94 protein-coding genes, 9 tRNA genes and 12 pseudogenes (1 of these 115 running past the window's edge) are annotated in these 115,343 nt (G+C 46.0%); 59 read left to right on the plus strand and 56 right to left on the minus strand.

Annotation, left to right across the window (positions count from 1 at the left end):
* Positions 1-640: 640 nt before the first annotated feature.
* The 10 genes and pseudogenes from fis to SU60_RS07335 all read right to left on the minus strand — a co-directional run bounded on the left by fis (position 641) and on the right by SU60_RS07335 (position 10,408).
* Entirely contained in the window at positions 641-937 is a 297-nt protein-coding gene (fis, locus tag SU60_RS07295; protein ID WP_000462885.1) for a DNA-binding transcriptional regulator Fis, read from the minus strand.
* A 23-nt stretch (positions 938-960) separates the two neighbouring features.
* Entirely contained in the window at positions 961-1,929 is a 969-nt protein-coding gene (gene dusB / locus SU60_RS07300; protein ID WP_041155025.1) for a tRNA dihydrouridine synthase DusB, read from the minus strand.
* A 138-nt stretch (positions 1,930-2,067) separates the two neighbouring features.
* Positions 2,068-2,955, minus strand: coding sequence for a 50S ribosomal protein L11 methyltransferase (gene prmA / locus SU60_RS07305; RefSeq protein ID WP_041154944.1), 888 nt, complete (start codon positions 2,953-2,955; stop codon positions 2,068-2,070).
* A gap of 128 nt (positions 2,956-3,083) precedes the next feature.
* Positions 3,084-3,524: an acetyl-CoA carboxylase biotin carboxylase subunit family protein gene (locus tag SU60_RS22890; RefSeq protein ID WP_425337374.1), complete on the minus strand. Its 441-nt coding sequence runs from the start codon at positions 3,522-3,524 to the stop codon at positions 3,084-3,086.
* Positions 3,522-4,426, minus strand: a pseudogene (locus tag SU60_RS07310) (ATP-binding protein); the annotation flags it as partial. The pseudogene SU60_RS07310 and the gene SU60_RS22890, both read right to left, overlap by 3 nt.
* Before the next feature lie 14 nt (positions 4,427-4,440).
* Complete coding sequence (gene accB / locus SU60_RS07315; protein WP_041154945.1) at positions 4,441-4,899, minus strand: acetyl-CoA carboxylase biotin carboxyl carrier protein; 459 nt, start codon at positions 4,897-4,899, stop codon at positions 4,441-4,443.
* Between the two features lie 60 nt (positions 4,900-4,959).
* Complete coding sequence (aroQ, locus tag SU60_RS07320; protein WP_041154946.1) at positions 4,960-5,409, minus strand: type II 3-dehydroquinate dehydratase; 450 nt, start codon at positions 5,407-5,409, stop codon at positions 4,960-4,962.
* A 304-nt stretch (positions 5,410-5,713) separates the two neighbouring features.
* Positions 5,714-7,662 (minus strand): annotated as a pseudogene (gene acs / locus SU60_RS07325) (acetate--CoA ligase).
* A 256-nt stretch (positions 7,663-7,918) separates the two neighbouring features.
* A complete protein-coding gene (locus tag SU60_RS07330; protein WP_041154947.1) occupies positions 7,919-8,548 on the minus strand; it encodes a 3'-5' exonuclease in 630 nt (209 codons plus the stop codon).
* A 33-nt stretch (positions 8,549-8,581) separates the two neighbouring features.
* The gene (locus tag SU60_RS07335; protein WP_041154948.1) at positions 8,582-10,408 is read right to left on the minus strand and encodes a DUF294 nucleotidyltransferase-like domain-containing protein; all 1,827 of its coding nucleotides are present in this window, start codon (positions 10,406-10,408) and stop codon (positions 8,582-8,584) included.
* 258 nt (positions 10,409-10,666) lie between these two features.
* On the opposite strand from SU60_RS07335, the gene SU60_RS07340 reads away from it, so the two are divergent.
* Positions 10,667-11,857 carry a 3-phenylpropionate MFS transporter gene (locus SU60_RS07340; RefSeq protein ID WP_041154949.1) on the plus strand — a complete coding sequence of 397 codons (1,191 nt, stop codon included), beginning with the start codon at positions 10,667-10,669 and terminating at the stop codon, positions 11,855-11,857.
* Positions 11,858-11,968: 111 nt separating this feature from the next.
* Positions 11,969-15,400 (plus strand): hybrid sensor histidine kinase/response regulator, encoded by a 3,432-nt coding sequence (locus tag SU60_RS07345; protein ID WP_041154950.1) that lies wholly within the window; start codon positions 11,969-11,971, stop codon positions 15,398-15,400.
* A 62-nt stretch (positions 15,401-15,462) separates the two neighbouring features.
* Here SU60_RS07345 and SU60_RS07350 read toward each other — a convergent pair whose 3' ends face one another.
* From SU60_RS07350 to SU60_RS07365, 4 genes are all read right to left on the minus strand, one after another.
* Positions 15,463-16,848, minus strand: coding sequence for a class II fumarate hydratase (locus tag SU60_RS07350; RefSeq protein ID WP_041155026.1), 1,386 nt, complete (start codon positions 16,846-16,848; stop codon positions 15,463-15,465).
* Between the two features lie 131 nt (positions 16,849-16,979).
* Positions 16,980-17,468, minus strand: a complete 489-nt coding sequence (locus tag SU60_RS07355; RefSeq protein WP_041154951.1) for a hypothetical protein — start codon at positions 17,466-17,468, stop codon at positions 16,980-16,982.
* 94 nt (positions 17,469-17,562) lie between these two features.
* Positions 17,563-19,290, minus strand: coding sequence for a sodium:solute symporter family protein (locus SU60_RS07360; RefSeq protein WP_041154952.1), 1,728 nt, complete (start codon positions 19,288-19,290; stop codon positions 17,563-17,565).
* A 12-nt stretch (positions 19,291-19,302) separates the two neighbouring features.
* On the minus strand, positions 19,303-19,569 hold the full coding sequence (locus SU60_RS07365) for a DUF4212 domain-containing protein (protein WP_041154953.1): 267 nt from the start codon (positions 19,567-19,569) through the stop codon (positions 19,303-19,305).
* 360 nt (positions 19,570-19,929) lie between these two features.
* Here SU60_RS07365 and SU60_RS07370 point away from each other — a divergent pair.
* Positions 19,930-21,674, plus strand: a pseudogene (locus SU60_RS07370) (potassium/proton antiporter).
* A 3-nt stretch (positions 21,675-21,677) separates the two neighbouring features.
* Here the strand turns inward: SU60_RS07370 and SU60_RS07375 are convergent.
* The 11 genes and pseudogenes from SU60_RS07375 to aspA form a co-directional block, all read right to left on the minus strand.
* Positions 21,678-22,306: pseudogene (locus SU60_RS07375) on the minus strand (response regulator transcription factor).
* A gap of 195 nt (positions 22,307-22,501) precedes the next feature.
* Complete coding sequence (locus tag SU60_RS07380) at positions 22,502-24,355, minus strand: protein-disulfide reductase DsbD (RefSeq protein WP_041155027.1); 1,854 nt, start codon at positions 24,353-24,355, stop codon at positions 22,502-22,504.
* 194 nt (positions 24,356-24,549) lie between these two features.
* Positions 24,550-25,038 carry an arginine repressor gene (locus tag SU60_RS07385; RefSeq protein ID WP_041154954.1) on the minus strand — a complete coding sequence of 163 codons (489 nt, stop codon included), beginning with the start codon at positions 25,036-25,038 and terminating at the stop codon, positions 24,550-24,552.
* A gap of 374 nt (positions 25,039-25,412) precedes the next feature.
* On the minus strand, positions 25,413-25,877 hold the full coding sequence (gene pyrI / locus SU60_RS07395) for an aspartate carbamoyltransferase regulatory subunit (RefSeq protein ID WP_041154956.1): 465 nt from the start codon (positions 25,875-25,877) through the stop codon (positions 25,413-25,415).
* Positions 25,878-25,894: 17 nt separating this feature from the next.
* Complete coding sequence (gene pyrB / locus SU60_RS07400; RefSeq protein ID WP_041154957.1) at positions 25,895-26,824, minus strand: aspartate carbamoyltransferase; 930 nt, start codon at positions 26,822-26,824, stop codon at positions 25,895-25,897.
* Between the two features lie 453 nt (positions 26,825-27,277).
* The gene (locus SU60_RS07410; RefSeq protein ID WP_041154959.1) at positions 27,278-28,288 is read right to left on the minus strand and encodes an ornithine carbamoyltransferase; all 1,011 of its coding nucleotides are present in this window, start codon (positions 28,286-28,288) and stop codon (positions 27,278-27,280) included.
* Positions 28,289-28,467: 179 nt separating this feature from the next.
* The gene (gene arcC / locus SU60_RS07415; RefSeq protein ID WP_041154960.1) at positions 28,468-29,379 is read right to left on the minus strand and encodes a carbamate kinase; all 912 of its coding nucleotides are present in this window, start codon (positions 29,377-29,379) and stop codon (positions 28,468-28,470) included.
* A gap of 62 nt (positions 29,380-29,441) precedes the next feature.
* Complete coding sequence (gene arcA, locus SU60_RS07420; RefSeq protein ID WP_041155028.1) at positions 29,442-30,665, minus strand: arginine deiminase; 1,224 nt, start codon at positions 30,663-30,665, stop codon at positions 29,442-29,444.
* A 948-nt stretch (positions 30,666-31,613) separates the two neighbouring features.
* Positions 31,614-33,062 carry a YfcC family protein gene (locus SU60_RS07425; protein WP_041154961.1) on the minus strand — a complete coding sequence of 483 codons (1,449 nt, stop codon included), beginning with the start codon at positions 33,060-33,062 and terminating at the stop codon, positions 31,614-31,616.
* Between the two features lie 454 nt (positions 33,063-33,516).
* Complete coding sequence (locus SU60_RS07430) at positions 33,517-34,827, minus strand: anaerobic C4-dicarboxylate transporter (RefSeq protein WP_041154962.1); 1,311 nt, start codon at positions 34,825-34,827, stop codon at positions 33,517-33,519.
* Positions 34,828-34,967: 140 nt separating this feature from the next.
* Complete coding sequence (gene aspA, locus SU60_RS07435; protein ID WP_041154963.1) at positions 34,968-36,419, minus strand: aspartate ammonia-lyase; 1,452 nt, start codon at positions 36,417-36,419, stop codon at positions 34,968-34,970.
* Positions 36,420-36,826: 407 nt separating this feature from the next.
* Here aspA and SU60_RS07440 point away from each other — a divergent pair, with 407 nt between their 5' ends.
* Entirely contained in the window at positions 36,827-37,363 is a 537-nt protein-coding gene (locus SU60_RS07440) for an FxsA family protein (protein ID WP_041154964.1), read from the plus strand.
* 100 nt (positions 37,364-37,463) lie between these two features.
* Here SU60_RS07440 and trmL read toward each other — a convergent pair whose 3' ends face one another.
* From trmL to SU60_RS07455, 4 genes and pseudogenes are all read right to left on the minus strand, one after another.
* The gene (gene trmL, locus SU60_RS07445) at positions 37,464-37,943 is read right to left on the minus strand and encodes a tRNA (uridine(34)/cytosine(34)/5-carboxymethylaminomethyluridine(34)-2'-O)-methyltransferase TrmL (protein WP_041155029.1); all 480 of its coding nucleotides are present in this window, start codon (positions 37,941-37,943) and stop codon (positions 37,464-37,466) included.
* A gap of 83 nt (positions 37,944-38,026) precedes the next feature.
* Positions 38,027-38,169: pseudogene (locus SU60_RS21295) on the minus strand (Fe-Mn family superoxide dismutase); the annotation flags it as partial.
* A 65-nt stretch (positions 38,170-38,234) separates the two neighbouring features.
* Positions 38,235-39,638, minus strand: coding sequence for an envelope stress sensor histidine kinase CpxA (gene cpxA / locus SU60_RS07450; protein ID WP_041154965.1), 1,404 nt, complete (start codon positions 39,636-39,638; stop codon positions 38,235-38,237).
* Positions 39,638-40,327 (minus strand): response regulator, encoded by a 690-nt coding sequence (locus SU60_RS07455; protein WP_041154966.1) that lies wholly within the window; start codon positions 40,325-40,327, stop codon positions 39,638-39,640. Before SU60_RS07455 ends, cpxA begins: the two co-directional genes overlap by 1 nt.
* A gap of 191 nt (positions 40,328-40,518) precedes the next feature.
* On the opposite strand from SU60_RS07455, the gene SU60_RS07460 reads away from it, so the two are divergent.
* The 3 genes from SU60_RS07460 (at position 40,519) to pfkA (ending at position 43,390) form a co-directional block, all read left to right on the plus strand.
* Positions 40,519-41,031, plus strand: coding sequence for a CpxP family protein (locus tag SU60_RS07460; RefSeq protein WP_041154967.1), 513 nt, complete (start codon positions 40,519-40,521; stop codon positions 41,029-41,031).
* A 136-nt stretch (positions 41,032-41,167) separates the two neighbouring features.
* Positions 41,168-42,076 (plus strand): CDF family cation-efflux transporter FieF, encoded by a 909-nt coding sequence (fieF, locus tag SU60_RS07465; protein WP_041154968.1) that lies wholly within the window; start codon positions 41,168-41,170, stop codon positions 42,074-42,076.
* 351 nt (positions 42,077-42,427) lie between these two features.
* Positions 42,428-43,390, plus strand: a complete 963-nt coding sequence (gene pfkA / locus SU60_RS07470; protein WP_041154969.1) for a 6-phosphofructokinase — start codon at positions 42,428-42,430, stop codon at positions 43,388-43,390.
* 101 nt (positions 43,391-43,491) lie between these two features.
* On the opposite strand, the pseudogene SU60_RS07475 reads toward pfkA, so the two are convergent.
* A pseudogene (locus SU60_RS07475) lies at positions 43,492-44,862 on the minus strand (MATE family efflux transporter).
* 221 nt (positions 44,863-45,083) lie between these two features.
* On the opposite strand from SU60_RS07475, the gene SU60_RS07480 reads away from it, so the two are divergent.
* The 3 genes from SU60_RS07480 (at position 45,084) to SU60_RS07490 (ending at position 48,089) form a co-directional block, all read left to right on the plus strand.
* Positions 45,084-45,374, plus strand: coding sequence for a co-chaperone GroES (locus SU60_RS07480; RefSeq protein ID WP_005381516.1), 291 nt, complete (start codon positions 45,084-45,086; stop codon positions 45,372-45,374).
* Between the two features lie 74 nt (positions 45,375-45,448).
* Positions 45,449-47,095, plus strand: coding sequence for a chaperonin GroEL (gene groL / locus SU60_RS07485; RefSeq protein ID WP_041154970.1), 1,647 nt, complete (start codon positions 45,449-45,451; stop codon positions 47,093-47,095).
* Positions 47,096-47,525: 430 nt separating this feature from the next.
* Positions 47,526-48,089, plus strand: a complete 564-nt coding sequence (locus SU60_RS07490; protein WP_041154971.1) for a VC2662 family protein — start codon at positions 47,526-47,528, stop codon at positions 48,087-48,089.
* A gap of 82 nt (positions 48,090-48,171) precedes the next feature.
* Here the strand turns inward: SU60_RS07490 and SU60_RS07495 are convergent, their stop codons facing one another.
* Both SU60_RS07495 and epmB read right to left on the minus strand, forming a co-directional pair.
* Positions 48,172-48,666 (minus strand): MgtC/SapB family protein, encoded by a 495-nt coding sequence (locus SU60_RS07495; protein ID WP_041154972.1) that lies wholly within the window; start codon positions 48,664-48,666, stop codon positions 48,172-48,174.
* 96 nt (positions 48,667-48,762) lie between these two features.
* Complete coding sequence (gene epmB, locus SU60_RS07500) at positions 48,763-49,785, minus strand: EF-P beta-lysylation protein EpmB (RefSeq protein ID WP_041154973.1); 1,023 nt, start codon at positions 49,783-49,785, stop codon at positions 48,763-48,765.
* Between the two features lie 32 nt (positions 49,786-49,817).
* On the opposite strand from epmB, the gene efp reads away from it, so the two are divergent.
* Positions 49,818-50,384, plus strand: coding sequence for an elongation factor P (gene efp / locus SU60_RS07505; RefSeq protein ID WP_041154974.1), 567 nt, complete (start codon positions 49,818-49,820; stop codon positions 50,382-50,384).
* Between the two features lie 269 nt (positions 50,385-50,653).
* On the opposite strand, the gene frdD is transcribed toward efp, so the two are convergent.
* Genes frdD through frdA form a run of 4 tightly spaced genes read right to left on the minus strand, consistent with a single transcriptional unit; the run spans position 50,654 to position 53,996 of the window.
* The gene (gene frdD / locus SU60_RS07510; protein WP_041154975.1) at positions 50,654-51,031 is read right to left on the minus strand and encodes a fumarate reductase subunit FrdD; all 378 of its coding nucleotides are present in this window, start codon (positions 51,029-51,031) and stop codon (positions 50,654-50,656) included.
* 12 nt (positions 51,032-51,043) lie between these two features.
* The gene (frdC, locus tag SU60_RS07515) at positions 51,044-51,427 is read right to left on the minus strand and encodes a fumarate reductase subunit FrdC (RefSeq protein WP_041154976.1); all 384 of its coding nucleotides are present in this window, start codon (positions 51,425-51,427) and stop codon (positions 51,044-51,046) included.
* Between the two features lie 2 nt (positions 51,428-51,429).
* A complete protein-coding gene (locus tag SU60_RS07520; RefSeq protein ID WP_041154977.1) occupies positions 51,430-52,188 on the minus strand; it encodes a succinate dehydrogenase/fumarate reductase iron-sulfur subunit in 759 nt (252 codons plus the stop codon).
* Positions 52,188-53,996, minus strand: a complete 1,809-nt coding sequence (frdA, locus tag SU60_RS07525) for a fumarate reductase (quinol) flavoprotein subunit (protein ID WP_041154978.1) — start codon at positions 53,994-53,996, stop codon at positions 52,188-52,190. The genes SU60_RS07520 and frdA overlap by 1 nt, the downstream gene beginning before the upstream one ends.
* Positions 53,997-54,436: 440 nt before the next feature.
* Between frdA and epmA the strand changes: the two genes are divergently transcribed.
* From epmA to SU60_RS07545, 4 genes are all read left to right on the plus strand, one after another.
* Positions 54,437-55,408 carry an elongation factor P--(R)-beta-lysine ligase gene (gene epmA, locus SU60_RS07530; protein WP_041154979.1) on the plus strand — a complete coding sequence of 324 codons (972 nt, stop codon included), beginning with the start codon at positions 54,437-54,439 and terminating at the stop codon, positions 55,406-55,408.
* 9 nt (positions 55,409-55,417) lie between these two features.
* Positions 55,418-55,792 (plus strand): VanZ family protein, encoded by a 375-nt coding sequence (locus tag SU60_RS07535; RefSeq protein ID WP_041154980.1) that lies wholly within the window; start codon positions 55,418-55,420, stop codon positions 55,790-55,792.
* Between the two features lie 21 nt (positions 55,793-55,813).
* Entirely contained in the window at positions 55,814-56,449 is a 636-nt protein-coding gene (locus tag SU60_RS07540; RefSeq protein ID WP_041154981.1) for a TetR/AcrR family transcriptional regulator, read from the plus strand.
* A 152-nt stretch (positions 56,450-56,601) separates the two neighbouring features.
* Positions 56,602-57,558, plus strand: coding sequence for an acetyltransferase (locus tag SU60_RS07545; protein ID WP_041154982.1), 957 nt, complete (start codon positions 56,602-56,604; stop codon positions 57,556-57,558).
* An 83-nt stretch (positions 57,559-57,641) separates the two neighbouring features.
* Here SU60_RS07545 and SU60_RS07550 read toward each other — a convergent pair whose 3' ends face one another.
* From SU60_RS07550 to SU60_RS07570, 5 genes are all read right to left on the minus strand, one after another.
* The gene (locus tag SU60_RS07550) at positions 57,642-58,790 is read right to left on the minus strand and encodes a murein hydrolase activator EnvC family protein (protein WP_041154983.1); all 1,149 of its coding nucleotides are present in this window, start codon (positions 58,788-58,790) and stop codon (positions 57,642-57,644) included.
* Between the two features lie 11 nt (positions 58,791-58,801).
* Positions 58,802-59,623 carry a serine O-acetyltransferase gene (gene cysE / locus SU60_RS07555; RefSeq protein WP_041154984.1) on the minus strand — a complete coding sequence of 274 codons (822 nt, stop codon included), beginning with the start codon at positions 59,621-59,623 and terminating at the stop codon, positions 58,802-58,804.
* 76 nt (positions 59,624-59,699) lie between these two features.
* Positions 59,700-60,737, minus strand: coding sequence for an NAD(P)H-dependent glycerol-3-phosphate dehydrogenase (gpsA, locus tag SU60_RS07560; RefSeq protein ID WP_041154985.1), 1,038 nt, complete (start codon positions 60,735-60,737; stop codon positions 59,700-59,702).
* A gap of 182 nt (positions 60,738-60,919) precedes the next feature.
* Positions 60,920-61,381 carry a protein-export chaperone SecB gene (gene secB / locus SU60_RS07565; protein WP_041154986.1) on the minus strand — a complete coding sequence of 154 codons (462 nt, stop codon included), beginning with the start codon at positions 61,379-61,381 and terminating at the stop codon, positions 60,920-60,922.
* 348 nt (positions 61,382-61,729) lie between these two features.
* Complete coding sequence (locus SU60_RS07570; RefSeq protein WP_041154987.1) at positions 61,730-62,164, minus strand: rhodanese-like domain-containing protein; 435 nt, start codon at positions 62,162-62,164, stop codon at positions 61,730-61,732.
* Between the two features lie 542 nt (positions 62,165-62,706).
* On the opposite strand from SU60_RS07570, the gene gpmM reads away from it, so the two are divergent.
* The gene (gene gpmM / locus SU60_RS07575) at positions 62,707-64,239 is read left to right on the plus strand and encodes a 2,3-bisphosphoglycerate-independent phosphoglycerate mutase (protein ID WP_041154988.1); all 1,533 of its coding nucleotides are present in this window, start codon (positions 62,707-62,709) and stop codon (positions 64,237-64,239) included.
* Positions 64,240-64,373: 134 nt separating this feature from the next.
* Here gpmM and SU60_RS07580 read toward each other — a convergent pair.
* The 4 genes and pseudogenes from SU60_RS07580 to rsgA form a co-directional block, all read right to left on the minus strand.
* Positions 64,374-65,260 (minus strand): annotated as a pseudogene (locus SU60_RS07580) (DMT family transporter).
* 137 nt (positions 65,261-65,397) lie between these two features.
* Positions 65,398-66,813: an SLC13 family permease gene (locus SU60_RS07585; RefSeq protein WP_041154989.1), complete on the minus strand. Its 1,416-nt coding sequence runs from the start codon at positions 66,811-66,813 to the stop codon at positions 65,398-65,400.
* A 183-nt stretch (positions 66,814-66,996) separates the two neighbouring features.
* Entirely contained in the window at positions 66,997-67,854 is an 858-nt protein-coding gene (gene asd, locus SU60_RS07590) for an archaetidylserine decarboxylase (protein ID WP_041154990.1), read from the minus strand.
* A gap of 116 nt (positions 67,855-67,970) precedes the next feature.
* Positions 67,971-69,034 (minus strand): annotated as a pseudogene (gene rsgA, locus SU60_RS07595) (small ribosomal subunit biogenesis GTPase RsgA).
* 129 nt (positions 69,035-69,163) lie between these two features.
* Between rsgA and orn the strand changes: the two are divergent.
* The 10 genes from orn (at position 69,164) to SU60_RS07645 (ending at position 71,142) form a co-directional block, all read left to right on the plus strand.
* Positions 69,164-69,709 carry an oligoribonuclease gene (orn, locus tag SU60_RS07600; protein ID WP_041154991.1) on the plus strand — a complete coding sequence of 182 codons (546 nt, stop codon included), beginning with the start codon at positions 69,164-69,166 and terminating at the stop codon, positions 69,707-69,709.
* A gap of 155 nt (positions 69,710-69,864) precedes the next feature.
* Positions 69,865-69,940 (plus strand) — tRNA-Gly (locus SU60_RS07605).
* Between the two features lie 56 nt (positions 69,941-69,996).
* Positions 69,997-70,073: transfer RNA gene (locus SU60_RS07610), tRNA-Met, on the plus strand.
* A gap of 30 nt (positions 70,074-70,103) precedes the next feature.
* Positions 70,104-70,179: transfer RNA gene (locus SU60_RS07615), tRNA-Gly, on the plus strand.
* Between the two features lie 191 nt (positions 70,180-70,370).
* Positions 70,371-70,447: transfer RNA gene (locus tag SU60_RS07620), tRNA-Met, on the plus strand.
* Between the two features lie 30 nt (positions 70,448-70,477).
* Positions 70,478-70,553: transfer RNA gene (locus tag SU60_RS07625), tRNA-Gly, on the plus strand.
* A 43-nt stretch (positions 70,554-70,596) separates the two neighbouring features.
* Positions 70,597-70,673 (plus strand) — tRNA-Met (locus SU60_RS07630).
* A 30-nt stretch (positions 70,674-70,703) separates the two neighbouring features.
* Positions 70,704-70,779, plus strand: a tRNA-Gly gene (locus SU60_RS07635).
* 180 nt (positions 70,780-70,959) lie between these two features.
* Positions 70,960-71,036, plus strand: a tRNA-Met gene (locus tag SU60_RS07640).
* A gap of 30 nt (positions 71,037-71,066) precedes the next feature.
* Positions 71,067-71,142: transfer RNA gene (locus SU60_RS07645), tRNA-Gly, on the plus strand.
* Between the two features lie 822 nt (positions 71,143-71,964).
* Here SU60_RS07645 and queG read toward each other — a convergent pair.
* Entirely contained in the window at positions 71,965-73,092 is a 1,128-nt protein-coding gene (gene queG / locus SU60_RS07650) for a tRNA epoxyqueuosine(34) reductase QueG (RefSeq protein WP_041154992.1), read from the minus strand.
* A 244-nt stretch (positions 73,093-73,336) separates the two neighbouring features.
* On the opposite strand from queG, the gene tsaE reads away from it, so the two are divergent.
* The 8 genes from tsaE to hflC all read left to right on the plus strand — a co-directional run bounded on the left by tsaE (position 73,337) and on the right by hflC (position 82,521).
* A complete protein-coding gene (gene tsaE / locus SU60_RS07655; protein WP_041154993.1) occupies positions 73,337-73,801 on the plus strand; it encodes a tRNA (adenosine(37)-N6)-threonylcarbamoyltransferase complex ATPase subunit type 1 TsaE in 465 nt (154 codons plus the stop codon).
* On the plus strand, positions 73,795-75,516 hold the full coding sequence (locus tag SU60_RS07660) for an N-acetylmuramoyl-L-alanine amidase (protein WP_041154994.1): 1,722 nt from the start codon (positions 73,795-73,797) through the stop codon (positions 75,514-75,516). The genes tsaE and SU60_RS07660 overlap by 7 nt, the downstream gene beginning before the upstream one ends.
* 18 nt (positions 75,517-75,534) lie before the next feature.
* The gene (gene mutL, locus SU60_RS07665) at positions 75,535-77,577 is read left to right on the plus strand and encodes a DNA mismatch repair endonuclease MutL (RefSeq protein WP_041154995.1); all 2,043 of its coding nucleotides are present in this window, start codon (positions 75,535-75,537) and stop codon (positions 77,575-77,577) included.
* On the plus strand, positions 77,574-78,506 hold the full coding sequence (miaA, locus tag SU60_RS07670) for a tRNA (adenosine(37)-N6)-dimethylallyltransferase MiaA (protein WP_041154996.1): 933 nt from the start codon (positions 77,574-77,576) through the stop codon (positions 78,504-78,506). Before mutL ends, miaA begins: the two co-directional genes overlap by 4 nt.
* A gap of 195 nt (positions 78,507-78,701) precedes the next feature.
* Entirely contained in the window at positions 78,702-78,965 is a 264-nt protein-coding gene (gene hfq / locus SU60_RS07675; RefSeq protein ID WP_014233206.1) for an RNA chaperone Hfq, read from the plus strand.
* Positions 78,966-79,003: 38 nt separating this feature from the next.
* Complete coding sequence (gene hflX, locus SU60_RS07680) at positions 79,004-80,293, plus strand: ribosome rescue GTPase HflX (RefSeq protein ID WP_041154997.1); 1,290 nt, start codon at positions 79,004-79,006, stop codon at positions 80,291-80,293.
* Positions 80,294-80,338: 45 nt separating this feature from the next.
* Positions 80,339-81,538, plus strand: coding sequence for an FtsH protease activity modulator HflK (hflK, locus tag SU60_RS07685; RefSeq protein ID WP_041154998.1), 1,200 nt, complete (start codon positions 80,339-80,341; stop codon positions 81,536-81,538).
* A 2-nt stretch (positions 81,539-81,540) separates the two neighbouring features.
* Positions 81,541-82,521, plus strand: coding sequence for a protease modulator HflC (gene hflC, locus SU60_RS07690; protein ID WP_041154999.1), 981 nt, complete (start codon positions 81,541-81,543; stop codon positions 82,519-82,521).
* A 65-nt stretch (positions 82,522-82,586) separates the two neighbouring features.
* Here hflC and SU60_RS07695 read toward each other — a convergent pair whose 3' ends face one another.
* Entirely contained in the window at positions 82,587-82,772 is a 186-nt protein-coding gene (locus tag SU60_RS07695) for a DUF2065 domain-containing protein (protein ID WP_041155000.1), read from the minus strand.
* A 162-nt stretch (positions 82,773-82,934) separates the two neighbouring features.
* Between SU60_RS07695 and SU60_RS07700 the strand changes: the two genes are divergently transcribed.
* Together SU60_RS07700 and motX are read left to right on the plus strand one after the other, a co-directional pair.
* Positions 82,935-84,251: an adenylosuccinate synthase gene (locus SU60_RS07700; protein WP_041155001.1), complete on the plus strand. Its 1,317-nt coding sequence runs from the start codon at positions 82,935-82,937 to the stop codon at positions 84,249-84,251.
* Positions 84,252-84,513: 262 nt separating this feature from the next.
* Positions 84,514-85,149: a flagellar protein MotX gene (gene motX, locus SU60_RS07705; protein WP_041155030.1), complete on the plus strand. Its 636-nt coding sequence runs from the start codon at positions 84,514-84,516 to the stop codon at positions 85,147-85,149.
* Between the two features lie 106 nt (positions 85,150-85,255).
* Here the strand turns inward: motX and hmpA are convergent, their stop codons facing one another.
* Positions 85,256-86,440, minus strand: coding sequence for an NO-inducible flavohemoprotein (hmpA, locus tag SU60_RS07710; RefSeq protein WP_041155002.1), 1,185 nt, complete (start codon positions 86,438-86,440; stop codon positions 85,256-85,258).
* A 128-nt stretch (positions 86,441-86,568) separates the two neighbouring features.
* Between hmpA and nsrR the strand changes: the two genes are divergently transcribed.
* From nsrR to SU60_RS07760, 10 genes and pseudogenes are all read left to right on the plus strand, one after another.
* Positions 86,569-86,994, plus strand: coding sequence for a nitric oxide-sensing transcriptional repressor NsrR (gene nsrR, locus SU60_RS07715; RefSeq protein ID WP_041155003.1), 426 nt, complete (start codon positions 86,569-86,571; stop codon positions 86,992-86,994).
* A gap of 104 nt (positions 86,995-87,098) precedes the next feature.
* A pseudogene (gene rnr, locus SU60_RS07720) lies at positions 87,099-89,617 on the plus strand (ribonuclease R).
* A gap of 58 nt (positions 89,618-89,675) precedes the next feature.
* Positions 89,676-90,418 (plus strand): annotated as a pseudogene (rlmB, locus tag SU60_RS07725) (23S rRNA (guanosine(2251)-2'-O)-methyltransferase RlmB).
* Between the two features lie 111 nt (positions 90,419-90,529).
* Positions 90,530-91,216: a phosphoglycolate phosphatase gene (locus tag SU60_RS07730; RefSeq protein WP_041155004.1), complete on the plus strand. Its 687-nt coding sequence runs from the start codon at positions 90,530-90,532 to the stop codon at positions 91,214-91,216.
* 113 nt (positions 91,217-91,329) lie between these two features.
* Complete coding sequence (gene trpS / locus SU60_RS07735; protein WP_041155005.1) at positions 91,330-92,346, plus strand: tryptophan--tRNA ligase; 1,017 nt, start codon at positions 91,330-91,332, stop codon at positions 92,344-92,346.
* A 160-nt stretch (positions 92,347-92,506) separates the two neighbouring features.
* Positions 92,507-93,087, plus strand: a pseudogene (locus SU60_RS07740) (aminodeoxychorismate/anthranilate synthase component II).
* A gap of 363 nt (positions 93,088-93,450) precedes the next feature.
* Entirely contained in the window at positions 93,451-94,662 is a 1,212-nt protein-coding gene (locus tag SU60_RS07745) for an aspartate aminotransferase family protein (protein WP_041155006.1), read from the plus strand.
* Between the two features lie 93 nt (positions 94,663-94,755).
* Positions 94,756-95,775: an arginine N-succinyltransferase gene (gene astA, locus SU60_RS07750; RefSeq protein WP_041155007.1), complete on the plus strand. Its 1,020-nt coding sequence runs from the start codon at positions 94,756-94,758 to the stop codon at positions 95,773-95,775.
* A gap of 27 nt (positions 95,776-95,802) precedes the next feature.
* Entirely contained in the window at positions 95,803-97,263 is a 1,461-nt protein-coding gene (gene astD, locus SU60_RS07755; protein WP_041155008.1) for a succinylglutamate-semialdehyde dehydrogenase, read from the plus strand.
* Positions 97,264-97,363: 100 nt separating this feature from the next.
* Entirely contained in the window at positions 97,364-98,155 is a 792-nt protein-coding gene (locus SU60_RS07760) for a DUF1338 domain-containing protein (protein ID WP_041155009.1), read from the plus strand.
* A gap of 128 nt (positions 98,156-98,283) precedes the next feature.
* Here the strand turns inward: SU60_RS07760 and crp are convergent, their stop codons facing one another.
* The 6 genes and pseudogenes from crp to SU60_RS07790 form a co-directional block, all read right to left on the minus strand.
* The gene (gene crp / locus SU60_RS07765) at positions 98,284-98,916 is read right to left on the minus strand and encodes a cAMP-activated global transcriptional regulator CRP (RefSeq protein WP_005381432.1); all 633 of its coding nucleotides are present in this window, start codon (positions 98,914-98,916) and stop codon (positions 98,284-98,286) included.
* Between the two features lie 235 nt (positions 98,917-99,151).
* Positions 99,152-100,021, minus strand: coding sequence for a phosphoribulokinase (locus SU60_RS07770; RefSeq protein ID WP_041155010.1), 870 nt, complete (start codon positions 100,019-100,021; stop codon positions 99,152-99,154).
* A 104-nt stretch (positions 100,022-100,125) separates the two neighbouring features.
* The gene (locus SU60_RS07775; RefSeq protein WP_041155011.1) at positions 100,126-100,338 is read right to left on the minus strand and encodes a YheU family protein; all 213 of its coding nucleotides are present in this window, start codon (positions 100,336-100,338) and stop codon (positions 100,126-100,128) included.
* A gap of 97 nt (positions 100,339-100,435) precedes the next feature.
* Positions 100,436-101,442: pseudogene (locus SU60_RS07780) on the minus strand (hydrolase).
* Positions 101,443-101,520: 78 nt separating this feature from the next.
* The gene (locus tag SU60_RS07785; protein WP_041155012.1) at positions 101,521-102,009 is read right to left on the minus strand and encodes a TIGR02444 family protein; all 489 of its coding nucleotides are present in this window, start codon (positions 102,007-102,009) and stop codon (positions 101,521-101,523) included.
* Positions 102,006-103,925 (minus strand): ABC transporter ATP-binding protein, encoded by a 1,920-nt coding sequence (locus SU60_RS07790; protein ID WP_041155013.1) that lies wholly within the window; start codon positions 103,923-103,925, stop codon positions 102,006-102,008. The genes SU60_RS07785 and SU60_RS07790 overlap by 4 nt, the downstream gene beginning before the upstream one ends.
* 207 nt (positions 103,926-104,132) lie before the next feature.
* On the opposite strand from SU60_RS07790, the gene kefG reads away from it, so the two are divergent.
* The 5 genes from kefG (at position 104,133) to SU60_RS07815 (ending at position 108,657) form a co-directional block, all read left to right on the plus strand.
* The gene (kefG, locus tag SU60_RS07795) at positions 104,133-104,726 is read left to right on the plus strand and encodes a glutathione-regulated potassium-efflux system ancillary protein KefG (RefSeq protein WP_041155031.1); all 594 of its coding nucleotides are present in this window, start codon (positions 104,133-104,135) and stop codon (positions 104,724-104,726) included.
* The gene (gene kefB / locus SU60_RS07800; RefSeq protein ID WP_041155014.1) at positions 104,710-106,506 is read left to right on the plus strand and encodes a glutathione-regulated potassium-efflux system protein KefB; all 1,797 of its coding nucleotides are present in this window, start codon (positions 104,710-104,712) and stop codon (positions 106,504-106,506) included. The genes kefG and kefB overlap by 17 nt, the downstream gene beginning before the upstream one ends.
* 33 nt (positions 106,507-106,539) lie before the next feature.
* Positions 106,540-106,740 (plus strand): YheV family putative zinc ribbon protein, encoded by a 201-nt coding sequence (locus tag SU60_RS07805; protein ID WP_041155015.1) that lies wholly within the window; start codon positions 106,540-106,542, stop codon positions 106,738-106,740.
* A gap of 91 nt (positions 106,741-106,831) precedes the next feature.
* A complete protein-coding gene (gene slyD, locus SU60_RS07810) occupies positions 106,832-107,407 on the plus strand; it encodes a peptidylprolyl isomerase (protein WP_041155016.1) in 576 nt (191 codons plus the stop codon).
* A gap of 308 nt (positions 107,408-107,715) precedes the next feature.
* Positions 107,716-108,657: an isoaspartyl peptidase/L-asparaginase family protein gene (locus SU60_RS07815; RefSeq protein ID WP_041155017.1), complete on the plus strand. Its 942-nt coding sequence runs from the start codon at positions 107,716-107,718 to the stop codon at positions 108,655-108,657.
* 65 nt (positions 108,658-108,722) lie between these two features.
* On the opposite strand, the gene SU60_RS07820 is transcribed toward SU60_RS07815, so the two are convergent.
* Together SU60_RS07820 and SU60_RS07825 are read right to left on the minus strand one after the other, a co-directional pair.
* Positions 108,723-108,950: a SlyX family protein gene (locus SU60_RS07820; RefSeq protein WP_041155018.1), complete on the minus strand. Its 228-nt coding sequence runs from the start codon at positions 108,948-108,950 to the stop codon at positions 108,723-108,725.
* Positions 108,947-109,933: a WD40 repeat domain-containing protein gene (locus tag SU60_RS07825; protein WP_041155032.1), complete on the minus strand. Its 987-nt coding sequence runs from the start codon at positions 109,931-109,933 to the stop codon at positions 108,947-108,949. The genes SU60_RS07820 and SU60_RS07825 overlap by 4 nt, the downstream gene beginning before the upstream one ends.
* A 125-nt stretch (positions 109,934-110,058) precedes the next feature.
* Here SU60_RS07825 and fkpA point away from each other — a divergent pair, with 125 nt between their 5' ends.
* From fkpA to fusA, 8 genes are all read left to right on the plus strand, one after another.
* The gene (gene fkpA / locus SU60_RS07830; protein ID WP_041155019.1) at positions 110,059-110,847 is read left to right on the plus strand and encodes an FKBP-type peptidyl-prolyl cis-trans isomerase; all 789 of its coding nucleotides are present in this window, start codon (positions 110,059-110,061) and stop codon (positions 110,845-110,847) included.
* A 146-nt stretch (positions 110,848-110,993) separates the two neighbouring features.
* Complete coding sequence (locus SU60_RS07835; RefSeq protein ID WP_041155020.1) at positions 110,994-111,710, plus strand: helix-turn-helix transcriptional regulator; 717 nt, start codon at positions 110,994-110,996, stop codon at positions 111,708-111,710.
* 2 nt (positions 111,711-111,712) lie between these two features.
* A complete protein-coding gene (tusD, locus tag SU60_RS07840; RefSeq protein WP_041155021.1) occupies positions 111,713-112,108 on the plus strand; it encodes a sulfurtransferase complex subunit TusD in 396 nt (131 codons plus the stop codon).
* A complete protein-coding gene (gene tusC / locus SU60_RS07845) occupies positions 112,105-112,461 on the plus strand; it encodes a sulfurtransferase complex subunit TusC (RefSeq protein WP_041155022.1) in 357 nt (118 codons plus the stop codon). Before tusD ends, tusC begins: the two co-directional genes overlap by 4 nt.
* 7 nt (positions 112,462-112,468) lie before the next feature.
* The gene (gene tusB, locus SU60_RS07850) at positions 112,469-112,744 is read left to right on the plus strand and encodes a sulfurtransferase complex subunit TusB (RefSeq protein ID WP_041155023.1); all 276 of its coding nucleotides are present in this window, start codon (positions 112,469-112,471) and stop codon (positions 112,742-112,744) included.
* 179 nt (positions 112,745-112,923) lie between these two features.
* Complete coding sequence (gene rpsL, locus SU60_RS07855; RefSeq protein ID WP_004399892.1) at positions 112,924-113,298, plus strand: 30S ribosomal protein S12; 375 nt, start codon at positions 112,924-112,926, stop codon at positions 113,296-113,298.
* A gap of 118 nt (positions 113,299-113,416) precedes the next feature.
* Positions 113,417-113,887, plus strand: coding sequence for a 30S ribosomal protein S7 (gene rpsG / locus SU60_RS07860; RefSeq protein ID WP_005382796.1), 471 nt, complete (start codon positions 113,417-113,419; stop codon positions 113,885-113,887).
* Positions 113,888-113,962: 75 nt separating this feature from the next.
* Positions 113,963-115,343: the 5' portion of an elongation factor G gene (fusA, locus tag SU60_RS07865; protein ID WP_041155024.1), read on the plus strand. It continues 719 nt past the right edge of the window; only the first 1,381 of its 2,100 coding nucleotides appear in the window; the start codon lies at positions 113,963-113,965; its stop codon lies beyond the right edge, outside the window.

A 115,343-nucleotide genomic window follows, 5' to 3' on the forward strand; every position in this document is an offset into this window, starting at 1 on the left:
CGGGCGAATGAGTCCCGGTTGTGTGCAACCCCAGCCACTCCAACACTTATACGAGCGATAGGGCACTTTTACGTGTTGTCCCCTACAGTTTAATGCTTCTTGCTCGTGTGCCACTCCACTTGAACACAAATCGAATCAATGAGTTATTTTTCTATAACTCTTGCGCGAGATCGCTATATGTCCTCCATTGAGATCTATAGCACTCAATACGACATGGTTATTTATTATCTTTCTTTGAAGCCCCCCTCTTTACCATTTATGGAAGATGATACATAAGGATATATGACGCTTTATTTGCACCAAATTTTAATAAACTTTATCCGGCGGCAATTACAGTGACAAAGGGAAATGTCTTGGGATAGTTGAAGGTAGGTAACAGACCTGAATTTATAGAGGATGTAAGGCTCACATGGCTCGATAAACGAATAACTTTAGGGTATGTATCTCTTGTTATACAAAGTCGCTTGATAGTCTTTTTAGGTGGGTTTCATCGTTAATAAGGTGGCTATCACTACTTATAAGTGATTTGTCACTCTCGTCCTCAACATGTGAACACTTTCAATATGAGACAGCCGATAAAGAAAAGCCGCTACTTACATAAATAAGTAACGGCTAATTCTAATACTTTAAAAATCCGGTCTTAGTTCATGCCGTATTTTTTTAGTTTCTTGCGAAGAGTACCGCGGTTGATACCCATCATAGTCGCTGCACGTGTTTGATTGCCGCGAGTGTACTGCATGATTGTATCTAGTAGTGGCTGTTCTACTTCAGCTAGAACTAATTCGTATAGTTCTGTTACTTCCTGGCCATTTAGTTGAGCAAGGTAGTTTTTAAGAGATGCTTTAACAGAGTCACGTAAAGGCTTCTGAGTAATCTGGTCTTGTGACGTTACTGTAGTTACTGTTAATGCTTCTGAAGTCAGATTTTGTTCGAACATATTCGGTCTAGCTCTTCTCTTAATTATGATGCAACGTTATCAAAATAACCTTCTAGCGCTTCGATTTGCAGCGTTGCTACATCGATAGCGTTGAAGGTACGGCGAAACTCACTTGCTTGCTCATGTTCTTTGAGGTACCAACCTACGTGCTTTCGCACGATACGTGGACCTAAGTACTCTCCATAAAATTCATGTAGAGCATTTACATGACCAAGCATAATGGTTTTCACCTCCTCTGGAGGAAGCTCATCCATTGTGGTGCCGTTTTCCAAATAGTGATGGATTTCTTGGAAAATCCAAGGACGGCCTTGGGCAGGACGTCCAATCATTAAAGCGTCCGCACCGGTATACTCCAGTACAAACTTGGCCTTCTCCGGACTATCGATATCACCGTTCGCGATAACCGGAATTGATATGGCCTCTTTTGCCGCTTTAATGCTGTCGTATTCGGCCTCACCTTTGTACATACATGCCTTTGTTCTGCCATGCAGAGCAAGAGCTTGTACGCCGCAGTCTTCGGCTAATTTAGCGATTTGGACACAGTTCTTGTTTGCTGTATCCCAGCCAGTGCGGGTCTTTAACGTTACAGGAACGTTCACTGAGTTCACTACCGCTTTTAATATCTCTTCGATAAGATTTGGGTATTGAAGCAGTGCAGAGCCCGCTAGCTTTTTATTCACTTTCTTTGCCGGGCAACCCATGTTGATATCGATGATTTGCGCACCGTTTTCAACACTGAATTGAGCTGCATCCGCCATAAGCTGTGGATCGGAACCTGCAATTTGTACTGAGCGAACGCCCGATTCGCCTTCATGTACCATACGTTGTTTCGACTTTGACGTTTTCCATAGTTTTGGATTAGCGGACATCATTTCGCTGACAGCCATTCCAGCACCATAACGAAGACACAACTCACGGAACGGTCTATCCGTTACACCAGCCATTGGGGCTACGATTAGATTGTTCTTAAGTTGGTAGTTTCCGATTTTCAAAACGTCACACAGTTCTGTACTAGCAAGGGCGCGCATTTTACGCATTTTTTCACTGCGTGAAAAGACTAATATTTGAGCATTTACAAAATGTTTTTGTAAATTGTATAATTTTCAAACAATTAGTATAAAAAACCTTATTTAGCCTTGCTTGCGGCCAGATATGCGGCACCATTCGTTTTGCTCAACGATAGGATCGATGTGCAACTGATCACGATAGTAATTCGCGACGTCTTCTGCTTGGGTATCTAAAACACCAGACATGGCAAGATGACCGTTGGGTTTGACCAGGCTCTTGATGACAGTGGCCAATTCGCGCAATGGACCTGCAAGGATGTTTGCGACAACGACATCTGCGCTAAGGCCTTGTGGCTGATTTTGAGGGAGATAGACGTGTAATTGATCAGCGACACCATTTCGTTCCGCGTTATCACGAGAGGCTTGTAAAGCTTGCGGATCAATATCGATCCCAATCACCTTTTCAGCACCGAGCTTAATTGCTGCGATGGCTAGAATTCCTGAACCACAACCAAAGTCGATAACGGTTTTACCGGAGAGGTCAAGACCTTCTAACCACTCAAGACAAAGAGCGGTGGTTGGATGGGTGCCTGTACCAAACGCAAGGCCGGGATCTAGCATGACGTTCACCGCTTCTGGTTCTGGAACTTCACGCCAACTTGGGCAAATCCACAAACGCTGGCCAAACTTCATTGGGTGGAAGTTTTCCATCCATTCGCGTTCCCAGTCTTTGTCTTCCAGTTGCTCTACCTTATAAGCAAAATCTTTTGTAAGCATGTTGCTCGCTTGAATGTGGCTGATGATAAAGCTTGTATCCGCTTCTGCATCATAGAGTGCCAGGATGTCAGTATCACCCCATAAGCGGGTCTCGCCAGGTAATGGTTCGAATACAGGTGTATCCTGTGCGTCTAGAAACGTTACTGATAGGGCACCCGTTTCTTCCATTAGCATGTCACCGATTTGCTCAGCGTTTTCATTCGTCGCGTTGAGTTTGATTTGAATCCAAGGCATTGGTTTGGCTCTTACAGTAGATTAAGTGGCGCAGAGTTTACCAGAACTCTGCGATTTGTTTGAGTATAGATACTATACAAAACAAAAATGCCCACATCTGTGGGCATTTGTCAGAAGTTTAACAAGGCTTATTGTAGGCCTAGTTTCTTCTCTAGGTAATGAATGTTGGCACCGCCGTGCTGGAAGTTCTCATCATTCATGATTGCCACTTGTAGTGGCACGTTAGTTTTAATGCCTTCGATGATCATCTCACTAAGTGCGTTTTTCATTCGCGCAATCGCTACATCACGGTTCTCACCGTAAGTGATCAGCTTACCAATCATTGAATCGTAATGAGGAGGTACTGAGTAACCCGTGTAGATGTGCGATTCCCAACGTACGCCCATGCCACCCGGAGAGTGGAAGCGTTCAATCTTACCTGGTGATGGTAGGAAGCGTTCTGGATCTTCTGCGTTGATACGACACTCAATTGCATGGCCGCGGATCTTAATGTCATCCTGAGTGAATGACAGAGGCTGGCCTGCAGCAACACGTAACTGCTCTTTGATTAGGTCGATACCCGTTACCATTTCTGTTACTGGGTGCTCTACCTGAATACGAGTGTTCATTTCGATGAAGTAGAACTCACCGTTTTCGTATAGGAATTCGAACGTACCTGCGCCACGGTAACCGATTTCGATACATGCACGAGTACAACGCTCACCGATGTACTTACGCATTTCTTCGGTAATGCCTGGTGCCGGCGCTTCTTCCACAACTTTCTGATGGCGACGCTGCATCGAACAGTCACGCTCGCAAGGTGGATAGCACCACCTTGGCCGTCAGCAATGACCTGCACTTCAACGTGACGAGGGTTTTCTAGGAATTTTTCCATGTAAACCATATCGTTGTTAAACGCTGCTTTTGCTTCTGCACGTGTCATAGCAATAGCTTGTACTAGCTCTTTTTCAGAACGTACAACACGCATACCACGACCGCCGCCACCGCCTGACGCTTTGATGATGACTGGGTAACCAATGCGTTTAGCAAACGCTTTGTTTTTCTCTTCATCATTGTCTAGTGGGCCGTCAGAACCTGGTACACAAGGAACGCCCGCTTTCTTCATTGCGTTTATCGCTGACACTTTGTCACCCATCAAGCGGATAGTTTCTGCTTTTGGTCCAACAAAAATGAAGCCACTGCGCTCAACTTGTTCTGCAAAATCTGCGTTTTCAGACAAGAAGCCGTAACCTGGGTGGATTGCCACTGCCCCTGTGACTTCTGCCGCAGAGATAATACGTGGAATATTTAGGTAGCTGTCGATACCACGAGCAGGACCGATACATACGGTTTCGTCTGCGAGTAGCACGTGCTTAAGATCACGGTCAGCTGTTGAGTGAACAGCAACGGTCTTAATACCTAACTCTTTACAAGCGCGAAGTATACGAAGTGCAATTTCACCTCGGTTCGCGATGACTACTTTATCTAGCATAAGGCAAGCCCCGCTTATTCGATTACAACAAGAGGTTGGTCGAATTCAACTGGTTGTCCGTCTTCAGCAAGAATTGCTTTTACAACGCCAGATTTGTCCGCTTCAATTTGGTTCATCATTTTCATTGCTTCAACGATACACAGTGTATCGCCTTCGCTAACTTGCTGACCAACTTCTATAAATGCACCGGCGTCAGGACTTGGAGAGCGGTAGAAAGTACCGACCATTGGAGAAAGAACTTGGTGACCAGCTGGAGCTGCTGCTGGTGCCTCCGTTGTAGTTGGTGCTTCTGCTACAGGTGCCGGTGCTGCTGCAGGCGCTGCTACTGGCGCAGCTGCGTAATGCATAGGCGCTGGCGCTGGTGCACCATGACGGCTGATGCGCACAGATTCTTCACCTTCAGAAATCTCTAGCTCAGCGATGCCAGACTCTTCAACTAACTCAATTAGCTTCTTTATTTTACGAATATCCATGTTTACTTTCTCTTTTATCTTGTGATTAAGACAACCTTTTCAGGTTGCAGAGTGTCAGGGTTACTTTGATTGCAGCTTAGCTATCGCTGCAGACAAAGCGAATTCATAACCTTGCGCGCCTAAGCCGCAAATTACGCCTTCTGCTTTATCAGACAGATAAGAATGATGGCGAAACGGCTCACGTGCATGCACGTTTGAAAGGTGTACTTCGATAAATGGTATAGCCACGCCAAGTAATGCATCTCTCAGTGCAACACTCGTATGAGTGAAAGCTGCTGGATTAATGATGATGAAATCAACGTTATCATAGGAGGCATGAATGGCTTCAATCAGTTCGTATTCACGATTTGATTGTAGATGATCGAGCTCTATACCTGCCTGATGAGCTTGTTCAGTTAAGGTATCAACGATTTGTGCTAAAGTACTTGTACCGTAATGTGTTGGTTCTCGGAGACCTAACAGGTTGATATTTGGTCCATTTAGAACAAGAATTCGTGATTTTGCTGACATTGTGTGGCTATCTTCCCTTATCGTGAGTGGAACGCTTATGTTCCTATATATACGATAATTCAGCACGATTTTTTTGTTAAAACCGAGCAAATTTTAAGAAATCGACCAAGATTATAGCTAATTCATAGCAATTAGCAGCAATTTACTGGTCTAATCTCCTAATGTGCTACCTGATTTCTGTAACCGGGTTAACAAAAATAACATAATTGCCATTCACCTTTTGAGGGTATTTTGTCGCAAAAATTAAAAAACCGCCATGTAGATTGGCGGTTTTGAAATGAAGAGCTTGAAACGAAGTTGCAACTTATACGAGTTCAGCCTTCTCCGCGATAAGCTTGTCCACTACGCTTGGATCTGCCAGGGTGGAAGTATCGCCTAGATTACTGGTATCTCCGGTGGCAATCTTGCGCAAGATACGACGCATAATTTTGCCTGAACGTGTCTTCGGTAATGAGTCTGTCCAATGCAGCACATCTGGTGTTGCGATTGGACCGATTTCCTTCCTAACCCAATCTTTTACTTCCTTGTGTAACTCTGCTGATGGAAATTCACCATCATTCAGCGTGATGTAAGCGTAGATCGCCTGACCTTTAATGTCATGTGGAATACCCACGATCGCGGCCTCAGCAATTTTATGGTGTGCAACAAGTGCGGATTCGATCTCCGCTGTACCCATTCGGTGGCCTGAGACGTTCAGTACATCATCCACACGACCTGTAATCCAATAGTAACCATCTTCATCACGTCGAGCACCATCACCTGTAAAGTACATGCCTTTGAATGTGGAGAAGTAGGTTTGTTCAAAGCGTTCATGGTCACCGTAGACCGTACGCATTTGACCAGGCCATGAATCGAGAATCACTAAGTTGCCTTCGCTCGCACCTTCAATCACATTCCCCATGTTATCAACCAGTGCTGGTTGTACACCGAAGAATGGGCGAGTCGCAGAGCCCGGTTTAAGATCAGTGGCTCCTGGCAATGGTGTGATTAGGATGCCACCTGTTTCCGTTTGCCACCAAGTATCAACAATTGGTGATTTTTCATTACCGATAGTTTTGTAGTACCACTCCCATGCTTCAGGTTGATTGGCTCACCGACAGAACCCATGATACGCAGACTGTCACGAGTCGTGCCGTCTACTGCTTCATCCCCTTTCGCCATCAGTGCGCGAATTGCAGTTGGTGCCGTGTAGAGAATATTCACCTGATGCTTGTCAACAACTTCACTCATGCGGCTTGTATTTGGATAGTTTGGCACCCCTTCGAACAAGATGGTTTTCGCACCATTCGCCAGTGGACCATAGACAAGGTATGTGTGACCGGTAATCCAGCCTACATCTGCTGTACACCAGAAGGTTTCACCTGGTTGGTAGTCAAAAACGTATTTGAACGTCATGGCCGCATAAACCAAGTAGCCACCTGTTGTATGTAATACGCCTTTAGGTTTACCGGTTGAGCCTGACGTGTAGAGAATGAAGAGCGGATCTTCTGCGTTCATCGCTTCTGGCGGGCAAACATCAGATACTTTTGATGTTGCTTCATGCCACCAAACATCACGATGATCATGCCATTCTACATCACCACCGGTACGCTTCAGAACGATCACTTTGCTGATGGTTTTTACATCAGGGTTAGTCAGGGCCTCGTCAACGTTCTTTTTCAATGGTACTGCACGCCCACCACGAACCCCTTCATCGGCAGTGATGACCACTTTTGCATCTGAATCGATAATTCGGCCAGATAGCGCCTCAGGTGAGAAGCCACCAAACACGACGGTATGAACCGCACCAATGCGCGTACATGCGAGCATTGCGATAGCCGCTTCCGGGACCATTGGCATGTATAGACATACCACATCACCTTTACGCACCCCTTGTTCTTTAAGCGCGTTGGAGAATTTACACACTTCTTTGTGCAATTCATTGAAGGTTAGTGTTTTATCATCTGTTGGGTCATCGCCTTCCCATATGATGGCGACATCGTCCCCGTGCTCTGCTAGATGGCGGTCAATACAGTTGGCAGAGACATTGAGTGTGCCGTCTTCAAACCAGCGAATGTCGACATGGCCTGTGTCGAAAGACGTGCTCTTAACTTTGGTGAAAGGTTTAATCCAATCAACAATTTTGCCATGTTCGCTCCAAAAGCCTTCTGGATCGTTCACCGACTGCTGATACATGGCTAAGTAGGTATCATTATCCGCGTGTGTATGAGTTTTAATGTTTTCTTTTACCGGATAAACGTGGGCTTCGCTCATGGCTTCTCTCCTTGTGCCTTTCATTCTCGGCCTTACATCAAACTACGTAACATGTTGGGCTACGCAATATGTTGATTCTTTATATTTGTAGGGCTGTTTATTACTTTCAAATTTGGTCATCGTCTTAATAGCGACGCTGTGCGTATAACTGTTAGTCACGGCGCGTATTTCTACAATTAGACTTTAGGATGAGAGTGACGAGTACGCAGGAAAATCTCTCAAACAAGCGATATTATGAGAGCTATATCAATACTTGTTAGCGATAAGGTGCGGTGATATTGGGTAAGTCACCTTTGGTAAGACGGACAAAAACCAATGCCGCAGAAATGGCATCTTGCAACGCGTCGTGCTTATCCTGAATGGGGAGCTCTAGGTGTTTACAAATTGCATCCAAGCTTAAGTCGAAATAGGCATTGGGTAAGTGCCTTTCCAGCTTATCATGATAGATCTGGCTGACTTCAATCAGCGAGTTCGGGAGTGGAAAGCCCAATTGTCGCTGACAGGCCAAATCTAATATTTTTTTATCATAGCGAATGTGATATCCCACTAACGGGCGGTTTCCAATGAAGTCTAATAATTTTAATAGGGCTTCTTTTTCACTGATGCCATCGGCTAAATCTTGGTGGCGAATTCGATGGATTTTCACCGAGCCAGAATCGAGAGACTGAGGCGCACGTAAACGAACTTCGAATGGTTGACTGGTGATAATGCGGTTATCGATAATTTTCGTCGCTGCGATAGTAACCAACTCGGCTCGATTGGGATCTAAGCTGGTGGTTTCACAGTCAAGAGAAACGAACTCCGTTTTGTTAGGCGCACCAAATAGTGACTGATGGGGAGAGCCTTTCAGCCTGTAATGCCAATATCTGCGTTGCAGCCAGTTCATATTCGTATCCCTTATATATGCAGAACAACAGGCCTAATCACGAATTTGATAGTGGAAGCCAAGGAACTGTTTAAACTTCTTCACAACATGCAAACTGTGGCGCAGTAGGTCACGTTCTGTTCTATCCAGCTGTTTGATGTCAATGTTGTTGAGCGCTTCTTGCTTACCGAGTTGTTGACTGAGACGAATTTTAAAAAATTGTTTGAGCGCTTCGCTTAAGTTATCCGCGGTTTCTGGCTCTAAAATGTGTTTGTTTCTCAAGGCCTCGATACGCTCGAAGGTGTTCTTTTCCTCAATGGCATACTCTAATGACAGAGTGCGAATACCATGAACAATCGGGAAAATGCCTCCTCGTTTGATGTCTAACCCATCCTTGGCACTTTTTACGTTACCAAACAGCGTTAAGGGGACAGAGAACTGAAGAGCAGGCCGAGTAAAATCGGACAATACCAGCATGCGGTCCTTCATCGAGTCTCTGAGATGTTCGGTAATGAGGGTCAATAACTCTCGGTTGCCAGCAACAGCGTGAGCATCACTGAATATGGCTAAGTCCATGATCTGTTCAGGCTGAGCTTTCTCAATCCAGCGATCTAAGGTGGTTATCCAATTGTGCTGTGTTTTCACCCATTTCGGGTTGTTGACCATGACTTTACCCGGGCAGAGTGGATAACCCAATTGCTGTAACGTGTGAGTAAAGGCTTGCATGATCTGACTGCATTGGGGCCATTCCAGTCCATTTTCCAAAATCAGCGCATTGTCCTGGTCGGTCTTAAGAATTTGTTCGCCACGTCCTTCGGAACCTAACACAATTAAGCAGCAGTGTTTGTGCAGCGCTGGGGGGACGATTAACTCAAAGGCCTTTTCAATGATTTGTTCGTTGACTGCGGAAATCAGTTCCATAATAAAGCGCGTCCGTATGCCATTTTTTAATAAGCTTTCTACCAATTGGCGTTGTCGATTTGAAGCGAGGACTAACTCTTCTACGCTGCTGGCTCGGGCAATACTCAGTGTGAGAACGTGAGAGTGCGTAGAAAAGGCACTGAGAATCTGCGTCATATCCAACATGCCGACAGCTTGGTTGCCATCGCATACCATGAGACGCTTCATGCGGTTACGTGTCATGGTGATCATGGCATTAAACAGAAAATCACCATCATCGACATGATAAACCGGGAAGGTTGCGATTTCGCCGACAGGTGTGGTGACTGCACAACCGTCTAACATCACCGAGTGGAGCATGTTGGTACGCGTAACAATGGCATACGGGTGTGCTGACGGCCATTGTTCTAGCCTTGGGTCGTTTGGAGGGATTGTCACTAAAGCGGCATCAATACTGTTTTCTTTAAGGGTTTGAGTGACCTGATTAATCGGCGTTTCCGGTGCAAGGATCATCGGAGGGTGATAAATACTGCGATCGACTTTGGTAAGAATAAACTCGGCTAGGTTTTGCTGTTGCTGGGCGGCTTCTATCAGTGCTTGGCGTTTTGATAAGTTGTTATCAAAGTAAGCGGCAAACTGTCCGTTCTCGTTATAAAGCTCTATAAACACGTCTTTGGGCAGCAAGTACGACAGGGTGTCTTCGAGCGCGACATATTGGTGACGAACATTGTCTTCAAATTGAGAGCGGACATCAAACATATCGTCGTTAGCGTAGTGCGCGAAAACCTCGGTTTGGTCTTTGGAACGTTCTTCTACCGCGCCTTTTATCAGGATGTGCAAATGAGGATTGGTTTGCCCGCTAGATAAAATGACATCTCTGGCACGATAATAGGCCACATCGAGAGACGAACGCAGTCGAGTCTGTTGTTGATGGGTTAGACGATCGAATGGGGGAGACTGCATATTAAATTTATCAGGCATGTGTGCACCTAACGTTGGGAAGAATACACTCTAAGTCTGACAAATTTCTTCCCGTAAGCCAGACGACTTTGGTCTAACGCACCTCTTTCTTTTCTCAATATGTTATTTGGTGAGAATTTGCGCTCTATCGAGGAAACGGTAAGTTGCTTATTCTTCCCTTTTTCTCCCACGCTTTGCGATCAATAATCCACGGGTATACTCAAGCACCTGCACGTTACTTGAGTATAGAACGTTGGTGTTTAAACTAGGATAATAATAATGTTGAAACCTTCTCCGTATGGCTGGATTTCCCAGTATTTTCTCGGGTTCTTTTTTGCTTATGGTGTTTATCTGCCATTTTGGTCTTTGTGGTTTAAAGAGCAAGGTGTCTCTCCAACTGACATCGGTTTACTGGTTGGTTTGGGGTTGGCGACGCGTTGTGTCGCGAATTTAGTTATTACGCCCCGAATTCATCGGGTTGAACGTCTCATGCCCACTTTACGTTGGCTAAGCTTTGCTGCCCTTATTTTTGTTGGCTTCCACTTTTTCACGGGCGGCAATTTTTGGTTAATGGCGTTAGCAACAGTACTGTTTAATTTGTGTTGTGGTCCCGTGGTGCCCTTGTCCGACGCAATGGCGAATTACTACGCCCGCCTTAAAATGCTGGACTACGGTCGAACGCGTTTATGGGGGTCGCTGGCGTTCATCGGTGGCTCGACGGTGGTGGGATACTTAGTGGCTGAGTTTGGGTCAGATATGATCTTGTATACCGCCATTGTAGGTATATCGGTCTCGTTATTGTTTGCGATGCGAAATACTAACCCAATGCCTGTCACGCTTGGAAGCCAGCATGCAGAACGACCAAAACTATCAACGTTGTTAACCGATAAGCCAGTTATCAAATTTTTAGTGTTAGCTTCACTGATTCAAGGCAGTCATGCGGCCTACTACGGTTTTAGTGCTATTCACTGGAAGACGGCAGGCCATTCGGAAGACGTGATCGGTTATCTGTGGAGCTTAGGGGTTGCTGCTGAAGTTGCTGTATTCGCGATGAGCAAGCGACTGTTTGCCGGATGGTCTTTACGTACCATGTTTGTTGTTGCGGCTTGTGGTGTGATGATGCGCTGGGGGATAACGGCTGGAACTACCTCGATTGTTGCTTTAGTCATTGTGCAGTTATTGCATGGGGTGACGTTTGCTGCCGCGCACATTGCCGCGATTCAATACATTCAAAACTCCGAAGAGAATAAAATGGTGGCATTGCAAGCGTTGTACAATGCGATCCCTCTAGGCGCATTTATCGCGTTGATGACGGTGCTAAGTGGCTGGGGATATGAACACTGGGGAGCTGCGGTTTTCTGGGCCATGGCGGCAATGGGATTGATCGCCCTATTTATTAAATTGGAACCACAACAGCCAGCTACCCATGCTGTTGACTTGTCTGATAATGCACTTGAAACACAGAATTAAACTTCTGTGACAACGGTTAAGAACTAACCTTTGTCTCCATTGTAAAAGCAGTGTTAAATGAAACCTCTCCCTTATGGAGAGGTTTTTTATTTCTGTAAGAAAGGATATCGGATGCAAGGATGGTTGGTGGTTCCCGTTTCTCTAGCGTACTTGGGGACTTTATTTATTATCGCTTGGTACGGCGACATTCAGAAACGCTGGCTTGCGCGTTGGCGACCGTGGATCTACAGCCTATCCATTGCGGTGTATTGTACTTCGTGGACCTTCTACGGCACGGTTGGTCAGGCGAGTAGTAACCCTTGGTCTTTCTTACCTATCTATATCGCACCGATTCTTGTATTTACGATTGGTTGGCGCTTACTTGCCCGTCTCATCTTAATCGCCAAGCGTGAACATATTACGTCGATTGCCGACTTTATTGGTGCTCGATATGGCAAGTCACAGGGTTTGGCCGTGGTGGTTACGCTGATCGCAGTGGTCGGTATTCTTCCCTATATCGCTTTGCAATTGCGTGGTATCACCATGGGGCTGGAGGTGATATCACCAACGTTAGCGACGGACTTCGGTTATCAGAATCACAGTGTTTCGTGGTTTGTCGTCGGTGCGTTAGCCATTTTTACCATGTTGTTCGGTACACGGCACATTGACAACACGGAGCATCACCGTGGAATGATGATGGCGATTGCGTTTGAATCGATCGTCAAACTGTTCGCGTTTTTAGTCGTAGGGGTGTTTATTGTTTGGCTAGCGCTGAATTCAGAAGGCTTTAGTTTGGTCGACATTGCCGTGGAGACTTATCAAGCGCCGAATATTCCCACCATCCTCATTCACACCGTATTAACCATGTTGGCTATCGTCTGCTTGCCACGTCAATTTCATACCATGGTGGTCGAAAACGAACGCGCGCAAGACTTGCATGTTGCACGCTGGTTGTTCCCACTTTATTTGGTTCTTATGGGCGTTTTTGTTTTGCCGATTGCGTGGGTAGGGCAAGGCTTATTGAGTGGCACTTCACCCGACACTTATGTGATCAGTTTACCCATGTCGGTAGGGGCGAGTGAGGTGGCTTTACTGGCTTTCCTTGGTGGAACCTCTGCTGCGAGCGGTATGGTGATCGTCTCTACGATCGCTTTGGCGATTATGGTGTCGAATGATTTGGTGATGCCGCTGATTTTACGGCGTATGCGTTTAGCGCAGCGTAGTCATCAGCATTTTTCTGAACTGTTGGTGTTGATTCGTCGTGCGCTGATTCTAATTTTATTGATTGGTGCATGGGGCTTTTATCAAGCTTTGGGCTCGATTCACTCACTCTCTGCGATCGGTTTTCTCTCGTTTGCCGCGATCACGCAATTTGCACCAGCTTTGATTGGAGGCATGTATTGGCGTCAAGCGAATAAGAAAGGTGTGTATGTTGGTCTTGCCGTCGGCTTTGCCCTGTGGTTGATCACATTGATGACACAAACGGATTTGCTGGCTGGTAATGCGAGTAATAACTTACTGATTTGGATGATCACCCCCCCTGAAGTGATCGCTAACTTAGATGTTTCTATATCAGACTGGGGCATGATTCTTAGCGTGTTGGTAAATATGCTCTGTTTTGTTGTCGTTTCTTTGGTGACGAGACCAAGTCTAAGTGAGCGCTTACAATCTGCCGCTTTCGTTGGCACGCCGTTACCAGAAAGTGAAAATATCAGCCTATACCAAAGCCGTGTGACTGTTGCTGAGTTGGAAATGCTCGCGTCACGCTTTGTTGGTCGACCTCGAGTCAAAGTGGCCTTTCAAGCATATTGGTCTCAGCAGCGCGAGGAGTTGATGCCCAACCAGCAAGCCCCTTCAACATTGATTCGCCATACCGAACGAGTATTGGCTGGGGTGTTTGGTGCCTCTTCTGCTAAGTTAGTACTTACTTCTGCCTTGCAGGGCAGAAACATGCAGTTAGAAGAGGTGGCGACCATCGTGGATGAGGCCTCTGAGCTGTACGATTTCAGCCGTGGATTATTGCAGGGGGCGATAGAACACATCGGCCAGGGTATTGCTGTAGTGGACAAACAGCTGCGGCTGGTGGCATGGAACCAGCGTTATCTGGAGTTGTTTGAGTTCCCCCCGGGACTGATTCAAGTAGGAAGGCCCATCGCAGAGGTTATCAGGCACAATGCGGAGTGCGGTTTATGCGGTCCAGGCGATCCGGAAGACCATGTTCGCCGCCGTGTGTATCACCTAGAGCAAGGTACCCGACATACCTCCTCCCGCGTACGCCCTGATGGTAGAGTCATAGAAGTCCAAGGTAACCCAATGCCTGGTGGTGGTTTTGTGATGAGTTTTACGGACATCACGGTTTTCCGCGATGCAGAACAAGCACTGAAAGAAGCGAATGAGACGTTGGAAGAGCGTGTACGAGTGCGTACTCGAGAGCTTGAACAACTGAATAAACAACTGGTCGCCGCGACGCAGCGTTCTGACCTAGAGTCGAAATCCAAATCTCGCTTCCTTGCTGCCGTCAGCCATGACTTAATGCAGCCCCTTAATGCGGCAAGACTATTTGCCTCTTCTCTTTCTGAAGTCGCCAAAGATAGTGAAACGAGAAAGCTCTCCTCACACATTGAAAGTGCACTCGGAGCAGCAGAAGATTTGATTGGCGACTTGCTGGATATTTCCCGTTTGGAATCGGGCAAGCTGGAAGTACATGTGCAAAGTTTTGCGGTGAATGACGTGTTGGCGAACCTGAATGCAGAGTTCAGCGCGTTAGCCAAACAGCAGGGGATCGAGTTCACCATGATCCCATCTTCGCTTATGGTGAAATCGGATCCAAAACTGTTGCGTCGTGTGGTGCAAAACTTTCTCACCAATGCGTTTCGTTACAGCCCGAAGGGCAAAGTCGCATTGGGTGTGCGTCGGGTGAAAGGACAGGTGCGCATTGATGTGTGGGATAACGGCATGGGCATTGCTGAAGATAAGCAGCAGGAGATCTTTGAAGAGTTTAACCGTGGCACACAAGTACGCTCGGATCAAGGCTTAGGTCTGGGACTGGCGATTTCCAAAGGGATTGCACAAGTTCTGGAGCATGAGATTTCTATGCGTTCTTGGCTGGGTCGAGGCAGTGTGTTCTCGATCACGCTGGATAAAGCCGAGAATGTCCAGCCGCGGCCAGTTCAGGCTGTGAGCCCAACTCAATCAGAGTTAAGCCATTTGAGAATTTTGTGTGTTGATAATGAGCCTGATATCTTGGTCGGGATGGAGAATTTACTCTCTCGCTGGGGGTGTGACACACGAGTGGCCATCGATTTAATGGAAAGTCTGCATGCCCTAGAAGATGGTTGGGTACCTGATGTTATTTTTTCTGATTATCGGCTCGATAATGGACGCACTGGTTTGGAAGTATTGCAGCAGTGTCGACTGCGCTTAGGGAACACTTTTGAAGGGGTGATCATCAGTGCAGACCGTACCAACGACATGTTGGATGGTATTAAAGCAAACGGCTTTAGCTTTATTGCTAAGCCAGTCAAACCATTGAAGTTACGTTCAGTGTTAAATCGAGTTGCGTAGCGGTCAGTTACTAGTGAGTCAAAAGAGACCTCCGCGACGAGGTCTCTTTACTCGCCGGGCATTTATTCCGCCATCCCTCCTAGAGTTAATTTAGCCGGATCAAGTAACCGCTCTAGCGTCGCGCGGTCTAAATCGGTTTCCTCTTCCGCCACATCGATGATCGCACGCCCTTGTTGGTAAGCTTTCTTGGCTACTTCTGCTGCTTTCAAGTAACCAATAACCGGGTTGAGCGCAGTGACTAAAATAGGATTTTTCGCGAGTGCAACATCAAGATTGTCTTGTCTTACTTCAAACGTTGCTATCGCTTTGTCAGCTAACGCTACGGCACTATTCGACAATAACTCAATACTTTCCAATACGTTGTGCGCAATGACTGGCAGCATTACATTAAGCTGAAAGTTACCTGATTGGCCTGCAATCGTAATCGTTGCATCATTACCTATTACTTGTGCTGAGGCCATGGCCGCAGCCTCTGGAATGACGGGGTTTACCTTGCCAGGCATGATGGAAGAACCAGGTTGTAACCCTTGCAACTCAATTTCTCCTATCCCAGCTAAGGGCCCCGAGTTCATCCAGCGAAGATCATTGGCGATCTTCATGATCGCAACTGCGGCGGTTTTGAGCTGTCCGGACAACGCAATGATCGCATCCTGACTGCTGAGATTAAAAAAGAAATTATCACTGGCAGTGAATTGTATTTTTGTCGCCTGGCTTAAATTCGTTGCAAACAACTGGGCAAAGCGTGGATCCGCATTGATCCCAGTACCAACCGCAGTTCCACCTTGTGCCAAAGCTTTCACTGTTGGCAAAGTGTGTTCAATGGCTTGCATAGCGTGCTCAATTTGATATTGCCAGCCGCTCAGTTCTTGGGCAAAGGTTATCGGCATAGCATCCATCAAATGTGTCCGGCCGGTTTTGACTACGTCTTTGAGCGCTTGCTGTTTAGATTGGAGCGTCTCACTTAAATGATTAAGAGCAGGCAGTAATCTTGTTTCAACCGCCAATGTCGAACTTAACTGAATAGCCGTGGGGACCACATCATTACTGCTTTGCCCCATATTGACGTCATCATTTGGGCTAATTGAGGTGCCAAGAAGTTCAGAGGCCAGCGTCGCAATGACTTCGTTTGCGTTCATATTGGAGCTGGTGCCAGACCCGGTTTGAAACACATCTACCGGAAATTGTGTGAGGTGTTGCCCATCAATAATGGTCTGCGCTGCGTCAGCGATGGCGTTGGCAATATCTTGTTCAAGTAGACCGAGCTGAGCATTGGTGAGTGCTGCGCTTTGCTTTATGCGGGCTAAGGCTTGGATAAACTCGGTTGGCATCGTGTGACGGCTAAAGGCAAAGTTGTTTACAGCACGCTGAGTTTGGGCTTGATACAAAGCGTTTTCGGGGACTTTTACTTCGCCCATACTGTCGGTTTCAATACGGAAGTTGGTTGTCATGGTGGCATCCTGTTTGTTACCAAAAGGTGTTATACCAACCATAGATGATTTATTCGTGGAATGAGGGTAAAAAGCCGACGCTTAGGAATAAACATCGGCTTAAAATGAACGGTGATTTTTATCCAAGGGCGCTATTGGTCTTCCGTAAACAGGGTTTCGTATTTGATGAATGCGGTTTGCGTTTCACCATAATAAAGCGTGCCTTCTGCTTGAATAGCGACTCTTAACCAACTTTCTTCTGATGCAGGTCTTGGCAAGGTAATGTACCAGCTTTGTCCCGTTTGATCGGCAGAGATCATATCAACGGGTTGCCCATCTTTTTCTTGGTCCTTGACGACTGACAGTTTCACGCCTTCAAGAGGGAAAGCAGAATGCAACGACAGGTCGAGTGTGTTGTCAGTCAGACTCTCGGAACGGAACTTCACTTTAAAGTCCCCATTTTCCATATCGCACAAGCCGCTGGTGTAACGACAGTTGGATTTGCTAACTAGCTTATAACTTTCACCTTCTACTGCCGCATGCGGTTTTTCACTTAATGCGATATCAGTGCCGAAATAGGCGATCAAAGAGAGGACAGGGGCAATCAGCAGAGCAATAATTAAATGCTTATTTTTGAACATCTTGGCTTCCTTGCAACAACAGGTTACGAATACGGTAACCGAAAACTTGGAATAAAAAAGCCCCATATGGGGCTTTTGTGGGTTGCGTTATAGTTTAGTGGTCGACTGCTTGGCCTGCACCAACAGGGACACGAACGTGTTCAACCAGATCTTTGACTTCTTGTGGTGTTTCCGCAGTTACTTTCGATACTAAGAATGCCACTATGAAGTTAAATAGAGCACCAATTGCACCGAATGCGTTTGGCTCAATGCCTAGGAACCAGTTACTACCCCAGCTTTCTAAATAGGTCCAGTCAGAGACAAATAGAATGCCTTTATGCTGGAATACGTAGAACAGTGTAATACTGATACCGGCAATCATACCCGCAATTGCCCCTTCTTTATTAATGTTCTTGCTGAAGATACCCATCATCAATGCTGGGAAGATGGATGAGGCTGCCAGACCAAACGCTAGGGCCACGGTACCAGCGGCAAACCCTGGCGGGTTCAAGCCCAGATAACCTGCAGCGGCAATTGCGACTGCCATCGATATCCGACTGGCGAGCAGCTCTTTCTTCTCGGAGATATTTGGATTAATAACCCCTTTTATCAAATCATGTGATATGGCCGAGGAAATCGCCAGTAGCAGACCTGCTGCGGTAGACAATGCTGCCGCCAAACCACCTGCTGCAACAAGTGCAATAACCCAGTTTGGTAATTTAGCTATTTCTGGGTTTGCCAATACCATGATGTCGTTATCAACGCGTAGTTCGTTGGTTGCGGCATCGGAGGTGTATTGGATGTTGCCGTCACCGTTCTTATCGTCAAAGCCGAGTAGTCCGGTTGTTTCCCAGTTTTTGAACCAATCAGGACGTTCGTCATACGCTAAGTGCTGACCTGGTGCTGGGTTTACCGTATCCATTAGGTTCAGACGAGCCATCGCTGATACAGCAGGTGCAGTGGTGTAAAGAATCGCGATGAAAATCAGTGCCCAGCCTGCTGATGTACGAGCATCACGTACCTTAGGTACCGTAAAGAAACGGATGATTACGTGTGGTAGACCCGCAGTACCAATCATCAGTGACATGGTGTAGACAAACATATTAAGCGTGTCGCCACGGACTTGGGTGGTGTATTCACTAAATCCGAGTTCGGTCACCACTTGGTCAAGCCGGTCGAGCAGATAGACATCGGTTCCGGTCATAGTACTCCCTAGGCCAATTTGTGGAATAGGGTTACCAGTGAGTTGCAGAGAGATGAAGATTGCAGGGATAGTGTAAGCAAGAATGAGTACGCAATACTGAGCAATCTGCGTGTATGTAATACCTTTCATGCCGCCTAGTACTGCGTACATAAATACGATACACATACCAATCAATAGACCGGTTGAGTAATCCACTTCTAAGAAGCGACCAAATGCTACGCCCACACCTTTCATCTGACCAATAACGTAAGTCACCGATGCGATAATCAGACAGATAACTGCCACGATACGGGCTGTGTTTGAGTAGAAACGTTCGCCAACAAACTCTGGCACGGTAAATTTACCGAACTTACGTAGGTAAGGTGCAAGTAGCAGAGCAAGAAGTACATAACCACCAGTCCAACCCATCAAGAATACGGAACCACCGTAGCCCATGAAGGCAATCAGACCAGCCATAGAGATAAACGAAGCAGCAGACATCCAGTCAGCGGCGGTTGCCATACCGTTGGCAATTGGGTTCACACCACCGCCTGCGACGTAGAACTCTTTGGTCGATCCAGCACGTGCCCAAATGGCGATCCCGATGTAGAGAATAAACGTTGCACCAACCACCAAGTAGGTAATAGTTTTCAAATCCATCTGAGTGACTCCTTACTCATCGTCCACGCCGAATTCACGGTCGATTTGGCGCATCTTCCATGCGTAATAGAAAATAATACCCAGGAAGGCATAGATGGAGCCTTGTTGAGCAAACCAGAAGCCGAGTTTGTACCCGCCTAATTGAAATTGATTGAGTACATCGACAAATAGAATGCCACAGCCGAAGGACACCACGAACCAGATGACCATTAGGCCAATCATGAGCTTCACGTTTTTGTCCCAATAGGCTTTGGCTTTTTCTTCGTTTTCAAATGCCATTGCCGTCTCCTTACGATAGGTATTGTTGATAACGGTATTGTTGTTAAAAAAATGTTTCAACATGTACATTAGCAAGGTGTTGGCAAGAACTCTTTTCAACTTTAGTCGGGGCTTTAAAGTGACAAAATGCTCGTATATTGGTTGGTTAGGTGATAATTGAGGTTATTTGTTGATGTTAAAAAGGTGTTAAATTAGCCAAAAGTCTAAGATGAAATGATATTTCGTGTGATTTATTGTGGTTGGCGTCCCCTTTTTTTCAGCTGAGAACCACGTTGATAGCGATAAACTTTTCGGATCATTGCGTGTTTTGATGCACAATAGCCCTGAAACTAACGAGTTTTCAATTGAATGAGGGTAGGGATGGACGCAAACACTATTAACAGTTTTTTTCTTATCGGTGCACTGTTGATTGCACTGAGCGTGCTTTTAAGTCCTGTGTCTTCTAAGCTCGGAATCCCGATTTTGCTCGTCTTTCTAGTAGTAGGAATGCTCGCTGGAGAGGATGGATTGGGCGGCATTCTGTTTGATAACTATTCCGTTGCTTATCTGGTCAGTAACCTTGCTTTAGCGATCATTCTTCTTGATGGGGGGATGCGTACCCGAGCAGCCAGTTTCCGGGTTGCGCTCTGGCCTTCCGTTTTATTGGCGACCTTAGGCGTAGCCATAACCACTATTTTAACCGGTTTGATGGCGAGCTGGTTATTTGACCTCGATCTGCTGCAAGGCATTCTTGTCGGAGCCATCGTCGGATCGACCGATGCTGCGGCGGTATTCTCCTTACTAAAGGGGCGCAGTTTGAATGAGCGTGTTGGGTCGACACTGGAGATAGAATCAGGCACTAATGATCCCATGGCTGTTTTTCTAACCGTGACTTTGATTGCGATTTTATCGAGTCAGGGAACAACGCTGAGCGCAGGCTTTTTGGCATTGAGCTTTGCGAAACAATTTGGCATTGGTGCATTGTTGGGGTTTGCTGGTGGCTGGGTATTATGGAAAATCATCAACCGTAATCAACTGCCGGATGGCCTGTACTCGATTTTGACCGTCAGTGGGGGATTACTGATTTTTGCTCTCTCCAACAAATTAGGGGGAAGCGGGATCCTGTCCATTTATTTAGTGGGCCTGCTGTTAGGCAACCGTCCAACACGCAGTCGCCACTCTATCCTCCACGTCCTCGATGGCATGACGTGGTTAGCACAAATTGGTATGTTCCTCGTTTTGGGGCTGCTTGTGACTCCGTCCAATTTACTGTCTATTGCGCTGCCTGCCTTGGCGCTTGCTTTCGGGATGATTCTGTTTGCGCGTCCTCTCTCCGTTTGGATAGGTCTATTGCCGTTTAGAAGTTTTACTGCGCGTGAAAAGTGGTTTGTTTCGTGGGTGGGGTTACGCGGTGCGGTGCCAATTATTTTAGCCGTATTTCCGATGATGGCGGGTCTGCCAGATGCGCAACTGTACTTCAACTTAGCCTTCTTCGTGGTCATGGTGTCATTGATTGTCCAAGGTGGCACACTGACCAAAGCAATGTCTCTCGCGAAAGTGGAACTACCTTCTAAACCTGAGCCCATTTCTCGTATTGGGGTGGAGGTGTATCCAACCAGTGAGTGGGAACTGTTTATCTATAAGTTGAAAGCCGATAAGTGGTGTATTGGCGAACCGATCCGCAGTTTATCTATGCCTGAAGGAACCCGTATTGCCGCGGTATTCCGTCATCAGGAGCTCTTGCATCCTTCTGGTAGTACCAAGCTTAAAGAGGACGATACCCTTTGTGTGTTTGCGCAAGAGAAAGATTTGAATGCGTTGAGCCTACTGTTTAGTGAAGCGCCAGAAAAAGCGTCACTGAGCCGATTCTTTGGTGATTTCTTTTTGGATATCGAAGCCAAGTTGTCCGATGTTGCGATGATGTATGGTCTTGATTTGGGAGATAATGGACTCGATAAAACACTCAAAAGCTTGGTGGAAGAGCAGTTGGGCTCGACGCCAGTCTTAGGGGACCAATTCGAATGGCAAGGTCTGCACTGGATCATTGCAGACGTAGTCGATCAACAAGTCACCAAGTAGGGTTACGCCTACCGAGTGAGAAAGAAACCGCGGATGAAGAAAACTAAGCTTTAGCTGTTCATTTCAGTCAACATAATGACCGCTTGGGTGCGGTTTTTGACGCCTAACTTGCGGAAAATTGCGGTCATATGGGCTTTGATGGTGGCTTCTGAAACATTGAGTTCATAAGCGATCTGTTTGTTCAGCAAGCCATCGGACAACATGCCTAATACTTTATATTGCTGTGGGGTGAGTGTTGCAATCTTCTCGGCGAGATCATGACAAGCCGCGTTATTAGTTATTAGCCCTTCGGGGAAGTAGGGATCACCGCTAAGCACCTGATTGATCGCATTAACGAGCTCACGCATGTCACTGGACTTCGGAATAAAGCCAAACGCACCATGGCTTTTTACTTGGGTCACGATGGCGGGCTCTTCGCTAGCTGACACCACCACGACGGGTAAATCAGGATACTCAGCACGTAAGTGAATTAAACCTGACATGCCGTTCGCCCCTGGCATCTTGAGATCCAACAACACCAAATCTGGCTCTTCTTCTCTTTCTAGTAAGGCAAGTAGGGCATCAAGTGAATCGCTTCAAGAAGGTTAGCACCACTGACCGCCATATGAACGGATTGGAATAGCGCATTGCGAAAAAGGGGATGATCATCTGCGATGATGATGGTGTAGGTCGAATCCATGACGTTAAACACTTTTGACTATTTCGTTAAATTTATTATTGTCCAGCTTTGCGGTAACGAACAATATTTATTCGCTAAAAGTCTGAACCAAATCGACTTTTATTAGTGATATTGCATATAGTTGATAGGTTCTAGATCAGAAGTGTGCAGTCGATAACGCCAGTGATACGTGATCTCGTCACTGGCGTTTGAATATTAGAACTGGTTAATGTGCTCTAAAAAAGGTTCCGCCTGCATAAAGCCTGTGATGCGTGCGTTTGAAATATGCTCACCGTTACTATTCCAAAATTCGATGGTCGGCAAGCCAAGCACACTCATGCGTTTCAGTAGTTCGATGTCTTGTGGTTCACTTTTTGTCACGTCCGCTTGCAGTAACACAAAGTTTTGCAGTTTCGCCTCTACATCTGGCTGGTGGAAGGTATACTTTTCGAACTCTTTACATGCCACACACCAGTCGGCATAAAAGTCGAGCATGACTGGTTTGCCCGCTTGTTTTGCGAGGGCTAATTGCTGTTCTAGCTCAGAGACGTTTGCAATACGCGTAAAGCTGATTGTCACCGATTGCGATTGGGTTTCGCCGTGACCAAACCAGTCGTTCAGCATGGGCTGAGCGGAAGTCAACAAACCAAGTACCGCAATGATTCCCACCGCACTTTGTTTCCAGCCGCCAAACTCCAGAGTGTTTTTGACATGATATAGCCAACCAAAGGCAGCGATACCCAGAACAGACCAAAGTGTCGTTGACCATATTTCTGGTAAAAGTCGCTCAAGCAAGAAGATTGGCGCCGCGAGTAAAATGAAACCAAACAAGGTCTTAACGCGGTCCATCCATCCACCTGCTTTTGGCAGTAGCTTATTACCAAACACGGCGACTAAAATGAGTGGAATTCCCATCCCCATCGCCAGCGCATACAAAGCAATACCACCAGTAAGCAGATCGCCACTCTGCGCGACATATAACAGGGCACCAGAAAGCGGTGCAGTGGTACATGGAGAACAGACCAGTCCCGAAATTGCACCCATCGCGAAAACACCAGCGCTACTACCGCCTTGCTGTTTATTACTGAGATTGTTCAGCCAAGTTTGTAAGTTTGCGGGCAGTTGCAATGAGTATAAACCAAACATCGACATCGCCAACGCAACGAACATGACACTCAAACCAATCAGAACATAAGGGTGCTGCATGGCCGCTTGAAACTGCATTCCTGCAGACGCAACAACGAGCCCTAATAAGGTGTATGTCAGAGCCATACCTTGTACGTAGACAAGAGACAAGCCGAGCGCACGGCGTTGACTTAATTTTCCGCTGCCCAGCACGATGCTGGTGAGAATAGGATACATTGGTAGAACGCAGGGGGTGAATGCCAGACCAATCCCCAAAGCGAGGAACAGCAATGGTGTCCACCAGTTATCGGCTAAGTTGGCAGCCAGACTGTCTTGTTCTGTGACTGGAACCGAGGTGCGTTTTGAGGATAGTGCACTTTGATTTGATTGTTCGGGACTGCGAGGTTCTGCGTTTGGTTGTGCCGCGCTTGTTGTCGTAGAAGCCGCCTTGACTGCGTTACTATCATTGACTGCGTTACTATCATTTTGAGAGGCGGAAAACGCACTGATTGAGATCTCGCGGGTTTCCGGCGGATAACAGAACCCTGCTTTTGCACACCCTTGGTATTGGACCAATAGACGTGCTCCTTGTTGATAGTTTGACAGCGATACTTCGACAAAAAGGGGGTCTGTATAGATGTTTACCTCACCAAAAAACTCATCGGTATAGGGTTCCCCATCGCGCATCGTGATGTCATCAACTGTAACATGCTCCCCAGTGATAGAAATACGTTCTTGATAGAGGTAGTAGTCAGGTTTCACTTGCCAGTCGATCAGTACACGATTGCCCTGTTGGAAGGAGTTCAACGGGAATGCTTCATCAACCGGAACAAATCGGTCTTTGCTGTCAAAGTTCAACGCGGAATTCGTATTGCCAAAAAGGGCGAACGCCGGCATAGAGATAATGGAAAAACAGAGGATTATGAAGGTAAAGACAAAGCGCATAAAAGACATCACTTGAGTTAATTTTTTTCATCTTAACTCATAAAGACAGAAGAAAGGGGCAAGAAGTTTCGGTGACGTTAAAAAATAATCGATGTTATGAATGATGTGAACCACCGATAAGCGGAGAAACAGAAAAACGTCTCCGCTTATGTTGGAGCTAAGAGTGACCGCTGCATCTAGATGGGCTGTGAGTATCAGGCGAAGCCCAGGCGTGCTTTTACTACTCGTTCACAAGCGTCAATATGGTTGATATCTTTTGGGATCACCAGCACGGTATCATTGCCGCCAACGGTGCCTAAGATTTCTTGGTGTGGGTCAATATCCACCAGACGAGCGACCAACTGCGCGCTGCCCGGATGAGTTTTTACCACTACCATTGCTTGGTTATGGGTTATAAACTCAATTTGTGATGAAATCGATGACTCGACTCGCACTGGCGCTGTCTCTACGGTAATGCAATACACTTTTTTACCACAGGCATTTTGTACCTTTACGACGCCCAACTGGGACAGCAAACGAGAAACCGTGGATTGACTAATGCCTTTAAAGCCTATATCGACCAGCGCTTCGCGCAGCGAGTTTTGGGTAGAAAAGCTTTGCTGTTGCAGCAACTGCTTACAAGCATCAGTTAGCTTTTTGTCTTCTGCGTAATCTACTGTAGTTGGGGCTAGAGTTTCACTCATTGGAACTCCTTAACTTGACGTAACAACAAATCGTCCATGCAACTAAGGCATACAATCTTCCATTATCTGCCTGTTCTACCTCTACAACGTTTTCCCTATTCACCATGGTGCATTAACGAGGGGCATCGCTTGTTTGGCTTTTATTATGAAAAATGAGTCTATCACCAAAAATATCGTCATTTTGTGGTCAAGGTAAAATTGCTGAATAAATCTCTTGTCCGATATCTTATTTTGGTTATGTACTGTTTTTTTGAAGTTAAATTGAAGTTTTGTCCGTAAAGTGTGGTTTATTATTCTTATTGTTGAGATGGGCATTATCTCGCAAATGAGAAGAAATGCCCATTTGATACGCGCTTTATAGTGTTGAGAAAATCTTAGCGAACTTCTGCCATGATCTCGCGTGAGAATACCTTTTCACAGTAATGGCATTTAAGGTGCACATTGTCCTGTTTTTGCTGCACTTTAAACTTACTTTCAACTGGCTCGCCGTGCGAAATACAGTTACTGTTCGGGCACACAAACACACTTTCAATGAACTCAGGCAAAGTGAGATTGAGTTTACTAACGACTTTATACTCTTCGATTTGGTTCACGGTTGCTTTCGGAGCATAAAGTGCCAGTTGGTTTGCTTGCTCTTTCGTCAGATAAATGTTCTCTATCTTTATCAGATCTTTTGCGTCCAGTGCAGATGACGGCAAGTTCAGCCCAATTGTGATGCGTTGGTTGGATTTATGCATTTTAAACAGTTTTAAGATCTTAATCCCGATGTTGGCAGGGATATGGTCAATCACAGAACCGTTGCGAATCGCTTCTACTTGTAGTTGAGTTTCTTTTACCATGATATCTCTCCTGCGAATTAAATGGTTTGGTTAAGAACAAGTGCGAGTAAGGCTTCGCGAGCGTATACGCCGTTTTCGGCTTGCTCGAAGTAGTAAGCGTGTTTGGTCTTATCAACATCGGTGGTGATCTCATCAACACGAGGAAGAGGGTGCAATACTTTCATATTGTCACGAGCGCCTTTCAGTGTGTCGGCAGTTAGGATGAACGCGGATTTAATGTGGGCGTACTCCGATTCGTCAAAACGTTCTTTTTGAACACGCGTCATATAGAGAATGTCGAGTTCTGGAGCGACTTCTTCAATGTTGCTGTGCATACTGAACGTGATTCCCGCGTCTTCCAGTTCTTCACAAATGTAATCAGGCATCGCCAGAGCATCAGGTGCGATAAAGAAGAAACGTACATTGTCGAATTTTGCTAACGCTTGTGTCAGGGAGTGCACGGTTCGGCCGTATTTTAAATCGCCGACAAATGCTACGTTGAGGTTGTCCAACGTGCCTTGCGTTTCGTAAATAGAAAACAGGTCAAGCAACGTTTGTGTTGGGTGTTGGTTCGCGCCGTCGCCGCCGTTGACTATAGGGACGCCGTTGGAAAACTCAGACGCCAATCGAGCCGCCCCTTCTTGAGGATGACGCATCACAAACGCATCCACGTATGATGAAATCACTTGTACTGAGTCAGCCAGTGTTTCCCCTTTTTTCGCCAGTGATGTATTACCACCATTATCAAAACCGATCACCGTGCCGCCTAAACGCTGAACCGCCGTTTCGAAGGAAAGGCGTGTACGTGTCGATGGTTCAAAAAAGCAGCTTGCGACGACTTTGTTTTTTAGCAGTTCAGGGTTTGGTTCGGCTTTTAATCGTGCTGCTGTATCAACGATAAGCTCAAGTTCTTCACGGCTGAGCTCTGGGATGGAAATTATGTGCTTGTTAAATAACGAATGCGCCATGATGGTGTTTCCTCGTCGTAAATGACAGACAAAAAAAAGCCCCCTAAAAATAGGAGGCTTCCAAAAAGATGGTTGGAGAAAATGAAACAGCGAACGTCCCTGAGCCAGGGTGCGAAAAATATTCGCGATGCATAGTCAATGACAATTTCATTTTGCTCTCCAAAGATAAATTGCGAAGGATTATACGGACAAAATAACGCCTTGCAAGGGTTTGTTCAAAGTATCCAAAAAATGGATTTTTATGCGAAGATGGCGTTTTTTGTCTTCTTTTTTGCGGACGTTGTAAACACTTGGCTGGTGGCGATACCGCGGCCGTTTGGGATGCTTTTGGATGAAAAAAATGCGGGTTTTATTCAGAGAGTTTCGAGGATCTCTCTTCCTGCAACCCGCATTCCCTGCAGAACCTATCGCGAGGTTTTCATTGCTCACTCAGAGTTCGAATGTCAGATTCGATTAGTCTCCTAGTGTCGCTACCATGATTGCTTTGATGGTGTGCATGCGGTTTTCTGCTTCATCGAAGACGATAGAGTGTTTAGACTCGACCACTTCATCCGTCACTTCGACACCATCTTTTAGTTGTGGGTATTCTTGTGCAAGTTGCTTACCAACCGTAGTGTCTTCACCATGGAAAGCAGGTAGACAATGCATGAATTTTACATGCGGGTTACCGGTTGCTTTTAGCATGTCCATGTTGACTTGGTAAGGCATCATCAGGTTGATACGCTCTGCCCATGCTTCTTTTGCTTCGCCCATGGATACCCAAACATCGGTGTAAAGGTAGTCACAACCTTGAATGCCTTCTTGCACGTCTTCGGTCAGGGTGATTTTTGCACCGGTTTCTTCGGCAATATCCAGACATTGTGCGACAAGAGACTCTTCTGGCCAGAAGGATTTTGGCGCAACAAGGCGAATGTCCATGCCCATTTTCGCAGCTCCCACCATGAGTGAGTTACCCATATTGTTGCGTGCATCACCTAGGTAAGCGAACTTCATTTCATGCAGTTGTTTACCACGGCCGTGCTCCATCATAGTAAGGAAATCCGCCAAGATTTGCGTTGGGTGGAATTCATCAGTTAGACCGTTCCAAACAGGCACGCCAGCGTATGCGCCAAGCTCTTCAACGATCTCTTGACCAAAACCTCGATACTCAATGCCATCGTACATGCGACCTAGAACGCGAGCGGTGTCTTTCATTGACTCTTTGTGACCAATTTGAGAGCCTGATGGGCCTAAGTAAGAAACTTGAGCACCTTGGTCAAACGCGGCAACTTCAAATGCGCAGCGAGTACGAGTTGAGGTTTTCTCGAAAATCAGAGCAATGTTTTTGCCTTTTAGGCGAGGTTGCTCATAACCATTGTATTTCGCTTTTTTCAGTTCCACTGAAAGATCAAGCAAGTGTTGAATTTCACGTGGAGTAAAGTCTAATAGTTTTAGGAAGTTGCGGTTACGTAGATTGAAAGCCATGATGTTTTCCTTCTTATCGTTTAGCGCTTTCCTGAGTGCAGGGTAAACTGATTTCAAAGTAAATCAGCAAGAAAGCGCATGAAATTAGTCAGTGATTTGGTTTGGTTATGTCCGTTATCAGGCATAACCTGAATATTGATGTTCGTCTTTAAGCTTGCTGTTCGCTTCTAAGCTTGTTGTTAGTCTTTAAGGATGTTGGTGCCTGCTGTGCCGCGTAGGATCTGCAAGCCGTCTTCTAGAGAGCCAATGCCAACCACTTTTCCACCTTGTTTGATGAACTCGCATGACGCTTCGATTTTTGGTCCCATCGAACCTTCGTCAAATTGGTATTGTGCGAGCTCCGACGGCGTTGTACTGCGCAGTGCATGTTGAGTCGGTTGACCCCAGTCTAAGTAAACCGCATCCGCGTCTGTCAGGATAAGCAGTGCTTCGGCATCGATTTGTTTGGCTAGGAACGCCGCTGACATGTCTTTGTCGATCACGGCTTCTACACCCACTAGCTTGCCATTTTCACGCTTGACGGGAATGCCGCCACCGCCCGTACAAATCACCAAGTGACCTTCGTCGATGAGCTTAGTGATGGCTTCATGCTCGATGATGCCTGTTGGTTGTGGACTAGGCACAACGCGACGGAAGTGCTTGCCATCTGGTTTAATGACCCAATGGTATTTTTCAGCCATTTCACGTGCTTCTGCTTCTTCGTACACCGGACCAATGGGTTTGGTTGGGTCGATAAATGCAGGGTCTTTTGGATCGACCGTCATTTGTGTCAGCATGCAAGTCACGTTGACATTCGGTAACTGGTTTTTGAACTCTTGCATTAGCATGTAACCGATCATGCCTTGCGTTTCGCTACCTAGAACGTCCAATGGGTATGGTGCGACTTTTTTGTACTCTAAACCTTGCAAGGCAAGAAGGCCGACTTGTGGACCGTTACCGTGAACCAAAACCACGTTGTACTCTTGTGCGATCTCGGAAATGGTTTTGACAGCAACTTCAATATTTTGGCGTTGAACGTCCGCTTCTAATGGCTGACCGCGACGAAGTAGGGCATTTCCACCAAGTGCTACGACTACTGTTTGTTTTTTCATTATTCTTATCTCTCAGCTGGGAGGCAGAAGTCTCAGGCACTTCTGCCTCTGTTCGTCACAATTTAGATACCATCACGTTCAATTGGGCAGCTCATACAGCGCGCACCACCACGACCACGACCAAGCTCATCACCAGGAATTGGCAGTACCGTAATACCGGCTTTGTCGTATTTTTCGTTGGTGTACGTGTTACCTTCATAACCGATAACGACACCTGGTTTTACAGTGAGAACGTTGTTGGCATCATTCCACTGCTCACGCTCGGCATGGAAGTTATCACCACCGGTTGTGATGAGGTTGAGCTGGTCGACGCCTAGTGCTTTTTCGATTGCGTGAACAAAGTAGCCTTCTTCTTTTACGTTGACCGCGCCAGAGTTATCACCAGTTAGGCTCCAGCATTTCACGTCTTTACGCACCACTTCAGGGTAAACCGAGAAGGTATCTTCACGCATGTGAGTCATTACGGTATCCAAGTGCATGCATGAGCGGTGTTTTGGTAGCTCCATGGCAATCACTTGTTTTGCTTGACCATGTTTGAATAGGTTCGATGCTAGATGTTCCACACCTTGAGCCGTCGTACGTTCAGACATACCGATAAGCACCGCGCCTTTACCAATAACCAGTACATCGCCGCCTTCAATGGTGGAGTTGTCGTAGTTAATGTTTTCGTCATTGCCAAAGTACTTGACGAAGTCTTGGCCTGCGAAAGTTGGGTGCCAGCGGTAGATGGCGCGAACGTGGTTGGTTTCACGTTGACGAGCGGGTTTCGCCATTGGGTTGATAGACACGCCACCGTAAACCCAGCAAGAAGTATCACGTGTAAATAGGTGGTTAGGGAGCGGCTCAATAATGAAGTCGCATGGTGAGTGCATGCCTTGCATCATTGAAGAGGATTGCATTGGCATTTCGCCAAATGCAAGACCACCGGTTAGGATTTTGGCTAACTCAAGATTTGGTAAATCGCCTAAGTAGCAACGCACGTCATTGGCGAACGTTTTGCCTAAACGATATTCCGAAACTTGAGTATTCAGCAGCCAATCTTTTGCTTCTGGAACCGCAAGCGTATCAGCTAGCAAATCTGTGAGAAGCAGCACTTCGACACCTTGGTCACGTAGAGTTTGAGTGAACACGTCGTGTTCTTTACCTGCACGCTCTACCGCAAGCACGTCATCAAAGAGTAATTCGTGACAGTTTGAAGGAGTTAGGTGAGTGAGAGCGCGTCTTGGACGATGAACGAGAACGCGACGTAATTGACCGATTTCAGAACCTACATATAAGTTACTCATGATCATATCTCTCTATATTTTTCTATTAGTTTTAAAATAAACTAATAATTAATTTTAAGGGAACAGGAGGTGAATTAAATAAGTTAATTCGTTTCGTTGAAATTAATATTACGCCTATTTAGAGAGGAAACTCTGAGGTCAGTCACACTTCATTTTTTATGCTCAAAGCCAGTGTTTTCAAGGGTTTTAACAATATCTATTCACTTGTTGATCTCTTGTGAATTTTCTAAAAATCTGAATATTTGGGAATATTATTCAGAAAATAGACTTATGTTATGGATAAAGTGAAACTAGCAGGAAGTCTATGCATTGTAATTATATTGATATGAAGGTCAAATAGTTGGACTTATGCATTCGTATTATCTAGATAATTTATTTTACACCTCGATTTAATAAATCAATAACAAAGTTTTTGATAATAAATGAAACTTGGATCACATTATTTACCATTGTTTGAATTAAAAAAAAAGATGAACGATTTAACATGTTTTTGTACTAAAGTGTCTTAAATTTAATAATTGTTTGTTCAGGAACTTGGTGTTGATTGTATACTCAAGTAACTTCCCGTTATTTATCTCAACCTGAACTCGTTGATACAGAACTGAATCCTGCACCTTGAGATCACTTGAGTATATTGTCAGTATTTAAAAGGTTTTTATTATCAATAGAAAAATGTGTTTTGGATTAAGTTAATAGCAAAATGAACTTAGGATGTTTATTTATTCAACCGACTTACCTCTCTGCTGATAACCTCTAGGGGCGACTCTGAATCATCAGTTAGAGTCCTCAAATAGTGAGCATTGGCGATTGCTCTAGTGGGAGAATCTAAGGCGGTTGGTATTGCTGTGGAGATAGGTATTGAAGCGTCAAAATTGATCGACAATGACAGCAAAATAAAAAAGCCGCACAAGGCGGCTTTTGAAAGGAAAGGGTGTACGGTGACAAATATTACAGTAGAGCACCTACGCTGAGTACAGCGACACAGAACAGTAATAGAATGCCAAGTAATGGTGCGACCCATTTTACGTAGCGTACATAAGGAACCCGTGCGATAGCGAGACCACCCATGACCACGGCAGACGTTGGTGTCACTAAGTTAACCAACCCAGAAGCGGATTGATACGCGGTGACAACAAGGTCACGACCAACACCAGCAAAGTCAGCTAGAGGCGCCATGATTGGCATGGTCAATACCGCTAAACCGGAGCTTGAAGGGACTAGGAATGACAGTAAAACCTCAAGTAAAAACATAACGTTAATGAATATTATTGAGGATAGTCCTGTCACCATTTGCTCAGCGGAAAACAGAATGGTATCGGTGATCATACCGCGATCCATCACCACTACGATACCTCGCGCGATACCAATGATCAGGGCGACGCCAAGTAGGTCGCGAGCACCATCAATAAAGCTTGAAGTAAACTCTTCTTCACTCATTCGAGCCACGAAACCAATGATAATAGTTGATGCTAAGAACATGGCAGAGATCTCCGCCATCCACCAGCCCGCTACGGAGACACCGTAAATCATCACACCGAAAGAAGCGGCAAAGATAGCTAAAATCAGCTTGCGAGTCCCTGTGAACTCAAGCTTTTCACCCGTTTGGTTGCCCAAAAAGTGCGCTTTGTTTTCTTCGTATTTGTCGTAAACGATAGATTTAGTTTGGTCTTTGCGCACCATGCGAGCATAACGCATCACATAAGCTACACAGATAACCCAGCCAATAAGCAGAGCCACAACACGTAACACGATACCATCAGTGAATGGAATCCCCGCTGCGTTTGCCGCAATGACGGTAGCAAATGGGTTGATAGTTGAGCCTAGAGTACCGATACCGGCACCAAGCAATACTGTTGCTGCTGCGACTAATGGGTCAAAGCGCGCTGCCATCATCACAGGGACAAGTAAGGTGTAGAATGGGAGAGATTCTTCCGCCATACCATAAACCGTCCCCCCTGCGGCAAAGAGGGCCATTAGGATCGGAATCATCATTTCCTCACGCCCTTCCAATCGATGGGTAACTCGCTCGATACCCGCATCAATCGCTCCTGTTTTGGTGACCAAGCCAAGGAAGCCGCCAATCACTAGGATAAACAAGGAAACGTCGATAGCGGCTGCTTCGTAACTGTTGTGGTCATAGAAACCGTCGATAGGTGCAAGCAGTACATCAACAATGCCTTGAGGATTGCCTTCAACAGAGTGGTAAGTACCCGTAACAGGGACCTCGCGGCCTAAGTCTGGGTTCATTTCACGATCGTATTGACCCGCAGGAACAATCCATGTCAATAACGCAACCATTGCGATAAGAATGAATAAAATGGTGTAAGCAGATGGAAACTTAAAATTGGCAAAGAAGCCGCTTTTCTTTTCTTCATGAGGTACAGTTTGTGCAGTCATAGTGCTCTCCTTACTTTTATTTATTCATTAATAAATAAAAGTTAATCAGGGACTAATAATATTAATTAAGTTATTGGATTAAATTGAGTGTTTTATTTGTTTTTGTTTCTGTTATTTATCTCTATTTTAAATTTATAAACAACATCGGACTTTGGGGATCTTCACAAAATGAGTGGACTTATTATTGGTGATGAATATGTCGGAATAGCGTCGAGGTTATTTGGTTGGTAATAGCGGATTTCTATGCTTTTCTTATTTTTGAGTGTTAACCAGTAACGGCTCTTACTTATCATTTGAATAAAATCATGGAATTTTATTCATTCCGCTCGATTTTAATGCAAGATTGATTTTCTAACTTAATATTGATGTAAATCAAAAACGTGTTTTTAGTTTTCTTGAGCAAATAAAAAAAGAGAGCCTAAGCTCTCTTCTCGTAGACATGCCATTGCCATATTTAGTGGATCAATACTCCACCAAATGCGAAGCCGAGTGCCACGGCAGAAGTAATGGTCGCAACTCCTGGTAAGAAGAACGGGTGATTAAATACATACTTACCAATACGTGTTGAACCAGTATCGTCCATTTCGACTGCGGCCAACAGCGTTGGGTAGGTTGGTAATACGAACAAAGCGCTGACAGCAGCAAAAGATGCCACCGCGGTCAGTGGCGCTACGCCAATCGCTAAAGCGGCGGGCATTAATGCAACGGTTGTCGCACCTTGAGAGTAAAGCAGCATTGATGCAAAGAACAGCACCATTGCCAGCATCCAAGGGTAGTCAGCCAGTAGTGCTCCAGCCATCTCTTTGATGCCGTCAACGTGTGCGTTTACAAACGTTGAGCCTAACCAGGCAACTCCCAGTACACACACACAAGCCGTCATACCTGAACGGAATGTGGCAGCGCTAGGAATTTTGTCAGCATCAATCTTACAGCTCATGACGATTGCCGCCGCCGCCGCCAGCATCACGGTCATGATCGCTTCATTTCGGCCGAGAGCTGGGTTCTCAATCAGTCCTACCGAACCAGAAATCGCCGCTGCGTAACACACCACAAAGGCAATCGCGCCCAAGAAGATAAAGGTTGCTTTTTTCGCGGTTGGCAGGATATCACGTTGCTTATCGGTATTTAGCTTAATCAATCCTTTTTCTAAACGCTGTTGGTATTCCGGATCGTCTTTTAACTCTTTGCCCATAAAGTTCGCCACAAATGCGCCGACCATACAAGCAATAAAGGTGGTTGGGATACACACTGCCAGTAAGGTTAAATAATCTACTCCAAATGGCGCCAGCATGGCAGCAAAGGCAACCACAGCTGCTGAAATTGGCGATGCTGTAATCGCAATTTGTGATGCCACAACAGCGATAGACAATGGACGTGAAGGACGAACACCTTGGCCCTTTGCCACCTCAGCAATGACGGGCAAAGTGGAAAATGCAGTATGTCCGGTGCCTGCCATTAATGTCATGAAGAAGGTCACGATAGGAGCGTAAAAAGTGATGCGCTCAGGGTGCTTACGTAAAAAGTTTTCCGCGACTTGTACCATCCAGTCCAATCCTCCAGCGACCTGCATTGCTGCAATCGCGGTGATCACGGACATGATGATCAAAATCACATCAACTGGAATGTAAGTTTGGCTTGTGGGTACTCCTAATACTAAAGATAGGGCGATGACACCTGCGCCACCAGCGAGACCAATACCGATGCCACCGATTCTTGCTCCCAAGTAAATGAAGAGCAGAACAACAAATAGTTCGACGACCACCATGATTATTACCTCTTTTGATTATTTATAGATATATGATTATTTTTATATACAGCCATAGAAATATGAGCCGACAATTTGAAGCTCAAAAGGAATGTTTTAATTGAAAAAGGGGCCAAATGGCCCCTTGTTAAGCAAGTTGGTTATTCGTAACGTTTTGCTTTATAGGTTGGATGCATGAAGTTTTCTACGGACAAGATTTCGTCGAGCTCTTCAGCGGTCAGCAAACCACGTTCGAGAACAACTTCACGTACGCTCTTACCTGTTTCAGCACACACTTTACCCACGATGTCACCCTCGTGATGACCAATGTATGGATTAAGGTAAGTAACGATACCGATAGAGTTGTAAACGTAGTTCTCACAAACTTCTTTGTTTACTGTGATGCCATCAATACACTTATCACGCAGATTGACACACGCATTTTGCAGTAAAGAGATGGACTCGAATATGCTTTGCGCAATCACCGGTTCCATCACGTTTAGCTGGAGCTGACCGCCTTCTGCCGCGAATGATACCGTGTTGTCGTTACCTAGCACTTTGAAGCACACTTGGTTGACGACTTCAGGGATTACTGGGTTAACTTTTGCCGGCATGATTGATGAGCCAGCTTGCATCTCTGGTAGGTTCAATTCGTTGAGGCCAGCACGTGGGCCAGAAGAAAGTAAACGTAGGTCGTTACAGATTTTCGACAATTTCACCGCAAGGCGTTTTAACGCACCGTGTGTCATCACGTAGGCACCACAGTCAGAAGTGGCTTCGATGAGATCTTCAGCTGCGACCACATCCAGACCCGTAACCTCAGCAAGATGTTTTACAGAAAGCGCTTGGTACCCCGTTGGTGTATTCAGACCAGTACCGATTGCAGTTGCGCCCAAGTTGATCTCTAGTAGCAGTTTCGATGTGTACTCTAGGGCACGAATTTCTTCATTTAATGTCACCGCCCAAGCGTGGAACTCTTGTCCCACGGTCATTGGAACTGCGTCTTGTAGCTGGGTACGACCCATTTTTAATACATCTTTGAATTCAACGGCTTTGAGCTCAAAAGCGCCTTTCAGATACTCAATGGCTTCAATGAGCTTACTTACACTGTTGTATACCGCGATACGGAAACCCGTTGGGTATGCACAGTTCGTAGATTGGCTTTTATTAACGTGGTCATTTGGGTTAATGAATTCGTACTGGCCTTTCTCTTTGCCCATTAGTTCAAGGGCAAGGTTGGCAATGACTTCATTGGTATTCATATTTACCGAAGTGCCTGCACCACCTTGGAATACGTCAGATGGGAACTGATCCATGCATTTGCCAGTATTTAGGATGACATCACACGCTTGGATGATGTAGTTCGCCACATCTTTGGGAATAGCGCCTAACTCTTTGTTTGCCAAAGCGGCTGCTTTTTTTGTCATGATCATACCGCGAACAAATTCCGGTACGTCTGAGATGGTGACATTTGATATGTTAAAGTTTTCGATTGCGCGCAGAGTATGAATACCGTAGTACGCATCGGCCGGGACATGACGTTGACCTAATAGATCTTCTTCAATACGAGTGGCTGGGGCGACGGCCTTTGGTGCATCAGAGAGGGTAGCCATAGTAGGATCCTTAGATGATAGTTCTAATATAAATTCGTTTATTAGCCACTTCTGTATTTAAGAATCCATTCATCAGAATTTGGGGCTGGAAAATCCGTCCTGACTTAAGCGCTAATCATACTTCACCCTATTTTTAAAAACAGTAACTAGCTCACCTTTTTCACTTTTATTTCGTCAAGAGTTTGCAAAGTGTGAATAGGTTATGAATAGGCGCATGGGTGCATGCTCTAATGAGGTACTTGTCATGCCATCAATGTTTTATTTTTGAGAAAATTCATCGGTCGGTCGAGTCATAAAATGAGACGTGTTTGAATGAAGAAAGGGAGGTTGAACACGACTTTTTACAACGATTCGTTTGAGCTTAGTGAGCGTTTACCATTACACTGAAATTAAACAAAGGAGGGCGTGTGTTTCCTATCTTATTATTGGCGTTTATCTTCGTTCCGATCATTGAAATCGGCTTATTTATCCAGGTGGGTGGTTTTTTAGGCCTATGGACGACCATTGCTCTGGTGCTGGTGACAGCTGTGGTAGGGGCATCTTTGGTGCGTAGCCAAGGTATTCAAACGTTGCTTTCCGTTCAGGGGCGTCTGGAAAAAGGTGAGATCCCGGCTCAGCAGATTTTTGAGGGGGTTATGCTGGCGGTCGCTGGTGTGCTACTGCTTACTCCAGGATTTATGACAGACGCGCTGGGTATGCTGGTGCTATTACCTGCGCCACGTGCGGCCATTGCTAAATATTTAATGAGTAAAATGGTGGTAAAAACGGTTCAAGGTGGTGGCTTTCACGGCGGGTTTTCTAATCAAGGACCGTTTGAGGAGGATCCATTTCGTCGCGGTCCGTTTAACTCGGACTCTGATAATGGCAATACGTTCGAAGGAGAATACGAGCGTAAAGATAAAGATAAAGATAAAGACAACGATGACCACAATAAGCTGCATTGAGGGCTATTCAGTGGTTTCGGTTTAACGAAAAAGAGCGCAAAAGCGCTCTTTTTATATTCCAGGGGCTGTTTTTCGCGGTTAACCACAACGGGCTGATGCACTACACCGCGCCGTCAAAACCCATTTGACGCCACGCTTCAAAAGCGATGATGGCGACGGCATTCGATAGGTTTAGACTACGCGCATCTGGCATCATTGGAATGCGAATCCGTTGCTCCATTGGCAGACTATCAATGAGCTCAGCGGGCAAGCCTCGCGTTTCTGGCCCAAACAATAGCACATCGCCAGCTTGATATTGTGCGTCCACATGGTGACCTGTCGTCTTGGTGGTGCAAGCAAACAGACGGTAGTGACCTTGTTTCTCTTTTTCCAAATACTCTACAAATGCCTGAAAATCTTTATGACGTGTCACTCGAGCTAAATCATGGTAGTCCAGTCCTGCACGGCGAACTTTCTTCTCTTCCAAATCAAAACCTAATGGCTCAATAAGATGAAGATTGGCACCGCAGTTGGCGCACAGTCGAATGATGTTGCCGGTATTCGGCGCAATTTCTGGTTCGTATAAAGCGATATCAAACATGGTATTGAAATAGAGTTGGTCAAAAGATAGGGGCAGTATATACCCAAGTGGATCCACTTGGGTATAAAAGAGGGGTTAAGTATTTAACAGACCCTTGGTGTAAGCACGCGAGCATAGTCTTCTTCAACGGTGCGCCAGTTCACGGTGTCAACCAGGCGTCGATATACTCAGGTCGACACTTTTGATAACTGATGTAGTAAGCGTGCTCCCACACATCGAATGCAAGGCTGAGTTTACTGCGGATCTCTTCTATTAATACTGAGAACCATTTTAAAGGGTGTTTTTGTCGGATTATTTGCCTGCTTTGACTAGTGGTAGAGCAATCGCGATGCGCAGTCCACCTAACGGGCTTCGGCTGGCTTTGATGGTGCCACTATGCTGACGGACGGCACTTTCGGTGATTGTTAACCCTAGCCCGGCACCACCAGAGTGTCGATCACGTGCGGTGGAGACTCGGTAAAATGGGCGGAATATCGCTTCCAGTTCACTATCTGGAACTCCTTCGCCATTATCGTCGACCGTGATGTATAAGGTGTTGCCTTGTGTTTTGATCGCCACTTCCACTTCATCCTTGCCATAATAAATAGCATTACGAATGATGTTTTCGACTGCGCTCATGAGCAATTTGGGATTACCCGAAATGCTGCCCTTGGGCAGAGTGGAATAGCGCAATTGTTTACCCATCTGTTCCGCTTCAAATTGGCTGTCTTTAATGATCTCTTCCCACAGGCTTTGAATTGGCTGGGTTTCTCGAGTCATATGGCTATTGGCTTGCATTCGAGAGAGTGCAAGCAGTTCACTGATCATTTGTTCAAGTCGTTGTGATTCTGTATCAATTCGTGCGAGTTCAGGACTTTCGCCTTGCTTACGTGTGGCTAAGGCGCTCGCCATCCTTAAGCGTGTCAGTGGAGAGCGTAACTCATGAGAAATGTCGGAAAGCAGACGCTGCTGACCGGAAATGATCTGATTCACCGCTTCGACCATTTGGTTAAAGCTGCTACCTGCTTGACGAAACTCTGTCGTGCCTTTTTCCAAATTGGGGTCGGTTACAAATTCTCCCTTGGCGACACGCTGAGCGGCCGCTTCTAGCCGACGAGCAGGCAGGCTTAATGCCCAAGCTAACCATAACAGTAATGGTGTACTGACCAACATCACAGCTAGCAACAACTGCACGGGGTGATCGAAAAGTTGCAATAGAAAAGGGGGCGGTTGGTTCCATTTAAATCCGACGTACATCAAGATGTCGGTACCAGCTAAGGTAATAGGTACTGGGCCTGCAATCATGTACCGACCATAGAGCTTTTGTTTTGGTTGTTGATTATCTTCGATGATAGAGACAAAGTTTTGCATCGCCCTAAGGTGGAAATTTTTACGATTGTCCGTGGTTAACACTTTGCCATCATAATCAGAAAAAAATATCCGTGGACGCGGGTCGTGTTTGTGTTCTCGGCGCCCTTCGATACTCAACAAAATGTGTTCAAGGTTGGTCTGTTGCTGGTACTCTTTTTGAACGTCATCACGCAGTTGAAGAATACGTTGGTAAGGCCCATCCGGAATGTTGTGCGCTTTACGTGGGTCCAAATGGGGCAAAGATAATACCGCGATCAGCACCAGTAGCATGGTGAACCAAAAAATGGCAAAAATACGTCCGTACAAGGTGTTGACGTTGGGCAGTTTAAAACGAGACAGGGGCATTAGTCCTCCTCAAGCAGCATGTAGCCGCGTCCGCGTAAGGTTTTGATGCGCGGCTTTCCATTCTTTTGATCGGGGAGCTTTTTACGTAAATTCGAAACATGCATATCGATAGCGCGATCAAACGCCGCTAACCGCTTGCCAAGCACATCTAAACTCAGAGTTTCTTTGGTGAGTATTTGGCCCGGATGTTGGACAAAATGCGCCAACAAAGCGAACTCTGTTGCGGTTAGGTCGAGCAGTTCTTGATCGCAGTACGCCTCTTGTTTACCCGGGTAGAGGTGCAGCTCTTGGTACTCAATACAGTCGCTGGTTTTGCTGTCTTTACCGGTTGTGTTGGTACGACGCAAGATAGCTCGAATACGGGCGAGTAATTCACGGTCACTGAAAGGCTTGGGTAAGTAATCATCGGCGCCCAGCTCTAAGCCAATCACGCGGTCGATCTCTTCCCCCTTAGCGGTGAGCATTAATACTGGTGTTTCCCAATGTTCACGCAAGCGTTTTAGCGTTTCCATCCCGTTCAGTTTGGGCATCATGACATCCAGTAAAATCAAGTCAATATCGCTATTCAGTACCGCTAAACCGGCCTCGCCATCATTGGCTTCACTGACTTGGAACCCTTCGAAGCTCAGCACTTCTTTAAGTAAACTGGTTAGCTCTACATCGTCATCAATCAAAAGAATATGTGCCATTAGGGGACCCTGTCATCATTTATCTACTGACCTTATATTACCTTGGAATTGAGGGCAGCGAAGCGTGCCAATCTCACTCTTTACGATTCTTTACGCTGCCTATACGCCACTTTACCTAACAAGTCTTATTCTAAACTCAAGCACTGGGAGAACAGCCCAGAAGCAAGCCTAACTTGTGTAAGGAATGAATTATGAAATCGACCAAGAAACTTCTATTAGCTGCCGTTGTTCTACCACTTACTTTGGGTACTGCAAGTGTATTTGCCTACGGCGGTAAAGATCACCATAAAGGCCCACGTGACGAGTGTGGCCCAGGTATGGAGCGTGGCATTATGCGTCAGTTGGATTTGACGGATGCGCAAAGAGATCAGCTACAATCGCTGCGTGATACAAACCGGGCCGAGCGAAAAGGAAAAAATTCAGCAGACCGTGAAACGCGTAGAGCAGAGCGTCAGGCGTTCCATGCAAAAATGCAATCACTGTTACTAGCGGACAACTTTGATGAAGCACAAGCGACTGCTTTGGCAAAAGAAATGGTAGAAAAACAGACTGAACATCGAGTCAGAATGTTGGAAAAAAGACATCAAATGCTTAGCGTTCTGACTCCGGAACAAAAAGCAGAATTTGTTAAACTGCAAAATGAGCGTAGGCAAGAATGCGGTGAGAAAATGCAAAAACGTATGGAAAAACGTCAAGCGAACTAGCGATATAAGCGATGACGTGAATAGGTAAGATTGAGAGGCAGCTTGTTAGGCTGCCTTTTTTTGATCTGGTTATTTCATACTCATTCTCTCGTTTACAAGGTATACTCGAAACATGGTTTAAGTTAACTCTTTGATTATGAAACACCAATATACGCGATTAGTCACGACAGCCGCATGGATGGCGACGATTGTGGCGACATTACTCCTGATTGTGAAAGTCATTGTTTGGTGGCTAACAGGATCGGTCAGTCTACTGGCTTCCCTCATTGACTCAATGCTTGATATAGCAGCCTCTGTGGTCAATTTGTTTGTGGTTCGTTATGCATTACAACCTGCGGATAGGGAGCATACTTTTGGTCATGGTAAGGCCGAATCATTGGCCGCCCTTGCTCAAGCCATGTTCATCTCCGGCTCCGCTGTCTTTTTGATCCTCAATGGGGTCGATCGTTTTTTCCGACCTCATGAATTGCAGGCTCCGGAGTTAGGCGTTTATGTCTCTTTGTTCGCGATGATCTTGACCTTTGGTCTGGTGCTGTTCCAAAAACACGTGGTACGTGTGACCGGAAGCCAGGCCATTGCTGCAGACTCTTTGCATTATCAAACCGATCTGTATATGAATGCCGCGATTATGGTTGCACTCGGTCTGAGCTATTTTGGGGTCAAGCAGGCCGATGCCGTGTTTGCGATTGGTATCGGAATCTTTATTCTTTTTAGCGCATATAAAATGGTGCGTAAGGCAACTCAGACCTTACTTGATAGAAAGCTACCCGATACCGAGTTAGAGCAAATTCGTACTGAGTGCTTGAGCGTAGAGGGCGTGCTTGGCGTACACCAGTTGCGCACAAGAATGTCAGGACCGACCCGCTTTATTCAGCTGCACTTGGAGTTGGATGATAACTTACGTTTAATTGAAGCACATCGGATTGCTGATAAAGTCGAAGATAGTTTATTAGCATTATTTCCGGAAGCGGACATACTGATTCATCAGGATCCATTTTCGGTGATATTAGGTCCAGAGAGAGAGCAGAAAGTCCAAGATTGGTAAATGTTAACGAATGCAGCCTGGTGGGTGAAAATCCGCTATTGATTGGCTATCTTGGTATCTATTGACTATCTTTCCATCAATGCTTTATAAGAATCGTGATACTGATGTGAATCAACGAAGTTGTTGAGATAACCTGTAATATCCCACATATTCTCGCAGGACCAAGCATCGAGACGTTGCTTGGCTATCAAAGTTACAAAAGTAGAAAAGTTACATAAATATGTGCGTTTTCATTGGTATTCCTACAGAGGAAATGTAACATAACGCACAGTTCTGGATTATGCAGGTTGCTTGTTAACAAGGGGCCTTGAAGAAAATTATACAAATTATTGCCAAAGATCGAGGGTGAGCATGATTAAGAAGATCGGTGTTTTAACAAGTGGTGGTGATGCACCTGGTATGAACGCTGCAGTTCGTGGTGTGGTTCGCACAGCACTGTCTGAAGGATTGGAAGTTTTCGGTGTATACGATGGCTACTTAGGTCTTTACGAAGATCGTATCCAAAAGCTGGATCGTTCTAGCGTTTCGGACGTGATCAATAAAGGTGGTACTTTCCTAGGCTCTGCACGTTTCCCTGAGTTTAAAGAAGTAGCGGTGCGTGAAAAAGCGATTGAGAACTTGAAAAAACACGGTATCGATGCACTCGTTGTTATCGGTGGTGACGGTTCTTACATGGGCGCGAAGAAACTGACCGAAATGGGTTACCCATGTGTCGGCCTACCGGGTACAATCGACAACGACATTGCGGGTACGGATTACACTATCGGTTACCTAACCGCACTTAATACGGTGATTGATGCGATTGACCGCCTGCGTGATACCTCTTCATCTCACCAGCGTATTTCTATTGTTGAAATCATGGGTCGTCACTGTGGTGACCTAACACTAATGTCTGCTATCGCTGGTGGTTGTGAGTACATTATCACGCCAGAAACAGGTCTTGATAAAGAGAAGCTGATTAGCAACATCCAAGACGGCATATCAAAAGGTAAGAAGCATGCGATCATCGCTCTGACAGAACTGATGATGGATGCGAATGAACTAGCTAAAGACATTGAAGAAGCGACGGGTCGTGAAACGCGTGCTACGGTACTTGGTCACATCCAACGTGGTGGTCGTCCGACTGCGTTTGACCGTGTACTCGCTTCTCGTATGGGTAACTACGCGGTTCATCTGTTGAAAGATGGTCACGGCGGTCGTTGTGTGGGTATCATGAAAGAGCAACTGGTTCATCACGATATTATTGATGCGATTGAAAATATGAAGCGTCCAGTGCGTAACGACCTTTACAAAGTTGCAGAAGAGTTATTCTAAGCAGTCGATTCGCTTTGTATTGAACTCAATTATTGAATGCCGTTTGCTTAATCGCAAACGGCATTTTTTGTTGTATTGAGTTAGGGGTTACGGATGACAGATTACGGACCTTCTTTCAACACCAACTTCCTCTCACGAAGCGCAAACAAGTAGCCCAGTAGCCCACCAAGAATATTGCCAAGCGCAATGCCGATAAATAGCCCTTCCACCCCATAGACACGACTGCCCACAAGCCGCCGGCAGGGTGAAGACAAACAATCGCATAAAGCTCCATCGAAAGGCGTGCAACGGCTTATGCATGGCATTCAACCCGCTGACTAGCATCATCACAATACCTTGAAAGCCATAGCTAAACGGGACCACCAGAAGGTAATGCCACAGCAGATTTTTAACCGTTTCCTCTTGTGAGAACAATGCGGCGAGAGGAATGCTTAATGGCACCATAGCCAAGAAAATGAAGCCTTGAAATACCACAGAAAAGCGCATGCTGATGAACAGCCCTGAAAATGCGCGTTGTGGATTGTTGGCACCCAGGTTTTGCGCCATAAATGGGGTTAACGCTGAGGTGAGTGACATCAAGACGAGAATCAATATAGATTCAATGCGTTGAGCTGCGCCATATGCGGCAACGGCAGCTGTACCGTGACTGGATAGCAACATCATTAATATTGCGCCGGATAAGGGATTCATTGCAGTCGACAAGGCGGCTGGCGTGCCAATTTTCAACGTTTGTTGCCAATCTTGCTTCACAAACGCCCATTGCGGTTTCGCTAATAACTTTTCTCTTTTGACCAACACGTAAAGTGAACCGACCAAGCACCTAGCCAACTGAATGCACTGGCGATAGCCGCCCCTTGAATACCAAGTTCTGGGAAGGGGCCAAGCCCAAAGATCAGTAGCGGGTCCAGCATGCCATTGATCAAACCCGCGAGCATCATGATTTTTGCTGGGGTTTTGGTGTCTCCAGTCGCACGAATGGCACTGTTGCCAGCCATCGGGATGACAAGTAATGGAATGGTTAAATACCACACTTGCATATATTGTTCGATGAGTGGGATCAGTGGGTCTGTCGCGCCTAAAAAACCGAATAAGGGAGCAATGGTGAAATACCCTGTGGAAGAGGCGATGGTGACTAACGCCAATGCCAACAGTAAACCGTGCGTGCTAAAACGTGCCGCTTGTGGGGCATGACCTTGGCCCAGTAGACGACCGATGTTGGTCGACAGTCCCATGCCGATTCCCATCGTAATGCAATTGACTGCAAAGGTAACCGGAAAGGTGTAACTGATGGCGGCCAGAGAATCGGTCCCCAGTAAGGAGATAAAGAACGTATCGACTAAGTTAAACATCAAGATAGCGATCATGCCCATCGTCATCGGCACCGTCATCTTACGCAGTGTTTCAGGAATAGGGGCGGTCAGTAAGCCGTGCTTATCGGTTACTGGATTGTCTGACGTGTTCGTTTCCCGCATGGATTGTGTCTATCTGATGGATGTGAGCCAAGGATACAAGAAACCAAGAAGGTGAGCGAGTGCGCATTTATTATGTAAAGCGATGCGAATTTTAAGCTAAGTCACAAAAAAATTACTGTCGCCCCTTGGGATCGCCCATCCGACCCCTTATATATGAGTCAGCAGCCCTAGTGAGGGCAATTATCAAATAAACATGGAAATTTTCAGGAGAGACGACCGATATGAACATTCGTCCATTACATGATCGAGTTATCGTTGAACGTAAAGAAGTTGAATCAAAGTCAGCGGGTGGCATCGTTCTTACGGGTTCTGCTGCGGAGAAATCAACTCGCGGTGTGGTGCTAGCTGTAGGTAAAGGCCGCATTCTAGAAAACGGTACTGTACTACCGCTGGACGTAAAAGTTGGTGATACCGTTATCTTCGCTGAAGGTTACGGCACAAAAACTGAAAAAATCGACGGTAAAGAAGTGCTTGTGATGTCAGAGAACGACATCATGGCAATCGTTGAATAATAGCAATCATTGGGTAATTTTTTGCTCAGATTCAAATACGCAATCAAAAACAGAATTTAGAAAGGAAATCAAAGATGGCTGCTAAAGACGTTAAATTTGGTAATGACGCACGTATTAAAATGCTAGAAGGTGTCAACGTTCTGGCTGACGCAGTAAAAGTAACCTTGGGCCCTAAAGGCCGTAATGTTGTTCTCGACAAATCTTTCGGAGCTCCAACGATCACTAAAGATGGTGTATCAGTCGCGCGTGAAATTGAACTGGAAGACAAATTCCAGAACATGGGCGCACAAATGGTGAAAGAAGTCGCATCTCAAGCAAACGATGCTGCGGGTGACGGTACAACAACAGCGACAGTATTGGCTCAATCTATCGTCAACGAAGGCCTTAAAGCCGTTGCTGCTGGTATGAACCCAATGGATCTTAAACGCGGTATCGACAAAGCCGTTATCGCAGCCGTTGAAGAGCTAAAAGCCCTATCTGTACCATGTGCTGACACTAAAGCGATTGCACAAGTAGGTACGATTTCTGCCAACTCAGACGTAAGCGTAGGTAACATCATTGCAGAGGCAATGGAAAAAGTGGGTCGTGACGGTGTTATCACAGTTGAAGAAGGCCAAGCACTTCAAGATGAGCTTGATGTAGTAGAAGGTATGCAGTTTGATCGCGGTTACCTATCTCCGTACTTCATCAACAACCAAGAAGCGGGCAGCGTTGACCTAGAAAACCCATTCATTCTTCTAGTAGACAAGAAGATCTCTAACATCCGTGAGCTTCTACCAACACTAGAAGCGGTAGCGAAAGCGTCTCGTCCACTGCTAATTATTGCAGAAGACGTAGAAGGCGAAGCTCTGGCAACGCTTGTTGTGAACAACATGCGTGGTATTGTGAAAGTTGCAGCAGTTAAAGCGCCTGGCTTCGGTGATCGTCGTAAAGCTATGTTACAAGACATTGCTATTCTAACCGGTGGTACAGTGATTTCTGAAGAAGTCGGTCTAGAGCTTGAAAAAGTCGCTCTGGAAGATCTCGGTCAAGCGAAGCGCGTTGCAATCACCAAAGAAAACACCACGATCATCGATGGTATTGGTGAAGAAGCAATGATCCAAGGTCGAGTGACTCAGATTCGTCAGCAAATTGAAGAAGCAACGTCTGACTACGATAAAGAGAAGTTGCAAGAGCGTGTTGCTAAACTTGCAGGCGGTGTTGCGGTGATCAAAGTTGGCGCAGCGACTGAAGTTGAGATGAAAGAGAAAAAAGATCGCGTAGAAGATGCATTGCACGCGACTCGTGCAGCGGTTGAAGAAGGCGTTGTCGCTGGTGGTGGTGTTGCACTTATCCGTGCAGCCTCTCGCATTGTTGACCTAGAAGGTGACAACGAAGAGCAAAACGTTGGTATCCGAGTTGCGCTACGCGCAATGGAAGCGCCAATTCGCCAAATCGCTAAGAACGCTGGTGACGAAGATTCTGTCGTGGCGAACAACGTGAAAGCGGGTGAAGGTAGCTACGGTTACAACGCAGCAACGGGTGAATACGGTGACATGCTAGCCATGGGTATCCTAGATCCAACGAAAGTAACGCGTTCTGCATTGCAATTTGCAGCATCGGTTGCGGGTCTAATGATCACCACTGAAGCGATGGTTACTGACCTACCACAGAAAGATGGCGCAGGTATGCCTGACATGGGTGGTATGGGCGGTATGGGTGGTATGGGCGGTATGATGTAGCGCTTACCCAGCTAACCAACCCTTTGAAGAGCCGAGGTTTTACCTCGGCTTTTTTTATATATAACGTTTGAGGTCTGCGAACTTGCAGGAAAATTCTGATAATCAAAACGAGACGGTCGATTGTGTAGATTCGGTGCAATAAATACGGTAAAACGCTGATAAAAATAACTGAGGTTATTTTTTTTGACTACAGTTTTGTGTAAGGCGTGTGAATTGAACTGCAACTCGCCGAGAAAAATAGCACAACAGCAAAATGTAGATCATTCTACTCATTTCGTGACGTATAGGTGAGGTTTGTGGAGTTTGGCTTTATCGACAAACCATTAGTGTGTCCCTCGGGTATTACCTAGATACTGAAGTATCAAAGTAGAGTCGTGGGAGGAATTTGTACCCTACCGTCACAGCTTGATACGTACATCAGGAGATAACAATGAAAAAGCTTATTACGTCTTTGGCAGTGGTTGCCGCTATTACATCACCAGCGGTTTTTGCTGATAGTACCCCGGTAATGTTTTCTACGATTGACCATACTAATGCGCCATCTCGATCAGAGGTGGGCGGCGTTCGTTTGGCGGTTTTGCATGGTCAGGTTAACGAAGTGAAAGGGATCGACTTTTCACTACTCGGTATGTCGGAAACGGATCGTACTACGGGCGTCAACTTTGGTCTTTTCTTTGGTGCAGCTAAAGTAAACCAAGACATGAAAGGAGCGTCGCTAGGTCTGGTTAACTGGAACGAAGGTCAAGCGACGGGTCTGAACTTAGGTGCGGTTAACATCACCAATAATGTGAAAGGCCTGAACTGGAGTGCGGTAAACTATTCGAAAGGTTACACCATGGCTGATGTGGGTTTGGCAAGTATTTCGAAGAAATCAAACTTCCAGCTCGGTATTTTTAACATGACTGACCAAATTGATGGCGTGCAGATTGGTTTACTCAACTGTGCAGACAATGGGTTCTTGAAGTGCTTCCCACTGATTAACTTCGCAAAATAGTTCATCGTTAAAAACGCAACAAGTCGAATTACAAAGACCCCGCTTACTTATCGGGGTCTTTTTCTTTCTAGAACGCGGCGAATTACTTGATTAAACGTGAAGACTTTCTGCGTTGTATTCTTTGATGTACGCCACGGCGAAGCGACTTAATGTGGCGCTCTGCTTCATCAACGCCGAGTAGAACCGTTAAGGCAAGTAAAGTGATGACCACAGACTGCATCAAGTAACCTAGCCCTATCATTAGGCCTAATCCAGCAAGGACCCAAATCACAGCGGCGGAAGTCACGCCATGGATCTTTCCATCTAAGGTCATCATCACGCCCGCGCCGAGAAAGCCAACTCCGGTGATGATTTGGCCGAGTACGCGCGCTTGATCCAGCGTATTCGGTGATAAAGATACCGCCATCGACATAAACAGGTAGGTGCCTGATATGATCAATATTGCGGTGCGAATACCGACTGGTTTTCCTCGGGTTTGACGTTCTATACCAATCATTAACCCATTGATGGCACAACATAATAGAGCTGGCCAGCTGAATGGGCCAAGATCGAAAATCTGTGCGAGTGTTATCTGCATCTTGACCTCCAAAAAAAGCGGAGTATGCACAGGTGCCTGCTTCAAAGCGAACAAAAAGAAATGCTCGTCACGACAAATAGGCGTTGATTTATTCGCTTATTCCAAATGCAGATCGAGTGGCGTTTTACTTGGTCTACCACCGATCTCCCGAGTTAGCTTGGGTACCAAATAACCCGATACACGCGTAATCAAGCCACGCATGATGTCTTTCGCTTCCTCGTCAGAGACAAAGTAGTGTGCAGCGCCCTGTACTTTGTCTAACACATGCAGGTAATAAGGCAATACATGGGCATCGAATAACGCCTCACTCAAGGCCACTTGGGCGTTGATAGAGTCGTTGACACCTTTGAGCAATACGCTTTGGTTTAATAAGGTGACGCCAGCCTTCTTGAGTTTAAACAGCTGAGCGGAGAGCTCTGCGCTTATTTCGTGGGCGTGGTTGATATGCGTGACAAGGATTACGTGTAGTCGAGTGCTGCTGAAGATTTGGCATAATTCTTCTGTAATACGTGCTGGGATCACGACTGGCAGACGGCTGTGAATACGAACGCGCTTAATATGCGGGATTTGCGCGATACTCTCGATAAGCCAACGTAGTTCATCATCCTTGGCCATTAAAGGGTCACCACCAGATAAGATCACTTCATTCAGCTCTGGGTGCTGCTCGATATAAGCCAAGCTTTGTGCCCAAACTTGTTTACCTCCTTTGTTATCTTGATAAGGAAAATGACGGCGGAAGCAGTAGCGACAATTAATAGCACAACCACCTTTGACGATCATCAGGGCACGGTTGCGATATTTGTGCAGTAAGCCAGGGACCTCGTTGTTTTGTTCGTCAAGTGGATCACTGGAGTAACCTGTGTGCACTTCAAATTCTTCGCTCAAGGGTAAAACCTGACGCAAAAGAGGGTCTTTAGGATTGCCTTTTTCCATTCTATCGACAAAACTTTGCGGTACACGCTGTGCAAACAGCTTGCGCGCAGCAAACCCGTCTTGCCACGGTGACGGATCGATTTCGAGTTTTTCGAGCAATATTGCAGGATCTGAGATCCCATTCGCCAATTGTTTGAGCCAGTTTTGCTCAACAGAATCGACTTTTCGGGTTATTATGTGTGGCATTGAATTTAGCTCTAAGAATGTAAGAGGAAAAAATGGCTACAGTTAGCACCAATGAATTTAAAGGCGGTCTTAAATTAATGCTTGATAACGAGCCTTGTGTCATTCTGGAAAACGAATACGTTAAACCAGGGAAAGGCCAAGCGTTCAACCGCGTTAAAATTCGTAAACTTCTTTCTGGTAAAGTGCTAGAGAAAACATTTAAGTCTGGTGACACATGTGAAGTCGCAGACGTAATGGATATCGACCTAGATTATCTATATTCAGACGGTGAATTCTACCACTTTATGAACAATGAGACGTTTGAACAGATCGCAGCAGATGCAAAAGCGGTCGGTGAAAACGCGAAATGGTTGGTAGAAAACAACACTTGTATGATTACGCTTTGGAACGGTAACCCTATTTCCGTCACACCACCAAACTTTGTTGAGCTGGAAGTCGTAGATACTGATCCGGGTCTGAAAGGTGATACTCAAGGTACCGGTGGTAAACCTGCAACACTAACGACTGGCGCCGTTGTTCGTGTGCCTCTATTTATTGCGATTGGCGAAGTGATCAAAGTGGACACTCGTACTGCTGAATACGTAGGTCGTGTGAAGTAATTTTCTGCTTCTCAGAAAAGGTCGCTTTGGCGGCCTTTTTTATTGCTTGTTGTTTGGCTTGAGTCTGGTGTTTTTCAACAGAACCGCATCGGGCTCATCAGCGATTCCTATTTCCACAAAGGTCTTATTTCAAAAAGATCATGGGTGGTCTAAAGCTTTAAAAGCAATTAGATCATGGGTAACTAAATGCTTTTATAGTAAAAAGATCATCGATGACCAAAAACAAAAGAAGCTGGCATATTGCCAGCTTCTTGTTGCTAGTCAGTACCTTAAATCATGAAGATAAAGATAATAGACAGTGCAGTAATTAGACCTGCAAAGGCGTAACACGCGACTTTACCAACCACACCAGTGTGGAATTTAAGGTCATGCATGCCGTGGTGTACGCGGTGCATAGCATGCCACATTGGCAGTGCTAGCGTACCGATGATGAATAATGCGCCAATGATGCTGGTGGCGAATTCAGAGACACGTTCGTAGCTCATGGCCTCTGCATCAATCACACCAAGTGGCACCAGGATACCGAGTACAAGTACAGTGATTGGCGTAATCATCGCAAACCAAGTACCACCCGCACCGAATAACCCCCACCAGATTGGCTCATCAGAACGTGCTGGTGCTTTATCTACACTATAATTTGGTTTCATTATTTCCGCTCCTTACACCACGATGAGAACAATCAGTGAGATGAATGCCACTGCTGCCCATTGAGTCAATACGATGATCTTTTTATCCACTGGTTTACCTTTTAAACGGATAGGCATAACCTGTGGCATCATGCTGAAGAAGGTTTGTGCATGGAATAGGCTGCCCAGTAGCGCAACGATATTGATTGCGACTACAATTGGGTTAGCCATAAAGTCTAACCAACCTTGCCAAGCTTCAGGACCTTTCACGAGTGAACCCAAACCGAAAGTCAGGAAAATAGTGAATAGGATAAGAGGAAGGACCGTTGCTTCACGTACCATATAGAAGCGATAGAACGGATGATCTTTCCACCAAGTGCGCTTTACTTCACGAACGTAAGGTTTACGATTACTCATCCTCATGCCTCCTCTTGAGTTGGTTTGCCATCAGGCTTAAGCATGGCAATCACAAAGTCCATTGAAGACTCAACTTTACCTTGGTTAACCGCAGCAGCAGGGTCGACACTCTTTGGACACACCTCAGAGCAGTAGCCGACGAAAGTACAACCCCATGCACCGTTTTCACCATTGATCAGCTTCATACGTTCTGCTTTACCGTTGTCACGGCTGTCTAGGTTGTAGCGATGTGCCAGTGTTAAAGCCGCAGGCCCAATAAACTCCGGGTTTAAGCCAAACTGCGGACAGGCTGCGTAACAAAGACCACAGTTAATACAACCAGCAAATTGCTTGTATTTCGCCATTTGCTCTGGTGTTTGTAGGTTAGTGCCGTCCTCTGGTTTACGGTCGTTACCGATGATGTAAGGTTTGATTGCTTCAAGACGTTCGATAAACGGTGTCATATCAACAATCAAGTCTTTCTCGATAGGGAAATTCGCCAATGGCTCAATTTTTAGACCGTTAGGGTAGTCACGTAGGAAGCTCTTACAAGCGAGTTTAGGGACACCGTTCACCATGATGCCGCACGAGCCACAGATTGCCATACGGCAAGACCAGCGGTATGACAGATCTTTGTCTAGGTTGTCTTTGATGTAACCTATCGCGTCGAGTACCGACATGGTTTCATCGAAGGGGACTTCGAAAGTTTGTAAATGCGGCTCTGCGTCTTTCTCTGGGTCATAACGCAGAATGTCGATTTTCTGAATGCGGTTTGCTGGCATTATGCTTGCTCCTCTGCGTTTTTCGCGGCTTCTTCTGCTGCTGCGGCTTTTTCTGCCGCCTCACCGTATAGACGCGCTTTTGGCTGTGATTTAGTGATGGTGACATTGCTGTAATCAATGCTTGGTGCAGCGTCTGGCTGGTAGAAAGCCAGAGAGTGCTTCAAGAAGTTTTCATCATCACGTTCAGTACAGCCATCATCTAAGCGTTGGTGTGCACCACGAGACTCTTTACGCAGAATCGCCGAATGTACCATCGCTTCCGCAACTTCAAGACCGTAACCGACTTCAATTGCGTATAGCAGGTCAGTGTTGAACACTTTGCCTTTGTCTTTAATCTTGATGCGCTTGTAGCGTTCTTTCAGCTCGGTAATTTTGTTGATGGTTTCTTGCATCAAGTCTTCTTGACGATAGATACCACAACCCGCTTCCATGGTGTGTCCCATTTCTGTACGGATATCCGCCCAGTTTTCATCGCCTTCTTGGTTCATTAGCGCGGCGATTCTTTCTTCAACGGCTTTCATTTGCTCATTTATCGCTGTGTCGTTCCAGCCTTTGAATTCGGCTGCACGTTTCACGGCGTTTTCACCCGCTACGCGACCAAAGACTACAAACTCAGCGAGTGAGTTAGAGCCAAGGCGGTTTGCACCGTGCAGACCAACAGAAGCACATTCACCGACAGCAAATAGGCCTTTAATGCGAGTTTCACAGCCACCGTTGGTCTCGATACCACCCATGGTGTAGTGCACCGTTGGTCGAATTGGGATTGGTTCTTTGGCGGGATCAACGTTAACGTACGCTTTCGCCAATTCACAAATGAACGGAAGACGCTCTTGTAGGTACTCTTCACCTAGATGGCGAAGGTCGAGATGCACCACATCACCGAGAGGGTGTTTGATGGTGTTACCTTTTTGCTGTTCATGCCAGAATGCTTGAGACACTTTGTCGCGTGGACCCAGTTCCATGTATTTGTTTTTTGGCTCGCCAACTGGCGTCTCTGGGCCCATGCCATAGTCCTGAAGATAGCGGTAGCCGTTTTTGTTGACGATGATACCACCTTCACCACGACAACCTTCCGTCATGAGGATACCAGTGCCAGGTAGACCGGTAGGGTGGTATTGAACGAATTCCATATCACGTAGAGGGACACCATGACGGTAAGCCATTGCCATGCCGTCACCAGTAACAATACCGCCGTTGGTGTTGCAGTGGTAAACACGACCTGCGCCACCAGTAGCAAGGACAACCGATTTTGCTTTAATTGTAACCAGCTCACCTTCAGACATGTGAATCGCGACAAGACCTTGTACTTCACCCTCGTCAACAAGTAGGTCTAGTACAAAGTACTCATCAAAACGCTTGATATTGCTGTACTTCATCGAAGTTTGGAATAAGGTATGAAGCATGTGGAAGCCAGTTTTATCTGCAGCAAACCACGTACGCTCAACTTTCATACCACCAAAACGACGAACGTTCACTTCACCGTTTTCTTTACGGCTCCATGGGCAACCCCATTGCTCCATTTGGATCATTTCTCGAGTCGAGTTTTCTACAAAATATTCAACAACATCCTGCTCACATAGCCAGTCACCACCACCAACGGTGTCGTTAAAGTGATTGTCTAGGCTATCTTCTTCCTTGATAACAGCCGCTGAGCCACCTTCTGCCGCGACCGTGTGAGATCGCATAGGATAAACTTTAGAAATCAGAGCGACTTCTAAGTCTGGGTTTGCTTCTGCTGCTGCAATTGCTGTACGAAGACCAGCGCCGCCGGCGCCGATGACTGCGATATCTGTGATAATAGTTTGCACAGTTATCCTCCAGTGTGTGATTGCGGAAATCCGCTTGTTATTGTGGGGGTGAGGAGGTCGTAACAGAGAACTCCTCTAAAGTAGTACGGTTAGTGTAGAAGAGCTATGTGATAGAAAAATTGATTTATTTGGGGTTTTGCTTCAGTAATGCATACAAGAGCATAAAATTTATATGTAGTGTGATTGTTATCACGCCACTGAGAGCAGTAAAAACAGCAACAAAGCATTAATGTTAGGCAAGTGTTGCGCCATGTTTACCTCATTGATAACAACTTATGTATGGGATGTTTTTTGTTCTGCGGCGCAGAAAATTCGGGCTTCATCTGTATACTTGTTATGTGGACATGAGCATAAGAGATAAAAACCGTGCTCTTCAACTTTCAAAAGTATGTAAAATAGCGCATCCAAACGCTGATTAAGTCTTGAAGAGATCTGTAACTATGCCTACGAATTGGCAACCTACTGCACCAATGGCACTATTACGCGAACGTGCCAAGCTCATTGCTTCTATCCGAGAATTCTTTGCACAGAGGCTGGTGATGGAAGTCGACACTCCGGCCATGAGCCATGCTACTGTGACCGATATTCATTTGCATACCTTTCAAACTGAGTTTGTCGGGCCAGGGTATGCCGATGGCAGTCAGCTATTTTTTGTGACAAGCCCTGAATTCCATATGAAACGCTTACTGGCCGCGGGCAGTGGTTGCATTTATCAGATCAACAAAGCTTTTCGTAATGAAGAAAATGGTCGTCATCACAACCCAGAGTTTTCTATGTTGGAGTGGTATCGAGTTGGCTTTGATCATCATCAGTTGATGGACGAAATGGATGAGCTATTGCAGTTAGTTTTGAGTTGTGGTGCGGCCGTACGCATCACCTATCAGCAGGCATTTCTTGATGCTCTGGGCGTGTGCCCACTTGAAGGAACGATGGCAGAGCTAAAAAGCGTCGCTGCTCAACTTGGATTGAGTGATATTGCACAGCAGGAAGAGCATCGTGATACCTTACTCCAGCTTTTGTTTAGTGTTGGTGTTGAGACTAAAATTGGTCAGACTGTGCCTGCATTTGTTTATGACTTTCCTGCATCTCAAGCGGCGTTAGCAAAAATTAACCCACATGACCACCGGGTAGCAGAGCGTTTTGAGGTGTACTTTAAAGGGATTGAGTTGGCCAATGGATTTCATGAGCTCGACAACCCTCAAGAGCAACTTGCGCGCTTTGAGCAAGACAATAAAAAACGTGTTGAGATGGGGTTGCAGCCACAGCCAATCGACTATCACCTGATTGCTGCATTGCAAGCTGGTTTACCTGATTGTGCAGGCGTCGCGTTAGGTATTGATCGTCTTATTATGCTTGCATTGGGTTGCAATCATATCGATCAGGTGACTGCTTTCCCATTTCCCATTGCGTAAGGATGTTTCATGAACCGAACGATCGGACGTTGTATCATTTTCGCTTGTGCAACGATTATTGCGTATCTCTCTCTTAGTTCTGGTGAGCTGCAAAAGTGGGGGGATTTTACTTATCTCGATAAAGTACAACATCTGATGGCTTACAGCAGTTTTGCTTTCATCTCTTGTGCCTGTGTGGGCAACTGGCGGCAGCGGTGGATGGTCGCAATAGGGATCTTGTTGTTCAGTGCAAGCATTGAATGGTTGCAAGGTTACGTTGGCCGAGAGACATCTTTGTTCGACTTAGCTGCTAATGGCACAGGTATTTTGACTGGTCTGTTAAGTTACCGTATTTGGGGGCTCTATCGACCTCGATGGGTGAAGTCGTTATACTCGATTCGTTAATGGAAAGGGAATCGAATAGCCATGAAAACGCGCGACAAAATCGTCTACGCAGCATTGGAGTTGTTTAATCAACATGGTGAGCGCAACATTACCACCAATCATATAGCCGAACACATCGAAATCAGCCCAGGAAATCTTTACTACCATTTCCGCAATAAGCAAGAAATCGTGCGAGATATTTTTACGCTGTATGCCACGGAACTTTTAGAAAGGTTTACGCCTATGCAAGGCTCTCAAGAAAGTTTGACGATGCTCAAAAGCTATCTCGACTCGACCTTTACTTTGATGTGGAAGTACCGTTTCTTCTACGCTAACTTGCCTGAAATTCTATCCCGTGATGAACAACTTCATGCGCAGTACATCGATGTTCAGGAAAAACTGCAAGGCAATTTAATTGCGATCATGCAAGAGTTTGTGGCACTGAAGTTACTTGAGGTTGATCAGCAACAGTTAAAATCACTCGTGTGTACATTGCATCTCATTGCGTGTAGCTGGCTATCGTATCAATCTGCGATGCTGCCAAAAACCAACATTACTGAGCAGATGGTCAAACAAGGAATGCTGCAAATGGTTAATGTGGTGAAGCCGTTGGCAACGGAGCAGGGACTCGAACAATTGCTGTTGCTTGAAGGATCCGTCAGTGCTCTGCACGGCTAATCGGCCTTATTCTCATTATTGCTACAACTCAATTCTCACTAATAAGTCGACGCTTGGTTGACTTGTTAGCACACCTGCGCACAATAGGGTGAATTTCCTGCCCCAGTTGATTGAAGCTGGGGAATGACACCTGATAAAGGAACTATCATTCAATGAATTACGATATTTTCAATGGCGATGCTGATGGCATCATTGCATTGTTACAATTACGTTTGGCCGACCCGGTTGATGCTCAGTTGGTGACGGGAGTTAAGCGTGATATTAAGCTGGTAGAAACCATCGAGGTGAAAGCAGGCGATGACTTAACGGTGTTAGATATTTCAATGGAAAAGAACATGGCTGGCCTAGAGCGTGCGTTAGAGCAAGGAGCGCATGTCTTTTACGCTGACCATCATAAAGCCGGAGATATTCCTCAGCATGGCAATTTGGATGCGCACATCGATTTGGATGCGAATATGTGTACCGCGTTGATCGTTGATCAGTTACTAAATGGCCAGTTTCATGAATGGGCAATTACCGCGGCTTATGGCGATAACTTGATCGCTAAAGCGGATGAGTTAGCCGATAAAGCGGGTTTAACGGCGGATCAGAAAGCCCAGCTTAAAGAATTAGGAACGCTGATCAACTACAACGGTTACGGTTCGAAAGTGGATGATTTACATTTCCACCCTGCTGATTTGTATCAAGCGCTCTTACAATATGCTTCGCCTTTTGATGTTGTCTCAGATAAAGCGTCGCCATACTATCAACTTCAATCCGCTTACCAGCAAGACATGGAGGCGGCATTGTCCGTTCCTGCTCTGCATGAGAGCAAAACATTGAAACTGTTTGAGCTACCTAACAATGCGGCATCGCGCCGAATCAGCGGTGTATATGGCAACTGGTTAGCCAACCAAACACCAGACTCGGCTCATGCCGTGTTAACCGAAAATGCTGATGGAACCTATACTGTGTCGCTGCGCGCGCCATTAAATAACAAGCAAGGTGCAGTCACTATTTGTGGTCAGTTTCCAACTGGTGGGGGCCGAGAGGCAGCGGCAGGCATTAATGCTTTAAGCAAAGAGGATGTCAGCGCGTTCATAAACGCGGTGGAAACGCATTACGCGTAACACGACAACCCTGCAGCAATAAGAAAAGTGAAAGGAGCCAATCGGCTCCTTTTCTGTTCCTAGGGGCTTACTATGATTAGCCTTTACAGTCGTTTCAACCACGATTTCGGATTTTGTGCTCGGCTGTTGCGGCGGATTTCAAAGTAAAGTGAAGGGCGGTGTTGTCCCCCCGTGTCGCCCGCAAGAGCGATCACTTCACCTGCGGTGACTTTGTCGCCTTCTTTTTTCGTCAGAGCCTGGTTGTACCCATAAAGCGTCATGTCACCTTTACCATGATCGAGTAATACCACCAAACCATAACCACGCAGATACTCCGCGAATACCACGGTACCAGGATAAACAGCTTTAACCTTTTGACCATAGTTGGCGGATAACACCATGCCTTTCCAGTTTACTTGGCCTGTCTGACGAGTGCCAAAGTTGTGCAGAACGTTGCCTTTTAGTGGCCATGGTAGTTTACCTCGTTGTTTGCCCAATCCATCCATTGGCACCGAGTTGCGTTTTGCTGCTTTGGCGATCTCCGCTTTAAGGCGTGTTTCGTTGCGCTGCAGTTCAGCAAGGTAACGTTTGTCGTTTTGGATACTGCTCCGAATCTTACCTAAGGTTTTTTTTCGTTGCGATTGGGTTCCCGCTAGCGCACTACGCTTTTCCGACTGTTGCTTGAGTAACGTTTCGATCTGCTCTTTTTCAAGCTCAAGTTGGTTTCTATTATGCGCAAGCTGTTCAGTGGTTTTCGTAATCGCAGCAATGACGTTTGCGCGCTCTTTGGCCAAGTGTTGGAAGTATTGGCTGATACGATCTTCTTCTACACCTTGATTCAGTAGGTGGCCATTGGCTTTGGCACGCTCAGTGACGTAGTAAGTTTGTATCAGTTGCTTGAGCTCTTTCTCTTGATCTTGGCGCTGAGCTTCTTGTAGGCCGATCTTCTCTTCAAGTTTCTCTATGTTTTGGTCGGCTTGAGAGAGTTTTGATTTGGTTTGTTTGATCTCTCGTTCTAACCGAGATATACCAAGCTCTTGATCTTTCAGTGAGCGTTGCAACTCATTGAGCTGTTTCTCCTGAGAGGTCAGGGATTTTTTCTGACGGCTTATCTCGCTGGAAACACCTTTAAGTTCTTGTTGGCTAACGGCTCCGGATACGAGCGGATAAGCGGCAGATAAAACACAAGTCAATAAAATAGCTGAGCGGAGCACAGGGTGTTTCTGTTTGTTCACTTGAGAGTTACCTACCACATTGTTGAAGATTAAATGCCGTCCCCATGGATAAAGCTTTGAGACTTACCATTAAAGCATTGATCCATATCGAAAGATGGCTTGTTTGATTTTGGACGACCGACAATTTTTGCTGGCACACCTGCCACCGTTGTATGCGCTGGTACCGGTTGTAGTACCACCGAGCAAGAACCAATTTTAGCGCCTTCACCGACTTCGATATTGCCCAGTATCTTAGCTCCTGCACCAATCATCACACCTTCACGAATTTTCGGATGACGGTCACCACTTTCTTTGCCTGTACCACCTAAGGTAACATCTTGCAGAATAGAGACATCATTCGCAACAACGGCTGTTTCACCAATGACGATGCCTGTTGCATGGTCAAGCATGATACCACTACCAATACGAGCCGCAGGATGTATATCAACCTGGCAGGCGACAGAGATCTGATTTTGCAGGTAAGTGGCAAGTGCATGACGCCCTTGCTTCCATAACCAGTTCGCTACACGATAGCCCTGAAGTGCATGGTAGCCTTTCAGGTACAGCAATGGCATAGAATACATCGCCACCGCTGGGTCGCGATTTACGGTTGCGCATATATCACAAGCGGCGCAATCAGTAATGTTTGGGTCAGTCGAGAATGCTTCTTCAATCACTTCTCTGACCGCCATCGCTGGCATTGATGCGGTGTCTAATTTATTCGCCAGAATGTAGCTCAGTGCCGCTTTAAGGCTATCATGTTTGATGATCGTCGCATGGTAAAAGCTGGCCAACATTGGCTCTTGCTCAGACATTTCACGGGCTTCGGAGACTATTTTGTTCCAGACCTTTTGTTTTTCGCAGTGTTTCATTCTCAATATCCTGAGTGGTTCTTCCTTGACCCGACAAGTGCTATTATCTCAGAGTGATACGAAAGCGCGTAGAGTGCTACTTTCCTTCAGATTTTTTGTCACGAGCAAGTAAATCTTGCGCTGCCAGGCGTGCATCTTTTCCTTGATACAATACTTGATAAATTTGATCAACAATTGGCATCTCAACACCCATGCGTTGAGACAGCATCCATACCTCTTTTGTGTTGCGGTAGCCTTCCACAACTTGACCAATTTCAGTTTGCGCGGTATCGACGTCTTTGCCTTGTCCCAGAGCTAAGCCAAAGCGGCGGTTTCTTGATTGGTTGTCGGTACACGTAAGGACTAGGTCTCCTAAGCCAGCCATGCCCATAAAGGTTTCTGGTTTTGCACCAAGCGCGGCACCTAAACGGCTCATTTCTGCCAAGCCTCGAGTGATAAGGGCGGTTCGAGCATTGGCGCCAAAGCCGATGCCATCTGACATACCCGCGCCAATGGCGATGACGTTTTTGACTGCACCACCTAGTTGCATACCAGTGAAGTCACTATTAGCGTATACGCGGAACGTCTTACTGCAATGGATTTTCTCTTGTAGGTCGGCAACAAACTGAGCATCGGGTGAAGCAACCGAAATAGCGGTTGGTAAGCCCATTGCTAGTTCTTTCGCGAAAGTGGGGCCAGACAAGACGGCTAGGGAGTAGTTTTCGCCGATAATGTCGAACGCGACATCTTTAAGTAGGCGACCTGTCTCAGGTTCGAGCCCTTTGGTTGCCCAACAGATACGTGAATCATCACGCAAGAAAGGTTTGCAGCTTTTTAATACGATGCCAAAAACGTGGCTTGGCACCACGACAAGTAAGTCTCGGCTGGCTTGGACAGCTTTTTCCAAATCTGATTCAACGATCAAACTGTCTGGAAAATCCACACCAGGTAAGAATTCATGGTTAGCACGATCGGTTTCAAGGCGAGCCATGTGCTCGGGCTCGTGTCCCCAAAGGATAATGTTTGCACCATTACGCGCAAGGGAGATCGCTAGCGAAGTGCCATATGAGCCTGCGCCAAGGACTGTCATCGCAATGTCTTTACCGTAAGCATTGTTTGTATTTGCTTTTGTCATGCTGCCGCCTAATAGAGTTTTTACTGTTCTAATCTAGTCTATCATCGCAAGATTTTACGTTCTCGGAAGATTAGGAGCTAGAAAATAAAAAATGCACATCGCATCGTTTTTTGGACGCTTTGTGCATTTAATTTGGGTATGCGACATGAAGTTTTTGCCTACACGTCACTTACAAATGTGAATTACGCTTCAGCTTCGCCTTCCGCTTGCTGTTGAAGGTAGTTCATGAACAGCGCATCGAAGTTAACTGGTGCTAGGTTCAGTTGAGGGAACGTTCCTTTAACAACGAGGCTTGAAATGGTTTCACGAGCGTATGGGAATAGAATGTTCGGACAGAATGCGCCTAGGCAATGTGCAAGTTGACCTGCTTCCATCTGTTCTGCAGTGAAGATACCGCCTTGCTGAACTTCACATAGGAATGCCGTTTCTTCAGCATTTTTTACCGTCACAGTTAGGCGTAGGATGACTTCGTAAACGCCTTCGCCAAGTTCACGGCTTTGAGTATCGAGATCCAGTTTAACGTCTGGATTCCACTCTTTTTGAAAGATTACTGGAGAGTTAGGAGCTTCGAAAGAAACGTCTTTTAGGAAGATACGTTGAATTGCGAAGTTTTGTTGTGCGTCTTGTGGTGCTGCTTCAGCCATTTTTTTATCCTTAATAAACATTGGTTGAGTCTAGAACTTTCTCGACTCAGAAATTTGTCTTGTCCCGAGACTAACTGAGCTAATGTAGCTTGACTAGATGAAGCATGTATTACGTGCCAAGTGTCACAACTTGGCATTGTAAGTGCTTTATTTTTACTCAGTTGGTACTTGCAAAGCGTGACCATGGTCGGTTGGGTTATCGAACACGACGTTGAGTGACGTATTGAGCGGTCGCTTCCTCGTTGATTGAGGTGATGACCCATCATAAACTTGCTAGGTCACTTTTATGCGCCACGAACTATTTATGCGCCACGAACCATTTATGCCACGAGCCATTTGCGCTCCGGACTACTTTTTTCCACGAACTAACGGCAGGTTTGCTTCTTTCCAAGCCGACAAACCATTTTTAAGTAGGCTAACGTTTTCAAAGCCTGCTTTGGCTAGTTGACTTGCGCTTTCTTGAGCAGTTTGCCCTGTTTTGCATACCACAATGATTGGGTCGGATTTATGTTTTTCAAGGCTACTCAAGTTACCCGTTTTGATATCTGACGGTAAAATGTGAACTGAGTCGGTTATGTGACCTTGTTTAAACTCATCTTTGGTTCGCGTATCGACAACCACACCATTTTCTTTGTTAATCAGTTGGGTTAGTTGGTTTACGCTGATTTCTTTGTATGCTGCGGTGGCAGATTTTACGATATTCATGATTAATGCGATAAGCACGCCTACCCAAACCAAAGATAGAATCATGTTCTGCTGGAAAAATTCAATGTACTCTTGCATGTCTTGAGCTCTTACACTTTTTGCCGGAAAAATAAAGCAGGAGTATAGCGAGGTTGAGGCGCTTAGGCGAGTGGCTTAAATTGTTCTGACCAATAATTGGGATCTTCACAAACTCTTTTAAACGCGTTTCGCACTTTGTAGACCCTAGGAGCATCTAACTTACCTATCGAATTGATTGCTGAAACTGGTTTTTCTTTTACGTATAAATGCGAATAATAGTGTCAGTATAAGAGCTGGTAGCAAAGTAAATCGCTACCAATTAACGAGGGCAAGGGTGTACAAAGCCCATTGAGAATGACTATGCTTGTTGAACACAGTTTAACGCTATATAACCTCAACGATTTCGTGGTTAGATGAAAACAAATAAAGGTGAATTTGTATATTGAGTTGTAAGTCAGCAACACTAAATCGCAAACATTATTTGATCTTACCCTACAGTTTTGGTTAAAAAGTGTAGTAAAATTACGCTAGTTTTGTTTCAAGGTTAGATAGGGCAGCGAGGCCCTACGCCAAAGTTACTTAAATTTGATGAGGTCATCACTATGTCAGCTAAGAAGCCATTGGCTCTAGTTATCCTTGACGGTTACGGTTACCGTGAAGACAGCGCAAGTAACGCAATTGCGAATGCAAAAACACCAGTAATGGATTCACTGATTGCGAACCACCCGAATACACTAATCTCTGCTTCAGGTTTGGATGTAGGCCTTCCTGAAGGTCAAATGGGTAACTCTGAAGTCGGCCACACCAATATTGGTGCCGGTCGTGTTGTTTACCAAGACCTAACTCGTATTACTAAATCTATCGCTGACGGTGAGTTCTCACAAACGCCAGCGCTTGTTGAAGCCATGGACTCAGCGATTAATGCGGGTAAAGCGGTTCACATCATGGGGTTAATGTCTCCAGGTGGCGTGCACTCTCATGAAGATCACATCTATGCAGCCGTTGAAATGGCAGCTGCTCGTGGCGCTGAGAAAATTTACCTTCACTGCTTCCTAGACGGTCGTGATACACCACCACGCAGCGCAGAAAACTCGCTAAAACGTTTTGACGAGCTGTTTGCTAAGCTAGGTAAAGGCCGTGTTGCCTCTCTCGTTGGTCGTTACTACGCAATGGACCGTGACAATAACTGGGAACGTGTACAAGTCGCTTATGATTTGCTGACTCAAGCAAAAGCAGATTTCACTTTTGACTCAGCCGTTGCTGGTCTTGAAGCTGCTTACGCTCGTGAGGAAAACGATGAATTCGTGAAAGCGACCGCAATCAAATCTGAAGGACAAGAAGACGCAATCATGCAAGACGGTGATGCGGTTATCTTCATGAACTACCGCGCCGACCGTGCTCGTCAAATCACGCGTGCATTTGTGCCTGATTTCGACGGCTTTGAGCGTGCAGTATTCCCGACGCTTAACTTTGTTATGTTGACGCAGTACGCGGCAGATATCCCGCTGGCAACGGCTTTCCCACCTGCATCGTTGGAAAATACTTACGGTGAGTGGTTATCTAAGCAAGGTCAAACTCAGCTACGAATTTCTGAAACAGAGAAATACGCGCACGTGACTTTCTTCTTCAACGGTGGTGTTGAGAATGAGTTTGAAGGCGAAGAGCGTCAACTTGTTGCTTCTCCAAAAGTCGCGACTTACGATCTACAACCTGAAATGAGCTCTCCTGAGCTGACGGAAAAAATGGTTGCAGCGATCAAGTCTGGCAAATACGACACCATCATTTGTAACTACCCGAATGCGGATATGGTGGGTCACACTGGAGTTTACGAAGCGGCGGAACAAGCAATCGAAGCGCTGGATGAAAGTGTTGGTAAAGTCGTTGAAGCGATCAAGGAAGTGGGTGGTCAACTACTGATCACAGCAGACCACGGTAACGCAGAAATGATGGTAGACCCAGAAACGGGTGGTACTCATACTGCACACACTAACTTACCTGTTCCTCTGATTTATGTGGGGGATAAAGCAGTTGAGTTTAAAGAAGGCGGTAAGCTTTCTGACCTAGCGCCAACGATGCTTGCATTGTCTGGTCTAGAAATTCCTGCAGAAATGTCTGGTGATATTCTTTTTAAATAAGAGTTTAGGTAACTATTACTTAAATCATTAAAAGAGTTCTTAAATGACAAAGCCCGAGTTATCGCAACTCGGGCTTTTCTTTAGCATCAAACTACATAGCGTTCATGCCCATCTTGCGATGAAGAGAGGTGGGCTTAATGTACCAAAATTCCTGCTCCAAGAACCGCAAGTGCTGCTCCTAACCAAGCATATCGATTGGGTCTGCGTTTGGTATAAACCCACAAAAGTGGCAACAACATAATCGGTGTGGTTGAAGATAACAGCGCGACCATACCCACATTTCCTTCTTGCAGGGCGTATAAAATAAGTGTCATTCCTACTGCCATCGCGAGAAAGCCATTTAGGGCGGTAATGCCAAACACTCTCCAAGTAATCTGCTGAGTGGCTTTGGCGACCTTTACTCCGATTAAAAGCAACACGCAGTGCGCCGTAAATGCACTGATCATACGAATCGCAGAAGCTGCAATTGGGTCCACACTGGTTTGCATGACGGGTTTGGCAAGAATACCACCAAGTGCTTGGCACAATGCTGCGGTGAGGCCGAGTCCGATACCCACCCAGATATTACCTTTGACGTCTTCGAGTACGTTGTGTGTTTGACCTCGTCGACCAAAGAAGATCGCCATTACGACACCGCTGAACACCAATGCAGAGCCAAGCAGTTCTATGGTGGTCATGCTTTCACTAAACAAGAAGTAACCTAACACCGTCGAGAACACAGCATGGCAAGAGAAAAGTAATCCTGCTTGTCTTGGTCCCATGCGGTTCATGCATGCAAACAGCGCGGTATCGCCAATGAAAATACCAATCAATCCAGACGCCATCATTGGGGGGATGTGTTCTGCTGACACACTTAACCAACCTCCGGTTAACCAAGCCATCGTGGTGAGAATGACCGAGGTACATCCATGCGCCAGCGGCTATAAGAAAAAGCGCCGAGGTGCTGCGCGGGGATAACAGAAATTAAACTGGAGATCGCCCACAAAAAAGCGGCACAGAGTGCAAGCCATTCATAACCCATGAGTGATGAGAATCCGTTGATACGATAGGAAGGCGGATAATATGCACGAAATTGTATTGATGTAAAAGTACCAAGTCTTTAAGGAACAATAAAAAGCAGCTCGTCAAAGAGCTGCTTGCGAGGAAAAGCCTTATGGATTACACCAACACAATGACGGCACCATAGACAATAAATAAGCCTATCAAGCCCAGAATGAGCCCCACTTTCGCCATATCTTTGCTTTCGATTAAACCAGTTGAGTAGGCCAATGAATTTGGTGGGGTAGACACGGGGAGAATCATCCCCAATGACGCGGAGAAGGCGACCACGACCAATAAGCCTTGCAGTCCTCCTATTTCCACTAAACTTGGCATTGAGACACCAATGGCCGCGGCGATTGGCATCAATAAGTTAGCGGTTGCAGTATTGGACATAAAGTTAGCCATCAACCAGCAAACGACGGAAATGGCCACGACAACTGCAAAGGGTGAGAGCGATTGGTAGTCAATCGCATGAGCTAAGGCTTCGGCGAGTCCTGTTTTGTCTAAGGCAATACCAATCGCAATACCACCAGCCACCAGCCACAATACATCCCAATTGATCAGCTTTAGCTCTTCTTTGCCCATAATGCCCGTTAAGGTAAATACCGCGAGTGGAATTATCGCGACAACGTAGGTATTCATCCCATGAACTTGAGTGGTCATCCAGAGCAGGATTGTCATTGCGAAGGTTACATAGACCACAATAGCACGCCAGTTTCGCTGAAAAGTACCATCTAGCTTGAGCTTCATTTCTGACTCGTTGGAAGGGAATAGCTTTTGCAATAAGAACCAAGCAATGGTCAGTTGTATCAGTACGAAAGGCAACCCCATCATCATCCATGAAAGGAAGTCGATGCTGTTTTCACCTGTTAAGTATTGCAGTGCAATTGCGTTTGGTGGTGTGCCAATTGGTGTGGCTATCCCGCCAGTATTGGCTGCTATCGGAATACATAAAACGAGCGCCTTGATGCCTAAATCTCCTTTTGGCGCAGAAGCCACAATCGGTCCTAGTAGTGCCAACATCATTACCGTGGTCGCGGTATTGGACATAAACATAGAGAACACCGCTGTGATCAACATCAGTCCCAGCATGATGAACTTAGGTTGAGTACCAAAGGGTCTAAGCAGTACGCGCGCTAGATTGTTATCCAGCTCATATTTTGATGCCGCAATCGCTAAGGCAAAGCCACCCATAAACAAAATAATAATGGGCGAGGAAAAAGCGGAAAAAATATCGGTATAAGGGATCAACTCACCAAGACTATGGCCTAAAGGTGGTGCTCGAAATAGGTGTAGCCCTTTATCCGAGATCATAATCAGCTCAAGGGCGATGATCAGAATGGAAGTGGCAAAAACAGGAACCGGCTCTAATACCCAAAGTAGTGCCGCGAGAAGGAAGATCGCCAACAGACGATGTTGAATTAAAGTGAGTTCGGCAATGGGTATCGCATCTATCGGCATCCATAAAACACCGAGCGGAATTAAAAAACATATCAGCAGTTTTACCAGCATACTCGTACTCATCTTTGCCATTCGTCGCCCCTTCAAGCATTCACTTCTGGTTGCAGAATAATGGAACCTGGTTTTAGCTACTTAGACGCAAGTATGAGTTTGAGCAACTGAATATGAATTTCGAACTGAGTTTTGCTTATTATCAATAAAAAGCCCCCGCATAATAAGCGGGGGCCCGGGAGCTGAATTGATTTATGTTCAAGTTTAATGCTGGTGAGCGTAAGGCGTTCCCATCACTGTAGGCTTACCATTCTCCATGCTTTCATCGAACGAGATAGCATTTTTCGCGAACAGGTTGATAACGGTAGAGCCAAGCTTGAAACGGCCCATCTCTTCGCCCTTCTTCAAGATAACCGCCTTGTTACCTTCAGCAGGGTAATCCCATTTATGGATGGTGTTGCCACGCGGTGGTGTGATGGTACCTGCCCAAACTTGTTCAATACTGCCAACGATGGTCGCACCGACGAGTACTTGTGCCATCGGGCCAAATTCTGTATCGAAGATACAAACCACGCGTTCATTCCGCGCAAATAAGTTTGGTACATTTTCCGCGGTTAGCGGGTTTACTGAGAACAAATCGCCCGGTACATATATCATCTGGCGTAATGTGCCGTCACATGGCATATGAACTCGGTGGTAATCTCGAGGAGACAGGTAAAGGGTTGCAAAGGTACCCTCTGTAAACTCTTCAGCGAGATTTTTGTCCCCACCAAGCAGCTCTTGAGCGGAAAAGTAATGTCCTTTGGCTTGGATCAATTGACCATCTGTAATCGGACCAAATTGACTGACACAAGCATCTGCAGGGTGAGTGATTACTGCTTGGTCTTCAGTAATTGGGCGTGCGCCTTCTTTTAACTCACGAACAAAAAACTCATTGAACGTTTTAAAGTGCGCCGGATCAGAATGCTTTGCCTCATCCATGTTTACATTGTAATGCTTGATAAACCAGCGAATAACGGCGGTGGTTAGACTACCAGCCTTTGCTGACGCCAGCTTGCCCATTAGGCGAGTTAGGCCATGTTGTGGGATCCAGTACTGTAGTCCAACTTTGATTTTGTCCATCTTAAATTCCGATACTTCTGTTAGGTTCTCGCTTTAGGGCGCGTGATGTTACTGAAATTCAATTTAATTGTCAGTATCTAGTGAGGGATTTTTACACAGTTTTCGCGTTAATCCGACTATAAGTCTGCCTTCTTGTTACGTGAGTACTGTCGATTGGCTTTATTTTCTACCATGCTTTCAAGAATACGATGGTAGTTTTCAAAACGAACCTCACTAATTTCACCTTTTTCTACTGCCTCACGAAGCAGACACCCAGGGTCGTCATCGTGCTTACAATCACGGAACTTACAGCCGCCCAAATAAGGTCGAAATTCAACAAATGCTTTGGTCACTTCTTCTGCTTCTAGATGCCATAAGCCAAATTCACGAACTCCTGGAGAATCGATAAGATCGCCACCAGTTGGAATATGATACAAGCGTGCAGCCGTAGTGGTGTGTTGACCCAATCCAGAGTTCTCCGAAACTTCACCTTCTTCAACTTCGTGTTCAAGCTCTGGCATTAACGCGTTAACCAAACTGGATTTACCCACACCAGATTGACCGACAAAAATATTGATACGATCACGCAGTAACGCTTCTAGTTCAACGATGCCTTCTCCGGATTGTTTGCTCACAAGCAGCACTTTATAGCCAATACGTTGGTACTCTTTAAGCCACTCTTCATACTTGGCTCGGTCGTCAGCTTCTAATAGGTCGACTTTATTCAGAACCAGTAACGGAGCAATGTTGAGTGTTTCTGCTGCGACGAGATAACGGTCAATAATATTGAGAGAAAGCTCGGGTAAAACAGAAGAAACAATCACCATTTGGTCAATGTTTGCTGCAACCGGTTTTAAACCATCGTAATAGTCCGGACGAGTGAGCATTGAAGTGCGTGGCTCCACGCTTCAACCACGCCAGAAATGCCTGCCATAGATTCTAAGCCTTCACGCCACAGCACTTTATCACCGGAGACCAACGATTCTATACCGCGACGAAGATTACAGCGCTGAACATTTCCTGTTTCCAAATCTTCTATGTCTGCATGCTGACCAAAACGAGTGATGACTAAGCCCTGTTTACTTGAGCCCAGCATATTCTCATCCCATTGGATCGCGTCTTCTTGCTTTTTCAAACGCTTTTGTTGGTTGTTGCGTACGCGTCGCACCTGACCTTTGGTTAATTTTTTCTTTTTAGCCACAATTATGTACTTAGTGTGAATGTATTCATGTGCTTGATACACGATATGCCCCCATAGAGTCGGTATCGTGTTTCAAGTATTTTGATGTATAGTACCTTTTTTATCGATAAACAAATAGGCGGCATAACCATGTCCTTGAGCGATCAAAACCTAATCTGGGTAGATTTAGAGATGACAGGACTTGATCCTGAAACGCACAAAATTATCGAAATTGCTTCTATTGTCACTGATAGCGAGTTGAATATTTTGGCTGAAGGGCCTGTGTTAGCGATTCATCAATCGGATGACGAACTCGCCAAAATGGATGACTGGTGTACGAATACGCACACGGCAAGCGGGTTGGTAGAGCGAGTTCGAAATAGCCAAGTTTCTGAACAAAATGCCGTAGCTCAAACTATTGCTTTCTTAGAAAAGTGGGTGCCCAAAGGGGTTTCTCCAATTTGCGGTAATAGTATTGGTCAAGATCGCCGTTTTTTATATAAATACATGCCAGAACTAGAGGAGTACTTTCACTACCGTTATTTGGATGTAAGTACTCTGAAGGAGTTAACTCGTCGTTGGCAACCTGACGTATTAGAAGGGTTTTCTAAGCAAGGCACACATCTGGCTTTGGATGATATTCGTGAATCTATTGCGGAGCTGAAGTATTACCGTGAAACGATCTTCAAGATTTAGTGTATAAGCTCTGTACTAGGCTGTGGCTATTTATGCTTGTTTTGATTGCTTTTTCGTCGTTTAGAAAAAAAATGATATTTTTTTTCAGGAAGGACTTGCATCACAAAAAAATGCTCTTATAATTCGCAGCCCTAAACAGCAGAAACGTTGTTGATGCGACACTAGCTCAGTTGGTAGAGCGCAACCTTGCCAAGGTTGAGGTCACGAGTTCGAACCTCGTGTGTCGCTCCACTTTCTTTTGATTGTGGATAGAGCTTTCATCGTGCTTAACGATGACACAATACGGACGCGGGGTGGAGCAGCTTGGTAGCTCGTCGGGCTCATAACCCGAAGGTCGTCGGTTCAAATCCGGCCCCCGCAACCAAATTTAATTAATAGCGTTTGCTGTTAATATGCGACACTAGCTCAGTTGGTAGAGCGCAACCTTGCCAAGGTTGAGGTCACGAGTTCGAACCTCGTGTGTCGCTCCAAATTATTTTCGTTGGAAGTATGGTTATTCTCGTATTTCGAGCGTAGAATTCGATACCCGCTCAGTGTTTAGAGCGCAACCTTATCAAGGTTGAGGTCACCATTTTTATGAATTGGGAGCCTAGTGTGTCATTCCACTTTCTTTTGATTGTGGATAAAGCTTTCATCGTGCTTAACGATGACACAATACGGACGCGGGGTGGAGCAGCTTGGTAGCTCGTCGGGCTCATAACCCGAAGGTCGTCGGTTCAAATCCGGCCCCCGCAACCAAATTCAATTAATAGCGTTTGCTGTTAATATGCGACACTAGCTCAGTTGGTAGAGCGCAACCTTGCCAAGGTTGAGGTCACGAGTTCGAACCTCGTGTGTCGCTCCAAAATTTATAAGCGCTCATCATGCTTTGAATGATGAAACACGGACGCGGGGTGGAGCAGCTTGGTAGCTCGTCGGGCTCATAACCCGAAGGTCGTCGGTTCAAATCCGGCCCCCGCAACCAAATTTAATTAATAGCGTTTGCTGTTAATATGCGACACTAGCTCAGTTGGTAGAGCGCAACCTTGCCAAGGTTGAGGTCACGAGTTCGAACCTCGTGTGTCGCTCCAAATTTCTCGTTGGAAGTAGGATTCTTATCGTACTTCGAGTGAAGAGTTCGACACCCGCTCATTTATCGAGCGCAACCTTACCAAGGTTGAGGTCACGCCTTTTTGTTTATGAATAGGGAACCTCGTGTGTCGCTCCAAAATTTATAAGCGCTCATCATGCTTTGAATGATGAAATACGGACGCGGGGTGGAGCAGCTTGGTAGCTCGTCGGGCTCATAACCCGAAGGTCGTCGGTTCAAATCCGGCCCCCGCAACCAAATTCAATTAATAGCATTCGCTATTATTATGCGACACTAGCTCAGTTGGTAGAGCGCAACCTTGCCAAGGTTGAGGTCACGAGTTCGAACCTCGTGTGTCGCTCCAAATTTTTCGTTGGAAGTAGGATTCTTATTGTATTTCGAGCGTAAAAAATCTGACACCCACTCAGTAGTTAGAGTGCAACCTTACCAAGGTTGAGGTCACGCCTTTTTGTTTATGGATAGGGACCTCGCGTGTCGCTCCACTTTTTCTTAAGTGGAAAGTATAGTTTTCATTGTGTTTAACAATGACATTGCGACACTTTCTCTACAAGTAAAGTAATAGCTACCATTGTGTTAAACAGTGATACGCTACACTAGCTCTATTTTCCGATTAAATTAGAAAATAAGTGCTCTCATCGCTCTTTTCATAATGCTGCGAAGCATGAACCCCCAAAATTATCCGTATTATATGATGTCAGGCGCTGTGCATTACGCGTACGGCAGAATATGAAGTGGATGAATCATACTATCCAGCATTCTCTGAGTGTTTTATCTTACTTTAATTAACAGAGTTATCCACATACGGCGTTCTGTGGATAAGTTAGTTGATAAAGTGTTTTTAGGTTGGCTTTTTTAGTAAGTAAAGAAAGATCTTTGATTCTTTATTTTTTTGCTATAGTGATGTTTTTAGCTTTAAGTTATTGTTTTGTATGGATGAGGTGGTTTTTTTTGTGGATCGACTTGACTAACTTACGATCATTACATCGCATTTTTTTGATCCTAGTCATTTATTCAAATTGTGTTTAACTTTTTTCTTCAGTTCACTTTCAACTTGATTTCAAATTTTTTTCCACATTACTAATTTGAGAACGAGGTCATGAAATTTTCATGAAAAACGGATTGATTATGAAAACATGCTGTCAATCTCTTGCATATAGACTGCACGCTATGCGTCTCTCGGTAAGCCTTTCTCGATAATCCTAATGAGACGATTCTTCTTTGTTTCCACTGATTGCAAATCATTAGTCGGTATTTGGTTCAACTGTTGTGTCAGTGCCCAGTCTATATGTTCATCAAGCAAAGTATTACTACCTCGACGACGGTCTAATGCATCAATGACTCTTTGACTGTAGTCTGCATTACCGAGAGCGATCGCGAGATTACGCAACCATTGTAAATGGCCAATACGGCGAATAGCTGAACCTTCCATATTTTTTAAGAACGTAGCCTCATCCCACTCAAACATCTGCACAAGGTCAGGTGTGTGAAAGCTTTCACGTCTATGAAAATCTTCTTGCTCGGTTAGCTCTGCATATCGATTCCATGGGCACACGAGCTGACAATCATCACAGCCGTAAATTCGGTTGCCTATGGGTTTGCGGAACTCTTCTGGGATCACTCCATCAAATTCAATCGTAAGGTAAGAGATGCAGCGACGAGCATCCACGACGTTATCTGCAACAATGGCTTGTGTTGGACAGGATGTAATACAGGCATTGCATTTCCCACATTGGTCCTGAGTGGGCTTATCAACCGGTAATGGCAAATCAACCAGTAATTCTCCAAGAAAGAACCAAGAGCCACAGTCTTTATCCAAGATTAATGAATGCTTACCTGTCCAACCTAATCCTGCTTTTTGAGCCAAAGGTCGTTCTAATATTGGTGCGGAATCAACGAAAGGTCGATAGCCAAATTGGCCAACTTCTTCTTCGATTAACTTACCAAGCTTGTTGAGCTGCTTTCTCACCAGCTTGTGGTAATCTCTTCCGAGTGCATAGCGACTGATGTAAGCGTGATTTTTATTCGCGAGGTTCGAAGCGAATTGGGCATCAGGAGGAAGGTAATCCATCCGTACGCTGATAACTCGTATGGTTCCTGGCAATAGCTCTGCTGGTCTGGCACGCATCATACCGTGACGAGCCATCCAATCCATTGAACCATGGTATCCAGCATCCAACCAATTTTGCAGGGCGGATTCGTGTTCACTAAGATCAATATCGCAGATCCCGACTTTCTGAAAGCCGAGCTCTTTTCCCCAAATTTTGATTTGTTTTGCGAGTTGTTCGTAGTTCATGATGGCTACCGAGATTATTGGGGGCCGGATCTTAACGGATCTATTGTATTGGTGCTAGCGTAAAGTTGAAGAAGGCTTGAGGTTACTCGGGGATAAGTGAATACTCGATAAATAAGACGCAGTTTTATGGCTAGTTTTTCGTATATATGACATTCGAAAGCTTGTCTCGGAAAACCAACACAGTTTACTATTCTTGTTCTTTTGATTTTTATATAGTCAACGATCATTCGTTAGAGAAGCATAAATGAGCACGAAACAGTTTAATTTGAAAGATGAGCATGAAACGGTCGCTTTGGGCGCTGCATTGGCTCAACTTTGTTCCCAGCAAACCACAATTTATCTTCATGGGGATTTGGGGGCAGGTAAAACGACCTTCAGTCGTGGTTTTGTCCGTGCTCTTGGACATCAAGGTAACGTAAAAAGCCCAACCTATACATTGGTTGAACCCTATCAATTGGCAACTTGGCAAGTTTACCACTTCGATCTGTATCGTCTTGCTGATCCTGAAGAGCTTGAGTTTATGGGCATTCGGGATTATTTCACTGATGATGCGATTTGTTTGGTAGAGTGGCCTGAAAAAGGGCAAGGGTTGTTACCGAAGCCAGATCTTGATGTGAACATTCGTTACCAAGGTGAGCAGCGTATCGCTGAACTAACAGCGAACAATGACTATGGTGTGCAGTTACTCAGTAGATTGGAACTATGTTGAGTTTTTTAAATTTTAGAGTTGTAGCGACGTTTATCGCTACATTCGTTCTTATTATCCCTAATTTCGCATTTGCCAACGTCGTGCAAAGTTTTCGAGTTTGGCCGTCACCAGATGAAACGCGTGTTGTCATCGATTTAGACTCAGAAGCGGATTACTCTTATTTCTCACTGTCTAGCCCAGATAGGCTTGTGGTGGATTTAAAAAACACCACGATGAAGGCGAAGTTACCCGTCACTGTGACGGACAGTCCTGTGCTGAAGCGGGTGCGAAAGAGTTCTCCGCCGGACAAAAGTACTTACCGTTTAGTCTTTGAGTTGAAAAAAAATACCCAAACAGAACTGTTTAAATTGAGCCCGACTCCTGGTGGACAGTACGGCCATCGCTTGGTTGTTGATTTGTCTCACGGAAGTGCGAAAAAGACGTCTGCTGCACAATCATCGTCAAGCAAGCCAACAACGACGAGTAAAGACATGAGTTCGGTGCGTCGTGCTCAAGATGTGTTGGTTGTTATCGATCCTGGTCATGGTGGTGAAGATCCTGGCTCGATTGGAGCGTCTCGTCGTCATTATGAAAAAGATGCAGTGCTGAGCATTTCGCGCAAAATAGCAGCTCAACTGAATGCTACCCCAGGCATCAAAACTCGCATGACGCGCACTGGCGACTATTTTGTAAATTTGAATCGTCGAGTAGCGATTGCACGTGAGAACGACGCACATTTGCTGATATCGATTCACGCGGATGCTTTTACGTCACCTAAACCGCGCGGTGGTTCGGTTTTTGTATTGAATACTCGTCGAGCCAATACAGAGATCGCCCGTTGGGTTGAGAATCACGAGAGACAATCAGAAATATTAGGTGGCTCTGGGAATGCATTTGTCACCAATACAAAAGATCGTAACGTCAACCAAACGTTGTTGGATTTACAGTTTAGCCATTCACAGAAAGAAGGGTATAAGCTGGCGAGCGAGATTCTGCGGGAGATGGGACGTGTTGCTCACTTGCACAATCGTAAGCCCATTAATACTAGCTTGGCAGTATTGCGTTCTCCTCAAATACCGTCAGTCTTGGTCGAAACGGGTTTTATATCTAACCCGACAGAAGAGAAGTTGCTTTTCCAGCGCTCGCACCAAGATAAGCTAGCTCAAGCTGTTACTAAAGCGGTCGTCAAATATCTGAAAGATAATCCACCAGAAGGGACGGTGTTCTCCTCTTCTCCTGGAGCAATGGTACACATAGTGAAGCGTGGTGAATCTCTCTCTGTGATTGCGAATAAATATGGTACTAGCGCTAAGGCTCTGATGTCTGAAAATAATCTCAAATCAACCGGGGTGAGGATTGGTCAAAAACTTCGCATTCCTTCGTCGGGTGCCGTTCAAGTACCAAGTAAGCCGATCACGGTAGAGACCGAAACGATCACGCATACGGTTAAGTCTGGTGAGTTCTTAGGTAAGATAGCCAGCCATTACAAAGTGAAAGTGTCTGACATTCGCCGAGAAAACAACCTTAAGTCTGATACGGTTTGGGTGGGGCAAAAACTCAACATCACTGTAGCGGTTAAAGATAAGCCGATCCGCAAACACAAGGTCGCCAGGGGAGAGTTCCTAGGTAAGATTGCTTCGAAGTACGGGGTGAGTGTGGACAGTATTCGCCGCGCGAACAAGCTGCGCTCGGACCAGCTTGCCGTTGGACAAATACTGATCATTCCAAATAAGTAAGTGAGCTTTTAACGCTATATGACGATTAAAATTTTACCAGCTAGGCTGGCCAACCAGATAGCGGCAGGAGAGGTGGTCGAAAGGCCGGCCTCTGTTGTCAAAGAGTTGGTTGAGAATAGCCTAGACTCTGGTGCTACCCGAATTGATATTGATATCGAAAAAGGGGGCGCTAAGCTCATCCGAGTTCGTGATAATGGCAAAGGGATCGCGAAAGAGGAGCTTGGGCTTGCGTTGAGTCGTCATGCGACATCTAAGATACATAGCTTAGATGATTTAGAAGCCATTATGAGCTTGGGTTTCCGCGGTGAGGCACTCGCGAGTATCAGTTCTGTTGCTCGCCTGACATTAACCTCGCGCCCTGCGGCTCAGGAGGAAGCGTGGAGCGCGTATTCTGAAGGCCGTGATATGCAGGTAAAGTTGCAACCAGCTGCCCATCCCATTGGAACCACAGTTGAAGTACTGGACTTGTTCTTCAATACGCCTGCTCGTCGTAAATTCCTTCGTACTGAGAAAACTGAATTCGCTCATATTGATGAGCTATTGAAACGGATTGCGCTGAGTCGTTTTGACATCACCATTAATGTTCGTCACAACGGAAAAGTTGTTCGCCAATATCGCGCCGCGAAAAATCAGCTCCAAACTGAAAAGCGGCTTGCCGCCGTATGTGGTCATGCGTTTGTACGCAATATGCTGAGAATCGAGCTGGAACATCAAGGGCTAAAATTGTTGGGATGGATTACCACTCCCGATGGCGCAAGGCAACAAAGTGACCTTCAGTATTGTTACGTGAATGGTCGTATGATGCGTGACAAACTAATCAATCACGCGATTCGCCAAAGCTATGAAACCAGCTTAGAACCAAACCAGTTTGCCGCGTACGTTTTATATATTGAGCTCGATCCGCATCAAGTGGACGTCAATGTTCACCCAGCTAAGCACGAAGTTCGTTTTCACCAAGGCCGATTGGTTCACGACTTTATTTATCAGGCCTTGGCAGATGCACTCGCGCAAGGTTCGGTGATCGATAAGCCGTATGTGAATGAGTCTGCATTTCATCATACACAGACCAGTAAAGACGCAGAGCATTCTCATCGCGTTGAACTCAACTCCAACGAAGGTTCGCATTCCTCTGTGCATGTCAGAGGGGAAAACTCATTGGAATCCGTTCCTGAGCGAGTTTACCAAGCGATTGACCAATCTCCTGCTTATCCTGGCCGAAGTGATTATGAGTCTAAACCACGCGAAGAGTCTTCTTCTGAATTTTCCGTGCGAGAAGCTAAAACGTCGGACATACCTGAGCGTTCAAACTGGATAGAATCGAAGCGATCGGCGAGACCGACGCAACATAAAGAGCGTCATGCGGAGCCAGCACCGAGTAAGCAAGAAGTCCGCGCCTATCATGAGCTACTGGAAACACCAGAGTTTGGGCCTGAAGCAGCGCCAAAATCGATCATCACAACACCGAGTAATGGGACGTCTTTACCTGAGGTGACGACGTTGGGCAAAGCATTATCTGTCGTAAACGAGCAGTTTTTGCTGATGAGTTGCGACAGCGGTGTGGCACTTGTTTCGTTGGCACGAGCGGAATTTTATCGAATGAAAGGGCAGTTAACACCATCGGAAGATGGATTAAAATCGCAACCTTTGTTGGTGCCGTTGTCAATGAAGCTAGACGCAGAAATGGTTAAATTCGCTCAGGATTATCAACAGGATTTTGCCCACTTGGGGATTCAACTTAAACCCCGAAATGACAAAGCTCTGATGGTGATGGGGGTACCAGCGCCACTGAGACAACAAAACTTACAAAATTTGTTACCAGATCTGCTATCGTACACCCTATCTTATACAGAGAGAGCGGTGACGACCGAGCAGATGTTGCTTCAATGGGGTGATTGGCTTGCAATGCAGGTCGCAACAGTTAAGAGCCGCTACACTCTCTCTGAAGCCATTCAAATTATTGCGGAACTTGAACAGCTGAGAAATGGTCAATTGCCATTAGACGATAACACATTTGTGTCGGCTGTTGATTTCTCCGCCACGATAGCCAATTTAACACCATGACAGATAAACGACCTCTGGCGCTTTTTTTAATGGGGCCAACCGCATCAGGTAAAACAGAACTTGCGATTCGACTTCGTCAAAAGTTTCCAGTGGAAATCATCAGTGTGGATTCAGCATTGATTTATAAAGGGATGGATATTGGAACCGCGAAGCCAGATGATAAAGAACAGAGCTTAGCACCTCATCGCTTGATCGACATTTTGGATCCCAGTGAATCTTATTCTGCGGCAGACTTTCGTCGAGACGCACTGCAGGAAATGGAAGCGATTGTTGCTGAGGGGAAAATTCCATTATTGGTCGGTGGAACGATGCTCTATTACAAGGCTTTACTTGAAGGGTTGTCGCCTTTACCTGCCGCAAACCCTGAAATTCGTCAGCAAATTGAACAAGAAGCATTGACTAAGGGTTGGTCAGTGTTGCACGATGAACTTAAACAACTTGATCCTGTCTCTGCAGCGAGAATACATCCCAATGATCCTCAACGTTTATCGCGGGCATTGGAGGTGTTTCGTATTTCAGGTAAGACACTAACTGAGTTGACTCAAACCAAAGGTGAGAGCCTGCCGTACCGAGTCAAACAGTTTGCAATAGCTCCCAAGGAAAGGGCAGAGCTTCACCGTCGAATTGAGTTGCGCTTCGAAAAGATGATGGAGTCAGGTTTTGAAGATGAAATGAACGTGTTATATGCACGTGAGGATCTTCACCCTGATTTACCGTCGATACGTTGTGTCGGCTACAGACAGATGTGGGAGTACTTAGACGGGGAGTGTACACGCGAAGAAGCCGTATTTCGTGGTATATGTGCTACTCGTCAATTGGCCAAGCGTCAAATCACCTGGTTACGCAGCTGGGATGACTTAACTTGGTTGGATAGCGAGAACATTGAACAAGCGTTCGAAACCATGTCAGAAGCCATAGCATCTGATTGAGTTAGCTGTGTATAATGTGATCGTTTTTGCGTAATCGCGCTCTTTAAGGACCAGTAGTTAGCGTTTTTTATACTATGCTTGCTAATTACTTAGAGTGCATTTTGATTCGTTTAGCTCAGATGCAAAAGCAGTACTTTTTTTGCATTGCACCACTAGCTAAATAATTACAACAACAAATTAAATAAGGAAAATAAAATGGCTAAGGGGCAATCTCTACAAGACCCATTTCTAAACGCGCTTCGTCGTGAGCGTATCCCGGTATCCATTTACTTGGTTAACGGTATCAAGTTGCAAGGTCAAATCGAGTCATTCGATCAATTTGTTATCTTGCTGAAGAACACTGTCAACCAAATGGTTTACAAGCATGCGATCTCTACGGTTGTTCCGGCTCGTCCAGTGAGCCATCACAGTGGTGAGCGTACCCAAGGCGATCGCCCACAAGAGAAATCAGAAGATTAATTCTTCATTAAATATTTATAAAATAAGGAGTTGATTGCTTGTTTGACCGTTATGAATCCGGTGAGCGAGCCGTACTTGTTCATATCAACTTCACGCAAGAAGGTGAGTGGGAAGATCTGGCCGAATTTGAAATGCTGGTCTCCTCCGCCGGGGTTGAGGCGCTACAGGTCATTACCGGTAGTCGTCAATCCCCGCACCCGAAATACTATGTCGGAGAGGGTAAAGCTCAAGAAATTGCGACTGCTGTGCAATCGACTGACGCTGAAATTGTGATTTTTAATCACTCCCTCTCTCCTGCCCAAGAACGCAACCTCGAAGCGCTGTGCCAATGTCGAGTTCTCGACCGCACTGGTCTTATTCTCGATATCTTCGCTCAACGAGCTCGAACACACGAAGGTAAGCTACAGGTAGAGCTGGCTCAACTTCGTCATCTGTCAACTCGTTTGATTCGTGGTTGGACGCACCTTGAAAGGCAGAAAGGGGGAATTGGTTTACGTGGCCCGGGTGAAACCCAGCTCGAAACCGACCGTCGTTTATTGCGTGACAGAATAAAAGCGATACTGCGCCGCTTAGATAAAGTGGCTAAGCAGCGTGAACAAGGGCGTCGTGCCCGAAACCGAGCTGAAATCCCAACAGTTTCACTCGTGGGTTACACCAACGCGGGTAAGTCGACACTCTTTAACCGTATAACAGAAGCTGGGGTTTATGCCGCAGATCAACTTTTTGCAACGTTGGATCCTACACTACGTAAGATCGAGTTGTCCGATGTTGGACCTGTCATACTTGCAGATACGGTTGGATTTATTCGACATTTACCACATGATTTGGTTGCTGCTTTCAAAGCGACCTTGCAAGAAACGCAAGAAGCTGACATTTTGTTACATGTTGTTGATGCCAGTGATGAGCGTTTTCGTGAGAATATTCAAGCTGTTCATGAAGTACTAGAAGAGATCGATGCTCACGAAGTGCCGACTCTGGTGGTCATGAACAAAATCGACAACCTAGATTCGCAGAATCCGCGTATAGAGCGAGACGAGGAAGGCGTACCTCGAGCGGTTTGGGTCTCTGCAATGGATGGATTGGGCATTGAGCTCCTATTTGACGCGCTGACCGAACGTCTTGCGTCACAAATGGTTGAGTATCAGTTGTGCATTCCACCACAGTATCAAGGTCGATTCCGTAGTACATTCTTCCAAATGAAATGTATTCAACGTGAAGACTATGATCAGGACGGTAACTTGTTGATCGATGTTCGAATGCAACAAGTCGACTGGTTTAGACTTGAGAAAAGAGAAGGGGCAGTTTTGACTGACTTTATAGTCACTTAAATGACTGCTACAGTATAACGTCATATCAAATGATGGAGCTTTCTAATGGCGTGGAATGAGCCTGGAAATAACAACGGCAACAATGGCCGCGATAATGACCCTTGGGGTAATAATAATCGTGGTGGCCAGCGTCCTGGTGGCCGAGATCAAGGTCCACCAGATTTAGATGAAGTGTTCAATAAGCTGAGTCAAAAGCTGGGTGGCAAGTTTGGTAAAAAAGGCGGCGGTGGTTCTCCGGTCGGTAACGGTGGTGCAATTGGCTTTGGTGTCATTGCTCTGATTGCTGTTGCCGTATGGTTCTTCGCTGGTTTTTACACCATCGGTGAAGCAGAACGTGGGGTTGTACTGCGTTTAGGTAAATACGATCGCATTGTAGACCCAGGTCTGAACTGGCGCCCTCGTTTTATTGATGAATACGAAGCGGTCAACGTTCAAGCGATTCGTTCACTGCGTGCGTCTGGTCTTATGCTGACCAAAGACGAAAACGTCGTCACTGTAGGAATGGATGTTCAATACCGTGTTACTGACCCGTACAAATACTTGTATCGTGTCACCAACGCAGATGACAGTTTGCGTCAGGCAACGGATTCTGCGTTACGTGCAGTCATTGGTGACTCACTGATGGATAGTATCCTGACCAGTGGCCGTCAACAAATTCGTCAAACTACCCAAGAAACATTGAACCAAATCATTGATAGCTATGATATGGGGCTTGTGCTTGTTGATGTGAACTTCCAGTCTGCACGTCCACCAGAGCAAGTGAAAGATGCGTTTGATGATGCGATTGCAGCTCGAGAGGATGAAGAGCGTTTCATTCGTGAAGCAGAAGCATATAAAAACGAGATTTTGCCAAAAGCAACGGGTCGTGCTGAACGTCTTAAGAAAGAAGCACAAGGTTACAGCGAACGTGTGACTAACGAAGCACTTGGTCAGGTAGCTCAGTTTGAACAACTATTACCAGAATACCAAGCTGCGCCTGGTGTAACTCGTGACCGTCTGTATATTGACGCGATGGAAGAAGTCTATTCCAACACTTCCAAAGTGCTGATTGACTCTGATTCAAATGGTAGTCTGCTTTACCTACCAATCGATAAACTGGTGGGTCAAGAAGGTCAAACAGATACGAAACGTAAATCAAAGTCATCCTCAACTTACGATCACATTCAACTTGAATCTGAGCGTACAGACGAGGACACCTCTGACTCATCGTCTCGTTCAACAAGTTCACGTCAAGGGAGATACTAAGAATGCGTAAGTTAATGATCCCTGTATTGGTTATCGCACTGGCATTGATGCTGATGTCATTGTTTGTGATTCCCGAAGGTGAGCGCGGTATCGTAGTTCGATTTGGTCGTGTTCTTAAAGACAATAATGACATTACTCGTATTTACGAGCCGGGTCTGCACTTCAAAATGCCAATGTTTGATCGCGTGAAGAAACTTGATGCTCGCATTCAAACAATGGATGGTCGAGCTGACCGTTTCGTTACGTCTGAGAAAAAAGACGTCATCATTGATACCTATGTAAAGTGGCGTATTGAAGACTTTGGTCTTTACTATCTGGCTACCGGTGGTGGTAATTCGCTAACCGCAGAAGCGCTTCTTGAACGTAAAGTGACCGACGTGTTGCGTTCTGAAATCGGTGCTCGTGAAATCAAGCAAATCGTTTCAGGCCCACGTAATAACGATGTGTTACCAGAAGATGCAAGCAGTGAAGAAGTCACTACAGAAGCCGCGCGTGAGGCGTTGGAAATCGATGGTGAGCGTGACGTAATCATGTCTAACGTGTTGACAGACACTCGCCAAAGCGCAATGAAAGACTTGGGTGTTCGCGTGGTTGATTTCCGTATGAAGAAAATCAACTTACCAGATGAGATCAGTGAATCTATCTACCGCCGTATGCGTGCTGAGCGTGAGTCGGTTGCTCGTAAACACCGTTCTCAAGGTCGTGAAAAAGCAGAAGTTATTCGCGCACAAGCGGAACTTGAAGTGGCAACGATTCTGGCTGAAGCAGATAAAACCGCTCGTGTCACACGAGGTGAAGCGGATGCAAAAGCTGCGAAGGTATACGCGCAAGCTTACAACAAGGAGCCTGAGTTCTTCAGTTTCCTACGTTCGCTAAGAGCGTATGAGAAATCATTCAGCTCTAAGAGTGACATTCTTGTGCTTGATCCGAAGAGTGATTTCTTCCAATACATGAATCACTCTAAAGGTACAACAGCGAAATAAGCTGACTGTATTTGATGAACAAAAGGCTCCTGATGGAGCCTTTTTTGTATCAGGATGTTTTTGTATTAACTCATCATAAAGGCAATAACAGCCCCTGCGACGACCAGGCATCCACCAATACGGCGAAGCTGATTATTTGGCTGTTCGCTCAATTGTGCCACCATATTTCGCCAGCCATTAGGGGCAATGAGAGGGCCGATACCTTCTACAATTAAAACCAGCCCAATAGCCAGCCAGAGAGAGTCAGACATAACGTTTCCAATCGGATTTAGAAAGCCAAATATTATCAATGGTATGCTGGATGCGAAAAGCACCAATGCAGTTAATCTCTCATTATTGTGAACAAAAAATGACTGCAAGAATCGCTATTCGGTGCTAGAATCCCTTTTTAACTAGCAATCAGACTTGGAAAGATGGGAAATAACGTAGTCGTTCTAGGCACCCAATGGGGTGACGAAGGTAAAGGTAAAATCGTAGACCTTTTAACTGAAGATGCAAAGTACGTGGTGCGCTACCAAGGCGGTCACAATGCAGGTCACACTCTCGTAATTGACGGTGAAAAAACCGTTCTTCACTTAATTCCATCAGGTATCCTTCGCGATAACGTAAAATGTGTTATCGGTAATGGTGTCGTATTATCACCTGAAGCTTTACTTAAAGAAATGAAGCCTCTTGAAGAGCGCGGAATCCCAGTACGCGAACGTCTTTTCATTTCTGAAGCATGTCCTCTAATTCTTCCATACCATATTGCTCTGGACCAAGCGCGTGAAATCGCACGTGGTAAAAAAGCAATTGGTACTACCGGTCGTGGTATCGGTCCTGCGTATGAAGACAAAGTTGCGCGTCGCGGTCTACGCGTTGGCGATCTCTTTGATATGGAATCGTTCGCAGAGAAGCTAAAAGAAGTCATGGAATTCCATAACTTCCAGCTTGTAAACTTCTACAAAGTAGAACCAGTGAGCTACGAAGCTGTGCTTGAAGAAGCAAAAGGTTACGCTGAGCTTCTAACTTCAATGGTCATCGACGTGACTGACGAGCTAGACTCTGCGCGTAAGCGTGGCGACAAGATCATGTTTGAAGGTGCTCAAGGTACGCTACTGGATATCGATCACGGTACTTACCCATACGTAACGTCTTCTAACACCACTGCTGGTGGTGTTGCGGCTGGTTCTGGTTTTGGTCCTCGTCACATCGGCTACATCCTAGGCATCGCGAAAGCTTACTGTACTCGTGTTGGTTCTGGTCCTTTCCCGACTGAACTTTACGATGGTCTAGAAAAGCAAGATCCAGTAGGTAAGCATCTAGGCACGAAAGGTCACGAGTTTGGTGCAACAACTGGTCGTCTACGTCGTACCGGTTGGTTTGATGCAGTTGCTATGCGTCGTGCAATCCAAATCAACTCTATCTCAGGTTTCTGTCTAACTAAACTAGACGTACTCGACGGCCTAGAAGAGCTAAAAATCTGTACTGGTTACAAGATGAAAGATGGCTCTGTACTAGAAGTTTCGCCAATGGCTGCTGAAGCATTTGAACAAGCAACGCCAATCTACGAAACAATGCCAGGCTGGTCCGAGAACACGTTCGGTGCGAAATCAATCGAAGAGCTACCAACAGCAGCGCTAGATTACATCAAACGTATCGAAGAGCTAACGGGCGTGCCTGTAGACATTATTTCTACTGGCCCAGACCGTAACGAGACTATCATTAAGGTTCACCCATTCGAATCTTAATTGATACGTAAAAACGAGCTCGAGATTATGAAAGCCGACCTAAGGGTCGGCTTTTTTGTGTCTGAAGAGTGGGTTGTCGCGTAGCATGCTAAAGTAGAAAAACTATTGTGGAACCTACTGCTCAATGTGGCAATATCTTGCCGCTTAATGGAAGAAGAGGCAAAAACTGTCTAAAGCTTGACGAGTATTTGCCGATAAGTGTATCAAGCAGAGAGATCCTTAAGTGATCTTTGGTTTGTTAGATACCTTGAAGAGTGCATTTATGAAGTTACGAACAGTGGCTGCTTCACTGTTACTGATACTGACCGCGACGACAACCAAGGCCAATGTTGCTGATGTCGGTGCGCCAGTACCTATTTATTCTGAAGCAGAACTGATAAAGCTGATTGAACAAAATAAGCACCTGCAGCGTGTGCGTGCTGATAACTGCCAGTTGGTCGAGGACATTATTGCTCGTGCGACCCGAATCAACCTGCCCGCTTATGAATTTTTGTATGGCGATATGCTCGCGTGGGGCGTGTGCGTACCACAAGATGTAGAGCTCGGGCTGTACTACATGGAAAACGCTGCGCATCAAGGTCTGCCAGCTGCACTGGAGCAAATAGGTCGCTATTATTCTCGCGGCACTTTGGTGCAACAAGATAAAGAGCGTGCCATTCCTTACCTGAGAGAAGCTGCTTCTATGGGGAACCTAAATGCGCGAATTCACCTTGCGGAGTTACTCCTGCGTGACTATGGCAGCCCGCTGGATTACGAAGATGCGTATCGCTGGTTATATAACTCTGTTACCGCTGATCAACGAAAACACAAACGGATCGCGGTGCTTAGAAATGGTCTAGAGCAGCGCATGCCGCAGAACATTATTGCACGCGCCAAACGACGCGATACCTTCTGGTAACCACTAGGAACTGTTGACGTTTCGCGGTTACTCTTCACTGATGACTTCATGCAGCAAAGCCCACATTGAGTGGGCTTTGCTGCTTTTGGGGAGTCGATAGTTGATGTTAAATGACTTTATGTGGGCCAAAGCATTCATAATGGAATTGCGCTTGCGGGACACCTAATTCAATTAACTGTTTGGCGATGTACTGCATAAAGCCCACTGGGCCACAAAAGTACACTTGTACATTATCTTGTTTCAGGGCCGTTTCAATTTCATGTAGATCGACAAAGCCCGTAAAGTGGAAATCTTCACCGATTTTGTCTTGTGTGGTTGGCCGGTTGTACCAAACCAGCGCGTTCATGTTTTCTTTGGTCGCTACAAGTTGGCTGACATGTTGTTTAAACGCATGTTGTTGACCATTTTCCGTCGCGTGAACCCAAGTCACAGGCGCTTGATGGTCAGTTAAACTCTCAAGCATAGAAAGTGTCGGTGTTAAACCAACACCCGCTGAAATAAGCACGACCGGTGTCTTTGCATCAACCTCCATAAAGAAATCACCTGCAGGTGCTGCGAGTTTTACTTTATCACCGACATTGAGTTTATCATGCAGGTAACTGGAGACGATGCCGTCTTGTTCGCGTTTAACCGAGATACGATAGGTGTCTTCTTGTATGGCTGAAGATAAGCTGTATTGACGGATCTCTTGGTTATCCAAACTATCGCTGTTGATGTAGATACCTAGATACTGCCCGGGTTTATAGGAAGAGACTGTGCCACCATCTGTTGGCTTGAATACAAAACTGCAGATGTGTGAACTCTCTGGTTGTTTCTCAATGAGTTCAAACTCACGCAGCCCACGCCAACCGCCTTCTAACGCTTGATTCTCTTGGTAGATTTGTTCTTCGCGTTGAATAAAGACGTTCGCTAATACGCCGTAAGCTTCAGCCCAGGCATCCAACACTTCTTGCCCCGGGTTAAACAGCTCATCGATGGTTGCAAGCAGGTGTTGACCTACGATTTGGTATTGTTCTGACGTGATTAAAAAGCTGGTGTGTTTGTGGGCGATTTTTTCTACCGCACCAAGCAGAGCAGGTAGGTTCTCGATGTTTGCAGCATACGCACAGATTGCATTGAACAGTGCTTCGCGCTGATCACCATTGCGCTGATTACTCATATTGAAAATATCTTTCAGTTCAGGATTGTGGCTGAACATACGCTCATAAAAGTGTGCCGTCAGTTTCGGTCCCGTTTGTGCGATGAGCGGTGCGGTAGCTTGGACGATTTCAATGGTTTGCTTGCTGAGCATAGAGGCTTCCTATTTTATTGGGTGTTGTATTTTAAGTTGCATTTTTAATGCATGTTTAAAGTTGTATCTCAAATGTATCTTTCATTCAAGAAAAGATTTACACTTTTGCTATTACAGAGGATAGCAATATGCAGTTAACTAGCTTCACAGATTACGCGTTGAGGACCCTAATCTACTTAGCCTCACTGCCAAAGGACGAATTGACCAACATAACGGAAGTGACGGATTTATTTGGTGTATCTCGTAACCATATGGTTAAAGTCATCAACCGCTTAGGACAGTTAGGTTACATACAAACCGTGCGCGGAAAAAACGGCGGGATCCGTTTAATGAAGCCTGCATCTGAGATCACGGTTGGAGGGGTTGTTCGTGATTTGGAACCGTTAGAGCTGGTGAACTGCAGTGCGGACTTTTGTCATATCACTCCGGCGTGTCGATTAAAGGATAAGCTTGCCAAAGCCAAAAGTGCTTTTCTTGCTGAGCTTGATGATTGCACCATTGATGAGTTGCTCCGGGGCAATTCAGAGCTTTTGATCTTACTGGCTCGCCCATAACTCCCGCCACTCGTGTCGTTACGCATTTTTCAAAGCATTTCTGTAGGTTATCGAGAGAGTCAGATATACTAACTGTATACCTTCCTTGCTAGATAGGCGTGCCTATGTCAGACAATATGCCAAATGATCCGTTTGCGGATCGTGAGTCCCAAAATTACGAAAACCCAATTCCAAGCCGAGAGTTCATTCTTGAATTCCTTGGCAAGTCCGGTGCACCAATGAATCGCAACGACTTGTTCGAAGCACTTAAGCTCGAGGGCGAAGAGCAGTATGAAGGATTGCGTCGTCGTTTGCGTGCAATGGAGCGTGATGGGCAGTTGGTGTTTACTCGCCGCCAGTGCTACGCACTACCTGAAAAGCTAGAAATGGTGAAAGGGTATGTCATTGGTCATAAAGATGGTCATGGCTGGGTACGACCAGAAGGCAGCGTGGGTAAGGATAATGATATTGTACTGCCGCACCATCAGATGAAGAACATCATTCATGGTGATTTCGTACTGGTTCAGCCAACGGATAACAGCAAGCGAGGCCGTCGTGAAGGTCGCTTAGTACGCGTTCTTGAAGAGCGCAATAACCAAATCGTCGGACGTTTCTTCCTTGAGTACGGTTATTCGTATGTCGTCCCTGACGATTCACGGATCTGCCAAGATATTCTTATTCCAAATGAGCACAAAGCGGGTGCTCGTATGGGCAATGTCGTCGTGATAGAAATCACCGATCGTGGTTCACGTACGCGCGGCATGATGGGTAAGGTTGTGGAAGTTCTGGGCGAAAATATGGCGCCGGGCATGGAAACGCAAATCGCGATCCGCACCCACCAAATTCCACATGAGTGGCCCGATGCGGTGATTAAACAAGTGGCTGACTTGTCTGAAGAGGTGCCTGAAGAAGCGAAAGTCGGTCGTGTTGACTTGCGTGACTTACCGTTGGTGACAATTGATGGCGAAGACGCACGTGACTTTGATGATGCAGTCTTCTGTGAGAAGAAGAAAAGCGGAGGTTGGCGTTTATGGGTCGCGATAGCGACGTCAGCTACTACGTGCGTCCCGACTCGGCTCTGGATAAAGAGGCGATTATTCGTGGTAACTCGGTGTATTTCCCGTCTCAGGTGGTACCAATGTTACCTGAGGTATTGTCTAACGGTTTGTGTTCGCTGAACCCACAGGTTGATCGCTTATGTATGGTATGTGAGATGACCATCTCTGACACAGGCAAACTATCGGGTTATAAGCATTACGAAGCGGTAATGAATTCGCATGCGCGTCTGACTTACACCAAAGTACATCATATCTTGGAAGGTGACGAAGAGTTGCGCGAGCGTTACAGCAAGTTGGTTCCGCACCTAGAAGAGTTGCATCGCATGTACAAAGTGCTTAAAGGGGCGCGCGAACAACGGGGTGCGATTGAATTCGAAACCGTCGAAACCAAGTTCATCTTTAATGCTGAACGCAAGATTGACAGAATTGAACCGCTGGAGCGTAACGATGCGCACAAGCTGATTGAAGAATGTATGATCTTGGCTAATATCGCATCGGCTTCGCTGGTGGAAAAAGCAAAAGAACCGGCACTGTACCGTATCCATGAAACACCGGGCGAAGAACGTCTGATGGGCTTCCGAGATTTCCTGAGTGAGCTTGGTTTGGAGCTGGGTGGCGGACTGGAACCATCACCCACTGATTATGCAAACCTGATGCGACAAGTCGGAGAACGGCCGGATCAGGAGTTGATTCAGACCATGTTATTGCGTTCGATGAAACAAGCGGTGTACAACGCCGATAACGCGGGTCACTTTGGTTTGGCACTGCAGCGCTATGCTCACTTCACCTCTCCAATTCGTCGTTATCCAGACTTGTTGTTGCACCGAGCCATCAAGTATCTGATCGCCAAAAACGAAGGCCGAAACCAAGATCGTTGGACACCAACGGGTGGATACCATTATTCATTTGATGATATGGACTTCTACGGTGAGCAGTGCTCAATGACAGAGCGCCGAGCTGATGATGCGACCCGTGATGTTGCAGACTGGTTGAAGTGTGAGTATATGCAAGACCACGTCGGAGACGAACTAGATGGTGTGATTGCTAATGTGACCGGGTTTGGTTTCTTTGTTCGTTTAACCGAGCTGCACATCGATGGCCTAGTGCATATTTCGACCTTAGCCAATGATTACTACCAATTTGATCCAATAGGTCAAAGACTTATCGGGGAAAGTTTCGGCAACATCTATCGCTTGGGTGATGCGGTGAAAGTGAAAGTATTGGCCGTTAACCTCGACGACAAGCAAATTGACTTTGAATTGATCGAAACAAGTCGTAAGCTACGCGGCGAAGGAAAAACCGCGAAGAAGAGAGCAGCAGAAGCGAAACGCAAAGCCAAAGAGAAAAAGCGCTCAGCGACGCGATCGTCATCAAATGAGAATGGTGCTCAGCGTGCTATTCCTGCGATAGAACCAACCAAGCGACCTGAAGACACAGAGGCTGGCACGAAGAAAAGTGACCCAAAGCGCGGTTCTAACAATGGTGGAACGGACGGCAAAAAGAAGCCGAAAGTGAGAAAAGCCAGTAAGAAAAAACCACACAGTAAGCCAAAGAAAACTCAGCGCTCTAAACGAGACGTGGAGTAAAGCTGAAAGCCAACCTGAGTAGAGTTAGGTTGGTATAACCGGAACGACAGGTTAAATAATGAGTAACGAATTTCTTTACGGTATTCATGCCGTGAAAGCGGTATTAGAACGTGAACCAGAGCGTTTTGTCGAAGCGTATGTATTGAAAGGACGCCAAGATGACCGCTTAATGCCAATCCTGAATGATTTGCAGGTGTGTGGCGTATCGATTCAGCAAATGACGCGTAAAACCTTGGATGACAAGGCGAGTGGCGCGAATCACCAAGGGATCATCGCCCGAGTCAAACCTGCGAAACAGCTGAATGAAAATGACATCGATGACATTTTGGCGCAGCATGAAGCACCACTGTTATTAGTGCTGGATGGGGTAACGGATCCACACAACCTGGGTGCTTGCTTACGTAATGCAGACGCCGCAGGTGCGGCTGCGATCATCGTACCTAAAGATCGTTCTGCAGCCATGAATGCAACAGTGAGTAAGGTCGCGTGTGGCGCAGCGAAGTGGTGCCTTTGATCCGCGTGACCAACCTTGCGCGCACGATGCGTTCACTGCAAGAGCAAGGCATATGGTTCGTTGGTACTGCCGGTGAAGCGACTCACGATATCTACCAGGCAAAACTGACCGGTCCTCTGGCTATCGTTATGGGAGCAGAAGGTGACGGCATGCGCCGCTTGACGCGCGAAACCTGTGATGATTTGATCAAAATCCCGATGGCAGGTAGTGTATCCAGCTTAAACGTATCGGTTGCCTCTGGCATCTGCTTGTTTGAAGCAGTACGTCAACGGCTTGCTTCAAAATAGCGTTAAAGCAAAATTTGCATTAAATAATCATCAAATAAAGGTCTGTGATAATGACCAAAACTCAGGATGGGCAACCATCCTTTGTTATTTTAGCTCATGCGTAGGGAAGTTATGACTCAACAATCTATAAAATTCATCGTCTTTGATCTGGATGGAACGTTACTTGATAGTGTGCCAGATTTAGCCGTTGCCGCAGACCAAGCCGTTCAAGCTCTGGGTTTCCCTCCAGTCTCTGAAGAGCAGGTTCGTGATTATGTGGGTAATGGTGCGGATGTATTGATCAGCCGTTCATTGAGCCAAAGTCTAACCATCAACCCGGAGCTAAGCGACGAACTACGAGCACAAGCCAGGATCCTGTTTGATGACTATTACGAGCAAAGCGGTCATAAACTGAGTCACCTTTATCCAACGGTAAAAGAAACGCTGGAGGAGCTATATCAAGCAGGGTTTACGCTCGCTATCGTAACCAACAAGCCCTCGAAGTTTGTGCCTGATATATTAGAACAGCATGGCATCGCAAAGTACTTTGTCGATGTATTAGGTGGCGATGCTTTCCCAGAGAAAAAACCGAATCCAGTCGCGCTAAACTGGCTAATGGAAAAACATAAGGTGCAACCAAGCCAGATGCTGATGGTGGGTGACTCGAAAAACGATATTCTTGCAGCGAAAAATGCTGGAGTGGCGTCTTTCGGTTTGACCTACGGTTATAACCACGGAGAGCCTATTTCGGCATCAAACCCGGACGTTGTCGCCGACCGTTTGTCGGAATTATTGGAAGTCGTCGCTGTTTCTGCGTAACGGTGACAAAAGATCTTTCAAAATACTCGCTAATGAGTACACTGAAGAGCCGTGCGCTTATCGCCGCACGGTTTTTATTTAATTAGATTAAAGAAGTCAAAGGAATCATTCTAATGAGCAAACCCATTGTATTGAGTGGTGTTCAACCGTCAGGTGAACTAAGTATCGGTAATTACTTGGGTGCTCTACGTCAATGGCACCAGATGCAAGACGACTATGATTGCCAATATTGTGTGGTAGACCTTCATGCGGTGACGGTTCGTCAGGACCCCAAAGCGCTGCATGAAGCGACCCTAGACGCACTAGCAATTTGTCTCGCTGTAGGTGTTGATCCGAAGAAGAGCACGCTATTTGTTCAGTCACATGTCCCAGAGCATGCTCAACTTGGTTGGCTTCTTAACTGTTATACGCAAATGGGCGAGCTGAGCCGTATGACTCAGTTCAAGGATAAATCCGCCCGTTATGCGAACGATGTGAATGTTGGTCTGTTTGACTATCCGGTATTGATGGCCGCTGATATTTTGCTTTATGGTGCAAATCAAGTGCCTGTTGGTAGCGATCAGAAGCAGCACCTAGAGTTAGCGCGCGACATCGCAACGCGCTTCAATAACATCTACTCGCCAGAAAGCCCAATCTTCACCGTGCCAGAACCGTACATTCCGACTGTTAACGCGCGCGTGATGAGCCTACAAGACGCGACGAAGAAAATGTCGAAGTCAGATGACAATCGCAAGAACGTTATTACGCTGCTTGAAGAACCAAAATCGATCCTTAAGAAGATCAATAAGGCGCAAACCGACACGGAAACGCCACCGAGCATTCGTCATGATATCGAGAATAAAGCGGGCATTGCCAACCTGATGGGGCTTTATTCTGCGGCAACCGGTTTGAGCTTTGAAGAAATTGAAGCGAAGTATCAGGGTGTCGAAATGTACGGCCCATTCAAGAAAGACGTGGGTGAAGCGGTTGTAGCCATGCTAGAGCCTATTCAGGCTGAGTACCACCGCATTCGAGCTGACCGAGCTTACATGGATGAAGTGATGCAGCAAGGTGCAGAAAAAGCGTCAGCTCGCGCTGCTGAAACTCTGAAAAAAGCCTACGCAGCAGTAGGTTTTGTCGCTCGTCCGTAAGCGGTAATCAAATGTGAATATCAAAGCCCCATACCTTGGGGCTTTTTTATTGCGCAAAAGCTTGCCTTTCTGGTTTGGTGTTGCAAAATACCGCCTTTAGTTATCACTCAGCTTCGTTGATAACGTCATGCCAGAATGGATTGGGGGTAGCTGAAACCTTATGTTGTTAATCATCGATAATTACGATTCTTTTACTTACAACCTTTATCAATACTTTTGTGAGTTGGGCGCGGATGTAAAAGTTGTGCGTAATGATGAAATCGATATTCAAGGCATCGAAGCTTGAATCCAACTCATCTTGTCATCTCTCCTGGTCCGTGTACGCCGAATGAAGCGGGCGTTTCCCTAGAAGCGATTGAGCATTTTGCTGGGAAACTGCCCATTCTTGGGGTTTGTTTAGGTCATCAAGCGATTGCACAAGTGTTTGGCGCACAAGTCGTACGTGCTCGACAAGTGATGCATGGTAAGACCTCCCCGATCCGTCATACTGGGCGTAGTGTGTTTAAAAATCTTGCCAACCCACTGACCGTGACTCGCTACCATTCCCTCGTGGTGAAGAATGGTACCTTGCCGGATGTTTTTGAGCTGACGGCTTGGACTGAGCTACCCGATGGCAGTATGGATGAAATTATGGGTTATCAACATAAGACCCTACCAATTGATGCGGTACAATTCCATCCAGAATCAATTAAGACCGAGCAAGGGCATGAGTTGCTTGCCAATTTTCTTGCGCGTAAATGATCTGATCCTGATCACTTTTTTTAACAAATTATTCATTTTTAGACCCCGTCGCTAGAATGCAAGAATATGCGAGCGATTGTTCTCGGTGGGGATGCTCAAACTCCCCCTCTTTCCCTGCTCCTTGTCTTACATCAGTTTTACAAAAAACGACTTCTGTAATTTTTCTTCTTGATGCATAAATAATCATGTACAGTGACTAATAGTGGTTGATGTGGAATGCAAAAAGAATAAATCACTATTGAAATAGTTAATTAAATGTAAATACAATGCTGTATCGGCTTAAATGCAAAACATTATTTGCTAGAGGGTAGGGCTCTAAGTTCACTTATCTGTAAAGCCAGCGGTATCAAGAAGGAAAGTGCAATGACAATGGAAAACAAAGTAGAACGAGGCCTATTCGATGAGGTAATGGTGCCTTGTTATAACCCAATGGAAATGATCCCAGTGAAAGGCAAAGGTTCGCGAGTTTGGGATCAGGACGGCAAGGAATACATTGACTTTGCGGGTGGGATTGCAGTGAGTTGCCTTGGTCATTGTCACCCAGTTATGGTCGATGCGCTGACCGAGCAAGCCAATAATTTATGGCACTTGAGCAATGTCATGACAAATGAACCTGCCTTGCGTTTGGCGAAGTTATTAACTGAGCTCTGTTTTGCCGAACGTGTGTTCTTTGCTAATTCGGGCGCAGAAGCGAACGAAGCCGCACTGAAACTGGCGCGCCGTTATGCCGCTGATGTTTATGGTCCAGAAAAGTCTGAAATCATTGCTTTTAAACAAGGCTTCCATGGCCGTACTTTCTTCACGGTTACGGTAGGTGGACAAGAAGCTTATTCTGATGGTTTTGGTCCTAAACCTGGTAATGTCACACACCTGCCGTACAACGACATCGAAGCGTTGCAGCAGCAAATTTCAGATAAGACTTGTGCCGTTATGATGGAACCGTTGCAAGGTGAGGGAGGCATCGTGCCACCAACGCCAGAGTTTGCTCAAGCGGTGCGCGAGTTGTGTGATAAGCATAATGCGCTACTGATTTTCGATGAAGTACAGACTGGTAATGGTCGTACTGGCCACTTTTATGCCTACCAAGGTTTAGGTATTACGCCTGATATCCTGAGCACGGCTAAATCACTAGGCGGCGGCTTCCCAATCGGTGCCATGCTGACAACCGCGAAATTGGCGGAACACCTTAAAGTGGGGACGCATGGCTCAACTTATGGCGGTAACCCACTCGCTTGTGCGGTCGCTGAAGCGGTAGTCAACGAAGTCACTAAGCCGGAAGTATTGGCTGGCGTATTAGAGCGCGAGGCGATGTTCCGAGAAGGCCTTGAGAAGATCAATGCTAAATACAACCTCTTCTCTGAAGTGCGTGGTAAAGGACTATTACTAGGCGCGGCACTTAATGAAGAATGGCAAGGTCGTGCTCGTGACATTTTGGTCGCGTCTGGTAAGCAAGGTCTCATGATATTAATTGCAGGTGCGAATGTTGTCCGTTTCACCCCGTCACTCGTTATTACACACCAAGAAATCGAAGAAGGCTTAGCCAAACTGGATAAAGCGATTGCGTCTTTAATTTAACGCGACACGCCGATTTCCCCCATCAGAGACCTCTGATGGGGGCTCTGTTCCTACGCTACTGTTAGGATCTTCTTGCATCTGGAGGGAATATTGATGCTAGTTGTTCGCCCTATTGCAATGTCTGATTATGAATCACTGCACACTTGTGCGGTTGAGTCTGGTCATGGATTTACATCACTGCCGGTTAACGAAGAACTGTTAACCAATCGAATCAAACACTCAGAGTACAGTTTTCATAAACCGGACGTAACGGAAGCTGGTGATGAAGGTTACCTGATGGTCGGCTTTGACTCCGAGACGGGGGAAGTCGCAGGTACCACCGGCATCGAAGCATCGATTGGCTGGGATGTTCCATTTTACTCATACCATATCAGTAAAGTTGTCCATTCTTCACCGAAACTCGGTGTTAATAATGTCGTTAAGCTTTTGACCTTTGGCAACAACTTCACTGGCAGCAGCGAAATCTGTACGTTGTTTTTACGTGAGAAGTTCCGCGGTGGCTTGAATGGTCGCTTGATGTCAAAGTGCCGCTTTTTGATGATGGCGGAACATCCAGAGCGTTTTTCGCAAACCATCTTTGCAGAGATGCGTGGTGTGTCAGATGAAAATGGTAATTCACCATTCTGGCAATGGCTACAGGAACACTTCTTCTCGATTGACTTTACACTAGCAGATTATTTGACGGGGATTGGCAATAAAGGGTTTATCGCTGACTTAATGCCTAAATTGCCAATATATATCAATCTCTTAAGCCCAGAAGCTCAAGCTGTGATTGGCAAAGTTCACGATAATACTCGCCCAGCTTTAAAGTTGTTAGAGCGTGAGGGATTTACCAATCGCGGCTATGTCGATATTTTCGATGCGGGTCCGACGGTGGAATGTGATTTGCGTAATATTGAGTCTGTGCGCGAATCGTTTAGAGCCAAAGTAAAAGTGGCTGAGCATGACTGCATGCAAGATTACTTGATGTGCAACTCATCCTTTGAGAATTTCCGTGCTGCGGCAGCAAAAGCCTCGTACGACTCAGAAACGCAAACGGTTATTCTGGCACCAGAACTTGCGGACGCGCTATTGGTTGAGGAAGGGGACTTTGTGCGCCTTCTGGCTCAATAACAGATGACAGAATGTAGGAAGAAAACAATGACACATTGGATTGCAGGTGAATGGGTAGAAGGACTTGGGGAAGCATTAACGTCTCTGTCTCCTTATGATCAACAAGTGATTTGGCAAGGAAAGGGGGCGACAGCAGAGCAAGTTAATCAAGCGGTCGCTGCTGCCCGTGCTGCTTTTGTTGACTGGAAAAATCGCCCTTTTACTGAACGTGAAGCGATAGTGTTGGCGTTTGCCGAAAAGGTAAAAGAAAACAGTGAGCAGATAGCAGAAGTGATCGCTAAAGAAACGGGAAAGCCTATTTGGGAAACTCGTACAGAAGCTGCGGCGATGGCTGGCAAAATTGCTATCTCAATTCGTGCCTACCATGAACGCACCGGAGAAGCGACGCGTGAAGCGGCTGGCAACCAAATCGTTTTACGTCATCGACCTCTGGGTGTGATGGCGGTGTTTGGCCCGTATAACTTCCCGGGGCACTTGCCAAATGGTCATATTGTTCCTGCACTGTTAGCGGGTAATACCGTGGTATTTAAGCCGTCTGAACAAACGCCTTGGACGGGTGAGTTGGCCATGAAACTATGGGAAGCGGCTGGCTTACCGAAGGGGGTGATCAACCTAGTGCAAGGGGCCAAAGAGACTGGTATCGCGCTTGCTGATGCAAAAGGCATCGACGGCGTATTATTCACAGGTAGTGCCAATACGGGCCATATCCTACATCGTCAGTTTGCGGGTCAACCGGATAAAATGCTTGCCCTCGAAATGGGGGGCAATAACCCGATGGTCATTTCAGAAAAGTACGGTGACTTAGACGCGACGGTGTATACCATCATCCAGTCTGCTTTTATTAGTGCAGGACAACGATGTACCTGTGCTCGCCGCTTATATGTACCAAAGGGGGAGAAAGGGGATGCGTTGATTGCCAAGTTAGTCACTACAACCCAATCGATTCGTGTCGATCAGCCCTTTGCTGAGCCTGCCCCGTTTATGGGACCGCAGATTTCTCTTGCAGCAGCGAAATTTATCCTCGACGCGCAAGCCAATCTACAATCGTTAGGTGGGGAAAGCTTGGTCGAGGCGAAGGCTGCTCAAGCCGCGTTTGTGACTCCGGGCATCATTGATGTGACGAATATCGCTGAACTTCCCGATGAAGAGTACTTTGGTCCATTACTTCAGGTGGTGCGCTACGAAGGACTCGAAAAAGCGGTGGCGTTGGCCAATGATACCCGCTTTGGTTTATCTGCTGGCCTTGTTTCTACTGATGACCAAGAATGGGAATACTTCGTTGATCATATCCGCGCTGGTATCGTCAACCGTAACCGCCAATTGACGGGCGCCAGCGGTGACGCACCATTTGGTGGTCCGGGAGCGTCAGGTAACCTTCGTCCAAGTGCTTACTATGCAGCGGATTATTGTGCCTACCCAATGGCCTCGATGGAAGGCCAAGAAACGGTATTGCCAGTGGCATTGAGTCCTGGTGTTAGCCTATCGTGACAAGACAGGACTGCTCGACCATTATTCTGGACGGCCCTAGGGCTGTGGACGAGCAGTCATCTTATCGTTGAACCCATGCATTTCGTAACAAGGAGCGGTTATGACGCCCGATGTATTATTCAAATCATTATGGCAAGACTATATTCAGCGCCTTTGTCCTTCAGCAGCTAAAGTCCATCAGCTGCTTCAGGAAGATGAGCCATTAATTAATGATCATATTGCACTGCGTACTTTCAATGTTGCCCCTCTTGGTATTGAAACGCTCGCAAAGCCGTTTTTAGCGGTAGGGTATAAAGCGTGTGGTGACTACGTATTTGAAAGCAAAAAACTGATCGCTAAGCACTATGAGCATCCGGATCCGAAGCAGCCAAAAGTTTTTATCAGTGAACTCAAAGTCGAAGAGTGTTCTGCAGCACTGCAAACCATCGTGGCGAAGATAGTGGCACAAGTGAATCAGAGTCAGCTTGCGGGGCACGAGTTTTTATATGCTGGACGTTTGTGGGAGCTCAGTTTTGCTGATTTTCAGACTTTAGCCAAGGAGAGCGAATACGCCTCTTGGTTGGCTGCTCACGGTTATGGCGCCAATCATTTCACGGTGAGTGTCAACCAGTTAAGTCAGTTTGATGAGGTGAAACAAGTGAATGATCATCTTCGTCAGGCGGGTTTTGTGATTAACGAGTCTGGCGGAGAGGTGAAAGGGTCACCTGAGGTTCTGCTTGAGCAATCGTCAACGATGGCGGACAGAGTCACCGTGATGTTCACAGAAGGAACAGAGAACATCCCTGGCGGATTTTATGAGTTTGCTAAGCGGTATCCAATGGAAAACGGTGACCTCTACCCCGGATTTGTGGCGGCATCAGCGGATAAAATCTTTGAAAGTACGAACCGTTAATTTTACCGTCTGCATTTCCTATACCACATCTGGGTAGTCACTCTGTATCTGTGTCGTAAATACAACAAAAGCCACCAATGTTGCCATTGGTGGCTTTTTCAATTGATTGCCGGTCGGTTAATGCAGGATTAACGAGTACCGTAAACCACGATGGTTTTGCCGTGAGCAGAAATCAGGTTCTGCTCTTCTAGCATCTTCAAGATACGACCTACTGTCTCACGAGAACAGCCAACGATCTGACCGATTTCTTGACGAGTGATCTTGATTTGCATGCCGTCAGGGTGAGTCATTGCATCTGGTTGTTTCGCAAGGTTCAGAAGCGTCTGAGCGATACGACCAGTTACGTCTAGGAACGCTAGGTCACCCACTTTTTGGCTAGTAACTTGAAGGCGGCGAGCCATCTGCGCAGAAAGGCGCATTAGGATGTCCGGGTTAACTTGGATCAGCTGACGGAATTTCTTGAAAGAAATTTCAGCAACTTCACAAGGAGATTTAGCGCGAACCCAAGCTGTACGCTCTTGGTCTTCCTCGAATAGACCAAGTTCACCAATAAAGTCTCCTTGGTTGAGGTAAGAAAGGATCATCTCCTTACCTTCTTCGTCTTTGATAAGAACCGCGACAGAGCCTTTGACGATGTAGTACAACGTTTCCGCTTTTTCACCTGCGTGAATCAGCGTGCTCTTTGATGGGTACTTATGAATATGACAATGTGAAAGAAACCACTCTAATGTTGGGTCGGTTTGAGGTTTACCTAGAACCATAATATCTCACTTCCTCTGCAGGGTACGCTTGCGCTATCCATATTTTAGTTTCACTTAGATTCACTAGAATAAGAACACTTATTGTATGGTGCAAGCTCTCTTGTGTCTCGGTAAGAAATAGTATCCTTTTTCTAAAACGATTTCTTGATTTTAATCGTGCCATGATTGAGAATTTGTACGCAAAATTGTGCACATGATCACGGTATGAAAAGTAAACACCTAAGCAGCAAGGTTTTTAGCCAATTTTTCCCGTTTCGATAAGCTGTTGTAGGATTGGTCGCACAATCAACTCCATGGCAAAACTCATTTTCCCCCCTGGCACCACAATGGTGTTATGACGCGACATAAACGAACCATCGATCATCGCCAATAGATAAGGAAAGTCGACTTTCTTGATACCGCGCAGTCGAATGACGACAAAACTTTCATCCAGACTTGGAATGCCTTTCGCATTCAGCGGGTTTGACGTATCCACGGTTGGCACGCGCTGAAAGTTAATGTGCGTGCGGGAAAACTGTGGCGTGATGTAGTTCAGGTAGTCGTCCATGGAGCGAACAATCGAATCCATGACGGCTTCACGAGAGTGTCCCCGGTCTCGCGTATCACGAACGAATTTTTGAATCCATTCTAAGTTAACGATCGGTACCATCCCAATCAGAAAATCCACATGCTGCGAGACATTGACATCCCCATCAACGACGCCGCCATGTAACCCTTCATAAAAGAGTACATCGCTGTTTTCTGGGAGATCTTGCCAGGGAGTAAACGTACCCGGCATCTGATTATACGGCACTGCCTCGTCAAAAGTGTGCAGATAGCGACGTATGCTGCCTGTGCCATCTTCTCCATACTGACGAAAAAAATCTTGTAAGCCGGGAAAGTCGTTCGCTTGTGGACCAAAGTAGCTAATGTGTCGACCTTGTTCGCGAGCCTTACGAATCTCAATGTCCATCTCAGGGCGAGTAAACCGATGGAAACTGTCACCTTCTACCCAAGCGGGTTTAACGTTCATCATATTGAACATCTTACGGAAGGCTTCAGATGTAGTGGTCGTGCCGGCACCGGAAGAACCGGTGACCGCAATGATTGGGTGTTTCGCTGACATGACAAACCTTGTCGAAATTTACGTACCTGTCTGTTCAACAATGGGCTGCTGAACGGTTGATGACCCACTATAGCACGTCATAAACGCATGTCATTGAGTAGGTGTTAGAACTTTGCGCTTAGTTGAATATCTACGGTTTCGTGTAGCTCAGAGAAGACAATGACGGCTTCCCCTTTCTCCAACTGAGTTTTTACCTGATCGACTTTGTCTTGCAAAGATACTTCGGTTGACCCGTAATCGGTACCTTCACGCAAAACAAATTCACGAATTAAGTTTTCCAGAGTTTCTGGTGAGATGTCTTGCCAGGGAATAATCATAAATACCTCTAAATTTTATGATGAGCCGTTGGTAGCCGAGTTGTTTAGCTACACCAATGGCTTGAATGGGGGAGGGCTGGTTGAATGTGGATCACATTTACTGTGTATGGCGAGGCGATACCTTAGACAGGTATTCGGCGGCAATACATTCGTAATATGCAGGCAGCGCTTCTTCCAACCAAAATGTGGGTTTTAAAGTACTCCCAGAGAGAAAACCGACATGACCACCATGTTCGTAAAGTCGATAGTCGATGTTATCGGGTAGCACGAATTTAGGAATAACGTCATCGGTCATAAAGGGATCGTCTTTCGCATGAATGATAAGGGTCGGTAAAGTAATTTGCTTTAACTTGGATAGCCCAGAGCATTGTTCATAGTAGTCTTGTGCGTCTTTAAAACCATGCAGTGGTGCCGTGATCAAATCGTCGAATTCATATAACCGGGTCACGCGTTTGATCGAGTTATACGACAAGGCCAGTTCACCATGCAATAAATCATGTTTTTGCAATGCATTACGTTTGAGCGAAGATAGTAAGTAACGTCTATAGACTTTTGAGAACCCCTGTTCGATTCGGCTAGCACAAGCGGCTAAATCAAGCGGTGCAGACACAATCGTTGCGGCTGTGAGTATGGGATCCTCGCGGTATTGAGCTAAGTAGTTGGCTAGCATGTTACCGCCAAGGGAAATCCCTACCGCGACTTTGGGGTTATCCGGGAAGCGTTCGTTAAGGTGCTCTAAAAAGTACCGTGCATCGGTAACTTCACCAGAGTGATAAGCACGGGCTGTTTTGTTGGGTTTGCCACTACAGCCACGAAAATGCATCATCACGGACAACCATCCTGATTGGGAAAAGGCGTTCATTAGCCATTAGCATAAGGGCTATAGAAACAGCCTTCTAGTCCGTGAAAAAGAATAAAAATGGGTTTTTGCTTTGCTGAGTCTTGGCTGGCGTCCTCGCTCCAGGCCAGATCAAGAAAGTCGCCATCAAGGGTGTCCAAAGTTTGCCAGGCAGGCGAAAACAACGCCTTTTTCCTAATGAAGCGAGGCAATAACGTCTGAAGGTGCGGGTTTTTAATCCCAGCGGCTGCGATAAATTGTGTCATACCTAACTGCTCTTAATTATCCTCCAGCATCCATGGGAGGGCTTATTGATATAACTATATTATAGGTATTCTACAGGTTTATGGGTGTCTCTGTGGGTGAATGTTTGGTACCGGAATAGCAAAAGCGTGCTGCAAATGCTCACCTCCCAACTGTCGGCAGTAACGCAGTGTGAGTGGGTCACCATCGTTTTTTATTAAACTGAGTGAGTTGATGCATTCCACTAAGTCCGCTTGTTGCTGTTTTTCGAGTTGCAGTTCAAATTGCAATGATTCCCGATACAAGGTGTCGTTGACTTGCGACTTGAGATGGCGTCGTAAGTCGCGAAATGAGTGGAGTAATGCTTCGCTGCGGCCAAGGCAGCTTTGCACCAGGTGCCAGTCTTTTTCCTGAAATATAAGCTGCTGCTCGTCCAGCCATCTGAGCAGCAGCAGCAGATTCACGTTGCCGTGATAGTTGTTTTGTAAAGATAAGCACGCTTCTTTGACTTCTCGCACACCATAAAATTGCAGACTAAACTGCCATAAATGTTCCAGAGTCAAGGTGTATTCTGCGTGTTTATTTGTCATTGATTAAACTCAACCTCCATCTGCTCCAGCTGTTCCTGTGCAGACATCCATTCCATTTCGACTTCTTCAAGCTCCGACTTACTGGATGCTTGACGTGCCAGCGCATCATTTAGTTTAGACTTATTTTCGGCGTCATACAGCGTGTTATCTGCTAATAGCGCTTCTACTTCTGCCAGTGCAGCACCTAACTTATCCATTTTGTTTTCTAACTGTGTCAGGGTTTTGCGAATTGGCGCGGTCTGTTTACGAAACTCTGCTTCGCGGCGTTTTTGTTCTTTTTTGGCCGCTGCACTGTTGGTGCTGTCTTTAGCAGGTTGTGACGCCTGCGCTTCTTTGCGTTCTGCCCTTTGTTGTTCTGTTAGCCACTTGTAATAGTCGTTCAGGTCTCCATCGAACGGAGCCACTTGGCGATCATGCACTAGGTATAAATCATCGGTTGTCGCTCGCAACAGATAGCGGTCGTGCGAGACGATTACCATGGCGCCTTCAAAGGTTTGCAGGGCCATCGTCAGCGCTTGACGCATGTCTAAATCCAAGTGGTTGGTCGGCTCATCGAGCAACAGTAGATTCGGTTTTTGCCAAACAACCAGTGCTAAAACAAGGCGTGCTTTTTCACCGCCGGAGAAAGGGGCAACCTTCTCCAGTGCCTTATCGCCTTGAAAACCGAAGCTGCCTAAGTAATCGCGCAGTTGCTGTTCGGTTTGATCCGGTGCGATCTGCATCATATGTTGCAGCGGGGTTTCTTCTGGATGTAGGGTCTCTAATTGATGCTGGGCGAAGTAGCCGATTTTGACCCCTTGCGAGTAGGTCAGGTTACCACCTTGGGCGCTGAGTTCACCAGAGAGCAATTTGATCAAGGTTGATTTACCCGCACCGTTACGACCCAGTAGGCCGATACGACTGCCTGGTACCAGATTAAGGCGTATTTTTTCCAGAATTAAATGGTCACCGTAACCTGCCGAAACCTCATCCATCATTATGATAGGGTTCGGTAATGCGGCAGGCTCACGGAACTGAAAACTAAATGGATTATCAAACTGTGCAGGCAATACTTTTTCCATCCGTTCCAGTGCTTTAATCCGGCTCTGAGCCTGACGCGCTTTGGAGGCTTTGTAACGGAAACGATCAATATAACTTTGCATGTGCGACATTTGCTTTTGCTGCTTTTCGAACATGGCTTGCTGTAGCACCATTTTCTGCGCACGTTGGTTTTCGAATGACGAGTAGTTGCCCGTGTACTCATTCAATTGTTGGTTCTCGATATGAATGATGCGACCGACGATTGGATCCAAAAAATCTCGGTCATGGGAGATTAAGATCAACGTGCCAGGGTAGTTTTGCAGCCAGCGTTCTAGCCACATGACTGCATCTAAGTCTAAGTGGTTGGTTGGCTCATCGAGCAATAGCAAATCAGAGCGACAAAGTAGTGCCTGTGCTAGGTTAAGGCGCATACGCCAACCACCAGAAAACTGAGTAAGACTCCAGCTCATCTGCTCTTGGCTAAAGCCTAATCCATCTAATAATTCCGCAGCGCGGGCACGAATGCTGTAGCCACCGATAGTTTCGATTTTGCCATGCAATTCTGCGACCAACGTACCTTGGTCTTTTTCTTCTGCATCGGCGAGTTGTTTTTCAAGATCGCGATACTCACGATCCCCATCAATGACATATTCTAGTGCACTGCGGTCTAGGGCCGGAGTTTCCTGTGCGACCCAAGCAAGTTCCCACTGTTGGGGTTGGCTGAATGAACCTGCATCAATCGATAGTTCATCTTTTAGTAAAGCAAATAGAGTCGATTTGCCGCAGCCATTTTTGCCAACCAAACCCACTTTATCTCCAGGGTGGATGGTGGCTGAGGCGTGATCTAGTAGAGGTTTACCGCCACGCAGTAGCTGAATGTCAGAGAAGGTAATCATAAGGTTTTCGTTCACTTTGCGCAGTGCGCGTTGCTTGCTCGTCTACCAAAATGGTGTCTGGCGTACGATTTTTATGCTTTGGATATCTTGCGGTGAATAGTAGGGGTATTGGCGGTAAAAGTCGATGGATTCGCTTTAATTGCATTATGCGGCACAAAAACGTATAACAATTTGATAACGGATAAAAACAACCACAAGGATGATCACTTGGCTGCAGCATCGCCTAATCTCCCAAGAGTTCTGGTCATTTATGCCCATCCAGAGCCACATAACTCCATTGCAAATCAAGTGATGATTAAGAAAATCCAATCACTTGAACATGTAATGGTGCACGATTTATATGGGGCTTATCCGGACTTCTTTATTGATATCAAACATGAGCATGCTCTGCTGTTAGAGCATGATGTGATTGTGTTTCATCATCCTCTTTATATGTATTCCTGTCCCGCGCTGTTAAAAGAATGGTTAGACCGTGTTCTGGGTAAAGGGTTTGCCTTTGGTGAGGGGTGTGCGCTCAAAGGTAAATATTGGCGCAGTGTGATTACCACAGGTGGCAAAGAGGAGGCATTTAGTACCAAGGGGTATAACAAATACCCGTTAGAACAGATTTTACAACCCTTTGAATTGTCAGCAGCATTATGTCAAATGAATTGGATAGAGCCCTTAGTCTTGTACTGGTCGCGGAATGTCTCCGATGCTGAACGTTATGAGCATGCCGAGTGTTATCGTCAATGGTTAACCAATCCGCTTCAAGGTTGGCCGTTAAACGAATTGGGAGGTGAACATGGCGATGACCAGTGAGTTTCTACAAAGTAGCGTGGTTTTTCTCTCTGCAGCGGTGATAGCAGTACCAATAGCGCAACGGTTTGGACTTGGTTCGGTACTAGGGTATCTGCTTGCCGGCGTGCTAATTGGTCCATGGGGACTCAGATTGATCAGTGATGTCGATGCGATTCTGCATTTTGCTGAACTCGGGGTCGTATTACTGCTCTTTCTGATTGGTCTGGAGCTGAATCCGAAAAAATTATGGCAGATGAGAGGGCCGATTCTAGGCATGGGTGGGGCTCAGGTGGTGGTCACTACCGTGGTATTGGGCAGCGTTATCAATCTGTTTGGTTTGAGCATGCAAGTCAGTCTGGTGGTTGGGATGGGACTTGCGTTGTCTTCCACTGCAATCGCACTGAAAGTCATTGAGGAGCAAGGGCTTAATGGTACTGAAACTGGGCAATCTGGTTTTGCCGTTCTGCTGTTTCAGGATATTGCGGTGATTCCGATGCTTGCGGTGTTACCCCTGTTAGCCGGAGGGCAAAGTTCAGGGAGCTGGATTGATGTATTGACGGTGCTGGGGAGTGTCATTGCGTTGTTGATCGGGGGGCACTTTTTACTGCGTCCTTTGTTTCGTTTTGTGGTCATGAGTGGGGTTCGAGAGCTATTTACGGTCGCGGCTTTGCTGGTGGTTCTGGGCATTTCCGTGGTGATGCAAAAACTCGGTCTGTCCATGGCATTGGGAACCTTTTTGGCCGGAGTCTTATTGGCGGAAAGTGAATACCGCCACGAGCTGGAAATTGCAATTGAGCCATTTAAAGGTTTACTGCTTGGTTTGTTTTTTATTGCTGTGGGTATGGCGGTGAACCTAGGATTGCTGGCGTTGTATCCGCTGCAAATTTTGTCTGCGGTTGTTGCGTTGGTCGTCGTAAAAGGGTTGGTGCTATATGGATTGGCTCGAGTGGCGGGAGTGAGTTCAAAGGCGCGTAGCCGAATGGCCGCGATATTAAGCCAAGGAGGAGAATTTGCTTTTGTCATTTTCACCGCAGCCAATCAAGAGGGCATTTTAACGAAGGAGCAAGTCGCGTTTTTATTGGTGGTGGTTAGTATGTCTATGGTGACCACACCGTTGATCCTGATGGGGCAGAAAAAGTGGTTTGCGCATACGTTAAATCAGGAACAAGAAAAAGTAAGTACGAAAGTCATTGATCGCAGTCCGCGCGTCATCATTGCTGGGTTTGGTCGCTTTGGTCAGGTAGTTGGACGACTCATGTATGCCAATAAAATCAAAGTGACGGTTTTAGAAAGCGATGCTAGCCAGATCAATCTGTTGCGTAGGTATGGTTACAAAGTGTTTTATGGTGATGCGACTCAGATTGATCTGTTACGCGCCGCTGGTGCAGACAAAGCGGAAGCCTTGGTGATTTGTACTGACTCTCCGGATGAGGTGATGGCGATTGTGGCGATATGCCGAGATCATTTTCCTAACCTTAAATTGCTCGCCCGCGCACGCAGCCGTGTCGAGGCTTATCAATTGATCAGTCACGACGTACCTAATTATTCGCGTGAGACCTTTTTGGGTGCGCTTGACCTTGGCCGTCAAACACTGATTGAACTTGGTATGCATCCATACCAAGCAAAGCGGGCAGAAGCACATTTTCGTAAATTAGATAATGCTATGCTAGAGGACTTATTACCTCAACATAACGAAGACAAGAAGCTCGCTCAGCGAGCTAAAGAAGCCCGTAAAGAGCTTGAAGAGATCTTTGGTCGTGAGATGGAAAGTGACCGACAGTCGCCAAATCATTGGAAGTAATACGCGTAGAAAATACGCGAGAAAGGAAGAATAGTGAAAGCTAAAAAACGTTTTATTGCGGGCGCGAGTTGTCCACACTGCAGTCAGCAAGATACTTTACGCTGGTGGATTGAAAATAACATTGAATTAGTCGAGTGTGTCGAGTGTGGCTTTAGCGAACAGCGTAAACCACAATCTGTAGAGAAAAATAAACACTCAGAGCAGGAAATGATCGGAATTTTTAAGCCGGAATAATTGAACTTCGATAATTGATCCCCATAATACCCCTGTTACCCCAGTACTTAACCCCGTTCAGGTTAAGTCAATGAACCTCTCTGGAGTTAGTATGAAAATTGAAAAGAACGTTGTTGCAAGCCTCGCATACAAAGTAATGTTGGAAGATGGTGTTGTTGTGGATCAATCTACAGCTGAAGCGCCTCTCGATTACCTACATGGTCACAACAACCTAATTACAGGGCTTGAGAAAGAGCTTGACGGTAAAGTGGCTGGCGACAAGTTCTCTGCAACGGTGGCTCCTGAAGAAGCTTACGGTGAGCACAGTGATGCGCTAGTACAGCGTGTTCCTGCTGACGTTTTCCAAGGCGTTGATCAAATCGAAGTTGGCATGCGTTTTCTTGCTGATACCGATCAAGGTCCAATCCCGGTCGAAGTGACGGAAGTTGACGGAGAAGAAGTTGTGGTTGATGGCAACCACATGCTTGCTGGTCAAACACTGACGTTTGAAGTTGAAGTGATGGCGACTCGTGAAGCGACTGCGGAAGAGATCGAACACGGTCATGTTCATCAAGCGGGCGGCTGTGGCCATGACCATGACCACGATCATGAAGGTGGCTGCTGTGGTGGCGAAGATAAAGGCGACGACCACGAATGTTGTGGCGGCGGCGGTTGTGGCTCTCACTAATCGCAGCACTCATTTAGATAAACGCATCTAATAAAGCTTTAAAAAGCGCAAGTTGAGGTTTCAACTCGCGCTTTTTATTTATCTGCGGTGTCGTGCTAAGAATACCAATCGTAGTAAATAACGGGTTATTCTAGCTTGTTAAAATACTCGATAACTTCGTTGCCTTTCTCGTTTATAAAGTAGGTTGATTGTAGAATAACTACTTACCGCAAAATTGCGCCTTGTTCTCAAGCATTTTTTCTACGCTATTTCTGAGCACTTATTCACTGTGATTGGTATAACCCTGAAACTAACCTATCGGACGACGTATGAGTAAACCATTTTCTATCGCGATTCACGGCGGCGCTGGCACGATTTTGCGTGAGCACATGAGTGATGAATTGCAACAAGCCATCAGGGCGGATTTAGAGACAGCGGTAACAACAGGGCATCATGTTATCGCACATGGCGGTACAGCCATTGATGCAGTTGTTGCAGCAGTTAAAGTACTTGAGGACTCTGCTCATTTTAATGCTGGCAAAGGTTCGGTGCTCACTCACAAAGAAATGGTTGAGATGGACGCTTCGATTATGGACGGCAATGGCTTAGCTGCAGGCGCTATTGCTGGCATCAAGCATGTTAAAAATCCGATTGAGCTAGCAAGAGACGTGATGCTAAACAGCCATCATGTTCTGCTTATCGGAGAAGGTGCGGAAGCATTTGCTTTCGAGCAGGGACATCAATACACCGAACAGGATTACTTTTTCACCGATCGCCGTTATGAACAATTATTGTCGATGCGAGAAAAGGGGCTGTTTGCGCTTTCTGAATCGCAGTACCCAGATGATCGTAAACACGGCACGGTAGGCGCGGTGGCGTTGGACCTGCATGGTAACTTAGCTGCTGCGACGAGCACTGGTGGTGTGACCAATAAAAAGTATGGACGAGTAGGGGATTCTGCTCTCATTGGTTGTGGGACGGTTGCGGAAAATGGCGTCGTTGCTGTGTCTACAACCGGCGTAGGTGAGTTTTTTATTCGTAAACGTGTGGCAGAAGATGTGGCGGCACGTATGCGCTATTTGCAAGAAGATGTTCATACCGCCAGCGAAGCGGTGATTCAAGGTGAACTCAAAACCATGGGCGGAGAAGGCGGTTTAATTGCCATTGATGCGCAAGGTGAGCTGCATTTTGCGATGAACAGTTCTGGTATGTACCGTGCGGGGATAAACACGCAAGGTGAATTAAATATCAAAATCTACGCTGATGAGTAAGTGTGATAACAGTATAAAGCCCAGTCAGGGCTGGGCTTTATTGATATCATTGAGCAATTTCAACATTAGTAATGTGGCGGTGGTGGCTCATTGGCTGGATCGCTCATTTCAGATGAATCTATGTTTTTCACTTTCCCCACCACGTACTTCATTTGATCTTGCATCTTAGAGATCAAAAGCTGCTGTTGAGCCAGCGCTTCGTTCAGATCTTCAATCGTCTGTTCTTGAAAGGCGGCCTGACACTCAAGGTCATTAATGCGCGCTTCCAGTTGCTGAATTAGTTTTTCTGTCATGATCCGTTCTCTAACTGCCAAGCTTGGGCGATGCCTGCGGAAGTGGCAGTAATTACACGTTGTTTGGAATCAAAGGCTGCATCATACACGACCGCACGTGGAGGGCGAGTATCTTTTTTCGGTTCCACTTCAAATCTAGCAACGCGCTTACCTGTTTTCGTCTCCCACACCGAGACTCGACCCGAAGGGGTTCCAGTAACCAGTTGATGCCCATCATCGGAAAAACGGGCGGTAGAGAAAATCAATTGGCGCGACCAACTGCGCAGTTGGGATAGTTGCTCTCCCGTTTCTAAGTTCCAGATAATCGCTTGATTACCCCCATCAGAACTCATCGCCAGTTTTCCATCCCGTTGCAATGCCACACGCACAACTCTTTGTTCATGTTCAAAGGTACGTAAAATCTGACCTGATTCCGTGTCCCATAAGTAGGCTTTGTAGTCATTTCCGCCGGTGAGCGCGAAGCGGCCGTTAGGCGAAATCGCAACAGAGTTCACTTTTTCTCGGTGGGCAAGGAACTCCAAGCGCCGTCCGGTGACTAAATTGACGTAAATGGCTTTACCGTTTGAAAGCCCAAGTAGGACTTGTTCGCCATTGTTGGTGATGTCAATGTCTCGGATTAGTGCGTCTGAAATAGACCAAAGCCCTTTAGACTGACTCCAGCCGAGATCCCAGACTGCAAAGTTCATTTGACTCGCGGTAACCGCATAGCGACCGTTGTCAGAAAAGCGAATATGGGAGACCGTATTTTTGTCTGCATCCAGTTCTCCGAGTTGAGCGAGTGGTTCATTTTGTTCTAAATCCCATAACATCAGATGGTGTTGTTGCGAATAGAGCAAACCAAACCGACCATCCCTACTCAGTGCGAAACTGGTTGAGCCTTGGGGTTCAATTGGCCAACGTTGTACTTCCTGCTCGATGAAAAAACAGCCATTTAACGTTGTGATGACAACTAAATATAGGAATAAATGAGAAATTCTTTGTATCACATCTAATAATCCGGTTTGTGTCTTAAGACATATAGCTAGTATATTGGTAGAACGATTATCTTCACTAGTCTTAAGAAGATTTGTGTAAAAAACAATGGCAAAGCCATTATTGGGAGAAATGAATGAAATCAGTTTTAAAAGTGTCGCTACTTGCTGCCACAGTTATGCTAGCGGTAGGTTGTCAGAAAGAAGAAACAAAAGAAGAAACAGCAGCACCTCAAGCGGAGCAAGTTCAGGCTGAAACCGGCAAAGCCGTTCACTTTAAAACCGACGATGATAAGGCGGCTTACGCAATCGGTGTTTCGTTTGCTAACTACCTAAGCACTAGCATCGAAAAGCCAAGTGAGATTGGTATCGACCTAAACAAAGACCTAGTTCTTAAAGGAATCGAAGATGTCTTTAACGGCAGTGCCGAGCTTAACGAAGAAGATACTCGTGCTGCACTAGAATCTTTAGACAAGCGTGTCGCAGAGAAGATGGAAAAGCAAGCCGCAGAGAAAGCAGCCGCTTCTAAGAAAGCAGGTGATGAATTCCGTGCAGAGTTTGAAAAGCAAGATGGTGTGAAGAAGACTGAGTCTGGTCTACTATACCAAGTGCTAACACCTGCTGAAGGTGAGATGCCGAAAGATACCGATACGGTACAAGTACACTACAAAGGTACATTGATCGATGGCACTCAATTTGACAGTTCATACGATCGTGGTGAGCCAGCTACCTTCCCATTAAACCGTGTTATCCCAGGTTGGACAGAAGGCGTTCAGCTCATGCCTGTGGGCTCTAAATTCAAATTTGTTATCCCGCCAGAGCTCGCTTACGGTGAGCAAGATACACCAAGCATTCCAGCAAACTCAACGCTTGTTTTTGAGGTTGAGTTGCTAAAAATTGAGAATGACGGTGACAAGGCTGAGTAATTCGAACTTTTCGAGCTAAGCTATTGAAAAAGGTCCGCTTAGCGGGCCTTTTTTGTTCTAGGTCACTAGTTGGTGAGTTTGCTAGGCTGCTTTTCAAATTTTCTGATAAACTTACATCAATTTGTTGATTTTTCGCTCGAAGGCTTATGACAACTACAGAAACAATAAACGCAGAGATGTTGCTCGAAATGGAATCCGTTAACGTGATGCCGTTTACTGAGCACGATAAAATCATCTTGAGATCTTATGAAGCGGTCGTCGACGGTATTGCCAGCTTAATTGGCCCATTCTGCGAGATTGTTCTTCATTCTCTAGAAGACTTAAATACGTCTGCAATTAAAATCGCCAACGGCGAAAATACCGGGCGTCAAGTCGGTTCTCCTATTACGGATTTGGCACTTAAGATGTTGAAAGACATTGAAGGCTCAGAGCGTAACTTCTCACGCTCTTACTTTACCCGCGCTAAAGGCGGCGTATTGATGAAGTCGATTACAGTCGCGATCCGTAACGGTGAAAACCGTGTGATTGGTTTGCTGTGTATTAACGTCAATCTCGACGCGCCATTTTCTCAAGTTTTGCATTCGTTCATGCCAACACAGGAAGCGGAGGAAGCAGCTTCATCAGTGAACTTTGCCAGTGATGTTGAAGAGCTCGTCGACCAAACCGTTGAGCGTACTATTGAAGAGATTAACGCAGATAAATCGGTATCCAACAATACCAAGAACCGTCAAATCGTGATGGAACTGTACGATAAAGGTATCTTCGACATCAAAGACGCGATTAACCGTGTTGCTGACCGCCTGAACATTTCCAAGCATACGGTGTATTTGTATATTCGTCAGCGCAAAACTGAGGATGAATAGGCGTGAGTGGATTAACCTACACTCTGGTCGTCAATGGTCCGGTTTACGGTAGCCAATCGGCTCGCAGTGCCTATCAATTTGCCCAAGCGGTGATTGAGAAGGGCCACACACTGGTCAGTGTCTTTTTCTATCAAGACGGGGTCACTAACGGCACGGCACTGAGCGTACCTGCTAATGATGAATTTGATCTAAGTAGCGCGTGGCAAGTGTTAGCTAAAGAGCATCATGTACGGCTTGAAACCTGTGTGGCTGCCGCTTTGCGTCGTGGTATCATCAGTGAAGGCGAGGCAACCCAACACGGCTTAACGCAAAACAACTTAGCGGTGGGTTTTGAGCAAGCGGGATTAGGCAGCTTAGCAGAAGCGATGCTCACCCAAGATAGAGTGGTCCAATTTTGAGTCAGTTAACGTATCTATTTCGTAGTGCACCTCATGGTCGTACCGCTGGGCGTGAAGGCGTAGACGCTCTGTTGGCGGCTTCTGCATACTGTGAAAACATTAGTGTGATCTTCGCGGGTGATGGTGTGTATCAGCTTTTACTGGGACAAGACCCGAGTGGTATTTTAAGTAAGGATTACGCACCTATGCTGAAGTTGTTCGATCTCTATGATATCGAGCAGGTGTTTGTCTGTGTCGAGTCACTTGCACAGCGAGGGTTAGCTCAAGCGGACCTCGTGATTGATGCTCAGACACTAAATACCGAGCAAGTCAAAGACAAGCTGCAGCAAGCTGGCAAATTACTGTCATTCTGAGGAAGTCATGTTACATATCATAAAATCCGTGCCAGCCTTACAGGATGCGATGGCGATGTACAGCGAACAGGATGATATTCTCCTGATCGAAGATGCGATATACAGTGCAAACCCTCAGCACCCAGCATTTCATCACCTAAAAAAAGCCTCAACCTTTGTGTTGGAGAGTGACATTCAGGCGCGTGGCATGGTCAATCGTATCAGCCCCTCAATCCAAATCGTAAACTATTCTGGCTTTGTTGAGCTAACCGCAAATCAAGACAAATCGCTAACTTGGGACTGAATCGTCTTTCTTGTCGAGCATACTTTACAGCTGGGTTCATAGCATTGAACAAAAAAGATTCGTATATTTCTTGACACACCTCCCACTGCTGCATAGAATTTTGCGTCCCTAATTGCCAATGGCAGTTAGGGCTAGATTTTTCACAAAGCTTACTTTCAAGTAAATTCAGGAGCTAGTTAATGGCAACTATTAACCAGTTGGTACGTAAGCCACGTGCAAAGCAAGTTGTTAAAAGCAACGTGCCTGCACTAGAAGCGTGCCCACAAAAACGTGGTGTATGTACTCGTGTTTACACTACAACACCTAAAAAACCTAACTCAGCACTTCGTAAAGTTTGTCGTGTACGTCTGACAAACGGTTTCGAAGTGACTTCGTACATCGGCGGTGAAGGCCACAACCTTCAAGAGCACTCAGTTGTTCTAATCCGTGGCGGTCGTGTTAAAGACCTTCCAGGTGTGCGTTACCACACAGTTCGCGGCGCACTTGACTGTGCTGGCGTAAACGACCGTAAACAAGGTCGTTCTAAGTACGGTGTGAAGCGTCCTAAGTCTTAATTGCTCTCTTTTTAAAAAGAAAGCGTTAAGTAAGGCCAAACACTTATTTTCAATTTTATTTTTTTGAAAAAACTGAAAAGTTTTGGATAAAACCTGAAGAAGACAACGGAGAAAATCCATGCCACGTCGTCGCGTCATTGGTCAGCGTAAGATCCTTCCAGATCCGAAATTCAAATCTGAATTGCTGGCAAAATTCGTTAACATCCTAATGGTTGACGGTAAAAAATCTACTGCAGAGAAAATTGTTTACACTGCACTAGATGCTATGGCTGAAAAGTCTGGTAAAGACCACTTAGCTATTTTTGAAGAAGCTCTTGAAAACGTACGCCCTGCGGTAGAGGTTAAATCTCGCCGTGTTGGTGGTTCAACTTACCAAGTACCTGTAGAAGTACGTCCGGTTCGCCGTAACGCACTTGCTATGCGTTGGTTGGTTGAAGCTGCGCGCAAGCGTGGTGAAAAATCTATGGCTCAACGCCTAGCTGCTGAAATGCTAGACGCGTCTGAGAACAAAGGTACTGCTGTTAAGAAACGTGAAGACGTTCACCGTATGGCAGACGCGAACAAAGCGTTCGCACATTACCGCTGGTAATACCTTCTGTGCTGCGAGGTCCTCTCGCAGCACTTTTCTATACTCTAAGGTACACCTTAGTAAGAGGATACAATCGTGGCTCGTAAAACTCCTATTGAGCGCTACCGCAATATCGGTATCTGTGCTCACGTAGATGCAGGAAAAACAACCACAACTGAGCGTATTCTGTTCTACACTGGCCTTTCTCACAAAATCGGCGAAGTTCACGATGGTGCTGCAACCATGGACTGGATGGAGCAGGAGCAGGAACGTGGTATCACTATCACATCCGCTGCGACTACTACTTTCTGGCGTGGTATGGAAGCACAATTCCCAGAGCATCGCGTAAACATCATTGATACCCCTGGACACGTTGACTTTACTATCGAAGTAGAGCGTTCTCTTCGTGTACTTGATGGTGCTGTGGTTGTGTTCTGTGGCTCATCTGGTGTTGAACCTCAGTCTGAAACAGTATGGCGTCAAGCTGACAAATACCACGTTCCACGTATGGTATTCGTGAACAAGATGGACCGTGCGGGTGCAGACTTCCTACGCGTTGTGGACCAAATTAAAAATCGTCTTGGTGCGAACCCTGTTCCAATCCAGCTTAACGTTGGTGCCGAAGAGGACTTCAAAGGTGTCATCGACCTTATCAAGATGAAAATGATCAACTGGAATGAAGCCGATCAAGGTACTTCGTTTACTTACGAAGACATTCCAGCTGACATGATCGAGCTTGCTGAAGAGTGGCGCAACCATATGGTTGAGTCTGCCGCAGAAGCTAGCGAAGAGCTGATGGACAAATACCTTGAAGAAGGTGAGCTGACTGAAGCTGAGATCAAGCAAGCACTTCGTACTCGCACACTAAACAACGAAATCGTTCTAGCCACTTGTGGTAGTGCGTTTAAGAATAAAGGTGTTCAAGCGGTACTCGATGCTGTGATCGAATTCTTGCCATCGCCTATCGACGTTCCTGCTATTAAAGGTGTCGATGAAAGAGACAATCAAGTTGAACGTCATGCCGACGACAATGAACCTTTCTCAGCGCTAGCGTTTAAGATCGCGACTGACCCATTCGTGGGCACGCTAACTTTCATGCGAGTTTACTCTGGTGTAGTAAACTCAGGTGATGGGGTTTACAACTCTGTCAAAGAGAAGAAAGAGCGTTTTGGTCGTATCGTGCAGATGCATGCGAATAAGCGTGAAGAAGTTAAAGAAGTTCGTGCTGGTGATATCGCTGCAGCCATCGGTCTGAAAGACGTAACCACAGGTGATACCTTGTGTGACCAGAACCACAAAGTGATTCTGGAACGCATGGAGTTCCCACAACCGGTTATTCAGATTGCTGTAGAGCCTCGTTCTAAGGCAGACCAAGAAAAAATGGGTATCGCGCTAGGTAAACTGGCAGCGGAAGATCCATCTTTCCGCGTGGAAACCGACGACGAAACGGGTCAGACTCTGATCTCTGGTATGGGTG

The sequence above is a fragment of the Vibrio mytili genome (assembly GCF_000830505.1).
GTDB lineage: Bacteria > Pseudomonadota > Gammaproteobacteria > Enterobacterales > Vibrionaceae > Vibrio > Vibrio mytili.

What these genes read in the sequence shown, in the direction of transcription:
- fis (WP_000462885.1), bottom strand. Translation starts at nt 937, where the DNA reads ATGTTCGAACAAAATCTGACTTCAGAAGCATTAACAGTAACTACAGTA.
- prmA (WP_041154944.1), bottom strand. Translation starts at nt 2,955, where the DNA reads ATGCCTTGGATTCAAATCAAACTCAACGCGACGAATGAAAACGCTGAG.
- SU60_RS22890 (WP_425337374.1), bottom strand. Translation starts at nt 3,524, where the DNA reads ATGGTAACGGGTATCGACCTAATCAAAGAGCAGTTACGTGTTGCTGCA.
- accB (WP_041154945.1), bottom strand. Translation starts at nt 4,899, where the DNA reads ATGGATATTCGTAAAATAAAGAAGCTAATTGAGTTAGTTGAAGAGTCT.
- aroQ (WP_041154946.1), bottom strand. Translation starts at nt 5,409, where the DNA reads ATGTCAGCAAAATCACGAATTCTTGTTCTAAATGGACCAAATATCAAC.
- SU60_RS07330 (WP_041154947.1), bottom strand. Translation starts at nt 8,548, where the DNA reads ATGAACTGGCTGCAACGCAGATATTGGCATTACAGGCTGAAAGGCTCT.
- SU60_RS07335 (WP_041154948.1), bottom strand. Translation starts at nt 10,408, where the DNA reads ATGCCTGATAAATTTAATATGCAGTCTCCCCCATTCGATCGTCTAACC.
- SU60_RS07340 (WP_041154949.1), top strand. Translation starts at nt 10,667, where the DNA reads ATGTTGAAACCTTCTCCGTATGGCTGGATTTCCCAGTATTTTCTCGGG.
- SU60_RS07345 (WP_041154950.1), top strand. Translation starts at nt 11,969, where the DNA reads ATGCAAGGATGGTTGGTGGTTCCCGTTTCTCTAGCGTACTTGGGGACT.
- SU60_RS07350 (WP_041155026.1), bottom strand. Translation starts at nt 16,848, where the DNA reads ATGACAACCAACTTCCGTATTGAAACCGACAGTATGGGCGAAGTAAAA.
- SU60_RS07355 (WP_041154951.1), bottom strand. Translation starts at nt 17,468, where the DNA reads ATGTTCAAAAATAAGCATTTAATTATTGCTCTGCTGATTGCCCCTGTC.
- SU60_RS07360 (WP_041154952.1), bottom strand. Translation starts at nt 19,290, where the DNA reads ATGGATTTGAAAACTATTACCTACTTGGTGGTTGGTGCAACGTTTATT.
- SU60_RS07365 (WP_041154953.1), bottom strand. Translation starts at nt 19,569, where the DNA reads ATGGCATTTGAAAACGAAGAAAAAGCCAAAGCCTATTGGGACAAAAAC.
- SU60_RS07380 (WP_041155027.1), bottom strand. Translation starts at nt 24,355, where the DNA reads ATGCGCTTTGTCTTTACCTTCATAATCCTCTGTTTTTCCATTATCTCT.
- SU60_RS07385 (WP_041154954.1), bottom strand. Translation starts at nt 25,038, where the DNA reads ATGAGTGAAACTCTAGCCCCAACTACAGTAGATTACGCAGAAGACAAA.
- pyrI (WP_041154956.1), bottom strand. Translation starts at nt 25,877, where the DNA reads ATGGTAAAAGAAACTCAACTACAAGTAGAAGCGATTCGCAACGGTTCT.
- pyrB (WP_041154957.1), bottom strand. Translation starts at nt 26,824, where the DNA reads ATGGCGCATTCGTTATTTAACAAGCACATAATTTCCATCCCAGAGCTC.
- SU60_RS07410 (WP_041154959.1), bottom strand. Translation starts at nt 28,288, where the DNA reads ATGGCTTTCAATCTACGTAACCGCAACTTCCTAAAACTATTAGACTTT.
- arcC (WP_041154960.1), bottom strand. Translation starts at nt 29,379, where the DNA reads ATGAAAAAACAAACAGTAGTCGTAGCACTTGGTGGAAATGCCCTACTT.
- arcA (WP_041155028.1), bottom strand. Translation starts at nt 30,665, where the DNA reads ATGAGTAACTTATATGTAGGTTCTGAAATCGGTCAATTACGTCGCGTT.
- SU60_RS07425 (WP_041154961.1), bottom strand. Translation starts at nt 33,062, where the DNA reads ATGACTGCACAAACTGTACCTCATGAAGAAAAGAAAAGCGGCTTCTTT.
- SU60_RS07430 (WP_041154962.1), bottom strand. Translation starts at nt 34,827, where the DNA reads ATGGTGGTCGTCGAACTATTTGTTGTTCTGCTCTTCATTTACTTGGGA.
- aspA (WP_041154963.1), bottom strand. Translation starts at nt 36,419, where the DNA reads ATGGCTACCCTCTCTGATGCACCAAAGGCCGTCGCCCCAGCCACTCGT.
- trmL (WP_041155029.1), bottom strand. Translation starts at nt 37,943, where the DNA reads ATGTTTGATATCGCTTTATACGAACCAGAAATTGCGCCGAATACCGGC.
- cpxA (WP_041154965.1), bottom strand. Translation starts at nt 39,638, where the DNA reads ATGCCCCTGTCTCGTTTTAAACTGCCCAACGTCAACACCTTGTACGGA.
- SU60_RS07455 (WP_041154966.1), bottom strand. Translation starts at nt 40,327, where the DNA reads ATGGCACATATTCTTTTGATTGATGACGATGTAGAGCTAACCAGTTTA.
- SU60_RS07460 (WP_041154967.1), top strand. Translation starts at nt 40,519, where the DNA reads ATGAAATCGACCAAGAAACTTCTATTAGCTGCCGTTGTTCTACCACTT.
- fieF (WP_041154968.1), top strand. Translation starts at nt 41,168, where the DNA reads ATGAAACACCAATATACGCGATTAGTCACGACAGCCGCATGGATGGCG.
- pfkA (WP_041154969.1), top strand. Translation starts at nt 42,428, where the DNA reads ATGATTAAGAAGATCGGTGTTTTAACAAGTGGTGGTGATGCACCTGGT.
- SU60_RS07480 (WP_005381516.1), top strand. Translation starts at nt 45,084, where the DNA reads ATGAACATTCGTCCATTACATGATCGAGTTATCGTTGAACGTAAAGAA.
- groL (WP_041154970.1), top strand. Translation starts at nt 45,449, where the DNA reads ATGGCTGCTAAAGACGTTAAATTTGGTAATGACGCACGTATTAAAATG.
- SU60_RS07490 (WP_041154971.1), top strand. Translation starts at nt 47,526, where the DNA reads ATGAAAAAGCTTATTACGTCTTTGGCAGTGGTTGCCGCTATTACATCA.
- SU60_RS07495 (WP_041154972.1), bottom strand. Translation starts at nt 48,666, where the DNA reads ATGCAGATAACACTCGCACAGATTTTCGATCTTGGCCCATTCAGCTGG.
- epmB (WP_041154973.1), bottom strand. Translation starts at nt 49,785, where the DNA reads ATGCCACACATAATAACCCGAAAAGTCGATTCTGTTGAGCAAAACTGG.
- efp (WP_041154974.1), top strand. Translation starts at nt 49,818, where the DNA reads ATGGCTACAGTTAGCACCAATGAATTTAAAGGCGGTCTTAAATTAATG.
- frdD (WP_041154975.1), bottom strand. Translation starts at nt 51,031, where the DNA reads ATGAAACCAAATTATAGTGTAGATAAAGCACCAGCACGTTCTGATGAG.
- frdC (WP_041154976.1), bottom strand. Translation starts at nt 51,427, where the DNA reads ATGAGTAATCGTAAACCTTACGTTCGTGAAGTAAAGCGCACTTGGTGG.
- SU60_RS07520 (WP_041154977.1), bottom strand. Translation starts at nt 52,188, where the DNA reads ATGCCAGCAAACCGCATTCAGAAAATCGACATTCTGCGTTATGACCCA.
- epmA (WP_041154979.1), top strand. Translation starts at nt 54,437, where the DNA reads ATGCCTACGAATTGGCAACCTACTGCACCAATGGCACTATTACGCGAA.
- SU60_RS07535 (WP_041154980.1), top strand. Translation starts at nt 55,418, where the DNA reads ATGAACCGAACGATCGGACGTTGTATCATTTTCGCTTGTGCAACGATT.
- SU60_RS07540 (WP_041154981.1), top strand. Translation starts at nt 55,814, where the DNA reads ATGAAAACGCGCGACAAAATCGTCTACGCAGCATTGGAGTTGTTTAAT.
- SU60_RS07545 (WP_041154982.1), top strand. Translation starts at nt 56,602, where the DNA reads ATGAATTACGATATTTTCAATGGCGATGCTGATGGCATCATTGCATTG.
- cysE (WP_041154984.1), bottom strand. Translation starts at nt 59,623, where the DNA reads ATGAAACACTGCGAAAAACAAAAGGTCTGGAACAAAATAGTCTCCGAA.
- gpsA (WP_041154985.1), bottom strand. Translation starts at nt 60,737, where the DNA reads ATGACAAAAGCAAATACAAACAATGCTTACGGTAAAGACATTGCGATG.
- secB (WP_041154986.1), bottom strand. Translation starts at nt 61,381, where the DNA reads ATGGCTGAAGCAGCACCACAAGACGCACAACAAAACTTCGCAATTCAA.
- SU60_RS07570 (WP_041154987.1), bottom strand. Translation starts at nt 62,164, where the DNA reads ATGCAAGAGTACATTGAATTTTTCCAGCAGAACATGATTCTATCTTTG.
- gpmM (WP_041154988.1), top strand. Translation starts at nt 62,707, where the DNA reads ATGTCAGCTAAGAAGCCATTGGCTCTAGTTATCCTTGACGGTTACGGT.
- SU60_RS07585 (WP_041154989.1), bottom strand. Translation starts at nt 66,813, where the DNA reads ATGGCAAAGATGAGTACGAGTATGCTGGTAAAACTGCTGATATGTTTT.
- asd (WP_041154990.1), bottom strand. Translation starts at nt 67,854, where the DNA reads ATGGACAAAATCAAAGTTGGACTACAGTACTGGATCCCACAACATGGC.
- orn (WP_041154991.1), top strand. Translation starts at nt 69,164, where the DNA reads ATGTCCTTGAGCGATCAAAACCTAATCTGGGTAGATTTAGAGATGACA.
- queG (WP_041154992.1), bottom strand. Translation starts at nt 73,092, where the DNA reads ATGAACTACGAACAACTCGCAAAACAAATCAAAATTTGGGGAAAAGAG.
- tsaE (WP_041154993.1), top strand. Translation starts at nt 73,337, where the DNA reads ATGAGCACGAAACAGTTTAATTTGAAAGATGAGCATGAAACGGTCGCT.
- SU60_RS07660 (WP_041154994.1), top strand. Translation starts at nt 73,795, where the DNA reads ATGTTGAGTTTTTTAAATTTTAGAGTTGTAGCGACGTTTATCGCTACA.
- mutL (WP_041154995.1), top strand. Translation starts at nt 75,535, where the DNA reads ATGACGATTAAAATTTTACCAGCTAGGCTGGCCAACCAGATAGCGGCA.
- miaA (WP_041154996.1), top strand. Translation starts at nt 77,574, where the DNA reads ATGACAGATAAACGACCTCTGGCGCTTTTTTTAATGGGGCCAACCGCA.
- hfq (WP_014233206.1), top strand. Translation starts at nt 78,702, where the DNA reads ATGGCTAAGGGGCAATCTCTACAAGACCCATTTCTAAACGCGCTTCGT.
- hflK (WP_041154998.1), top strand. Translation starts at nt 80,339, where the DNA reads ATGGCGTGGAATGAGCCTGGAAATAACAACGGCAACAATGGCCGCGAT.
- hflC (WP_041154999.1), top strand. Translation starts at nt 81,541, where the DNA reads ATGCGTAAGTTAATGATCCCTGTATTGGTTATCGCACTGGCATTGATG.
- SU60_RS07695 (WP_041155000.1), bottom strand. Translation starts at nt 82,772, where the DNA reads ATGTCTGACTCTCTCTGGCTGGCTATTGGGCTGGTTTTAATTGTAGAA.
- SU60_RS07700 (WP_041155001.1), top strand. Translation starts at nt 82,935, where the DNA reads ATGGGAAATAACGTAGTCGTTCTAGGCACCCAATGGGGTGACGAAGGT.
- motX (WP_041155030.1), top strand. Translation starts at nt 84,514, where the DNA reads ATGAAGTTACGAACAGTGGCTGCTTCACTGTTACTGATACTGACCGCG.
- hmpA (WP_041155002.1), bottom strand. Translation starts at nt 86,440, where the DNA reads ATGCTCAGCAAGCAAACCATTGAAATCGTCCAAGCTACCGCACCGCTC.
- nsrR (WP_041155003.1), top strand. Translation starts at nt 86,569, where the DNA reads ATGCAGTTAACTAGCTTCACAGATTACGCGTTGAGGACCCTAATCTAC.
- SU60_RS07730 (WP_041155004.1), top strand. Translation starts at nt 90,530, where the DNA reads ATGACTCAACAATCTATAAAATTCATCGTCTTTGATCTGGATGGAACG.
- trpS (WP_041155005.1), top strand. Translation starts at nt 91,330, where the DNA reads ATGAGCAAACCCATTGTATTGAGTGGTGTTCAACCGTCAGGTGAACTA.
- SU60_RS07745 (WP_041155006.1), top strand. Translation starts at nt 93,451, where the DNA reads ATGACAATGGAAAACAAAGTAGAACGAGGCCTATTCGATGAGGTAATG.
- astA (WP_041155007.1), top strand. Translation starts at nt 94,756, where the DNA reads ATGCTAGTTGTTCGCCCTATTGCAATGTCTGATTATGAATCACTGCAC.
- astD (WP_041155008.1), top strand. Translation starts at nt 95,803, where the DNA reads ATGACACATTGGATTGCAGGTGAATGGGTAGAAGGACTTGGGGAAGCA.
- SU60_RS07760 (WP_041155009.1), top strand. Translation starts at nt 97,364, where the DNA reads ATGACGCCCGATGTATTATTCAAATCATTATGGCAAGACTATATTCAG.
- crp (WP_005381432.1), bottom strand. Translation starts at nt 98,916, where the DNA reads ATGGTTCTAGGTAAACCTCAAACCGACCCAACATTAGAGTGGTTTCTT.
- SU60_RS07770 (WP_041155010.1), bottom strand. Translation starts at nt 100,021, where the DNA reads ATGTCAGCGAAACACCCAATCATTGCGGTCACCGGTTCTTCCGGTGCC.
- SU60_RS07775 (WP_041155011.1), bottom strand. Translation starts at nt 100,338, where the DNA reads ATGATTATTCCCTGGCAAGACATCTCACCAGAAACTCTGGAAAACTTA.
- SU60_RS07785 (WP_041155012.1), bottom strand. Translation starts at nt 102,009, where the DNA reads ATGACAAATAAACACGCAGAATACACCTTGACTCTGGAACATTTATGG.
- SU60_RS07790 (WP_041155013.1), bottom strand. Translation starts at nt 103,925, where the DNA reads ATGATTACCTTCTCTGACATTCAGCTACTGCGTGGCGGTAAACCTCTA.
- kefB (WP_041155014.1), top strand. Translation starts at nt 104,710, where the DNA reads ATGGCGATGACCAGTGAGTTTCTACAAAGTAGCGTGGTTTTTCTCTCT.
- slyD (WP_041155016.1), top strand. Translation starts at nt 106,832, where the DNA reads ATGAAAATTGAAAAGAACGTTGTTGCAAGCCTCGCATACAAAGTAATG.
- SU60_RS07815 (WP_041155017.1), top strand. Translation starts at nt 107,716, where the DNA reads ATGAGTAAACCATTTTCTATCGCGATTCACGGCGGCGCTGGCACGATT.
- SU60_RS07820 (WP_041155018.1), bottom strand. Translation starts at nt 108,950, where the DNA reads ATGACAGAAAAACTAATTCAGCAACTGGAAGCGCGCATTAATGACCTT.
- fkpA (WP_041155019.1), top strand. Translation starts at nt 110,059, where the DNA reads ATGAAATCAGTTTTAAAAGTGTCGCTACTTGCTGCCACAGTTATGCTA.
- SU60_RS07835 (WP_041155020.1), top strand. Translation starts at nt 110,994, where the DNA reads ATGACAACTACAGAAACAATAAACGCAGAGATGTTGCTCGAAATGGAA.
- tusB (WP_041155023.1), top strand. Translation starts at nt 112,469, where the DNA reads ATGTTACATATCATAAAATCCGTGCCAGCCTTACAGGATGCGATGGCG.
- rpsL (WP_004399892.1), top strand. Translation starts at nt 112,924, where the DNA reads ATGGCAACTATTAACCAGTTGGTACGTAAGCCACGTGCAAAGCAAGTT.
- rpsG (WP_005382796.1), top strand. Translation starts at nt 113,417, where the DNA reads ATGCCACGTCGTCGCGTCATTGGTCAGCGTAAGATCCTTCCAGATCCG.